At 61.0% G+C, this 115,343-nt stretch carries 92 protein-coding genes and 2 pseudogenes (1 of these 94 running past the window's edge); 60 read left to right on the plus strand and 34 right to left on the minus strand.

Translation table 11 applies throughout. From position 1 onward, the window contains the following. The first annotated feature begins 382 nt into the window (after positions 1–382). On the plus strand, positions 383–1,735 hold the full coding sequence (locus AC07OF_RS14695; protein WP_232478263.1) for a DUF1329 domain-containing protein: 1,353 nt from the start codon (positions 383–385) through the stop codon (positions 1,733–1,735). Positions 1,736–1,810: 75 nt separating this feature from the next. Here the strand turns inward: AC07OF_RS14695 and AC07OF_RS14700 are convergent, their stop codons facing one another. Beyond that, positions 1,811–3,388 carry an AMP-binding protein gene (locus AC07OF_RS14700; RefSeq protein ID WP_495073043.1) on the minus strand — a complete coding sequence of 526 codons (1,578 nt, stop codon included), beginning with the start codon at positions 3,386–3,388 and terminating at the stop codon, positions 1,811–1,813. Positions 3,389–3,564: 176 nt separating this feature from the next. Between AC07OF_RS14700 and AC07OF_RS14705 the strand changes: the two genes are divergently transcribed. The 8 genes and pseudogenes from AC07OF_RS14705 (at position 3,565) to AC07OF_RS14740 (ending at position 15,001) form a co-directional block, all read left to right on the plus strand. Then, positions 3,565–4,707: an acyl-CoA dehydrogenase family protein gene (locus tag AC07OF_RS14705; RefSeq protein ID WP_495073044.1), complete on the plus strand. Its 1,143-nt coding sequence runs from the start codon at positions 3,565–3,567 to the stop codon at positions 4,705–4,707. Positions 4,708–4,955: 248 nt separating this feature from the next. Then, positions 4,956–7,637: a winged helix-turn-helix domain-containing protein gene (locus AC07OF_RS14710; RefSeq protein ID WP_157192303.1), complete on the plus strand. Its 2,682-nt coding sequence runs from the start codon at positions 4,956–4,958 to the stop codon at positions 7,635–7,637. A 259-nt stretch (positions 7,638–7,896) separates the two neighbouring features. After that, a complete protein-coding gene (locus AC07OF_RS14715; RefSeq protein WP_495073045.1) occupies positions 7,897–9,042 on the plus strand; it encodes an acyl-CoA dehydrogenase family protein in 1,146 nt (381 codons plus the stop codon). A gap of 32 nt (positions 9,043–9,074) precedes the next feature. Continuing rightward, the gene (locus AC07OF_RS14720) at positions 9,075–10,214 is read left to right on the plus strand and encodes an acyl-CoA dehydrogenase family protein (RefSeq protein ID WP_232478264.1); all 1,140 of its coding nucleotides are present in this window, start codon (positions 9,075–9,077) and stop codon (positions 10,212–10,214) included. Positions 10,215–10,239: 25 nt separating this feature from the next. Then, positions 10,240–11,151 (plus strand): annotated as a pseudogene (locus AC07OF_RS14725) (SDR family oxidoreductase); the annotation flags it as partial. Between the two features lie 24 nt (positions 11,152–11,175). Continuing rightward, complete coding sequence (locus AC07OF_RS14730; protein ID WP_425356131.1) at positions 11,176–12,057, plus strand: MaoC/PaaZ C-terminal domain-containing protein; 882 nt, start codon at positions 11,176–11,178, stop codon at positions 12,055–12,057. 62 nt (positions 12,058–12,119) lie between these two features. Beyond that, complete coding sequence (locus AC07OF_RS14735) at positions 12,120–13,217, plus strand: thiolase C-terminal domain-containing protein (RefSeq protein ID WP_495073046.1); 1,098 nt, start codon at positions 12,120–12,122, stop codon at positions 13,215–13,217. 86 nt (positions 13,218–13,303) lie between these two features. Continuing rightward, entirely contained in the window at positions 13,304–15,001 is a 1,698-nt protein-coding gene (locus AC07OF_RS14740; protein WP_495073047.1) for an AMP-binding protein, read from the plus strand. Between the two features lie 14 nt (positions 15,002–15,015). Here the strand turns inward: AC07OF_RS14740 and AC07OF_RS14745 are convergent, their stop codons facing one another. Further along, positions 15,016–15,750: a winged helix-turn-helix transcriptional regulator gene (locus tag AC07OF_RS14745; RefSeq protein WP_495073048.1), complete on the minus strand. Its 735-nt coding sequence runs from the start codon at positions 15,748–15,750 to the stop codon at positions 15,016–15,018. Between the two features lie 103 nt (positions 15,751–15,853). Between AC07OF_RS14745 and AC07OF_RS14750 the strand changes: the two genes are divergently transcribed. Together AC07OF_RS14750 and AC07OF_RS14755 are read left to right on the plus strand one after the other, a co-directional pair. Next, a complete protein-coding gene (locus AC07OF_RS14750; RefSeq protein ID WP_157192309.1) occupies positions 15,854–16,795 on the plus strand; it encodes a carbon-nitrogen hydrolase family protein in 942 nt (313 codons plus the stop codon). A 71-nt stretch (positions 16,796–16,866) separates the two neighbouring features. Then, complete coding sequence (locus AC07OF_RS14755) at positions 16,867–17,301, plus strand: GFA family protein (RefSeq protein ID WP_157192310.1); 435 nt, start codon at positions 16,867–16,869, stop codon at positions 17,299–17,301. Positions 17,302–17,376: 75 nt separating this feature from the next. On the opposite strand, the gene AC07OF_RS14760 is transcribed toward AC07OF_RS14755, so the two are convergent. Beyond that, positions 17,377–17,997, minus strand: a complete 621-nt coding sequence (locus AC07OF_RS14760; RefSeq protein WP_495073049.1) for a DcrB/PsbP domain-containing protein — start codon at positions 17,995–17,997, stop codon at positions 17,377–17,379. 164 nt (positions 17,998–18,161) lie between these two features. On the opposite strand from AC07OF_RS14760, the gene AC07OF_RS14765 reads away from it, so the two are divergent. Then, entirely contained in the window at positions 18,162–18,887 is a 726-nt protein-coding gene (locus AC07OF_RS14765) for a tellurite resistance TerB family protein (protein WP_495073050.1), read from the plus strand. Positions 18,888–18,960: 73 nt separating this feature from the next. Here the strand turns inward: AC07OF_RS14765 and AC07OF_RS14770 are convergent, their stop codons facing one another. Together AC07OF_RS14770 and AC07OF_RS14775 are read right to left on the minus strand one after the other, a co-directional pair. After that, on the minus strand, positions 18,961–19,098 hold the full coding sequence (locus AC07OF_RS14770) for a hypothetical protein (protein ID WP_495073051.1): 138 nt from the start codon (positions 19,096–19,098) through the stop codon (positions 18,961–18,963). Between the two features lie 225 nt (positions 19,099–19,323). Next, positions 19,324–19,728, minus strand: coding sequence for a DUF6632 domain-containing protein (locus AC07OF_RS14775; RefSeq protein ID WP_157192314.1), 405 nt, complete (start codon positions 19,726–19,728; stop codon positions 19,324–19,326). A gap of 633 nt (positions 19,729–20,361) precedes the next feature. Here AC07OF_RS14775 and AC07OF_RS14780 point away from each other — a divergent pair. Beyond that, complete coding sequence (locus AC07OF_RS14780; protein ID WP_495073052.1) at positions 20,362–21,018, plus strand: Bax inhibitor-1 family protein; 657 nt, start codon at positions 20,362–20,364, stop codon at positions 21,016–21,018. 67 nt (positions 21,019–21,085) lie between these two features. Here the strand turns inward: AC07OF_RS14780 and AC07OF_RS14785 are convergent, their stop codons facing one another. Both AC07OF_RS14785 and AC07OF_RS14790 read right to left on the minus strand, forming a co-directional pair. Continuing rightward, positions 21,086–21,979, minus strand: coding sequence for a polysaccharide deacetylase family protein (locus AC07OF_RS14785; RefSeq protein WP_495073053.1), 894 nt, complete (start codon positions 21,977–21,979; stop codon positions 21,086–21,088). Then, positions 21,979–22,851: a GNAT family N-acetyltransferase gene (locus AC07OF_RS14790; protein ID WP_495073054.1), complete on the minus strand. Its 873-nt coding sequence runs from the start codon at positions 22,849–22,851 to the stop codon at positions 21,979–21,981. The genes AC07OF_RS14785 and AC07OF_RS14790 overlap by 1 nt, the downstream gene beginning before the upstream one ends. A gap of 364 nt (positions 22,852–23,215) precedes the next feature. Between AC07OF_RS14790 and AC07OF_RS14795 the strand changes: the two genes are divergently transcribed. The 5 genes from AC07OF_RS14795 (at position 23,216) to AC07OF_RS14815 (ending at position 28,535) form a co-directional block, all read left to right on the plus strand. Beyond that, positions 23,216–24,076, plus strand: a complete 861-nt coding sequence (locus AC07OF_RS14795) for a CAP domain-containing protein (protein WP_495073055.1) — start codon at positions 23,216–23,218, stop codon at positions 24,074–24,076. 174 nt (positions 24,077–24,250) lie between these two features. Beyond that, complete coding sequence (locus AC07OF_RS14800; RefSeq protein WP_495073056.1) at positions 24,251–24,979, plus strand: lytic transglycosylase domain-containing protein; 729 nt, start codon at positions 24,251–24,253, stop codon at positions 24,977–24,979. Between the two features lie 389 nt (positions 24,980–25,368). Then, positions 25,369–26,685 carry an NHL repeat-containing protein gene (locus AC07OF_RS14805; RefSeq protein WP_495073057.1) on the plus strand — a complete coding sequence of 439 codons (1,317 nt, stop codon included), beginning with the start codon at positions 25,369–25,371 and terminating at the stop codon, positions 26,683–26,685. 164 nt (positions 26,686–26,849) lie between these two features. Continuing rightward, positions 26,850–27,497, plus strand: coding sequence for a DUF2459 domain-containing protein (locus AC07OF_RS14810; RefSeq protein WP_495073058.1), 648 nt, complete (start codon positions 26,850–26,852; stop codon positions 27,495–27,497). Between the two features lie 108 nt (positions 27,498–27,605). Further along, entirely contained in the window at positions 27,606–28,535 is a 930-nt protein-coding gene (locus AC07OF_RS14815) for a malate dehydrogenase (protein ID WP_495073059.1), read from the plus strand. 150 nt (positions 28,536–28,685) lie between these two features. Here AC07OF_RS14815 and AC07OF_RS14820 read toward each other — a convergent pair whose 3' ends face one another. The 3 genes from AC07OF_RS14820 to AC07OF_RS14830 all read right to left on the minus strand — a co-directional run bounded on the left by AC07OF_RS14820 (position 28,686) and on the right by AC07OF_RS14830 (position 30,885). After that, the gene (locus tag AC07OF_RS14820; RefSeq protein WP_495073060.1) at positions 28,686–29,819 is read right to left on the minus strand and encodes a pyridoxal-phosphate-dependent aminotransferase family protein; all 1,134 of its coding nucleotides are present in this window, start codon (positions 29,817–29,819) and stop codon (positions 28,686–28,688) included. A 74-nt stretch (positions 29,820–29,893) separates the two neighbouring features. Next, a complete protein-coding gene (locus AC07OF_RS14825) occupies positions 29,894–30,316 on the minus strand; it encodes a GNAT family N-acetyltransferase (RefSeq protein WP_495073061.1) in 423 nt (140 codons plus the stop codon). A gap of 227 nt (positions 30,317–30,543) precedes the next feature. Further along, positions 30,544–30,885 carry a DUF6124 family protein gene (locus tag AC07OF_RS14830; protein WP_495073062.1) on the minus strand — a complete coding sequence of 114 codons (342 nt, stop codon included), beginning with the start codon at positions 30,883–30,885 and terminating at the stop codon, positions 30,544–30,546. An 835-nt stretch (positions 30,886–31,720) separates the two neighbouring features. On the opposite strand from AC07OF_RS14830, the gene AC07OF_RS14835 reads away from it, so the two are divergent. After that, positions 31,721–32,320, plus strand: coding sequence for a sce7726 family protein (locus AC07OF_RS14835; protein WP_495073063.1), 600 nt, complete (start codon positions 31,721–31,723; stop codon positions 32,318–32,320). Here the strand turns inward: AC07OF_RS14835 and AC07OF_RS14840 are convergent. From AC07OF_RS14840 to AC07OF_RS14860, 5 genes are all read right to left on the minus strand, one after another. Beyond that, positions 32,262–33,332 carry a beta family protein gene (locus AC07OF_RS14840; protein ID WP_495073064.1) on the minus strand — a complete coding sequence of 357 codons (1,071 nt, stop codon included), beginning with the start codon at positions 33,330–33,332 and terminating at the stop codon, positions 32,262–32,264. The two genes, AC07OF_RS14835 and AC07OF_RS14840, sit on opposite strands and share 59 nt — an antisense overlap. Before the next feature lie 4 nt (positions 33,333–33,336). Beyond that, on the minus strand, positions 33,337–34,203 hold the full coding sequence (locus AC07OF_RS14845; RefSeq protein WP_495073065.1) for an ImmA/IrrE family metallo-endopeptidase: 867 nt from the start codon (positions 34,201–34,203) through the stop codon (positions 33,337–33,339). Next, positions 34,200–34,835: a hypothetical protein gene (locus AC07OF_RS14850; RefSeq protein ID WP_495073066.1), complete on the minus strand. Its 636-nt coding sequence runs from the start codon at positions 34,833–34,835 to the stop codon at positions 34,200–34,202. Before AC07OF_RS14850 ends, AC07OF_RS14845 begins: the two co-directional genes overlap by 4 nt. A 336-nt stretch (positions 34,836–35,171) precedes the next feature. After that, positions 35,172–36,542, minus strand: a complete 1,371-nt coding sequence (locus AC07OF_RS14855) for a DUF1329 domain-containing protein (protein WP_157192327.1) — start codon at positions 36,540–36,542, stop codon at positions 35,172–35,174. Positions 36,543–36,567: 25 nt separating this feature from the next. Further along, complete coding sequence (locus AC07OF_RS14860; RefSeq protein ID WP_495073128.1) at positions 36,568–38,442, minus strand: DUF1302 domain-containing protein; 1,875 nt, start codon at positions 38,440–38,442, stop codon at positions 36,568–36,570. A gap of 310 nt (positions 38,443–38,752) precedes the next feature. Here AC07OF_RS14860 and AC07OF_RS14865 point away from each other — a divergent pair, with 310 nt between their 5' ends. From AC07OF_RS14865 to AC07OF_RS14885, 5 genes are read left to right on the plus strand one after another with little or no spacing between them, the layout of a single operon-like run. Further along, positions 38,753–39,940 carry a lipid-transfer protein gene (locus AC07OF_RS14865; RefSeq protein ID WP_038610348.1) on the plus strand — a complete coding sequence of 396 codons (1,188 nt, stop codon included), beginning with the start codon at positions 38,753–38,755 and terminating at the stop codon, positions 39,938–39,940. Between the two features lie 57 nt (positions 39,941–39,997). After that, entirely contained in the window at positions 39,998–40,438 is a 441-nt protein-coding gene (locus tag AC07OF_RS14870; RefSeq protein ID WP_461531449.1) for a MaoC family dehydratase N-terminal domain-containing protein, read from the plus strand. Positions 40,439–40,448: 10 nt separating this feature from the next. Then, a complete protein-coding gene (locus AC07OF_RS14875; protein ID WP_495073067.1) occupies positions 40,449–40,868 on the plus strand; it encodes a MaoC family dehydratase in 420 nt (139 codons plus the stop codon). Between the two features lie 26 nt (positions 40,869–40,894). Continuing rightward, positions 40,895–41,722 (plus strand): SDR family NAD(P)-dependent oxidoreductase, encoded by an 828-nt coding sequence (locus tag AC07OF_RS14880; protein ID WP_038610353.1) that lies wholly within the window; start codon positions 40,895–40,897, stop codon positions 41,720–41,722. 49 nt (positions 41,723–41,771) lie between these two features. Then, positions 41,772–42,344 carry a DUF2889 domain-containing protein gene (locus AC07OF_RS14885; protein WP_157192331.1) on the plus strand — a complete coding sequence of 191 codons (573 nt, stop codon included), beginning with the start codon at positions 41,772–41,774 and terminating at the stop codon, positions 42,342–42,344. A gap of 122 nt (positions 42,345–42,466) precedes the next feature. Here AC07OF_RS14885 and AC07OF_RS14890 read toward each other — a convergent pair whose 3' ends face one another. The 5 genes from AC07OF_RS14890 to AC07OF_RS14910 form a co-directional block, all read right to left on the minus strand. Beyond that, on the minus strand, positions 42,467–44,815 hold the full coding sequence (locus AC07OF_RS14890; RefSeq protein WP_495073068.1) for an efflux RND transporter permease subunit: 2,349 nt from the start codon (positions 44,813–44,815) through the stop codon (positions 42,467–42,469). Then, on the minus strand, positions 44,812–45,918 hold the full coding sequence (locus AC07OF_RS14895; RefSeq protein ID WP_495073069.1) for a sialidase family protein: 1,107 nt from the start codon (positions 45,916–45,918) through the stop codon (positions 44,812–44,814). The genes AC07OF_RS14890 and AC07OF_RS14895 overlap by 4 nt, the downstream gene beginning before the upstream one ends. A gap of 63 nt (positions 45,919–45,981) precedes the next feature. Further along, on the minus strand, positions 45,982–47,331 hold the full coding sequence (locus tag AC07OF_RS14900; protein ID WP_157192334.1) for a DUF1329 domain-containing protein: 1,350 nt from the start codon (positions 47,329–47,331) through the stop codon (positions 45,982–45,984). A 14-nt stretch (positions 47,332–47,345) separates the two neighbouring features. Continuing rightward, positions 47,346–49,211 carry a DUF1302 domain-containing protein gene (locus tag AC07OF_RS14905; RefSeq protein WP_495073070.1) on the minus strand — a complete coding sequence of 622 codons (1,866 nt, stop codon included), beginning with the start codon at positions 49,209–49,211 and terminating at the stop codon, positions 47,346–47,348. Between the two features lie 120 nt (positions 49,212–49,331). Next, positions 49,332–50,672 (minus strand): serine hydrolase domain-containing protein, encoded by a 1,341-nt coding sequence (locus tag AC07OF_RS14910; protein ID WP_157192336.1) that lies wholly within the window; start codon positions 50,670–50,672, stop codon positions 49,332–49,334. Between the two features lie 151 nt (positions 50,673–50,823). Between AC07OF_RS14910 and AC07OF_RS14915 the strand changes: the two genes are divergently transcribed. The 4 genes from AC07OF_RS14915 to AC07OF_RS14930 all read left to right on the plus strand — a co-directional run bounded on the left by AC07OF_RS14915 (position 50,824) and on the right by AC07OF_RS14930 (position 55,955). After that, positions 50,824–51,735, plus strand: a complete 912-nt coding sequence (locus AC07OF_RS14915; protein ID WP_495073071.1) for a LysR family transcriptional regulator — start codon at positions 50,824–50,826, stop codon at positions 51,733–51,735. A gap of 118 nt (positions 51,736–51,853) precedes the next feature. After that, entirely contained in the window at positions 51,854–53,401 is a 1,548-nt protein-coding gene (locus AC07OF_RS14920; protein WP_495073072.1) for an AMP-binding protein, read from the plus strand. A 20-nt stretch (positions 53,402–53,421) separates the two neighbouring features. Further along, positions 53,422–54,585: an acyl-CoA dehydrogenase family protein gene (locus AC07OF_RS14925; RefSeq protein WP_495073073.1), complete on the plus strand. Its 1,164-nt coding sequence runs from the start codon at positions 53,422–53,424 to the stop codon at positions 54,583–54,585. A gap of 65 nt (positions 54,586–54,650) precedes the next feature. Further along, positions 54,651–55,955: an MFS transporter gene (locus AC07OF_RS14930; RefSeq protein ID WP_495073074.1), complete on the plus strand. Its 1,305-nt coding sequence runs from the start codon at positions 54,651–54,653 to the stop codon at positions 55,953–55,955. Here the strand turns inward: AC07OF_RS14930 and AC07OF_RS14935 are convergent. Then, on the minus strand, positions 55,943–56,884 hold the full coding sequence (locus AC07OF_RS14935) for a LysR family transcriptional regulator (RefSeq protein WP_157192341.1): 942 nt from the start codon (positions 56,882–56,884) through the stop codon (positions 55,943–55,945). The two genes, AC07OF_RS14930 and AC07OF_RS14935, sit on opposite strands and share 13 nt — an antisense overlap. Positions 56,885–57,063: 179 nt before the next feature. On the opposite strand from AC07OF_RS14935, the gene AC07OF_RS14940 reads away from it, so the two are divergent. Genes AC07OF_RS14940 through AC07OF_RS14950 form a run of 3 tightly spaced genes read left to right on the plus strand, consistent with a single transcriptional unit; the run spans position 57,064 to position 58,899 of the window. Next, positions 57,064–57,444 (plus strand): YidH family protein, encoded by a 381-nt coding sequence (locus AC07OF_RS14940; RefSeq protein ID WP_342625345.1) that lies wholly within the window; start codon positions 57,064–57,066, stop codon positions 57,442–57,444. Beyond that, positions 57,444–57,752 carry a DUF202 domain-containing protein gene (locus AC07OF_RS14945; RefSeq protein ID WP_495073075.1) on the plus strand — a complete coding sequence of 103 codons (309 nt, stop codon included), beginning with the start codon at positions 57,444–57,446 and terminating at the stop codon, positions 57,750–57,752. The genes AC07OF_RS14940 and AC07OF_RS14945 overlap by 1 nt, the downstream gene beginning before the upstream one ends. 25 nt (positions 57,753–57,777) lie before the next feature. Then, a complete protein-coding gene (locus AC07OF_RS14950; protein WP_495073076.1) occupies positions 57,778–58,899 on the plus strand; it encodes a CaiB/BaiF CoA transferase family protein in 1,122 nt (373 codons plus the stop codon). A gap of 254 nt (positions 58,900–59,153) precedes the next feature. Here AC07OF_RS14950 and AC07OF_RS14955 read toward each other — a convergent pair whose 3' ends face one another. Genes AC07OF_RS14955 through AC07OF_RS14965 form a run of 3 tightly spaced genes read right to left on the minus strand, consistent with a single transcriptional unit; the run spans position 59,154 to position 62,684 of the window. Beyond that, entirely contained in the window at positions 59,154–60,698 is a 1,545-nt protein-coding gene (locus AC07OF_RS14955; RefSeq protein ID WP_495073077.1) for a class I adenylate-forming enzyme family protein, read from the minus strand. Beyond that, a complete protein-coding gene (locus AC07OF_RS14960; RefSeq protein ID WP_157192346.1) occupies positions 60,698–61,855 on the minus strand; it encodes an acyl-CoA dehydrogenase family protein in 1,158 nt (385 codons plus the stop codon). The genes AC07OF_RS14955 and AC07OF_RS14960 overlap by 1 nt, the downstream gene beginning before the upstream one ends. 16 nt (positions 61,856–61,871) lie before the next feature. Then, positions 61,872–62,684: an IclR family transcriptional regulator gene (locus AC07OF_RS14965; protein ID WP_495073078.1), complete on the minus strand. Its 813-nt coding sequence runs from the start codon at positions 62,682–62,684 to the stop codon at positions 61,872–61,874. A gap of 286 nt (positions 62,685–62,970) precedes the next feature. On the opposite strand from AC07OF_RS14965, the gene AC07OF_RS14970 reads away from it, so the two are divergent. The 13 genes from AC07OF_RS14970 to AC07OF_RS15030 all read left to right on the plus strand — a co-directional run bounded on the left by AC07OF_RS14970 (position 62,971) and on the right by AC07OF_RS15030 (position 79,327). Beyond that, a complete protein-coding gene (locus AC07OF_RS14970) occupies positions 62,971–63,741 on the plus strand; it encodes an enoyl-CoA hydratase (protein ID WP_157192348.1) in 771 nt (256 codons plus the stop codon). A gap of 3 nt (positions 63,742–63,744) precedes the next feature. Continuing rightward, positions 63,745–65,262, plus strand: coding sequence for a 3-hydroxyacyl-CoA dehydrogenase (locus AC07OF_RS14975; protein WP_495073079.1), 1,518 nt, complete (start codon positions 63,745–63,747; stop codon positions 65,260–65,262). 23 nt (positions 65,263–65,285) lie between these two features. Further along, on the plus strand, positions 65,286–66,485 hold the full coding sequence (locus tag AC07OF_RS14980) for a 3-oxoadipyl-CoA thiolase (RefSeq protein WP_342625354.1): 1,200 nt from the start codon (positions 65,286–65,288) through the stop codon (positions 66,483–66,485). A gap of 13 nt (positions 66,486–66,498) precedes the next feature. Next, on the plus strand, positions 66,499–68,277 hold the full coding sequence (locus AC07OF_RS14985; protein WP_495073080.1) for an acyl-CoA dehydrogenase C-terminal domain-containing protein: 1,779 nt from the start codon (positions 66,499–66,501) through the stop codon (positions 68,275–68,277). A 23-nt stretch (positions 68,278–68,300) separates the two neighbouring features. Beyond that, on the plus strand, positions 68,301–69,347 hold the full coding sequence (locus tag AC07OF_RS14990; protein WP_495073081.1) for an AraC family transcriptional regulator: 1,047 nt from the start codon (positions 68,301–68,303) through the stop codon (positions 69,345–69,347). A gap of 174 nt (positions 69,348–69,521) precedes the next feature. Then, complete coding sequence (locus tag AC07OF_RS14995) at positions 69,522–70,469, plus strand: lactate/malate family dehydrogenase (protein WP_157192352.1); 948 nt, start codon at positions 69,522–69,524, stop codon at positions 70,467–70,469. Between the two features lie 83 nt (positions 70,470–70,552). Continuing rightward, complete coding sequence (locus AC07OF_RS15000) at positions 70,553–71,761, plus strand: hypothetical protein (RefSeq protein WP_495073082.1); 1,209 nt, start codon at positions 70,553–70,555, stop codon at positions 71,759–71,761. Positions 71,762–71,948: 187 nt separating this feature from the next. After that, positions 71,949–73,004, plus strand: coding sequence for a beta-keto acid cleavage family enzyme (locus tag AC07OF_RS15005; protein WP_157192354.1), 1,056 nt, complete (start codon positions 71,949–71,951; stop codon positions 73,002–73,004). A 63-nt stretch (positions 73,005–73,067) separates the two neighbouring features. Then, positions 73,068–73,895: an SDR family NAD(P)-dependent oxidoreductase gene (locus AC07OF_RS15010; protein WP_495073083.1), complete on the plus strand. Its 828-nt coding sequence runs from the start codon at positions 73,068–73,070 to the stop codon at positions 73,893–73,895. 29 nt (positions 73,896–73,924) lie between these two features. Next, positions 73,925–74,659, plus strand: a complete 735-nt coding sequence (locus tag AC07OF_RS15015) for a carboxymuconolactone decarboxylase family protein (RefSeq protein ID WP_157192355.1) — start codon at positions 73,925–73,927, stop codon at positions 74,657–74,659. A gap of 63 nt (positions 74,660–74,722) precedes the next feature. Continuing rightward, complete coding sequence (locus tag AC07OF_RS15020; RefSeq protein ID WP_157192356.1) at positions 74,723–76,057, plus strand: MFS transporter; 1,335 nt, start codon at positions 74,723–74,725, stop codon at positions 76,055–76,057. Positions 76,058–76,154: 97 nt separating this feature from the next. Continuing rightward, positions 76,155–77,975: a DUF1302 domain-containing protein gene (locus AC07OF_RS15025; protein WP_495073084.1), complete on the plus strand. Its 1,821-nt coding sequence runs from the start codon at positions 76,155–76,157 to the stop codon at positions 77,973–77,975. Beyond that, entirely contained in the window at positions 77,975–79,327 is a 1,353-nt protein-coding gene (locus tag AC07OF_RS15030) for a DUF1329 domain-containing protein (RefSeq protein WP_495073085.1), read from the plus strand. The genes AC07OF_RS15025 and AC07OF_RS15030 overlap by 1 nt, the downstream gene beginning before the upstream one ends. A 210-nt stretch (positions 79,328–79,537) precedes the next feature. On the opposite strand, the gene AC07OF_RS15035 is transcribed toward AC07OF_RS15030, so the two are convergent. Continuing rightward, on the minus strand, positions 79,538–80,422 hold the full coding sequence (locus AC07OF_RS15035) for a LysR family transcriptional regulator (RefSeq protein ID WP_157192359.1): 885 nt from the start codon (positions 80,420–80,422) through the stop codon (positions 79,538–79,540). Between the two features lie 92 nt (positions 80,423–80,514). Here AC07OF_RS15035 and AC07OF_RS15040 point away from each other — a divergent pair, with 92 nt between their 5' ends. The 4 genes from AC07OF_RS15040 (at position 80,515) to AC07OF_RS15055 (ending at position 87,244) form a co-directional block, all read left to right on the plus strand. Further along, positions 80,515–81,537: a YeiH family protein gene (locus tag AC07OF_RS15040; protein WP_157192360.1), complete on the plus strand. Its 1,023-nt coding sequence runs from the start codon at positions 80,515–80,517 to the stop codon at positions 81,535–81,537. A 199-nt stretch (positions 81,538–81,736) separates the two neighbouring features. Beyond that, positions 81,737–84,604 carry an HD domain-containing phosphohydrolase gene (locus tag AC07OF_RS15045; RefSeq protein ID WP_495073086.1) on the plus strand — a complete coding sequence of 956 codons (2,868 nt, stop codon included), beginning with the start codon at positions 81,737–81,739 and terminating at the stop codon, positions 84,602–84,604. 101 nt (positions 84,605–84,705) lie between these two features. Next, positions 84,706–85,713, plus strand: coding sequence for an acyltransferase family protein (locus AC07OF_RS15050; protein ID WP_157192362.1), 1,008 nt, complete (start codon positions 84,706–84,708; stop codon positions 85,711–85,713). 259 nt (positions 85,714–85,972) lie between these two features. Continuing rightward, complete coding sequence (locus tag AC07OF_RS15055) at positions 85,973–87,244, plus strand: RidA family protein (RefSeq protein WP_495073087.1); 1,272 nt, start codon at positions 85,973–85,975, stop codon at positions 87,242–87,244. A 66-nt stretch (positions 87,245–87,310) separates the two neighbouring features. Here the strand turns inward: AC07OF_RS15055 and AC07OF_RS15060 are convergent, their stop codons facing one another. The 3 genes from AC07OF_RS15060 to AC07OF_RS15070 all read right to left on the minus strand — a co-directional run bounded on the left by AC07OF_RS15060 (position 87,311) and on the right by AC07OF_RS15070 (position 90,866). Then, entirely contained in the window at positions 87,311–88,657 is a 1,347-nt protein-coding gene (locus tag AC07OF_RS15060) for a tetratricopeptide repeat protein (protein WP_495073088.1), read from the minus strand. A 110-nt stretch (positions 88,658–88,767) separates the two neighbouring features. Beyond that, the gene (locus AC07OF_RS15065) at positions 88,768–90,396 is read right to left on the minus strand and encodes an ATP-binding protein (protein WP_232478250.1); all 1,629 of its coding nucleotides are present in this window, start codon (positions 90,394–90,396) and stop codon (positions 88,768–88,770) included. A 179-nt stretch (positions 90,397–90,575) separates the two neighbouring features. After that, complete coding sequence (locus tag AC07OF_RS15070; RefSeq protein ID WP_157192364.1) at positions 90,576–90,866, minus strand: hypothetical protein; 291 nt, start codon at positions 90,864–90,866, stop codon at positions 90,576–90,578. A gap of 228 nt (positions 90,867–91,094) precedes the next feature. On the opposite strand from AC07OF_RS15070, the gene AC07OF_RS15075 reads away from it, so the two are divergent. Beyond that, complete coding sequence (locus tag AC07OF_RS15075) at positions 91,095–91,475, plus strand: hypothetical protein (protein ID WP_157192365.1); 381 nt, start codon at positions 91,095–91,097, stop codon at positions 91,473–91,475. Positions 91,476–91,486: 11 nt separating this feature from the next. Continuing rightward, positions 91,487–91,711 carry a YMGG-like glycine zipper-containing protein gene (locus AC07OF_RS15080; RefSeq protein ID WP_038610370.1) on the plus strand — a complete coding sequence of 75 codons (225 nt, stop codon included), beginning with the start codon at positions 91,487–91,489 and terminating at the stop codon, positions 91,709–91,711. A 15-nt stretch (positions 91,712–91,726) separates the two neighbouring features. Here AC07OF_RS15080 and AC07OF_RS15085 read toward each other — a convergent pair whose 3' ends face one another. After that, complete coding sequence (locus AC07OF_RS15085; RefSeq protein WP_495073089.1) at positions 91,727–93,520, minus strand: alpha/beta fold hydrolase; 1,794 nt, start codon at positions 93,518–93,520, stop codon at positions 91,727–91,729. Positions 93,521–93,715: 195 nt separating this feature from the next. Then, positions 93,716–94,095 (minus strand): annotated as a pseudogene (locus AC07OF_RS15090) (hypothetical protein). A gap of 520 nt (positions 94,096–94,615) precedes the next feature. Between AC07OF_RS15090 and AC07OF_RS15095 the strand changes: the two are divergent. After that, positions 94,616–97,921 carry a hypothetical protein gene (locus AC07OF_RS15095; protein WP_157192367.1) on the plus strand — a complete coding sequence of 1,102 codons (3,306 nt, stop codon included), beginning with the start codon at positions 94,616–94,618 and terminating at the stop codon, positions 97,919–97,921. Between the two features lie 194 nt (positions 97,922–98,115). On the opposite strand, the gene AC07OF_RS15100 is transcribed toward AC07OF_RS15095, so the two are convergent. Next, a complete protein-coding gene (locus tag AC07OF_RS15100) occupies positions 98,116–99,030 on the minus strand; it encodes a LysR family transcriptional regulator (RefSeq protein WP_038610382.1) in 915 nt (304 codons plus the stop codon). A 199-nt stretch (positions 99,031–99,229) separates the two neighbouring features. On the opposite strand from AC07OF_RS15100, the gene AC07OF_RS15105 reads away from it, so the two are divergent. The 3 genes from AC07OF_RS15105 to AC07OF_RS15115 all read left to right on the plus strand — a co-directional run bounded on the left by AC07OF_RS15105 (position 99,230) and on the right by AC07OF_RS15115 (position 103,611). Then, positions 99,230–100,252, plus strand: coding sequence for a zinc-dependent alcohol dehydrogenase family protein (locus AC07OF_RS15105; RefSeq protein WP_495073090.1), 1,023 nt, complete (start codon positions 99,230–99,232; stop codon positions 100,250–100,252). Between the two features lie 498 nt (positions 100,253–100,750). After that, entirely contained in the window at positions 100,751–102,223 is a 1,473-nt protein-coding gene (locus AC07OF_RS15110; protein ID WP_495073091.1) for a hypothetical protein, read from the plus strand. Then, positions 102,223–103,611 carry an aminotransferase-like domain-containing protein gene (locus AC07OF_RS15115; RefSeq protein WP_157192370.1) on the plus strand — a complete coding sequence of 463 codons (1,389 nt, stop codon included), beginning with the start codon at positions 102,223–102,225 and terminating at the stop codon, positions 103,609–103,611. Before AC07OF_RS15110 ends, AC07OF_RS15115 begins: the two co-directional genes overlap by 1 nt. Here AC07OF_RS15115 and AC07OF_RS15120 read toward each other — a convergent pair. Continuing rightward, positions 103,608–104,528, minus strand: coding sequence for a SphA family protein (locus AC07OF_RS15120; protein ID WP_157192371.1), 921 nt, complete (start codon positions 104,526–104,528; stop codon positions 103,608–103,610). The genes AC07OF_RS15115 and AC07OF_RS15120 overlap by 4 nt on opposite strands. 24 nt (positions 104,529–104,552) lie before the next feature. Then, positions 104,553–105,971, minus strand: a complete 1,419-nt coding sequence (locus tag AC07OF_RS15125; RefSeq protein ID WP_495073092.1) for an OprD family porin — start codon at positions 105,969–105,971, stop codon at positions 104,553–104,555. Positions 105,972–106,149: 178 nt separating this feature from the next. On the opposite strand from AC07OF_RS15125, the gene AC07OF_RS15130 reads away from it, so the two are divergent. The 6 genes from AC07OF_RS15130 (at position 106,150) to pgm (ending at position 114,935) form a co-directional block, all read left to right on the plus strand. Continuing rightward, complete coding sequence (locus AC07OF_RS15130) at positions 106,150–107,055, plus strand: LysR substrate-binding domain-containing protein (protein WP_038610393.1); 906 nt, start codon at positions 106,150–106,152, stop codon at positions 107,053–107,055. Between the two features lie 136 nt (positions 107,056–107,191). Next, positions 107,192–108,400, plus strand: a complete 1,209-nt coding sequence (locus tag AC07OF_RS15135; protein WP_157192373.1) for an MFS transporter — start codon at positions 107,192–107,194, stop codon at positions 108,398–108,400. A 151-nt stretch (positions 108,401–108,551) separates the two neighbouring features. Continuing rightward, a complete protein-coding gene (locus tag AC07OF_RS15140) occupies positions 108,552–109,154 on the plus strand; it encodes a TetR/AcrR family transcriptional regulator (protein WP_157192374.1) in 603 nt (200 codons plus the stop codon). Positions 109,155–109,291: 137 nt separating this feature from the next. Further along, entirely contained in the window at positions 109,292–110,944 is a 1,653-nt protein-coding gene (locus tag AC07OF_RS15145; RefSeq protein WP_495073129.1) for a VRR-NUC domain-containing protein, read from the plus strand. Next, positions 110,941–113,202 (plus strand): ATP-dependent DNA helicase, encoded by a 2,262-nt coding sequence (locus AC07OF_RS15150; protein ID WP_495073093.1) that lies wholly within the window; start codon positions 110,941–110,943, stop codon positions 113,200–113,202. Before AC07OF_RS15145 ends, AC07OF_RS15150 begins: the two co-directional genes overlap by 4 nt. Before the next feature lie 95 nt (positions 113,203–113,297). Beyond that, a complete protein-coding gene (gene pgm / locus AC07OF_RS15155) occupies positions 113,298–114,935 on the plus strand; it encodes a phosphoglucomutase (alpha-D-glucose-1,6-bisphosphate-dependent) (protein ID WP_495073094.1) in 1,638 nt (545 codons plus the stop codon). A 111-nt stretch (positions 114,936–115,046) separates the two neighbouring features. On the opposite strand, the gene AC07OF_RS15160 is transcribed toward pgm, so the two are convergent. Then, positions 115,047–115,343, minus strand: partial view of a patatin-like phospholipase domain-containing protein gene (locus AC07OF_RS15160; RefSeq protein ID WP_495073095.1) — the end only. The gene runs 1,995 nt beyond the window's last position; the window shows 297 of its 2,292 coding nt (coding positions 1,996–2,292); its start codon lies beyond the right edge, outside the window; the stop codon is at positions 115,047–115,049.

Here is a 115,343-nt window from a genome sequence, read left to right on the forward strand (position 1 = left end):
AGCCGAAGTTCGCGAGCCGTAGACTTGGCGAAGCAAGTCGTAGGCCGCGATGCCCCTGGAGGGCACCGTAGCGAAGGGACCCGGAGCGCAGCGTAGGGCCGGATGCAGGAGCAGGCGGCTTTGCCTACTTTCCCCAAGAGGAAAGTAGGCCGCCGTAAAGGCGGAAGGGGCCGGCAGCATCGCCACACAAAATGGATCAACCCACAGCCCCAACATCCAAACCCAAAGAACCCCCCCATGCCGCGCCAATAAGGGGGGGGCGAAAGGAGAGGGTGGTTGGTTAAAAACATAGGGCCAGGACGGGAAGAGAAACCGCATTTCCTGAGGGGCCGGGCGCGCTTTAGCAGACGCTCAAACCACCATCCTAGAGGTTGGAGACATGATTAAACTGACAAAAACCCTGATGGCAGCCGCGTTACTGGCTGCACATGCAGGCGTGCTCCATGCAGCAGTAACCGAGCAGGAAGCCAAGCAACTGGGCAGCACCTTGACACCCCTGGGTGCCGAGATGGCCGGTAACGCCGATGGCACCATCCCTGCCTATACCGGCGGGCTGCTGACCGCGCCTGCAGGCTTCGACAAGACCACGGGCATTCGCCCTGATCCGTTTGCCAACGAAAAACCGCAGTTCAGCATCGATGCCTCGAACGTTGACACCTATGCAGACAAACTGACCGAAGGCACCAAGGCGCTGATCAAGGCCCGGCCGGGTTTCCGCGTTGATGTATATCCGACGCACCGCACCGTCGGCTACCCGCAGTTCGTGCTGGACAACACCCGCAAGAACGCCACCCAGGCACAGCTGACCAACGACGATCAGAACCTGCAGGGTGCGCGCGCCGGCGTGCCGTTCCCGATTCCAAAACGCGGCATCGAGGTGATGTTCAACCACCTGACCCGCTACCAGGGGGTGGGCTACCTCGCGCCCAAGTACGGCGCGTACAACGTCGATGCCGCCGGCAAGCTGGTGGTCTCGACCGAAGGCCGCTGGATGTACGAGATGCCGTACTACGACACCAGCAAGGCCGAGGCGCCAACGATCATTACCCGCGCCCGTGCCAACTACACCGGCCCCGCCCGCCGCGCTGGCGAAGCGGTGATGACCTTTGACAACATCGATACCGAAAAGGGTCGCCGTGCCTATCAGTACCTGCCGGGCCAACGCCGTGTGCGCCTGGCGCCCGATCTGGCCTACGACACGCCGAACGCCAGTACCTCGGGGATGTCCACCGTCGATGACATCTATCTGTTCAATGGCAGGCTTGACCGCTTCGACTGGAAGCTGATCGGCAAGAAGGAGATGTACGTTCCTTACAACACCTATCGCTTCACCTACGCCGAGGATCCGAAGAACGTGTTCGGGCCCAAGTTCATCAACCCGGACCTGGTGCGCTGGGAACGTCACCGCGTGTGGGTGGTGGAAGCGACCCTCAAGGAAGGCAAGCGCCACATCTACTCCAAGCGCACCTTCTACATCGACGAGGACAGCTGGACCGCACTGGCTGTGGATCAGTATGACGGCCGTGGCCAGCTGTGGCGTCCAGGCTTCAGCTACATGACCCAGATGTATGACGTCGGCGCGATCAACAACTCGCCGGGCGGCCACTACGACCTGATCGCCGGCACGTATTACATCAACGTCTGGCCAGGCAAGGGCGGGGTGAAGGTCATGGACAAGCTCAGCCCTGACAACGGCTGGACTTCCGACAGCCTGGCGGGTGCCGGGGTTCGCTGATCTGGCTCTACGCCCATCGCGGCGCAAGGCCGCTCCCACAGACTGAGTGGGAGCGGCCTTGCGCCGCGATGTCGTTCAGGACACCCGGCGCGCCTGATCGGACCAATAGCGTTCCCTTACCTGACGCCGCAGCACCTTGCCGACGGCGCTCAACGGCAGGGCATCGACCAGCTTGACGGATTTCGGCGCCTTGAAACGGCCCAGACGCTCCTTGACCAGGGCAATCAGTTCCTCTTCGCTGACGGACATCCCTGGCTTGAGCACCACTTCGGCATGCACCGCTTCACCCCATTTGTCATCCGGAATACCCACCACCGCCGACAGGGAAACGGCCGGGTGGGCATTGAGCGTGGCTTCCACCTCAACCGCGTAGACATTGAAGCCGCCGGTGATGATCACGTCTTTCTTGCGGTCGACGATGAACACATAACCGGCCTCATCGACATAACCCAGGTCGCCGGACTTCCAGAAGCCGTCGCTGAACTCGGCGGCAGTGCCTTGCGGGTTGTTGTGATAGCCGCTGATCGTGCCGCGCCCACGCAGCCAGATTTCCCCGGTACTGCCGGTCGCAACGCGATTACCCGCTTCATCGACAATCTTCAGTTCGATGCCGGTCACCGGCCGCCCGGCAGAGGCCAGCCGGCCGGTCTCCACGGCGTTCAGATGATCGGCCTTGGTCAGGGTGCAGACCGCCTGGGCACATTCGGTGGCGCCGTAGAGCTGGAAGAAGATGTTGCCGAAACGCTCCTGAGACTGCTTGAGCTTGGCCGGACTCATCGGCGCAGCGCCGTAGAACAGTGTTTGCAGGCTGGACAGATCGGACTCTGAGGCTTGCGGCAGTTCAAGCAACCAGCCCACCAGGGTCGGCACCATCAGCGCGGTGGTGATACGTTCCGCTTCGACGTTACGGCACCAGGCCTTGAGGTCGGCGGCGTTCTGGGTCACGGTGCAACCGCCACGGAACAGCGTCGGCAGCAGCGACAGCCCCGACCCGTGGCTAATCGGCGCGATGTGCAGATAGCGGGTGTTTTCGTTGAAGGCCTGAGCCTGTTCGCTGTCGGCGTACATCGAGTCGCGCGCCGCCAACCAGTTGTCGATGGTGTAGCGGGCACATTTGCTCTTGCCGGTGGTGCCCCCGGTAAAGCGGTAGATCAGGGTGTCCCGGTACACATCGGACTCGACCTCAGGCTCTTCCTCCGAAACGCCGTCGAGCAGCGCCCAGAAGTGCAGGGCAAAGGTGCACTCGGCGGGCGGTGCATCCATGCACACCACGGCGGCACCACTGGCGCGCAGCATGTCGCTGTACTGCGGCAACAGCGCGGTTTCGATGAAAATCACTTTCGGCGCGATGAACGCCACCTGCCAGCGGTGTTCCTCCAGGGAGTCGCGGATGTTGGTATGGGCAATCGCCACTTCGCCCTTGAACGCGGTCCAGGCGTGAAGCAGCGACAGGTTGTCGTTTTCCAGAATGCACAGCGCGGTATCGCCGCGCTGCAGCTTGAAGCGGGTGCGCAGCAGATTGGCGATCTGGTTGGTCAAGCGGTGCAGTTCATCGAAACGATACCGCCGGTTGCGCTCGACGTTGACCAGCGCTTCCTGAGCGGCATAGCGCTGGGCAACCTGGGCCATGACGCGGGAAAAATTCATCTTCATCGCGATCTCCGTTTGTTGTTGTAGTCAGTGGAGAACGCATTCTAGGAAGCACCGCCGGGCACAACCCCTCCCTCCAGGAGAGGGGCGCGCCCGCGCCTACCCGCTTCGAGGGGGCGCAACCGCGGCGCGCAGCCCTAAGGTGACGCAAAGCAGCCACCGTCTCCCGAGGTCAAACGATGATTCCGCGTACCCTTTTCGATCATGAGCATGAAGCGTTCCGCAGCACTGTCCGGCGTTTCCTCGCCGAGCACTGCTCACCCTTCCATGAGCAGTGGGAGGAGGATCACCTGGTGCCGCGCCAGGTGTGGGCGCGTGCCGGTGAGCTGGGCATGCTCAACGCCACCACCCCGGAGGCCTATGGCGGCCTGGGCCTGGACCGGCGCTTTTCCATGATCGCGGTCGAGGAGGTGGCCCGTGCCGGGCTTTCGGGCCTGAGCGGTTTCAATGTCCATGACATTTGTGCCGGTTACCTGATCAACTTCGGCACCGAGGCGCAAAAACAGCAGTGGCTGCCGCAAATGGCCAGCGGTGAAGCCATCGCCGCCGTGGCCATGACCGAACCGGATACCGGATCCGACCTGCAGGCGGTGAAAACCCGCGCGGTGCTGGACGGCGACGACTATGTGATCAACGGTGCCAAGACGTTCATCTCCAACGGCACCAACAGCGACATCATTGTGGTGATTGCCAAGACCGGCAACAGTGGCAAGGGCTCGCGGGACATCTCGCTGATCCTGGTGGAAGCCGACCGGGCGGGCGTCAGCAAGTCGAAACCGTTGCGCAAGGTCGGTTTGCACGCCCAGGACACCACCATGGTGTTTTTCCAGGATGTGCGCGTGCCCAAGGCCAATATCCTTGGTGGCGAGCCGGGCCAGGGTTTTTACCAACTGATGAAGGAGCTGGCTTGGGAGCGCCTGAGCATCGGTATCCTGGCGATTGCCGCGAGCCAAGCGGTACTGGAGCAGACCATTGCCTACACCCGCGAACGCAAGGCATTTGGCAAGCCGATCATCGAGTTCCAGAACTCCCGCTTCAAACTGGCCGAACTCAAGACCGAGATCGTCCTCGGGCAGACCTATGTCGATCGCTGCATGGAGCTGATCCTGCAGCATCAGCTGAACCCGGAGGCGGCCGCGGCGGCCAAACTCTGGTGCACCGAGCTGTATTCGAAGGTGGTCGATCAGTGTGTGCAGCTGCACGGTGGCAACGGTTACATGCTCGAGTATCCGGTGGCGCGCCATTACCTGGACAGCCGGGTCAACCGTATCTACGGTGGCGCCAACGACATCATGCGCGAACTGGTGGCCCGCACGCTCTGAATCCCGCCATCGATTTCGCCAGCCCCCTCACTTGTAGGGGGTGGTTTGTCTCGGTTCCCCGCCACCATCTGTGTCAGGCGGATCCCCGAAGTTGCCGCAAGCCAGGGCGTGGTATCGATACGTGCTGACTTTTGACGGTATTCGGGTGAATATTCCGAAAACGCCAGAACGTGGCCACACCTTGCCGATCGTGCAGTGCCAAAGGCGCTGTCCCGGTGCATTCGGCAGGATCGGAGACCAGTCAGCACATGCATACCGACAAACTGCTCGTTTCGACGAAATTCGCTCCACCGCGCATCGGTACCCAGACGATCGTTCGTGAACGCCTGCTGGAGGACCTGCGCGGCATGTCACAGTGTCGCGTGGGCCTGATTACCGGCAGTCCCGGGTTCGGCAAGACCACGCTGCTGGCCCAGTGGCGGCAAGTGATGATGCGCTCTGGCGCCGAGGTGGCCTGGCTGTCGCTGAGCGCCGATGACAAGCACCTGTCGATCTTCTTCGCTTATTTGCGCGGCGCCTTGCAACGCCTGGGCATCGTGCTGGACAGCGGCATCCCGCTGGAAGGGGCACGCCAGGAGCTGATCGATGAAGTCGTCGCGTCGATTGTCGAAGGCGCCGCCGCGATCAACAAAGAGTTGTTCCTGGTCGTCGACGACTACCAGCATGTGGTGGACCCGCGCGCCCACCAACTCATGCAGAAGTTGCTGGATCACAGCCCCGATAACCTGCACTTCGTCATTTCATCGCGGGTCGGCCCGCCACTGAGCTTCAGTCGCCTGCGCCTGAGCGGGCAGTTGGTGGAGATCGACTGTGCCGCGCTGCCTTTCGACCTGACCGAGTCGCGCCTGTTTCTTGAACAGAGCCTGGCTACGTTAAAGCTCAGCCCGGAGGAACTGCACCAGATCCACGAGCTCACCAGCGGCTGGCCGGCCACCCTGCAACTGGTGATCATCCTCCTGCGCAGCGATCCGGATTCGCGTGGCACGTTGCGCGAAATGGGCTGGCGCTCCGACGACTTGCAGAGCTACCTGGCTGAAAACGTCATGGCCCATTTGCCCGCCGAGCTTGCGACCTTCATGGAAAGCATCAGCATCTGCCGGCGTTTCAATGCCTCGCTGGCGCAAGCGGTGACCGGCAGTGACTCGGCGCAGGCCATGTTGAAGCGCCTGGACGAAGACAATCTGCTGATCTTTCGCGTCGAGGCCGATGACCGCCAGCCCTGGTATCGCTTTCATGCGCTGTTCGGCGACTTCCTCGCCACGCGCCTGGAACGCCGCGACAGCACCTCGCAAACCGAACTGCATTGCCGCGCGGCGCACTGGTTCGCCGAGCGCAAACTGCTCGCCGAAGCGGTACGCCATGCCACCCAGGCCGGCGACCTGGGGTTTGCCGCCGAGGTGATCGAGCGGGCTGCACCGGCGACCTGGAGCCTGGGGCAACTGAGCCCGTTGCTGCGGCTGCTGGACCGCCTGCCGCAAGACATCCTGTTCTCGCGGCCGCGGCTGTTCTTCCTCGGCTGTCTGGCTTATGCCCTGACCGCACGCCCGGCCAAAGCCGAGGCCTGGCTCGAGCAGTTCCGTCACAGCGGTGCGGCCCATCAGGACGACGTTGCCTATCGGCTGCCGCTGGTGCAGGCCACCATCGAGCTACAGCGTGATCGCACCGAGCCGATCATTGATTTGCTGAATGACTTCCAGCCCTTGCCCGATGACTACTCGGTGACCCGCTACGGTGCGCCAGCGTTGCTGGCCATTGCCTACCTGGCGGCGGGAAGGATGGAGGAGGCGATGCGCTGCCTGGATGACAACCCGATTCCTGAATCCGAGCAGGATGCGGAAATGGCTCTGGTTGCCCAGGGCGCGCGGACCCTGTGTTACTTGCAGGAAGGGCGCATCCTTGAGGCCGAGCGCGTTGGCTCGGCACAGCTGGCGCGCGCCGTGTCGGTTCACGGTCATCGGTCCGCCAGTGCCTACCTGGGCGCAGCGACCCTGGCTGAGGTGTATCGCGAGCTGGACAGAACCGATGAAGCGCGGGAAATCCTCGCCAACCGCAGCGGTTTGCTGCAATGGGCCATGCCCGACACCATGCTGCGCGCCACGATCTGCCGTGCGCGCCTGGACCTGCTGCAAGATTGCGCCCCGGTGGCCATGGCGTTTTTGGAACGCCAGGAGCGTCACTTCCGTACCATTGGCCAGGATCGTGCGCTGGTTCACTGCCTGGCCGAGCAAGTGCGGATCGCCTTGCTCGAAAATGACAAGGCACACGCCACCGAGCAAGTCACCAAACTGCAGGCACTGATCGTTCCCTACCAGGGCGCGCAGGGTTTTCAGGCCGACATCGTGGCGATGGCGGCCTTGGCCCGTGCTCGTCTGTTGCTGGCCACCAACTACCCGGACAAAGCCCTGCTCGAACTGGAAACGCTCGATCGCTATGCCAGCCAATACCGCCGTGGGCAGTTGCAGGTCACCGGCCAGCTGTTGACGGCATGCGCCCGAGCCGACCTGCTGCAACCGCAGCAGGCGCAGGAACACTTGCTGGCCGCCTTGTCCCAGGGGCGCCAACTGGGCTTGGTGCGCACCTTCCTGGATGAGGGCGAGGTGCTGCGCAAGCTGCTCTCGACGCTGACCAACCTGTCGCTGACGGCGCCAGACGAAAGCTACCTGACGCTGCTACTGGAGCGTTTCGGTCAAGGCGGTGCAGGGCGCAGCAACGATGCTTCGGCCACTGGCGCGCCGTCGATGCTGACGCCGCGTGAGCTGGCGATCCTGCAATTGATCAGCCAGGCAATGGCCAACAAACGGGTCGCTCTGACCCTGAACATTTCCCTGGAAACAGTGAAGTGGAACCTCAAGAACATCTACGCCAAGCTTGGCGTCTCCAGCCGCTATGACGCCGTGTCCTGGGCGCGCAAGAACGGCTTGATCGAGTAGGCACGAATCACCCGTGCAGGACGGCTGGGGACGTTGCGTGGACGTACCCATCGCCGCCTGCACGGGTGTTTCGCCGGCCTAGCCTAGGCGCCTTGACCGCTGCTCGCCCAACCCCGGTCGGGGGGGCATCCAGGTGATACTCAACGCTCTCGCAAATCCCCCCCGCTGTGAGGGGGCGGGTCACCGAACGCTCCTCCTATGATCGATTCAGCGCCACCTGCAAGGGCGGCAGAACGATGAGCCGAGGAGAGAACCTTCAATGATTCCGCGTAGCCTGTTTGATCATGAGCACGAGGAGTTTCGCAACAGCGTGCGGCGCTTCCTCGCGCAGGAATGTGCCCCCTGCCAGGAGCAGTGGGAAGCCGATCATCGCGTACCCCCTGAGATCTGGGCCCGCGCCGGCGAGCTGGGCATGCTCAACGCGACCACACCGGCGGCCTATGGCGGGTTGGAGCTGGATCGGCGTTTCTCGATGGTCGCCACTGAAGAGATCTACCGCGCCGGCCTTGCGTCCGGACTGATCGGCTTCGGTGTGCATGACATCGTTGCCGGCTACCTGGTGAATTTCGGCAGCGAAGCGCAAAAGCACCAGTGGCTGCCGAGGATGGCAGCAGGCCAGGCCATCGGTGCGGTGGCGATGACCGAACCGGATACCGGTTCCGACCTGCAGGCGGTCAAGACCCGGGCGGTACTGGATGGCGATGAGTATGTCATCAACGGTGCCAAGACCTTCATCTCCAACGGCAGCAACTGCGACATCGTCGTGGTGGTGGCCAAGACCGGCAACACCGGCAAGGGCGCCCAGGACACTTCGCTGATTCTGGTCGAGGCCGATCGTGCCGGTTTCAGCCGCTCGCAACCGTTGCGCAAAGTGGGCCTGCATGCGCAGGACACCACCATGCTGTTCTTCGAAGACGTGCGCGTGCCCAAGGAGAACCTGCTCGGTGGCGTGCCCGGTCAGGGCTTCTTCCAGTTGATGAAGGAACTGGCCTGGGAGCGCTTGTCCATCGCCATCAGCAGTGTTGCCGGTGCCCTGGCGGTACTGGAAAGCACCCTGGAGTACACCAAGGGCCGCAACGTGTTTGGCAAACCCATTTTTGCCTTCCAGAACACCCGCTTCAAATTGGCCGACCTGAAAATGCAACTGGCGGTATCGCAGAACTACGTCGACCGCTGCATGGAGCAGTGCCTGGCCGGCACCCTCAGCCCTGAAGCGGCCGCAGCGGCCAAATTGTGGTGCTCGGACCTCTACACCAAGGTGGTGGACGAGTGCGTGCAGTTGCACGGCGGCAACGGCTACATGCTCGAGTACCCGGTAGCCCGTCATTACCTCGATCACCGCGTGCTGCGCATCGCCGGTGGCGCCAACGACATCATGAAAGATCTGGTCGGACGCACACTCTGAGCCGGGCCGCTGAGGACTACCCAATGCAATACCTGATCCCCCGTACACTGTTCAGCACCGAACACGACGAGTTCCGCCGCGCCTGCCGCCGCTTCATGGAAGAGCAAGTCGCGCCTTTCCACGCTCAGTGGGAGAAGGACAAGTGCGTCCCCCGTGACGTGTGGCGCAAGGCCGGTGAGCTGGGCATGTTGCTGCCCTCAATGCCGGAAGAATATGGCGGCCCGGGTGCCGACCGCCTGTTCGATATGGTCTTCGCCGAAGAGTTCATGCGTGTCGGCGCCACCGGCCTGATCGGCTTCGGCGTGCATGGCCTGGTGGCGTTCTACATCCTCAACTACGGCACCGAGGCGCAAAAGCAGGCCTGGTTGCCGAAGATGATTGCCGGTGAGGCGGTGGGCGCCATCGCCATGACCGAGCCGAACACTGGCTCGGACCTGCAAGCGGTGCGCACCCGCGCCACGCTGGAGGGTGACCAGCTGATCCTCAACGGTTCCAAGACCTTCATCTCCAATGGCGCCTCCTGCGACCTCGCCGTGGTGGTGTGCAAGACCGGCAATAGCGGAACCGCCAAGGACATCTCGCTGGTCATCGTCGAGAAAGAACGCGCCGGTTTCAGCCGTTCGCAACCGCTGGAAAAGATCGGCCTGCACGCCCAGGACACCAGCATGCTGTTTTTCGACGATTGCCGCGTGCCTGCCGAGAACGTGCTCGGTGGCGAGCAAGGGCAGGGCTTCTACCAGCTGATGCACGACCTGGCGTGGGAACGAATCATCGGCGCCGTGGGCTTCCAGGCCCAGGCCGAAGCCGCGCTGGAACACACCCTCGACTACACCCGCACGCGCATCGTGTTCGGCAAGCCGGTGCTCGACTTTCAGAATTCGCGTTTCACCCTGGCGCAACTCAAGACCGAAATCCAGATCGGCCGTTCCTGGGTCGACAGCTGCATGGAGCTTTTACTGCGCGGTGAGCTGAGCGCAGAGACCGCAGCGGTGGCCAAGTACTGGACCGCCGAGCTCAGCAGCCGGGTGGTCGATGCCTGCCTGCAACTGCATGGCGGCAACGGCTACATGACCGAATACCCGATCGCCAGGCTGTACCTGGACACCCGCGGTAACCGCATCTGGGGCGGCACCAACGAAATCATGAAGGAAATCATCGCTCGCACCTTGTGAGCGCGATAACAATAGGAGTGCACACGTGTCTGAAGAAATCCGTTTTGACGGCAAAGTCGCAATCGTCACTGGCGCTGGCAACGGTCTGGGCCGCGCCCACGCCTTGCTGCTGGGTTCGCGCGGCGCCAAGGTAGTAGTCAATGACCTTGGGGTCAGCACCGATGGCCGCGGCAGCTCAAGCGCAGCGGCCGACGCCGTGGTCGCTGAAATTCGTGCCATGGGTGGCGAAGCGGTTGCCGACCATCATTCGGTGACCGAGGGCGAGAAAATCGTCGCCACCGCGCTGGAGGCATTCGGCACTGTCGATATCCTCATCAACAACGCCGGCATCCTGCGCGACACCTCGTTCCACAAAATGACCGAAGAGCAGTGGGACCTGATCCAGGACGTCCACGTCAAAGGCGCGTTCCGCCTGACTCACGCGGTATGGCCGATCATGCGCGACAAGGGCTACGGCCGCATCGTCATGACCGCCTCCGGTGCCGGTATCTTCGGCAACTTTGGCCAGTGCAACTATTCCACCGCCAAGTCCGGGCTGATCGGTTTTGCCAACTCGCTGGCCATCGAAGGCGCGAGCAAGAACATCCGCGTCAACACCATTGCGCCGATTGCTGCCTCGCGCATGGTGATCGCCAGCGGACTGTTCCCGGAGGAGCTGCACGACAAGCTGAAAGTGGAAGACGTTGCGCCATTGGTGGGCTGGCTGTGCAGCGAGCAGTGCCAGGACAGCGGCGGGCTGTTCGAAGTTGGCGGTGGCTTCCATGCCAAGTATCGCTGGGAACGTTCCCAGGGCCGGTTCCTGCACAGCAACACCCTGAGCCCGGAGCTGGTGCGCGACAACTGGGAACGCATCACCCGTTTCGACGAGCACAGCGTGTATCACGCCAACGGCGGCGAAAGCTTCAAAGAGTTTTTTGCCCGCATGGAGTCCCCGGCCAAAGGCGGCAACGCCTTCGTCGATATGGAAGTGGCAGCCAATGCGGTGTCCTACCTGGAAACCGAGTACGACCAGAACGATGCCGCGCTGTATGCGCTCGCCGTTGGTGCGGCCAAGGACCCACTGGACCGTACCGAGCTGCTCTACGTCAACGAGTTCGCCGGCGACGATTTCCGCGTGCTACCGACCATGGCCGTGCTGCCTGCCACCGAAGTGTTCCTGCGTGCGGCCAAGTCCGGCGAGCCACAGCTCGAAGGCCTGAACCTGCCGTTCGCCAAGGGCCTGCATGGCGAGCAGTACACCGTGATGTACCGTCCGCTGCCGCCCAAGGCCAAGCTCAAGCACACCATGCGCCTGAAAGCCGCCATCGACAAAGGCAAGAGCTCGGTCAGCATCCTCGCCATCGAGACCACCGACGAGCACGGCACGCCGCTGTTCTACAACGAGGTCACCGGCTTCTACCCGGGGGTTCCGGGGGCCGGGCTGGAGCGTGTCGCCAGTGAAGAGATCAACGTCGCGCCGGACCGCGCACCCGACGCCGTCCTGGCCGATGCCACCGAGGTCAACCAGGCGCTGCTGTATCGCCTGTGCGGCGACTGGAACCCGATGCACGTCGACCCGGACTATGCCGCCAAGGCCGGTTACGAGAAGCCGTTCCTGCATGGCCTGTGCACCTTCGGCTATCTGGGCCGTCATGTGATCAAGGCGTTCTGCGACAACGATTCGCGTCTGTTCAAGAGCGTGCGCGCGCGTTTCGCCTCGATCGTGATGCCCGGTGACACCCTGGAAACGCGCATGTGGCGTGAGTCTGCTACGCGCATCATCGTTGAGATGCGTGCGGTGGAGCGAGACGTCCTGGTGCTGAAAAATGGTGCGGTCGAACTGTTCGAGTCCGTGCCGGCCTGACTCATGGCCACCTGCCGCTAGCCTGGACCGGTAGCGGCAGCTTTGTATTTCAGGAGAGCACGATGCAACGTTGCGTCAATGTGATTGGCGTAGGTATGTCCCCCTTCAGCTCGGCGGCATTGAGCCCGGACATAGTGGCCTTGATTGGCCATACGGCGCGTCAGGCGCTGGTCGATGCCGGGGTGCCTGCCAGCAGCCTTACCTCGGTTTATGCCGCTGCGGATGTTCACCACGCTGCCGCATTGCAGCGTGGCCTCGAGCAGGTCGGGGTGGGGCGGGTGCCATTGCGCCACGTTGGGCAGGGAAGCGACTTGTTCTCTGAGGCTTGCCAGGCCATCGCGCAGGGGCAGGCTGAAAGTATTCTGGTGTTGGGCGTCCAAAGTGCCCCCACCGTTTTTGCCGACATGAGCGGCATGCTCGAACGCCTGGGCAGTACGGCGCGAGAGTATATGGCACGCTATCAGGCACGGCGGGAAACCTTTGCGATGATCGCCGTCAAAGCCCGTCAACATGCGGCGCTCAATCCCCTGGCGGCTTTCAGGCAGACCCTGAGCCTGGATCAGGTACTGGGGGCGAGCATGCTTGCCGAACCACTCACTCAGCCCCAATTTGCCTGGCCCGTTGCGGGCGCGGCGGCGCTGCTGCTGTGCTCCAGCGAGTTCGCCAGCCGCTACTGCAACGGCCCGGTGATCCGCACCCTGGCCCAGGCCAGCGTTGCACCCGTGCAGGTGGCCGGTGCCACGCTGGGATCGACGTTTGCCGAAGTTGGCTACGACATCAACGTGGCTGCTGCCCGCGAGCTGTATGAACAAGCGGGTAGGGGGCCACAGGAAGTGGAAGTGTGCGAACTGCATGACGGCAGCACCCTTAACGAGTTACTGCTGTACGAAGCGCTGGGCTTCTGCCTGGAGGGCAGCGCCGAGAAACTGGTCGAGGAAGGTGACAATACCTACGGTGGCAACCTGGTCGTCAATCCCAGTGGTGGCCTGTTGTCGCTCGGTCAGGCGCAATCGCTCAGTGCTCTGGCACAATGCATCGAATTGACCCAGCAGTTGCGTGGCAGCGCCGGCCGGCGTCAGGTCGCCAACGCCCGCATTGCCCTGCAGCACCACGTCGGCGCTACGGGGACGGTGATCACCACACTTTATCAGCGCAGTTGAAGCATTGCGCCAACGCGCATCAGGACCGGCTCGAAACAGAACAATTTCAATAGGTGGAACACCACCCTTCAGACGCAGGATCTGCCATGAACAACAACAATAATCAGACTACGCTGTTGCATCGTTTCCTCCACTGGGAGAGCAGTACCCCCGATACGATCTACCTGACCCAACCCCTGGCGGATGGCAGTGTGCAGGAATACAGCTGGCGCGAAGTCGGCGACCAGGCGCGGCGCATGGCCGCGCACCTGCGTTCGCTCGATTTGCCGGGCAAGTCCTCGATCGGCCTGTTCGCGAAAAACACCGCCCACTGGATCATCGCCGACCTGGCGATCTGGATGGCCGGGCACGTCAGTGTGCCGCTGTACACCACCGCCAATGCCGACACCGTGCGCTATGTGCTGGAGCACGCCGAGGTGCGCCTGCTGTTCGTCGGCCGCCTGGAAGGTGAGGCGGCCGGATGGGATGCGGTGTGCGCCTCGATCCCGGACAGCTTGCCGTTGATTGACCTGCCGATGTCCAGTTGTGGCAAAGGCACGTCTTGGCAACACATCATCGCCACGACCGGGCCATTGCAATCGGTGCACCTGCCGGCACCCGAAGAACTGGCCACGATCATCTACACCTCCGGCAGCACCGGCGATCCCAAGGGCGTAATGCACAGCTTCGCCGCCATGTATGCCGCGCCGGCAGTGACCGGCTGCATGTACGCCAACGGTCAGGGCACCAGCAGCAGTGACCGGCTGCTGTCGTACCTGCCGCTGGCGCATACCGCCGAGCGCGCGGTGGTGGAGGCGGTATCGTTGTTCAGCGGTTGCCGGGTGTTCTTCAGCCTGGGCCTGGAAACCTTCAGTGAAGACCTGCGCCGGGCACGGCCGACGATCTTTTTGTCGATGCCGCGCTTGTGGACCAAGTTCTACCAGGGCATCAACGAACGCATCGACCCGGCCACCCAGGCGGCCGTGTTCGCCAACCCGGTGGAAGGCAAGCTGATGAAGGCGCAGATTCTCTCGGCGCTAGGGCTTGACCAGGTGCATACCGGGCTCTCCGGTTCGGCGCCATTGCCGGTCAAGGTGATGGAGTGGTACCGCCAGCTGGGGCTTGAATTGCTGGAAGGTTATGGCATGTCGGAGAACTTCGGCACCTCGCACTTCAGCCTGCCGGGGCAGGTGCGCGTTGGTTATGTGGGGGCGGTGATTCCGGGGGTCGAGTGCCGTATCGGGGCGGACAACGAAATCCTGGTGAAGAGCCCGGCGCAGATGCTCGGCTACTACAAACTGCCTGAACTGACGGCCCAGAGCTACACCGAAGATGGCCTGTTCCGCACCGGTGACCGGGGCGAGCTGGACGAACAAGGGCGCCTGCGCATCACCGGGCGGGTCAAGGAATTGTTCAAGACCGCCAAGGGTAAATACGTTGCACCGGTGCCTATCGAGGCCAAGCTGGGTAACCATCCGCGGGTCGAGGCGTCGTGCGTTACCGGTGTCGGGCTGGCGCAGCCGCTGGCGTTGCTTAACGTGTCTGCCGAGACCCGTGCAGCCCTGGCCAGCGCCGAAGGGCGTGACAAGGTTGCCACCGAGCTTGAGGTGTTCCTGGCAGAGGTCAACGCCCAGTTCGAGGCACACGAACAACTGGCGTGTCTGGTTGTGGTCAGAGAGCCGTGGACCATTGGCAATGCACTGCTGACGCCGACCTTGAAGATCCGCCGTAGCCAGATTGAAGAGCGTTATCACAACCAGATCGAAGGGTGGGGGGGGGGGCGTTGCACGGTTGTGTTTGAGTAAGCACGGTAATCGCGTTAATCCTGGCCGGTCCTTGTGACCGGCTTTTTCAATTGCCTATCGTGACTCTGGATTGCAGCGCTCCGGGTACCGGCGAACGCACTGGTGCCAAGCCAGCACCACAAGTTTTCCGCATCCTGCACAGCGCCGTCTACACGCAGCTCTTGCGACTGAAGCACCTCCCTGGGTGTGCGGTCGCCCGTCCACACCTCGGTCAATGCCCGCACGCTGGAGTCCACCACGAGCGTGAGTTCGCGTCCGGGGTCGTCGCGGCACAGATCTGCCACACCATGTTCGACCACAAGCCACCACTCTTGCTCGCCGGAACGCGCGTCGCGAAACCTGAAGTGAATGACCACCGAGCGGGGCGGGAACATCTCGATGCGCGCGAACCGGCGCACGTCCCACATGAGCAGGCCCGCGTCGAGTTCGCTATCGCGAAGGCGACTGCCTATCCAGCGCGCGCCCCAATGGCCTAGCGCCATTATGATGGGGCGCAACTCTTCGCCGGCCTCGGTCAGGCTGTACTCCCAGACTTTGCCTGTGGCTGTGCGATGTACGACACCGATTTCTTCCAGGTGGCGCAGCCGCTGTGCCAGCAAGCTGGTGGACATCCGTGGCACGCCGCGGTGCAGTTCATTGAAGCGCTTACTGCCGCAGAGCAGCTCGCGCACGACCAACGGCGTCCAGCGCTCGCACAGGGCTTCAGCGCCGCGCGCGACCGTGCAGAACTGACCATAGCCTTCATCCATCGCCTGTACTCCGCAACTACAACGCTTCAGATTCTGAACTAGCCTTGCGACTTCGCCGCGCGCACGCTGAAACCTCCGAAAGCCACCGCCTCAGGAGAACGCCATGACCACGATAGCCATCATTCAGCGGCCACCCGTGCTGCTCGATCGCAGCGCGACGATCGCCAGGGCTGTGCAATCGGTCGCCGAGGCCGCGGCGGCCGGCGCCGCGCTGATCGTTTTGCCCGAATCGTTCATTCCAGGTTATCCGTCGTGGATCTGGCGGCTGGCGGCGGGAAAAGACGGGGCGGTAATCGGCCAGTTGCACACGCGTCTGCTGGCCAACGCCGTTGATATCGCAAACGGTGACCTCAACGAACTGTGCGAGGCCGCCAGCGCTCACGCCGTGACAATCGTATGCGGTATCAATGAATGCGAGCGGCGTAATGGCGGCGGCACGCTCTACAACAGCGTAGTCGTTATCGGTGCGAACGGCGAAGTGCTCAACCGGCATCGCAAGCTGATGCCAACCAACCCCGAACGCATGGTCCATGGTTTCGGTGATGCGTCCGGGTTGCGTACGGTCGATACCCCCGTCGGGCGCATTGGTACGCTCATCTGCTGGGAAAACTACATGCCGCTGGCACGCTATTCTCTGTATGCCCAAGGGGTGGAAATTTACGTTGCCCCCACCTACGACACGGGCGATGGCTGGATCAGCACGATGCGCCACATTGCCCTTGAAGGCCGCTGTTGGGTACTCGGCAGTGGCACCTCGCTGCGCGGCAGCGACATTCCCGATGACTTTCCGGCTCGCCTGCAACTGTTTCCCGATCCGCAAGAGTGGATCAACGACGGCGACTCGGTGGTGGTCAACCCTCAAGGGCGGATCGTGGCCGGTCCATTACACCGAGAGGCAGGCATTCTGTATGCAGACATCGACGTGTCACTCGTGGCGCCGGCGCGGCGGGCGCTTGACGTCACCGGGCACTATGCGCGCCCTGACATCTTCGAGTTGCAGGTGCGGCGCACGCCGGCGACGCCGGTGAGTTTCATCGACGGATGAAGCTAACCTGATTTCAGGCGATCCATTCCAGCTTCGGCGATGTGTGTCACACCTGATAAAGGAGTCGTTCCATGAGCACTCAAAGGTCTTACAAAGGCAGTTGTTTTTGCGGCGCAGTCGAGTTCACCGTCAGCGGTGAGCCAGCGGCAATGGGCTATTGCCATTGCGAGTCGTGTCGACATTGGTCAGCAGCACCGGTCAATGCCTTCACGCTGTGGAAACCCGAGGCGCTGCAAGTCACTCGGGGGGCTGAGAACATTGGCAGCTACAACAAGACACCGCAGAGTTTTCGCAAATGGTGCAAGCTTTGCGGCGGGCATATTTTCACCGAACACCCGGGGATGGGGCTCATCGACGTGTATGCCGCAGTCATCCCGGATCTGGCGTATTCGCCAGAGGTTCATGTCCACTATCAGGAGACCAGGCTGCGCATTAAAGACGGGTTGCCCAAGCTGAAGGATGTCCCTGGTGAGTTAGGGGGATCGGGCGTCAGCGTGGACGAATAGCGCCAGTACGGTAGCGTTCGGCGCTCCAACGTATGGGCACCGACAAAGCGTTGTAAGCCCTAGGGGGCTTGCCTGCTATTTACCGTGATTTTTGGGCGATTCTGAAATCGGCATCGAAGATTCATCCGCGATTCGCTTGACCAGCGCAGCATGACCGCTGGCATCGTCGCCGCGGGAAATGACCTGGATGACTGCCATGCGATCGCCGGAGCCTGCGATAAAGGTGCTGTTCAACGTTTTGCCGCCGCCCAGGGTCGCCGTACTGTCGACTTGTCGCACACCCAGGCCGTTGCGGTTAAGGCGTGACTCGCCGGTTTGTCGAAAGTCCGGCAGCCCGGCGCTCTGGCGGTCGACGAAACCACTGACGGCGCCGTCGAGGAAGGCATCGTCGTTGTCGCCGGGGCGAGACGCTTCGGGGAGCGGTTTCTCGACCACCATGACCACGCGCTTTTCCTGCGCATTGGCATACAGGGTACCCACGGCGTCGGCGCCTTCGCTGCTCTGTTCATCGGCGCTCAGAGGGCTGGCGTTGAAGCCTGCCGGCAGGTTGAAGCTGAACTTGCCGCCGAGCACCGCGACGTTTACTTCAGGTGTCGGCTTGGTGCTGGGTTTGCCGGCGGCATGCAGATTCGACAGACCCAACAGGCCGACGACGGCCAGGGTCAGCGTCAGGGTTCTTGTGTTGAAAATCGACATACGGCCTCTCATGGGGCAGGGGGCATGGCAGGGTGGTTATGCTCACATAAACCTGCCTGCTCGTTAAGCCCCGGGTTTCCCGTCGGCCAGACGGTCATGGCGGATCGCCTTGAGGGGGCTATCGTTGCTTGTCTGGGCAACGACTACCGACCGAGGGCGGAGCCATGAACACCAGTGATCTACTCGAACAGTTACTGCGGGCCGGGCAGGGCTCGCAAGCGCAACAAGGGAGCGGCGGCATGTCATCGCAAGACGGCCTGGGCGGTTTGGGCGGCTTGCTGGGCGGTTTGCTTGGCGGCGGCAGTGCGACAGGTGGCGGTGCTGGCCTGGGTGGTTTACTCGGCGGCCTGTTGGGTGGCGGTGGTGGCGGCAACACTGGCGGCTATACCCAGGGGCGCTCCGCGGGTGGCACCAATTACGCGGCCCTGGCGTCGTTGGGCATGATGGCGTTCCAGGCCTATCAAAGCTGGCAGCGCAGCCAGGCGACCGCCCCGCAACAGGCGGTGCGTACTGTCGATCAATTGTCCGGCCCCGAGGCCGAGGATCACAGCCATGCCATCTTGCGCGCGCTGATTGCGGCAGCCAAGGCTGACGGTCGCATCGACAAGCAAGAAGAACAGTTGATCTACGCTGAAATCAAACGTCAAACCAGCGACCCGCAACTGCAGCAATGGCTGGATGAGGAAGTCAGCAAGCCACTCGATGCTGCCGAGGTGGCTCAGTCGGCCCAGGACCCGGGCATGGCGGCGGAAGTGTACCTGGCCAGCGTGATGCTGGTGGATGACCAGCAGGACGCAGAGCGGGCCTACCTTGACGAATTGGCCGGCGCACTGCAACTCGATCCGGCATTGCAGGCGCACCTGGAACAGCAGGCCAAGGGAGTCGCCTGACCGGGCGGAGATGCCTGCGCTCTTCATCTATCTGAAACCAGCGCAGGCAAGGCCCGGGAGATTGCCTGCACTCTCATCCCGCCGCCGATTGGCCTGCGTGCATCGAGCGACGCAACAACGCTGCCGTTGCCGAGCGCGCTTCGACTTCGTCCAGCAACGCCTCGACCAGTGCGAGGCTCATCTCCAGCGATTGCTCGGTAGCCCAAAGCAAACCGCGCACCTCGGCATTGACCATTTCACAGGCGTGGGCGTTGGTCTGGTAGGCGCTTTTGAGCAGGACGGAGGCGTGGATCAGGGCGCTTTCGGACGAGACACCGGCACGGACGTCTGAAGACTGCGTTGCTAAATAAAATCTGTCGGCGCTTGGTTGATCAGCAGAGCAAAAATTTGCGTAGAAACGCGATTTTCGTCCCGATCCTTACAGTCAAACTTGCGCTTAGGTCCCATTTTGTGTCCGGGGCCGAGCGGACAATTGCGAGCGAGGCGTCAAGATAGCCAAGGCAATCGCCACGATGAAGAGTGCCGGTACGTCACCTGCCAAGTGCCCCATTTGCCCCGGCTGGGTGACCGCCTGGACGGCCATGATTCCTCCGTGCACGGCGCTAGACCACATGGCGAACCAGATTAGGCTCAGATTGGCTAATGGATCACGTGCGGCCAGGATCAAGAACACGCCAAGTGTTGCGTAGATGCCAACGATCATCATCGGGTAGTCCGAGTGACCGACGTGCCAGGCCCAGCCAGACGGCCAGAACAGCATAAGTGGGTAGAGAGCAAGGCACGCGAGGCCAGCCAAAACCAGAACGACGCGCAAATACCTGAGGCGGTCGACTACAGTCATGGCGGACTCCTACCCCAAGTGGGGTGATAAGGCCTTCAAGGGCTTGGTGGGTAACATTCCTTGTTCTGTCGTCTATCCCTGACTAGGCCGGGCATTCTGACAGTCGGGTAATCGCTGAAGGGGTTTATACACCGTGGACGGAAAGCCCAATCTGCTCAATCAGTTCCAGCAGTAGACCAAGCATAGCTACTCATTTGCTATCGCTGCGTCCATCGGCTGCTACTGACCGATAGCTGCCTATTGCGACGGGCATCTATGGGGCGGATATATGCCTGTCGCCAGCGGCGAGTTGAGGTCGCTTCTGGCCAATATAGAGTGGCGAAAAAAAAGCCTGGAGCCAGAAGTTCAGGTGTTCCTTGCCAGGCTCTGTACGAGATCCCCAGAAACCCAATCGTCACCTCACCCCTCAAACGCTGAAATTATGCGGCCTAAGTCGAAGTGCCATTTCTTGGTCCATTTTGCAGGTGATTATGGTTACCATCACGCTCGCTGTCGGAGCGTATCCGGCATCGTAATATCACCACGCTTCGAGCCATCGATCTCGAGTAACAGTAGCGGCTCAGCCAGGTGGCATTGAACGCCCGTCATTCCGGGCAGCATTCACAGAGACAGTATCCAGGGAACATAAAGGACATGCTGCAAAACGAAACTTTCAACCGGGTCGGAACCAACCATCAGATTTCGGCCAACGTCTACAATCTCATCCTCGGTGCAGTGCTGCTGTGGGGCTTTGCCGTCAACTGGTATCTGGTAACCACTGTGCCGGCCGACATTATTAAGGCCATCCCCATGCTGCTCTTCTTGGCCGGTTACATGATCACTACGCTGACGGGTGTCGCCATCATATTCAAGTCTGAGAAACCGCTGTACAGCTTTCTCGGCTACAACCTGATCGTGGTTCCGATAGGCTTGCTGCTGGTCATTGTGCTCCCGGACTATTCGCATCAAAACATCATTAAAGCCGTGCAAACGACCGCCTTGCTGACCGTGGGCATGATGCTGCTGGGTACTGCGTTTCCCGGCTTCTTCAAACGCATTGAAGCGTCGCTGTTTATCGCCCTGGTGGTTGCGATAGTCGTCGAGTTGGGGCAAGCCTGGTTGTTCGGCACCCGTCTGGCGGCGATGGATTGGATCGTTGCAGCGATCTTCTGTGGCTATATCGGGGTGGACTGGGGACGTGCGAACCAGATCGAGCGTAGCGTGGACAATGCGATCGACAGCGCCGCATCGCTGTATCTGGACATCATCAATCTGTTCCTGCGGATCTTGCGGATCATGTCCAGGAAGTGAGTTGCGCAGCTGCTACGGCACAAAATCCCGGCCAGCGTGACTCAGGCCGTTTCGAATCACTGGCCGCTCACGCGGGGAATTGGGTTATCCAGTGCCTGGCAATGTCTTCACGCCGGCAGATCCACACCGCGTCGTGGCCTTGCACGTAATCGAGAAAGCGTGCCAGCGCCATCGCACGACCAGGATGGCCACTGATCCGCCCATGCAGACCGACGCTCATCATCTTCGGCTGTTGCGCGCCCTCCTGCCACAGCAGGTCGAAAGCATCCTTGAGCAGCCGGTAGAAGTCTTCACCGCAGGCAAAACCGTTCGGCAGCAGATAGCGGGCGTCGTTGTTGACCAGCGTGTAAGGGATCACCAGGTGGGCGGGCGAGCCTGGGAGCCAATAGGGCAGGTCATCGTTGTAGGCGTCCGAGCTATAGAGAAACCCGCCTTCCTCACGCAACAGGCGGCGGGTGTTCTGGCTGACCCTTCCGGTGTACCAACCTACCGGGCGTTTACCGCAGTTCTGCTCGATCACGTCGAGGGTGAGGCGGATATGGCGCCGCTCCTGGTCTTCAGGTATGTCGCGATAGTCCAGCCAACGGTAGCCATGCCCGGCAATCTCATGCCCGGCAGCGCAGAGCGCATGGCCAATCGCCGGGGTGAGTTCCAGTGCTCGACCGACAGCGAAGGCGGTCAGCGGCAATCCTCGGACGCTAAACAGCTCCAGAATGCGCCACACACCAGCGCGCGATCCATATTCGTACATGCCCTCGACGCTCAAGTCCGCTTCCCCCACCCGCGGCGGGCGGCCCGGTAGCTCATGAAGCCAGGCCTCCGACTGTGCATCGCCATTGGCAATGCATGATTCCGCGCCTTCTTCGATGTTGAGTACGAACTGGACCGCGACGCGCGCTTCACCAGGCCATCGCGGGTGGGGAGGGCAGCCGCCATAACCGATGAGGTCGCGAGCGGACATCAGCCCAGCTCGAAGGTCGTGACGCCGAACACCCGTTCGTGCGCGATCGCCGGAGGAGGGCCGAGGTACATGCGTGCGCAGCCGAAAACCTCGCTCATGCCCTGTTGGCGCACGAGCGCCATCGCGGCGGGATTATTCTCCGGGGCATCGAGAAACAGCGGGCCACCCTCGGCAAATTCCGCCAGGCGCGCGTAAAGGGCATTGGCTGCCAGGGCGTCATCGGCGAACAAGGGGCCGATCTTGTAGCCTTCCCGGCAGCGCCTTACTACACCGTAGCCGCTTAGCCTGCTCGCGCGCTGGCAACCCACGGCGAGTGCGTCGGCCTGGGCTATCCACCCGCTCAGGAAGGTTTCACGCGCGGCGGGGAAGCAGGTGCGGTCGTAATCGACAACCTCATCGAACGGGAAGCTGGCCAATGGGACGATGTCCTGATCGTCTACCTGTGCGGGCGCCGGGCGCTCGGTGATCCCGGCACGAAAACGCATGTTGCGATGGGAGAAGACGAAACCACCCTTGACGTAGTAGTCCTGCATTGTGAAGACACCGTCCATGCCGATGCTCGAGCCGGGGCGGAGGCGGGCGAGGAGCCGCTCGCGGCGTGCGTGCCAGAGGGTATTGCCCAGACCTTGACCGCGATATTCAGGCCGGACGATGAAAAAACCCATGAAACCGAATTCGCCGTTGTAGGAGGTGATGGCGCCGCCGCCGATCAACTCGTCACCGCGGGACGCCGCGATGAAGGCGGCAGGGTCCGTAGCCCAGAACAACTCGGCATCGTGAAGGCCGGGATTCCACCCCTCACGGGCAGCCCAATCGACGAGCTCGTCCAGCTCGGGACGGGTCATGTTGCGTATGACCAGCTGATTCGACACCGCGAGGCTCTCCTCAGTTGCTAGGGTCTGTACGAAATATCGCCGAGCGGCGCTCAGGCAAGGCGAAAACAGGCGAGGAAGCGGAGTTTACGTGTTGTAAATGAGCATTCCGAGCCTGTTTTCAACGCAGCATGAGCGTCGCGCAGGCATATTTCGTACAGAGCCTAATCAAGCATGTGGTCCATCACCACTCTTAACCCTTTCGGTATAGCTTCAATCCGAGTAGTGATCCAGGCCGTCACGTCACCTTGCTCCAACAATAAATTTGTCCCCTTTGCTCGTGAACCTTGTGATGAGGAACGCAGTCTTAGCCGAGCCCTTTTTTCGGCATTACCGCCGTCATCCCATCAGAGCTGTTCACCCCATGCGCCAAGCCGTCCGCTGCTCCCGCTTTGTCTCGCTCTGCCTGATTCCTTTGTTCCCCCTGTTCGCCAGCCCCGCCCATGCCAGCGCGGAAAGGCAACTGGTGGAGGCCATCAACGACTACCGCGCCGAGCCCCAGCGCTGCGAGAGACGTGTGGTTCGGGTCTCGACGCCGCTGGTGTTGAAGTCGAACCTGGCGTTGCCGGTCGGCTATGGCGGCGCCTTGCGGGAAAGGTTGAAGGCTGCCGGCTATCAGGCGGTGGCGGTGCGCAGCATCCGTCTGGTCGGCGCGCAAGACGCCGAGGAGGCCTTTGACATGCTCCAGAGCGACTACTGCACAGCCCTGCTCGATACTCAATTTGCCGATATCGGCGTCAGCCGCGCCCGGAACGAGTGGCGGGTGGTGCTGGCGCGGCCCTTGCTCGATGCTCAGCTCGGCGATGGGCGATCCGCGAGCAAAGCGTTGCTGGCACAGGTCAACGCAGCACGGGCGAAGCCGCGCCTGTGTGGTCGCCAGCGCTTCGCTGCGGCACGCCCGTTGAGCTGGAATACCGCCCTGGGGGCGGCGGCGCAGAAACACAGCCGGACGATGGCCAACAGCAATTACTTCGCGCACCGTGACCCCGACGGAGATATGCCGGCAGACCGGGCAAGGGACGCCGGCTACCGTGGCCGTCAGATCGGCGAGAACATCGCCGCCGGACAGGGCTCCGCGAGCAAGGCGATGGCCGGCTGGCTGGCCAGCCCCGGGCATTGCGCCAATCTGATGAATCCGATGTTTACCCAGGTGGGGGCGGCCTATGCCGCGAACTCGCGCAGCGATGAGGGCGTGTATTGGACGATGCTGTTCGGCGCGCCTTGAGAGGCGCTAGCCCGTACGTCAACGCAAGTTCCAAGGCCGGTTACAAGGGGTGGTACAAGGGGTATAACTACCAGAACAAAAGGCGGGTCACCCACAATAGGATAGGCCCTCCAAAGGCAGCGACCGGGCCAGGCGATCCAGGCCTGACCGGCGCCTGCGGCGTGGAGCGATGTGATGAGTTTCAGAGCATGGCGATGGGCTCGCAAGAGCCTGCTTGGCTGCATCCAGCTGGCCTTGCTGGTCACGCCACTGTGCGCCAGCGCCATGTTCACGTGCCAAGCCAACGCCGGCACAAAGGCAATGGCCCAGCCACGGGTTGTGCGGGGTGACGACCCAGGCGCGGTGCGGGTTCGGGTGTTCACCTTCGTCCACCGGGGTGTTCGTCAATATGTGAGCCGGCGCCCCGTCGGGATCTCCGCGCGGGTCGATGTTCTTGAACTCTATTACATCAAGGGCTGCTATCTGTGCATGGCGCCGAAGGATTTCAAGGTCGCCTCACTGCGCCTGGACACCCAATCCTATCGGCGCGAGATCGAAGCCGCTGCGGGTCAATATGGCGTCGACAGGGCGCTGGTCCGCGCCGTGATACATGCCGAGTCGGCGTTTCGCCCCAACGTTATTTCCGTAGCCGGCGCCCAGGGGCTGATGCAATTGATGCCCGCCACCGCCGCGCGTTTCGCCGTGAACGATCCGTTCGACGCACGACAGAACATTCGTGGCGGCGTGCGCTACCTGGCCTGGCTGCTCAAGCGCTTCAACGGCAACCAGATGCTGGCGTTGGCAGGGTACAACGCCGGCGAAGCGTCCGTGGTCGAGTACAACGGGGTGCCTCCCTACGCCGAGACGCAAACCTACGTCACCCGCGTGCAGTCCTTGACCGAACGATATCGCAACCATCGCTAGTAGCGTAGGGCGCATAACCCGGAACAGGGTGGCTTAGGATTCGCTATTGGCCGAAATAAGTCCTTCGTAAAGGGCAGCTATGGGGCGGTTGACGACCGTGTTCCGTGGCTGTCTATTTCCGAGTCGTTTTCACGGCTCGGATCATCTCTCCTCCCGACAGATTCGTAACCTGGAGCCGGATTTACCGTGCCGGTCGGCGTGGCGACCGCCGGTCTTCTGAGCGCTGATATTGTTTTGACATATTCATGGGCAGATCTTTACTTACGCGAAACGCCCAGTGGGCGCTCAAGCGCGGTCGCTGGGCGTCTGGTGCTGATGATGCCAACGGCGAGTCGCGTCTGTGGGTATGGGTGTCCGTTTCCCCTAACGTACCAGGAGCGAATGCGTCCATGCATACACCTCGCGTGAACATCTATTCAATGGTCAGCGCTCTATTGCTGGTGCTCTGTTCAGTGCTGGCACTGGCCGGCGCATTGAGTATCCGCAGCGCCTTCAGTGCCGACGTTTTGTATATCGGCGATGCCGCTGACAAGACCGTCAAGCGTTTCGACGCCGTATCAGGGGCGTTCCTCGATGGCGACCTAGATCCTTCGAATAACCCGGACGCCTTCGTGCGCTCAAAAAGCGGCGGGCTGGTCGGGCCCCGGGGCATGTTCGTGGATGGGGAGCAATTGGTGGTCGCGAACGAGAATGTCGAGAGCAAACAGCCAGGATCGGTGTTGCGCTACAACCGCGACACGGGCGCCTTCCTGGGTGCCTGGGTGCCTTCTACGGATAAAAATGCTCCGTTTGCACCGTTCGGTATCGTCCGTGAGGCGTTCCCGGAAAAGGTGCTTTACGCCGCGAGCAGCGTGTCCAGCCCCGGCAACTCGCCGGGCAGGCTCCTGACCTACAACGCAGCAGGCACACTTCTGGGCAGCTTCAGGAGTGTGTCGTCTCACGGTGACTTTCATCCCCGGGGCATTGTGTTTGGCCCTGACGGCCTTCTCTATGTGTCGGTGCACGGCCAGAAGAAGGACGAGCTGGGTGGGCAGATCTTGCGCTTTGCCGCTGACGGCAAGTTCCGCGGCAGCTTCATCGCCGACAAAGGCGGGGTGGGCCAGCTTAATCGGCCGCAGGGCTTGGCCTTCGGCCCCGACGGTCGGCTGTATGTCACCAGTTTCAGGGCCAACAACAGTGATACGGACTCGATCCGCATCTACGATCAAACCGGCAAATTCGTCGACAAGATCAATCTTTATGAGCCGGGCAAGGACCGCGCTTTCGCCCAGGCGCTGTTGTTTGGGCCGGAAAAGAAACTGTTCGTGCCCATCACCAACACCGGAGAGGTGCGTCGCTACGACGTGGCGAGCAAGCAATACCTGTTGTTTGTCCCTCCGGCCAGGGGCGGTGGCCAGCTGCGCGAGCCCTGGTATTTGACCTTTGGCGCTACCGACGCGAAAACGTTGAATTACCAGGAGGTGGTTGCCGGCGGGCCTAACCTGCTGCGGTGCTTCTGCCAGAATGGCACTACCGTTGATGTTTGCGCGGCGCTGGACTGCGCTTCCGGTGCCGAACAAGATGCAATCTGTGGCCCGGTCTGCGAAGCGCAGGGCGGTGAAGCGGCGACGGCATGCTTTGAAAATGACCCCCAATGCGCGACCCAGCAGCAGGCACCTGTAGGCGCCTTGGGCACCAGGCAACCAGCAAGTCCGCTTGGGCGTTAAGTTGGCGGATGGCCGCAGTACCTGACATCAGTCGCGCGCCGGGCACTGTGGATCCCGCAGTGCCCGCGCGACTGACCTTCAACCTCTGGGGTATAGCAACCATCTCTGCCGGGGTTTTCCACGTTCATTAGCGAGCCTCCATTCTCTTGTGCATGCGCATTGCGGTGCTGGCCCTGATCCTGACGCTGTTCGGCTGCGCTACCGCGTCGGACCCGCCAAGGGGCGAGGGCGGCGATTGGCGGTCCTTCTATGTAGTGAATCACGGCCTGCATACCGGATTGGCAATTGCGCGCCCCGATCTGCTTGAGGTGCTTCCCGCACTGGCCGAAGCGTTCGGCGACGGCGACTTCGTTGAGTTCGGCTGGGGTGATGAAGACTTTTACCGAGCCCCACAGGCCACCTTGAGCCTCGCCCTGCGCGCCTTGTTCGGGTCGACGGCAACCGTGCTGCATGCGGTCAGGATTGACGGGGACCCCAGGCGGCGTTTCGCCGCAAGCGAGGTCATCGAGGTGCGGGTGACCGAGGACGGCTACCGGCGACTGCTCGCGTTCGTGGCCGCGACCTTCACCCATACAGCCACGGGCACCTTGGCGGTGCTTGGGCCTGGCCTGTATGGAGAGAGCCGGTTCTACCAGGCCGAGGGTAGCTATTCGCTGTTTTATACCTGCAATACCTGGGTCGCAGAGGCGTTGGCCACGAGCGGCTGCCCGATGTCGCCTGCAGCGGCGATTACGGCGGGGAACGTCATGTCGCAGTTAAGCCGGGCGACAGCGGTGGGTGCATCCTGTCTGGTTATCGCTAGCCCACGCTGACGATGGCAAATACAGGCCACCCTCGGGTGGTCTTTTGGCATTTGCGGGTAATACTTCCCTGTACACGCGGGCATGTTGCTGATGGCGCGACCCGCAGGGAGGTATGAGGTGAACAAACTATCAATTGTGGGTGCCGGAATAGTGGGAGAGGCGGCGGCGCAGATCATCGCCCGGGAAGAGTACTGCCGTGAGTTGATGCTGATTGATGTGCAGGGTGATTTGGCCAAGGGCAAGGCGCTGGATGTCTGGCAGGCGGCGGTTGAGTCAGGTTCTGATACCAGGGTTTACGGCGGCTCCACTGGCGAATTGCTGCAGGATTCTGACCTGGTGGTGATTACCGCGGGTGTGCCGCGCAAGCCTGGTCAGTCGCGTCAGGATGTGTTGAGCATCAATCTGCCAATTCTCGATGGCATCATGCGCGATATCAATCGGCATGCCCCGGCGGCGACGGTGCTGGTGGTGTCGAACCCGGTCGACGTGCTGACCTACCGGGCTTGCAGCCTCAGTGGGCTGGGCCGCAACAGGGTGTTCGGCCAGGCGGGGGTGCTGGATACCGCGCGCATGAAGTGTTTCATTGCCGAGGAAACAGGGTTTTCTGCTCGGGATATCACCGCGCTGGTGCTCGGAGGGCATGGCGATAGCATGGTGCCGCTGATGCGCTACTGTGCGGTCGGTTCGGTGCCACTGTCGCACTTTCTGTCCAATGAGCAGATAGAGCGGATTGTGCAGCGTACACGTCAGGGTGGCGGCGAGATTCTGGGTTTGAAGAAGGTCGGGAGCGCCTGCGATGCGCCGGGCGTGGCCATTGCACAGATGGTCGATGCAATCGCCAATGGGCGAAACCGCATTTTGCCGACGGTCGCGATTCTCGAAGGCGAGTACGGGCGCACAGATATCGCCATGGGTGTCCCCTGTGTGCTGGGAGAGCTGGGGGTTGCGCGGGTGATCGAGTTGCCGCTGGATGCGCAGGAGCAGGCGATGTTCGACCACTCTGCCGATCAGGTGGTGCGTGATATTGCTGAAATGAAAGCGCTGTGAGCGGGGCTGTATGAGGGGGCGCAATAGCGTGGTATGACGATGATCGCCTCGGTGTGTGAGTCGCCCCTGAATCAGTGGACATTCGATGGCTGCTTGTGGCCGTCAGCTGCCCTCCGTGAAGGGCAGCTTTAGGTCGACCCAAGTGAGGGCCTAGTTCACCATCACCTCGTCCAGTGCCTGCTCGAGGGTGCTGACCGTGCGCTCGATATTGTGCAGCTTTTCGAGTCCGAACAGACCGATGCGGAAGGTCTGGAAGTCGGCCGGCTCGTCGCATTGCAACGGCACTCCGGCGGCGATCTGCAGGCCGTGGTCGGCAAATTTCTTGCCGCTCTTGATGTCGGCATCATCGGTGTAGCTCACCACTACGCCAGGGGCCTGAAAGCCGGCAGCGGCCACGCTTTTGATGCCTTTGCCGGTCAACATTGCGCGCACCCGATCGCCCAGCGCCTGTTGTTCGCCGCGGACCTTGTCGAAACCGTAGGCTTGCATCTCGTTCATCACTTCGTTGAATCGCGCGAGGGAATCGCTGGGCATGGTCGCATGGTAGGCATGTCCGCCCTGTTCGTAAGCCTGCATGATCTGAAGCCACTTTTTCAGGTCGCAGGCAAAGCTGCTGCTCTGCGTCTGCTCGATGCGCTCGAGGGCCAACGCACTGAGCATCACCAGGGCACAGCAAGGGGAGGCGCTCCAGCCTTTCTGCGGTGCGCTGATCAGCAGATCGACTGCGCACGCCTGCATATCAACCCAAATCGTGCCTGAGGCGATGCAGTCCAGCACAAACAGGCCACCCACCGCATGCACGGCGTCGCCGACCGCCCGCAGGTAGTCGTCGGGCAGGATAATCCCTGATGAGGTTTCAACGTGGGGGGCGAAGACAATCTGCGGCTTGTGCGCCTGAATGGCTGCCAGCACTTCGTCCAGCGGGGGTGGAGCGTAGGCGGCCTGGCGACCAGTATCGACCGGCCGGGCTTTCAGCACCGTGGTGGCCGCCGGGATGTTGCCCATCTCAAGGATCTGGCTCCAGCGATAACTGAACCAGCCGTTGCGTATCACCAGGCATTGCTGGTCGGTGGCAAACTGTCGCGCTACCGCTTCCATGCCGAATGTGCCGCTGCCCGGGACTACCGCAACAGCCTGGGCGTTGTAGACCTGTTTCAGGGTCCTGGAGATGTTCTTCATCACGCCTTGAAAGGACTGCGACATGTGGTTGAGCGAGCGGTCGGTGTAGACCACCGAGTACTCAACCAGCCCCTCAGGATCAATACTGGGATAGAGCTTTGACATGGGGTGACTCCTTTGGCAGAGATGTCAGTGGTTCGACCCAGCTAGCGCATGCAGGCCACCATTCATGTGTCGCATTATAGGTTTTTCCGCATCAATGCATTCTGAAGCGTTACACCCCGACGGATCGGGAAACCTCGCCGTACAACATGAAAACCGTGTAATTCAAAAAACGGTTCAGCCGTCTTGCTGACATCTGAAGTAAGTTCGCAAATGCCAAGTAACCTGGCTTCTTTATGGATACGGTTCATGAGTAAAGTGCCTATTCCTTGCCGAGGATGAGTACCCGACACAAAAAAATGGTCGATGTAACCGTTCGGTTGAATGTCGGCATAGCCCACTATTTTCCCGTCGACCTCAGCCACGAACGGGCGGAGATTTCGCAGGTGCTCCGTCCATAGCATCTGATCAAGATCAGCAGGAGCCCAGGCCTCGATTTGCTCGCGAGTGTAATCGCGTGACGCGATTTCATGAATGGCAGAATAAAAGACGTCGAACAACGCAGTCTCATCCCCGACTCTGAACCGTCGAATATCCATGGTTTCTCGCAAGGCGCCCGCAAAAACGAAGAGTCTGCCATACCTGCTAAAAATCGGAAATGAATGACCTCAAGTGCCATGGACACAGTCGGGTGACTGCTTTTGGCTGTGCAGTCTGTCATGAAGGGCAGGCAATGCTAACGACACTAGATTGGGCCGCATCGGCGGCCCAGGACAATCAATGGCGATCACTCCACCGCCGATTGCCCTGCTTGCATCGAGCGACGCAACAACGCTGCCGTTGCCGAGCGCGCTTCGACCTCGTCCAGCAACGCCTCGACCAGTGCGAGGCTCATCTCCAACGATTGCTCAGTAGACCAAAGCAAAGCGCGCACCTTGGCATTGACCATTTCACAAGCCTGGGCGTTGGTCTGGTAGGCGCTTTTGAGCAGGACGGCGGTGTGGACCAGAGCGTCTTCGGATGAGATTCCGGGGCGGACGGCGAACAGTGGGTCGTGGCTGCCGTTGCAGGAGCCGAAGGTGGTGCTGGTTTGGGTGGTTAAGGGGGGATCGGGAACGGGTTTTGTCATGGTGGAGCTCCTGGAGTAGTGGAGCCATTCACCGTTCGCTACCAAACGATTGGTGACGGCTGTACACAGGTTGGTAGACCGGGACTCCAAGAAACCCAGCGCGCACGAATGCGCCCTGCGCACAGCCGCCATGACACGAAACGACAGACACAAAAAAAGCGCCTGCCGAGACGGATGGGACGCTTGCACGTCTTGGAGAAGTCGGGCTACCAAACCCGGTCGCTGGATTTACAGCGACGTGCAGGAGGGTAACGGGGTTGGGGTAGGGATTCAAGGGGGATTCTTTATGGCCGCTTTCGAACGCTGTCTGATCGGACTGACCATTTCCCACCCATGCTCGCCTGTCTCGGTTGTCGGCAATCAGCCAGAAGCCAGAAGCTGGAGTTGATTAAATGCGAAAAAAACTACTCGATTCAAACTGTCGCCTGCCTAGGCAATACGGTGCAGCACCAGGGGCATTTCAGCTACGCTGATTCACCAAGTCTTAATCTCATGGAGAACTTGATGGATATGTATTACGTAGACACTGGCTTGGCCATGATTTTCCGAACCCTTCTTAAATTTCTATCGCTTGATATAGTGCAGCTGTGTGGGAACTTGGACTCACTCTGAGTAAGGAGAAAAAGGAAGCGAGCCAAAATTGCTGCGGGGGGAAACATAAACTCATCGAGCCTATGCATAGTTAATTATATGGTTGATTCGCCGTTACGAATCAGTAAATTAATGATTTGCGCGGGAAGAAAGTTTGAAGTTATCAAGCCCTAAAAACTCACCATTGAAAAGTACCGTGCTACTGTTATATAATCGGCTCACACATACAAATCAGTAAAAATACATGTTGAAAGATGCTGAAATCAGAAAAGCCCTAATTGATCTTCTTGGTAGCAGGAGGCCGAAACCCGAATATATTATTGAAGAGCTTCACGTTCATAACGGAAACGCTATTGCTGATGTTGTTGCCTTTTACAAAAAAATGCATTGTTTCGAAATAAAAGGAGAGACCGACAGCATTCAAAGAATCACCCGCCAAGCCGAAGTGTACTCTCACTCCTTTCCAAAACTAACGCTTGTCATCACGCAAAAGCACATTAAGTGGGCTGAGAAAAACCTTCCTTATTGCTGGGGCATAATGGTTGCCTCAACAAGCTCAGAAAGAGTCGTGTTCAACTATCATCGGCCGGTCCGAAATAATCCTGATTTTTTAATTGAAAAAGCCCTAATGATGCTGTGGCGACAGGAGCTTCTAGATATTTCATCAAATATCGATTTGCTACAAAAGAAGGCTAGCAATCGAAGCGAAATGGCCAGCAAATTAAGTAGGCACTTAACGAAGGAGCAGGCCCTGCAGTACATACAGGGCGCAATTACGCGGCGTTCTAGCGCGCTCGCACCACATAAGTCATATGCGCTGAAAGAGTTGCTTTTATCCAACTAGCTGGTGCGCCCCCCTTGGCGGGGAGTTTAGGTGATAGCTTACTTCGCTCAAAGATATATTTGTCTCCGTCTGAATATTTTTCACCTCGATAATAATGCTTGCCTACAATATTATCGGCAATATCGAAATATTGACCATATCCCCTTGGGTGTCCGGAGAACTGACCACCCCTTTCGGCGTAAAATTCACCCTTCGTTGTATAAAAAACTTTAGGAGCAGAAAATTTCGGCATTAGTTCGACGGGGATATCGGCTTCCGAAAACTCCGGACTTACGACTCCATAATCCCCATAAACAATGGAGTTAGTTTTAGGGTTGGCTGCGAGGTCTTGCCAAATCGTATCCTCAAGCCTAGTAACCATGCGATTTGATTTGGTTCCCATTAGCAGGGTTATGTTTGCCGGAATAACTGATCCCGTGACGACGTAATAGCTAAAGTCAAAATCAACCACGCACTTAGTATAAAATTTATCAATCGTCTCTTTCAGCTCTCTAGCATGATGCTTATCACTAATTAAGCGGCAATCAAATATTAAATATGTGGTTTTCACGCCAGCCGCAATGAGATCGGCTAGCGCTCCCCCTAGCTTGCCCTTAACAAGTGCATAACTTTGAAAGTCTTCAAACTGAAGCCTGATGCCTGCACGATCGGTATTGTTACGGCAAAAATCAAGCGCGGCCAGGTTATGATCAGGAACCCGATCAAAAGCCATCACAGGCACCACATTGTGATTTAAAAACTGATTTAATATATATTTGTACTGAGGAATCCCTTGAATAGTAACGCTATCATCAAGGTCATAATTATCGATAAAAAATCTTAATTCTGGGATGTTCTGAGCATGTCGATCTAACTGCTTCAAACCCTTGCCCACTCTACTAATGATATCCTCTTCGCTTACCTGCTTCTTGTCCTTGGGGATGTCAAATAGCGGCAAGGTAAATGGATGAATATCCGCCTTGAGACCGAACACGGCCTGGATTTCATTTTGTTTGAACTTGAGGAACGGCATGTATTTATGCATTTTTAAAACCCAACATCCTTCTCAGGTCGACAGCTCTATGTCGCTTCGGGTATAGTTTAAAATCTGCGGCGGCGTGTCTAATCATTCCTGCAACTATGTCTGGGTGAACCCCCAGAGTCTCGCATACTCGACCTAATAAGTCGTCGTCATGTCGGTTTTCGTAAAGAACACGCCACTCCCTTCGCGGCACGACACTTTCTCTGGCCAGTAAATTAGCTTCAGTCTCAATTTCGTTGTCAGTGCTATCCTCGAGATCATCGATTATTGGCATATCAATTCGATCTTGATGTAAGCAGATATGAGAAAGCTCATGCATGAGCGTAAACCAAAAATTGTCGTACCGATTATATCGCAGAGATATTCCTATCATCGGATTACCTGATTCAAGCCTGAGTACACATCCGTCCATTTTCATGGCCGGATATCCAGGTTGAATTTGGAGAATTATTCCGAAATTATCTGCTAGATACCTATCTAGGAAGGTTATATTTTCGGGATTCGCGCTCAACTTCGCGATCTCTCTGATGTTGGCAGCACTTAAGTCGTCGAAAGGCTGGTCAAGCTCTAATGCCTTTCTATTTGCGCGGCTGATTGTTGAGGCCAGCCAAGCGTGTATTTTAGTTTCATGCGCCGCATCGTTCTTCCTGTATAAAACATTAACTGACTGCACTGACTGAAGGGCGAGGCAGGCCAAGAATTCTTGCGCCGTTTGGCCTTCGGAAAGTTGAGAGTCAATGTCCTTGGCCGAAAGCTCATCCTTATATAGCTTGTAATTTTTAAATAAGCTGTCAGTCGCACTCGGGGAAGAAGGTGCGATCAATAAATTATCCCAAAGACTCTGATTGTTATCCTTGCTCATTGGGCTGCTCCTTTAGCAAGAGATAAAGCAATTGGTTCTGGAGCCTCGAAATATATTAAGTCATGATAATCTGGGTCCTTATCGTATTCAGCCATTTTAAGCTGGCGATAATAACCCTCTGCAGATGGTAGAGAGTGCAGTGAAAACCCTGGCCGGTAGCCCAACACCTCTATAGAGTACTTCACCGCATGCATAATAAGAGCTGTACCAACCCCCTTGAAGCGCCGGATATATTTTTCTCTATCTCTGTTCCAATATGCCACAGCAAGATAGTCAATATAAAAAATTCCCGCATTATCTATCCGGCTGTGCTTGGGATGTTTAATAATACAAGCCGCTTGTGCCTTATCTTCAGCGATTAAGAAAAACCAAAAGTACTCTTGGGTACCTAGATGACGGGCTTTAGTGATCCAAGACCAATGATGATCACTCAGCTGGTACTCATCCATAACTTTCTGGAATAGTACTTGGTCTTCAAGAACCTCAGGATGATCCTCAATCAACTGAGCGAATATTTTCGCTTTCTCGGCTCCCCAATCGAGCTCAAGCTTCAGGATTGTGGCTAAATCCAAGCCGTTGCAGACGGTATAGGGAATCGATTCTTCGCCCTGAACACACTTCAAGAAATTCATTTCTCTCGCACACATCCCTGATTGGAGCCGACAACTGTTTATAGCACAAAGCCATCAAAAAAACGCGAAGCCGTTCCAGTAACAAAGGTAGTAGATGAGGCTTACGCAATGAATCAGACTGCGGGCTAGTGAATGGGCCGTTCCGTTCAGCTTATAGCGGGTTGTGACAGACCGCTTTTGGCCGGTAGCTGCCAGTGCATGGAGGGTCAGTGGGAGCAACTGTTTTAACTCGCTACTTTGGTGCTCCTGCTGCCAGGTTCCCACCGGCCCTTTCCAAGCCACCATAAAAAACGCCCCGCAATCGCAGGGCGTCTTCCACAAAACAACCTTCAAACCTCAGCGAATCCCCGCATTACGCAACGCCGCCGGCGTAAAGTCCGCAAGCTTGGTCCGTCCCCCATACTGCGGCGCCAGCTTCGACTCGTTGCTCATCGTTGCCACCACATAACGACCCGCCAGAATGTCATAGAACCCCTGAGCCGCAGGCGCATTCAACCCCTTGTCATAGTTGTTGTAGGTGTAGTTCTCACCCACCCGCCAGAGCTGCCCACGGCCGTCATAGTGATCGACCTCGGCCAGCACCCAGGTGTCCTCATCAAAGTACATGTCGCGCTTGGCATAGATATGCCGTTGCCCGGATTTCAGTGTCGCCTGCACATGCCACACGCGGTGCAGCTCGTAGCGGGTCAGGTCCTGGTTGATGTGTCCGGGTTTGATGATGTCGGCGTACTTCAGGCTCGGCGACTGCAGCTTGTAGTTGTTGTAGGGAATGTACATTTCCTTCTTGCCGACCAGCTTCCAGTCGTAGCGATCCGGCGAGCCGTTCATCATGTCGGCGTTATCGGAGGTACGCAGGCCGTCAGAGACCAGGCCCGGTGCATCGTAGGCCAGCTGTGGTGCACGGCGGACACGACGCTGACCGGCGTTGTAGGTCCAGGCTTTGCGTGGCTCGGTGACCTGGTCGATGGTTTCATGCGCCATCGACACGGTACCGGCCAGGCGCGCCGGGGCGTTGACCGCGAAAATGTAGTAGTAAAGGATGTTCTTCGCTTCTTCCGGGTTCACGCCATCCATGTACTGCGGGAAGCTGTTCTGGTCATGGGTTTCGACGATCGAGTAGGCGCCGTCGACCTGTGGCGAGGCCTGCACCGACCAGCGCTCGACGTTGTCGCCGCGATAGCGGGTGACAAAGTTCCAGTACACCTCGACACCGCTCTTGGGGATCGGGAAGGCGTAGTAGCGCGAGCCGGCGAAGTTGCTCAGGCCGGTGCCGTCATTGACCAGTTGCACATTGACCGCGCTCTTTTTCGCTGCCGCATAAATTTCCGGGGCGACCTGAGCGGTACGGTGGCTCGGGTAGACGGGGATCTTGTAGGTATCCGGGTAGCGCTTGAACATCGCCAGCTGGCCGGGTGTGAGTTTGTCTTTGTACTGCTCGGCGTTGGCGGCGGTGATGGTGAACAGCGGCTTTTCATTGGCGAACGGATCCGCGAGAAAACCCCGGCTGTCCACGGCTGCCGCACCGGCTTTAAGGCCACCGTTCCAGGCCGGAATGCTGCCGTCGGCGTTGCCTTCTTTCTGCGCGCCCAGGGGCGTCAGGGTGGTGCCCAGCTGCGCCGCTTCCTGTTCGCTGACGGCGGCCAGTACGTTGCTGGCCAGCAGGGTGAGCGCCAGCGCGCCGACGGTGTTGATCATGCTTGCTTTCATGGATGTACCCTCTGTCGATTGCGACTCAGAAGTTGACGCCGAAGCTGAGCGAGACGTAGTCGCGGTCGGTGTTGGTGTTGTAGCGACCGCCGAAGAAGTCGGTGTAACTCAGGCTCGCGGTGTAGTTGTTCATGTAGTCGGCATCCAGTCCGACACTGATGGCTTTGGCGCCTTCTTCGAAGTTCGGGCCCCAGCCATCCACGTCATGGGACCAGGCAAGGTTCGGCGACAGGTTGATGCCGGCAATGACGTTGGGGTAATCCAGCTTGGTGCGTACCCGGTAACCCCACGAATCGGTGGTGTAGAAGCCGTGGCTGTTGCACTCCTTTTGCGGGTTGGTGGCGGTAGCGCAGACGGTGGTGTTCTGGTTGCCGGGGAAGGCACCGGGGCCAAACACCGGGCTGCGGCCGAAGCGGATATCGGTGCCATCGGCATCGCCCAGGCCGTTGATGCGGTTGTAACCGACCTCGCCGATCAGGGTCAGGCGGCTGGCCCCCCAGATCTGGTCGACGAAGTGGGTGGCGGTGACCTGCGCCTGCATCACCGGCATGCGTTTGTAGCCGGGCAGGTCGCCGCCCAGTGCCTGGGCGGTTTCACCGCTGGTGAACACTGGCGAGGTCTGGGTTTTGAAGTCGGTATCGGTGGACTGCAGCGCCGCCAGGTTGAGGTCGGCGGTGTTGATCTGCAGCGGCATGTTCGGCCGGAAGCTGACTTCGCCACCGACCGAGGTCGCGCCCAGAGTGGTCTGGAAGCTCACCCCGTACAGGCGGATATCCTCCGGATAGTCGACGAAGTAGCGGGATGAACGCACCCGGTCGAACTGGTTCTGAACCGCGGCAAGCTGCCGGGCCGCGGCGGGCAGGGCGCCCAGCTGGGCGGCGGTGATCGGCGCCGTGGTGGTCTGCTTGAAGCTCAGGAACGGCGTGCGGCTGTGGTAGTTCATGGCGTAGAAGCCGAATTCGGTGTCGTGCAGCTCCGGAACGAACCAGCGCAAGGCCACGCCGTACTGGCCGCTGTCGCGCGGGTCGTTGTCTTCCAGGCGCGGCATGTAGACGTTGTCCACGACCGTGCCGCGCAGGATCTGCGCGGCGGTCGCGGTGTTTTTCGCTACACCCGGGGCCAGGTCCGGGCCGGCGAATACCAGGCGGTCGTTGCAGCCCTGGGGCAGTGGGTCGGAGCCGAAGAAGGTACCGCAGTTGTCGACGACCGAGTTGTCCCACTCCAGCTGGTAGAAGGCTTCGGCGTTGAGGTTCTCGCTCAGACCCTGCGAGATATAGAACATGTTGACCGGCACCAGGCCTTCTTTGACCTCGGCACCCGGGCGGCGCAGGGCGGCGACGTCGATCGGGTTGATGCTGTTGATCGAGTTGCCGATGAAGGTGCTTTCGCCCCAGCTTACGACCTGTTTACCAAGGCGCACGTTGCCGGGCAGCTCACCCAGGTTGTAGTTGTGGTAGATGAAGGCGTCGAGGAACTCGGCGCCGGAGGCCTTGGCCAGATCGTCGCGCCCGCGGTCGTCGATGTCGTAGAACGGGCGGTGCTCGTCCTTGAGTTCGAAGTCGTACCAGTACTTGCCACGCACGAAGACACCGCTGTCGCCGTACTTGAGTTCAAGGTCATGCACGCCTTTGAAAATCTTCGAAAAGGTCTCGCCTTTCTTGAAGTTCTGACGGTTGTCATCGGCGGTGCGGGTGGCCGACTCGCCGCGCAAGCCCATGGTGTTGGCGGCGTTGATGAATTTCGGATCCGGTCCGCGCACGGCCCAGCTGGAGCCGATCGACAGCGACGAGTCGAACTGGCCTTCGATTTCACCGATCTGGAAGTCGATGGCACTGGCACTGGTGCACGTGCCAAGGCCAACGGCAAGCGCCAGCAGGTGAGGGCGGAACTCTTTGTGCAGCGTGGTGGCGGGCCACTGGCGATGCGCGCTTGGGTGTAGGGCGAAAGTCACGTCTAGGATACCCCTGTGATCTTGTTGTTGTTCAGGTGACTGCCCGCAAACGCTAACCCCGGTGCGTTTTACCCTTCCCCCTCAAGTGGGGGGGGAGCATCGCCTTTGACCAACCCTCAGCACCCTGGCCGCCGCGCCCCCTCCACCCGGGGGGGCGGCGCTGCTCATCATTACGTGACCATCGTTAGACGGTTTGCCGCGATCGCCGCCAGGCAGGGGCGCATGGCACAGGCCTTGATAACTGACCTTGGAGAACATGATGTCGCAGAAAGTATTTGTCGCCGGTGTCGGCATGATTCCATTTGCCAAGCCTGGCCAGAGCGGGACCTACATCGAAATGGGCGCGCAAGCCATCCGCCAGGCCTTGCAGGACGCCGGCGTGGATTACCGCAAGGTCCAACAGGCGTATGCCGGGTATGTGTACGGCGACTCCACCAGCGGCCAGTCGGCGCTGTATGAGGTGGGCCTGACCGGTATCCCGGTGATCAACGTCAACAACAACTGCGGCAGCGGCTCTACCGCCCTCTACCTGGCGCGCCAGGCGGTGGAAAGCGGTGCGGTGGATTGCGCGCTGGCCTTCGGCTTCGAACAGATGCAGCCCGGTGCCCTGAAGTCGCACTGGCTCGACCGTCCGATCACCTACGGCAAGGGCCATGAAGTGGCCGACGCGATCTTCCCTGAAGGCCGCGACATGCCGGATGCGCTGAAATTCTTCGGCGGCGCCGGTCGCGAGCACATGGAAAAGTACGGCACCCGAATGGAAACCTTCGCGGCGATCCGCGCCAAGGCCAGCCGCCATGCCGCCAACAACCCGTTGTCGGTGTTCAAGAAGGTCGTCACCACCGAAGAAGTGATGGCCGACCAGGTGATTTTCCCCGGCGTCATGACCCGTTTGATGGCCTGCCCGCCGACCTGCGGCGGTGCCGCCGCGATCGTGGTTTCCGAGCGCTTCGCCAAGCAGCACGGTCTGCGTACCGACGTGTGCATCCTTGCCCAGGCGCTGGTGACCGATCAGCCTGAGGCCTTCGAGCCGCCGTCGCTGATCAGCATCGTCGGCGTCGGCATGACCCGTCAGGCCGCTACCGAGGTGTACGAGAAAGCCGGTGTCGGCCCGGAAGACATCCGCGTCTGCGAGCTGCACGACTGCTTCGCCCACAACGAACTGCTGACTTACGAGGGCCTGGGTTTCTGTCCGGAAGGCGGCGCCGAGCGCTTCGTGATGGATGGCGACAACACGTATGGCGGCCAGGTGGTGATCAATCCGTCCGGTGGCCTGCTGTCCAAAGGTCATCCGCTGGGCGCCACGGGCCTGGCCCAGTGCTACGAGCTGACCCATCAGCTGCGCGGCACTGCCGACAAGCGCCAGGTGGCCAACCTGCAGCACGCCCTGCAGCACAACCTGGGCCTGGGCGGCGCCGGCATCGTGACCCTGTTCGGTCGCGCCTGACGATACTGCGCGCCCGTCATGGGCGCGCGTTTGCACTGACTGACAGGAATACCTGAGATGGCAGACACGAGTCTGATCGGCCGTTCACTGGGTGTGACCACCTGTGAAGTTGAAAAGGGCCGCCTGCGTTTTTTTGCCAAGGCGATTGGCGAGACCGACCCGGTTTACACCGACGAAGCGCTTGCCCGGCAAGCCGGACACCGGTCGCTGCCGGTGCCGCCCAGCTTCCTGATGTGCCTGGAAGCCGAAGGGCGCGACACCGATCACATCGTCCAGGAGGTTTTCGGCTTTGACCTTGGGCGCATTCTTCATGCTGAGCAGGGTTTCGACTATCACGGCATGGCTTACGCCGGCGACGTGCTGACCTTCGATACCCGGGTGCTGGACGTGTACCAGAAAAAAGGCGGGGCGCTGACCTTCGTGGTGCAACAGACCCGCGTGACCAACCAGGATGGCCAGCACATCGCCGACATCCGTTCATCCCTGGTCCAGCGCTGAGGAGCCGGCAATGAACCTTATTCAATGGCGCGATGTGCAGATCGGCTTCGAGCTGCCGTCGCTGACTTTGCCAGCGGTCAATCGCACCACACTGGCGCTGTACGCCGGTGCCTCCGGCGACCATAACCAGGTGCACATCGACCTGGACTTCGCCCGCAAGGCGCGCCAGCCCGATGTGTTCGCCCACGGCATGCTTTCGGTGGCCTACCTTGGCCGCCTGCTCACGGCGTGGGTGGCGCAAGCGCAGATCCGCAGCTTGTCGGTGCGCTTCACCGGCATCACCCAGTTGGGGCATGTGCCTACCTGCAGCGCCAGGGTCATCGAGCGCTTCGAGGCCGCGGGTGAACAGCGTGTACGCCTGGCGATCCGCTGCGCCAATCAATACGGCGACGACAAACTGGTTGGCGAAGCTGTCGTGGCGCTGACCTGAACCCTCTAAAAACAAGGAATATCCCGATGAGCAAACTCACAGGCAAAGTCGCCCTGGTAACCGGCTCCGGCCGTGGCATTGGCCGTAGCGTGGCGCTGAAACTGGCCGCCGATGGCGCGCGCGTGGTGGTCAATGACCTGGATGCCGGCCCGGCTGAAGAAGTGGTTGCCGAGATCCGCGCCGCTGGCGGCGAAGCCGTGGCCTGCGTCGGCAGTGTCACCGCCGTCGATTTCGCCGATCGTTTCGTCAAGACTGCCGTCGACAACTACGGCGGCATCGACATCATCGTCAACAATGCCGGTTACACCTGGGACAACGTGATCCAGAAAATGAGCGATGAGCAGTGGTACGCCATCCTCGACTGCCATATCACCGCGCCGTTTCGCATTCTGCGCGCCGCGCAGCCGATCATCAGCGCCATGGCCAAGCAAGAGGCCGCCGAAGGCCGTGTGGTCAATCGCAAAGTGGTGAACGTGTCGTCGGTATCGGCTAGCGGCAACCCAGGGCAGGTCAACTATTCGACCGCCAAAGCCGGGGTGCTGGGCATGACCAAGTGCCTGGCCAAGGAATGGGGGCGGATGAAGGTCAACGTCAACGCCGTTGCTTTCGGCCATATCGAAACCCGCCAGACCCAGCCGGTGGAAGGCGACCCGAACTTCATCAACATCGAAGGCCGTGAGATCAAGGTGGGCATCAGCCCGGCCATCGTCGAGCAGTCGAAAAGCCTGATTCCGCTGGGCCGTCCTGGCAACACCGAGGAAGCGGCGGGCGCGGTGTACCTGTTCTGCATTCCAGAGTCCGATTACGTCAGCGGCCAGGTGCTGGTGTGCGGTGGCGGCCTGGGCAACGTCTGAGAACGGTTGCGGGGCGCCTCGGCGCTCCGCAACACGGGAGTGCATAGCGATGACACAGTCTATTGGCGGTCAGCCGAAACGCCGACTGCTGCATAGCCGCCAGGTTGTCTGCACCGGCTTTGAGCGCGATGACGGCCTGTTCGATATCGAGGGCCGCCTGCTCGACACCAAAGGCGTTGATACCGACTTCCCCTACGGCACCATCCCGGCCAATGGCGTACTGCATTACATGCGCATCGTCATGACCATCGACCGTGCGCTGGTGATCCAGCAGATAAAAGCCGTTTCCGAACAGGCGCCGACACCGGTGTGCAGCCAGATCAACCGTGCCTATGCGGCGTTGGTGGGGGTGAGTATCGGTCCGGGCTTTCGCAAGCGGGTTGCCGAGCGGGTAGGGGGCGTGAAGGGTTGCACCCACCTGACCGAATTGCTCGGGCCCATGGCAACCACCGCGATCCAGACCCTGGCGCCGCTGCTGCGCCTGCGCCAGCGTCAGCGCGCCGCGCGGGATAGCGATTACCAGCTGCCACAGCATTGGGTGATCGGCACCTGCCATGCCTATCACCCTGATGGCGATGCCGCCCGACGTGCCAATGAGTGGCAACCGATCGCTGATCCTTAGTGGGAGCAACTGTCTTGACCTGGTGTTTTGAAAGCAGCCTCTGGGGTGGGAGCGGGCTTGCCCCGCGAAGCGATGTGACTGATAGCCCGCAATCGCGGGGCAAGCCCGCTCCCACTGCCTTTTCATTTTACCGAGGGCATCGTCTTCTGCAGCAGGGCAATCAGCGCCGGCATCAGCACCAGTGCGCCAACCATGTTCCAGACAAACAGCAGCACCAGCAACACCCCCATATCGGCCTGGAATTTAAGTGATGAGAACGCCCAGGTGCTCACTCCCAATGCCAGGGTGATGCCGGTAAAGGCCACCGAAGTGCCGGTGGTTTTCAGCGCCTCGAAGTAAGCGCGGCGCAGGTCCATACCCTGGCGCAGGAAGTTCTCCATGCGGCTGTACAGATAGATGCCGTAGTCGACACCGATACCGACACCGAGGGCGATCACCGGCAAGGTGGCAATCTTCACCCCCAGGCCCATCTTCGCCATCACCGCCTCACACAGCACAGTAGACAGGTACAGCGGCGCCATCAGGGCAAAAGTCACCTTCAGCGACTTGAACTCCCACCACACCACCAGCGAGATGATCACGAACACCAGTATCAGCATCAGTTTTTCGGAATGCTTGATAACGCTGTTGGTGGCCGCTTCGATGCCGGCGTTACCCGCCGCCTGGAGAATCTCGTAGGCGCCGCTGGCCTGCTGTTGGTTGAACTGCTCGACGGCAGAACTGACCCGGCTCAGGGTCTGGGCCTTGTGGTCGCGCAAGTACAGGCTGATGGGCACCAGGCTGCAATTGCTGTCGAGCTGTTCGGCGGCCACGCCTGAGCGGGCGTTGTTCATCACATACGGGTCGCGTGACAGCTCCGCCCATTTCGGGTTGCCTTCGTTACGCGCGACGATGTTGAAACGCATGGTGTCGTACAGCGATTGCACCGCTTCCACGCCCTCGACTTCGCGCAACTGTCGGGCCAGCTGGTTGGCAAGGTCGGCCGCGGCCAGGCGCGAGCATTGTTCGTTCGGGGTCTTTAACATCACCACATAGACGTCGGTGCTGGTGGTGTAGTGGCTGAGCAGATAGGCGTTGTCCTGGTTGTAGCGGGCTTCGGGACGGAACTCCGGGGCGCCGCCATCGAGATCGCCGATCTTCAGGTCCTGGCGTGCCTGGTAGCCGAACCCGAGCAGTACCAGACTGGCGAGTACCAACGGCACCGCCAGACGCAAGTCGACCACTGCCGCCAGGCGCCGGAACACCGGCCACGAGGCCTTGGCCCGGGCGTGCTGGCGGGCGATGGCACGGGGGCTGACGCCGACATAGGACATCAGCACCGGCAGCAGGAACATCTTGGTGAAAATCGCGACGAACACACCGATGCTGGCGGTGATCGCCAGTTGCTTGATCACGCCGATGTCGATCACCAGCAAGGTGATGAAACCCACCGCATCGGCCAGCAGCGCCGTGGTCCCGGGGATGAACAGGGCGCGGAAGGTGCGCCGCGAGGCGTCGATCGGGGCATGGCCCTGGGCCGCTTCACTGACCATCAGGTTGATGTTCTGCACCGCGTGGCTGATGCCGATGGCGAAGATCAGAAACGGCACCAGAATCGAATACGGATCCAGGCCGTAGCCGAGCAGGCTGAGGATGCCCAGCTGGCAGACCACGGTGAGCAGGCAGGTGAACACGGTGACGGCAGTACTGCGCCAGCAGCGGCAGTAGAGGTACAGCAGGGCACTGATCAACACCACGGTGAGGGCGAAGAACAGCGCGATATTGCTGGCTGCTGCCAGCAAGTCGCCAATGATCTGGGCAAAACCGCTGACCCGGATGGTCACGCCCTTGGCCGCGAAGTGCTCGCGCACCTGTTGCTCCAGCGCCTGGCTGAATGCGCCATAGTCCAGCGGCTGGCCGCTTTGCGGGTCGTTGTCGAGCAACGGCACGCGGATGATGGTCGAACGCAGATCGTTGGCCACCAGACTGCCAAGCATGTTCGCCCGCAGGATGTTCTGCCGTACCTGGGCCATGGCCTGGGCACTGCCGTCGTAGCCATCGGGAATCACCCGGCCGCTGCGCACGCCTTCGGTGGTGACTTCGGACCAGACCGCGTTGGGTGTCCACAGCGACTTGAGTTTGCCGCGATCAACCCCGGGGATGTAGAAGACCTTGTCGGTGACTTCACGCAATGTCTCAAGAAAAGCCGGGGTGAGGATTTCGCCTTCGGGGTTTTCGACAATGATGCGCAGCACGTTGCTTTGCGGGCGCAGCACCTCTTCAAAGCGCAGGTAGTTCTGGATATACGGGTGGCTGGTGGGAATCATCCGCGTGAAGCTGGCGTCCGCCCTGAGCGACAGCGCCTGGTAGCCCAGCAGCAGCGAGGCCAGCAGGAACAGCAGCAATACCGCAACACGGTTGTGGAACAGGGCGCGCTCAAGGCCGCCCATCAACCGCAGTTGCGGGTTGTCGAGTTTCGCCTGGGCATTCATTGCAGGTACTCCTTGATCTCGTCGCGTCCGAGCAGGCGCAAACCGCGGTTGCCCACCAGCGCCAGGCCGCCGTCGGGCAGCCCTGCAGCGTTGAGCCAGATGGCTTTGTTGCGTGGCTGCAGCATGCGCAAACGTTGCAGGTCGGTGCTGTACAGCAGACCCACCTGGCCGGTGAACAGCACACTGTCGTCCGCCAGCTGGAGGGCCCCGTACAGGCTGGAGGTGATGGATGGTGGTATGCCTTGCCAGTGCTGCCCGGCGTCCTGGCTGCGCAGCAGCGCACCGCCGAAGCCCATGGCCAGCACCTGGCCGTCGCGCAGTTGCACCAGGTTGTACAGCGAGGCCGCGGTCAACGTCTGTGGCGGTTGCCACTGGCCGGCGGATTGCCGATACAGCTTTCCGCCTTCGCCGGCGATCAGCAGGTCACCGTTACTCAGGCCGAGTACCGTGTTCAGGTGCAGGCGGTCGGGATTGTCCAGGGCCGGGACATAGTCCCAGGTGCTGCCACCATCGCTGGTGTGCAGGACTGTGCCGTAGGCACCGACCACCCAGCCTTCGCTGGCGCTGCGAAACCACACATCGAGCAATGGGCGTGAAGGCCCGGCTGCGGCACCGGCGCTGATGTCATCGAGGGCAAAGCGGGCATTGTCCAGTGCTTGCTCATCAGCGGCCGGATCAGCCTCCAGCTGGGCAACTGTGTCTTGTGCCCATTTGAGCAGCAGGGCATTGAGGGTTCTGCCGTCCAGCTGCTTGCGCCAGGAGGCGCCGCCATCCTCGCTGTGCAGCACCACGCCGTCGTGGCCAACCGCCCAGCCATGCTGGTCGTCGACGAAGTGCACGGCGGTCAGCAGTAAATCAACGGGAACCTTGGCTTGCTCGATCCGGCCGTCCACCTGGCGCACCAGGATGTGACCGTCGGCGCCGACCATGACCAGCCGACCGGCTACCGCCTGGATGTCCACCAGCGGCCCGGATTGGGCTTTGTCGGTCAGGCGTGACGGGCGTTCGAGCCGGTCGCTCAATGGCGTCGCCGAGGCGAAAGCCGGCAACAGGCTGGCGAGGCTCAGGGCAAGGCCCCAGCAGGCAAGGGTAGGCATCTTCATCGTATCAATCTCAAAAGCGGATCAGGATGGCCGGGCGACCATCCTGAGGAAGCGGTGACGGGCTCAGCGCCCCGAGCGGCGCAGCGCCGACGGGCTGAAGTCAGCCAGCTTGGCGCTCAGGCCAAAGCTTGCGCTGCGCTCTTCGTTCTCCAGGCCGTAGACCGCATAACGACGCGCCTGCAGGTCATAGACCACTTCGCTGATATGCATGGCCGAGAGCACGTCGTAACGCTGCAGGCTGTGCGCCTCCTGGACCCGCCACAGTTCGCCACGCCCGTCATACAGGTCGGCGCCAAGGATGCTCCAGCTGTCCTCATCGACATAGAACACACGCTTGGCATAAATGTGCCGCTCGCCCGGCTTCAGGGTCGCTTCCACCACCCAGACCCGGTGCATCTCATAGCGCAGCAGATCCTGGTTGAGGTGGTTGGCTTGGATGATGTCGTTGTACTTGAGGCTGCGATTGGCCAGCTTGTAAGTGTTGTACGGCACCAGCATTTCCTGCTTGCCCAGCAGTTTCCAGTCGTACTTGTCGGTCGCGCCGTTGTACAGGTCGATGGTGTCGTAGGTGCGCAAGCCGTCCGAGGTGCCCAGCGGTGAGTCGTAGGCCGCTTCCGGTGCGCGCAGCACGCGCCGTTGCCCCGGATTGTAGGTCCAGGCCAGGCGCGCTTCGCGGGTCTGGTCGATGGGTTCATGGATCAGGGTCTGGCCGCCGGCCACGCTTTCCGGCGAGGTTACCTTGCCCAGGTAGTAGTAGAGCCGGTTGGGTTCCGGGTTGCCCATGGCCGAGGCCATGACGGCTTTCACCTCGCGGCGGATCGGGGTGAAGCTGCCATTGCTCTGCACCACCATTTCGGTGGGGTAGTACTGGTAGCCACCGGTGCGGTAACGCACGAAGTGATTGAACAGCACTTGCACGCCGGTCGTGGGCAGGGGGAAGGGCACGCTGCTCTTCTCATAGCCGACCAGGCCGTTGCCGCCGTTGGCGAGGCTGACGCCGGCCGCTTCCTTGCGGATTTGCGCGTACTCGCTCTGCGGCAGCGCTGCGGTGCGGTGGCTGGGGTACACCGGCATGCTGAAGTCCGGGTATTTCTGCAGCATTGCCTGGTAGCCCGGGGTAAGGTACGCGGCGTACTGCTTGAGGTTGGCGGCGTTGACGGTATACAGCGGTTGCTCGCTGGCAAACGGATCGACATAGCCCTGACCGGGGGTGAAACCGGCAGGCGCCTGGGTCAGGCCACCGTTCCAGGCGGGAATGCTGCCGTCGGCGCTGGCGGCTTTCTCGGCGCCGGTGGGCGTCAGGTCCTGGCCCAGGCGGGCAAGGTCGGCACTGCTGAGCTGGGCGAGGGCGGCGTTGCTGGCCAGGCTGAGGAAGCTGCCCAGGGCGGCAGCGCGTAGCAGAGTGATGTTCATGGTAGACCTCATGTTCAGAAACCCATGCGCAGGCTGAGTGAGAGAAAATCCCTGTCGGTGGCGGCGAACGGGGTGTTGCCGCTACCGGACCAGGACAGCTCTGCAGAATATTTCTGCAGGTAATCGAACTTGGCGCCGACCGAGCCCAACAGGCGGTCCTCGGAGAACACGCCGTCGTACGACCAGCCTTTGATGTCCTGGCCGAAAGCGATGAAGGGGGCAACGTTGACCCCGGCGAACAGCCCCGGATAGTTCAGCTGCGCGCGCAGGCGATAGCCCCAGGAAAACTTGCTGGTGTAGCCGTCGCTGGAGCAGCCGAGCTTGCGGTACTTGTCTTCAGTGACCCCCAGGGCGCAGCCGCGGGCATTGCCGCTGGCCAGGTCCGAGCCGTAGGTGTCGCCCTTGGCGTAACGGCGTTCGTCGAGCCCGGGCAGGTCGTGCATGTATTTCATGCCCACTTCGCCGATCAGGTTGAGGCTGTCGGCCCCCAGCACCTGGGGAATGGATTTGATTGTCCCCAACGACAGCTGCGAAATCTTGCGCCGGTCATAGCCGTTGTAGGCCGAACCCGGTGCGGCATTGATCGCGTCCTGGCCGAGGGTGATGTCTTCACCGATCAACTTGCCGAGCTGGGTGGGGTTGCCGGCAAAGGCCGGGATCAGGTCGCCGGTGGCCAGTTGCACGGGTTGATTGGGGCGAAAGCTGTATTCGCCGAACACCGAGGTGCCCCACAGGTTGGTCGAGAAGCTCAGGCCGAAGATGCGGATGTCTTCCGGAAAGTCGGCAAAGTACCGGCCATTGGTGGCTTGCTGGCCGGGCAGCCAACCGGCGCCAGGGCCCGGACGCAGGTCAGTGATGATGCTGGCGTAGGGGGTGCGTGAGTGAATGTTCAGCGCATAGGCGCCGAACTCGGTGTCGATACTGTCGGCAAAGTAGCGCAGGGCCACGCCGAACTGGCCGGCATCGGACGGCTCGTTGTCGTCGGCGCGGCGGATGATCAGGTCGTTGGCGAAACTGACCGGGTCATTGGCGCCACCCCGTGGCACGCCGAAGCAGCCTTCGGGAATGTAGTCGTTGGTCGAGAAGTAAGTGCCGCAGCCTTCGAGCACGGTACGTCGCCATTGCAACTGGTAGAACGCCTCGAGGTTGAGGTTGTCGGTGAGACCGAAGTTTCCGTACAGCATGGGTACCGGCAGCAGCGCTTCCTTGACCTGCGAACCCGGCCGGCGCAGGGCGGCGACGTCGATCGGGTTGATGGCGTTGATGCCGTTCTGAAAGTACAGGCCTTCGCCCCAGTTGATCACCTGGTTGCCGACCCGGGCGTTGAGCGGGTGGTCGGCGATGTCGAAGTCACCGAACACATAGGCGTCGAGCAGGGCCAGGCCCTGGAACTTGGCCAGCTCGTCGAAGTGGCTGTCGTCCAGTTTGCTGTTGGCCTTGTAGCCGTTGGAGGAATGGCCGAAGTCCACTTCACGGTTGCTCAAGGTGTAGTCGTACCAGGCCTTGCCGCGAATGAAGGCGCCGTAGTTGCGCCAGTTCAGCTCCATCTCGCCGAGCAGGGTGACCGGCGAAGACACCAGATTGCGCTTGCGAAAGTTCAGCCGGCCATCGTCGCCGGTACGGCCGCCGCTGGCATTGAACTCGCCAGGCCGGCCATAGCCGATGGCATCGGCGTTACCCTGGAAGATGTTGTCGGCACTGGGCTTTTCTGCACTCCACAGGCCGCCGATGCTCAGGCTGCCGTTGTAGCGGCCGCTGACTTCGCCCCAGTTGAACTCACCGGCGCTGGCATAGCTGCACAGGGCGCAGGCCAATGGAGTGAGCAGGAAAGTGGTCAATGAACGTCGATGTGTTGTGTAACGGGCTCGTGGGGAGCTCATGATGGCTGCCTCTTGATTATTGTTATTGGAATACCGGCAGCACGAAGCCCAGCAATGGCCAAGTGCTGTTGAATCAATTCGGGAATGGCGACCGGTCGCTGGACCGGCCGCGTTGGCGCGCTACAGCACCGCGGGGAGCAGGGCGCTGACCATGCTGTTAAAGGCGGCCGTGGTGTCGGCCGCCTGGCGCGCTGCTACCGGGGCTGCGCCAGCGCTGGTGGCGCGTGGCGCCATGTCAGGTGCCGAGGACATCTTGACGATCACCAGCTCACGCTTGGGGTTGATGTAGATGCGCTGGCCAAAGCGGCCCGCGGCTTCGATCGAGCCGTCGCCGTCATGCTTCTGGTACCAGTAATCGCGGTAGGCATACCCGGCACGGTCTTTGGCCTTGGGGCTCTGGGCGATCAACGCCTGGTTATCGTTGGGTTGCAGGGCCAGTTTCACCGCTTGTTCAAATGACGAGCTGGCAGTGGGTTTGCTCCAGGCCAGGCGAATGGCTTCGGCAAAGCGCGCGGCATCGCGCAGGGTGCTGCTCATGCCGCCACTGGCCATCTCGGTACCCAGGGCATCGACCTGGCTGTAGGCATCGTCCTCGGCAAACTGCGACCAGATGCGCTCCGACACCAGCGCCGACCAGCTCTGGCCGGTAACCCGGCGGATGGCCCAGGCCACCGCTTCAGGCGAGCCGTTCTGGTAGTACCAGATCGGTGTGGCACTGGCCTGTTCGGGCAGTGTTGCCGCCTGCAGAAAGCTGTAGATGTTGTCGGGCATGTCCGGCTGGCGCGGGACGATCCCGGCGGCGGCGAACAGGCCGATGTCCGGCGGTACCTTGGCCGGGTACACCGCTTCGACCTGCATATCCAGGTTCTGCTGCAGCGTTGCTTCGCCGAACGGTGTGCCGGCCAGTTCTGGCACATAGCTGGACAATTTGCTGGCGGGCGAGAGCTTGCCTTCGGCGATCAGGCTGGCGGCGAGCAGGCCGGTCACCGATTTGGTCATCGAGGCCCAGATATGCGCTTGCTCAGGTGCGAACGAATCGAGGTAGCGCTCGTACACCAACTTGCCGCGGTGCAGAACGATAAAGCCGTCGGTGAAGGTCGCACGCAGGTACTCGGGCAGCGACAGCGATTGTTCGCCGATGGTGAAGCGCAGCTGATCGAGGGCGGCGGGTTCACCCACTGGCAGCGCTAGCGGGCTGGGCGCGCGACGGATGCCTGTAGTAGGGGTCATGGCCCGGGCATTGCGCAGGGCCCAGCGCAGGTTGGGCAGTTCGAAGGCGTTCTGTTTGGTCACGCGCTTGTCGGCGGCTGGTGGAAAGCCCTGCATTACACCCAGGCGGACCGGGTCACTGGTGTCGCTGGCGGCCAGGCTCTGGCTGCTGACAAGCCCCAGCAGCAGCGCCGGCAGCAGTCGTTTGCAAAGAGTAAAAGCAGGTGCGGTTTCAGCGGTGATGCCACTCATTGTTGTTATCTCCAGGCGTTACAGCGTGAGGGGAGCGCCTATCCCCTGCATTGCAGCCCAAGGGTGAGCCGACATTGAACTCAGTCTGAGAGCGCGATATACCTGTGCGCAATGCATCAACAGCTATAGAGCCATAGCCAAGAGGAATGTCATGGACGTGCGCGATCTGGAATACATCATTGCGGTTCAGCAGTGCGGAACGGTGGGCAAGGCGGCGGAACAACTGGGCATTACCCAGCCTTCGCTGACCAAGGCGGTGCGCCGGGTCGAGACCCAGCTGGGGGTGATGCTGTTCGAACGCACCTCCACCGGCATGCGCCTGACCCAGGCCGGTGAGCTGTTCCTGGTCCGCGCGCGGCGCCTGAGCCGCGACTTCGACGATGCCCTGGCCGAGATGCGCAGTATCCGCAGCGGCGAACAGGGCGGGGTGCGCCTGGGGTATTCACCGTCGCTGCCCGATGCCCTGGTGGTTGCCAGTTGCCGCCGGCTGTTGCGTGAACGTCCGGCGGCGCGTTTGCGCATGCGCCGGCGCCTGGCCAGTGAACTGCTGGAGCTGCTGCGCAATGGTGAGATCGACGTGGCGGTGATGCCGATTTCGGCGGGCACCGAAGAGTTCGACACCCAGGTGCTGTACGAGGATTGTCTGGCGGTAGTCGCCGATGCCCGGCACCCGCTGGCGGCCAGGGAGCGCCTGCAGCTCAGCGACATTCAGGATCAACAGTGGCTGTTGCCCGAAGGCCACATCCGCATTCGCCAGGCCCTGGACAACGCCTTCATCAAGCAGGGCCTGCCACCGCCGACCCTGCGTATCGAAGCCGATTTCAGCAGCGAGGCGCTGTTCGCACTGATCGTCGGGACGCCCACGCTGACCTTGTCGCGCTGCGGGCGCATGACCCAGGCCGCCGGCCTGGCCCCGTTGAATCTGGACCTTGGCGGTCTCGATCTGCGCCGGCGTATCGGCCTGATCACCCGTTCCGGCGGTTACCTGTCGCCGGTGTGCAAGCGCCTGATCGAACTGTTCCAGGACGAAGCCTGCGAGCGCAACATCCAGGAGTGGCTGTAGCGACGGCAGCGGCGGGCTATCCCATTTTGTTATGGGGGACCGCCCAAGAGTTGTATTGGCGGGCTTTTTTTCTCCACTTGTAAGATCGGCGCACCCCGTTCTACTTCGGAGAATAAAAGTGAACCTCGGAAAGATACTGAGCCGAAGTGCGCGTTACTGGCCGCATAACGAGGCGGTTGTCGACAGCCGCCAGCGCCTGACCTACGCACAGCTCGAAGCCCGCAGCAACCGCCTGGCCTCGGGCTTGTTGAAGCTGGGCCTGGCGCCCGGCGCCCATGTGGCGATCCTGGCCATGAACCGCGTCGAGCTGGTGGAGGCGGAAGTGGCCTTCTACAAGGCAGCCATGGTCAAGGTGCCGATCAATGCGCGCTTGTCGCCGGATGAAATTGTCCGCGTGCTCAACGACTCCCGTAGCGTTGCAGTGATCACTGGCAGTGCGCCGGCCAAAGCGCTGGCGGCAAACCGCGCAGCACTGCCGTACCTTAAATGGATCATCGTACTGGCCGACGAAGGCGGCGACATCCCGTACCGCGAAGTGCTCGACATGGGCGATGAGCGCACCTTCAACAGCGATCCCGACGACGATGACCTGGCGGTGCTGCACTACACCTCGGGCAGTTCCGGAGTGCTCAAGGCGGCAATGCTGACCTACGGCAACCGCAAAGCCCTGGTACGCAAGAGCCTGGCCAGCCCGGTGCGCGGTGCCGGCCCCGACGATGTCATGGCCCACGTCGGCCCGATCACCCATGCCAGCGGCATGCAGATCATGCCGCTGCTGGCGGTAGGGGCCTGCAACCTGTTGATCGAACGCTACGACGATGAATTGCTGCTGCGCACCATCGAGCAGGAGCGGGTGACGCGCTTGTTCCTGGTACCGGCGATGGTCAATCGTCTGGTCAATGTCGAAGGTGTCGAGCGCTTCGACCTGAGCAGCCTGCGCCTGGTCATGTACGGTGCAGCGCCCATGGCGCCCGTCCTGGTAGAACGCGCCATTGAAGTCTTCGGGCCGATTCTGGCGCAGGGCTATGGTGCCGGCGAGACCTGCTCGCTGGTAACCGTGCTGACCGAGCAGGATCACCTGGTCAGCGGTGGCGATACACGTTTGTTGTCTTCCTGCGGACGCTGCTATTTCGAGACTGACCTGCGGGTGGTCAACGAGGCGTTCGAGGACATTCAGCCCGGCGAGATCGGCGAGATCGTGGTCAAGGGCGACGACATCATGAAGGGCTACTGGCAGGCGCCGGAGCTGACCGCCGAAGTGATGAAGGATGGCTATTACCTCACCGGCGACCTGGCCACGGTCGATGAGCTGGGGTACGTGTTCATCGTCGACCGCAAGAAGGAAATGATCATTTCCGGCGGCTTCAACATCTATCCCAGCGAAGTCGAACAAGTGCTCTATCAGATGCAGGAGGTGTTCGAAGCCGCAGTGGTCGGCGTGCCGGACGAGCAGTGGGGCGAGGCGGTGAAAGCGGTGGTGGTGCTCAAGCCTGGCGCCCGTCTTGATGAGTCCCAGGTCATGGCCTATTGCGCCGAGCATCTGGCCGGCTTCAAGAAGCCGCGCAGTGTCGACTTCATCGATGAATTGCCGAAAAACCCCAATGGTAAGGTCGTGCGCCGGGTGGTTCGCGATGGTTACTGGAAAAACAGTCAGCGCAAGATCTGACGCGCAGGAGCAGAACCGAAATGATCGAACCAAGCGAAAAAGCCAAACGCGTCATCGCTGACATGCAAGCCTTTATCCGCGATGAAATCATCCCGCTGGAAAAGAAACAACAGCTGCAATGGGGGGAGGCGCACCCCAAGGCGATTCTTGCCGATGTCTGGAAGCGTTCCTGCGAACTGGGTTTCTACAACGTCATGCTGCCGGAGAACCTCGGTGGCGCCGGCCTGAGCGTGGTTGACCTGTGTGCGGTCAAGGAGGCGGCGATTCTTACCGGCTCGATGCTCGCGCCGCATGTGCTGGGCGAGCTGAGCGGCCCGCCACGCATCGGTCACCTGTTCAAGGTGGCAAGCCCGGTGCAGGTGGAAAAGTTCCTGCAGCCGGTGTGCCGGGCCGAGAAGGCGGTGTGCTTTGCCCTGACCGAAGCCGAAGCGGGTTCCGATGCCAGCGCGATCAAAACCAGTGCGCGGCTTGATGGTGACTACTATGTGCTCAACGGCGCCAAGCGTTATATCTCCGGTGCGCCGTATGCCGACTTTGCCGTGCTGCTGGCAGTGACCGCGCCAGGGCAGGGCGCCGCAGGCATCTCGGCGTTCTTCGTCGACCTCAAGGGCCCGGGTGTGCAGGTCGACTCGGACTATCAGGTGATGTCCGGCGGTGGCAGCCACGGCAATATCGAACTCAAGGATGTGCGTGTGCCGGTGGAAAACCGCATCGGCGACGAAGGCGCCGGTTTCAAGCTGGCCATGGGGCGAATCACCCTCAATCGCCTGCTGCATTGCCCGACGATGCTCGGCATGGCCGGTCTGGCGCTGAACCTGTCGATCGACTACGCCCGCACCCGCAGCCAGTTCGGCAAGCCGATCGCGATGTTCCAGGCGGTCAACCACATGATCGCTGACATGGCCACCGAGCTGCTGGCGGCGCGCAGCATGATGTACGCCACCGCCGCACTCAATGATGCCGGTGGCGACATCCGCACCCAGGCGCCGATGTGCAAGCTCTACGCCTCGGAGGCGGCCTTCAGGATTGTTGACCGCGCCGTGCAGGTGCACGGTGGCGCCGGTCTGATACGCGGCAACCCGGTGGAATGGATGTTCCGCGCCACGCGCATGATGCGTATCCTTACCGGCACCAGCGAGATCCAGCGCAACACCATCGCCAAGGGCATCCTCATGCCTGGCTGAGCCCCGCACCACGCCCGCCGTCATGGCGGGCGACTTCTATCTATAACAATAATCAGAGGTATCCCATGCTCGGCATCGAAACTGGCTACCGCCCGAAAGCCGCCTGGACCATTGCGGTGTTGTTGGCGGTGATGATGTTGGTGAACTTCCTCGACAAGGTGGTCATCGGCCTGGTCGCTGTGCCGATGATGGCGGAACTGCAGCTCAGCGCTGCGGAGTTCGGCCTGATCGGCGGCGCCCTGCACTGGTTGTTCTCGCTCTCGGCAGTGCTTGGCGGCTTTCTCGCCAACCACAAACCGACCCGCACCCTGTTGCTCGGCATGGGCCTGTTCTGGGCCCTGGTGCAATTGCCGATGCTGTTTGCCACTTCACTGTGGACCATCGTCGCCTGCCGGGTGCTGCTGGGTATCGGCGAAGGCCCGGCCTCACCGGTGGCCACCCACGCCCTGTACAAGTGGTTCCCCGACAACAAGCGCAGCCTGCCGGTGGCCATGCTGCATTCCGGTAGCGCCATGGGCCTGCTGGTGGCCGGCCTGCTGATCCCGTGGATGAGCGTGCATTACGGCTGGCGCAGCAACTTCGCCGTGCTCGCGGCCATCGGCTTGATCTGGTGCGTGGCCTGGTACCGGCTGGGCAAGGAAGGGCAACTGGACAATGTCGCCGCGGCCACTCCTGAAACCGCGGTGGCGCAGGCGCGCATCCCGTACCGGCGTCTGCTCAGCGACCCGACCGTGATCGGCAACTACCTCGGTCACTTCGCTGCCAACTGGTCGCTGGCGTTGACCCTGACCTGGGTTCCGGCCTATCTGGAGAAGGGTCTGGGCATGGCCTCGCTGAATGCCGGGCGGATGTTCGTGGTGTTCGTGCTGGTGACCACACCGCTGAGCCTGATCATGGCCTGGTGGTCGCAACGCCTGTTGCGCCGTGGCCTGCCGTCGCGGCTGGCGCGTGGGGTATTCGTCTCGGTGTGCCTGATATTCAGCGGCATCCTCGCCGCGGCCTTGGTACTGCCGGGCTTGGCGCTGGCTGAACGTATCGCCTGCCTGACCTTGAGCGGCGGCCTGGCGCTGGTGATGTACTCGATTGGCCCGGCGATGCTCGCCGAAGTGGTGCCCAGCGGCCAACGTGGCAGCATGCTCGCCATCGGCAACGCCTGCGGTTCATTGGCGGGGCTGGCGGCACCGGTGATCACCGGCTTTCTGGTGCAGAACGCCGAAGGCATCAACGCTGACGGCTATGCCCACGGCTTCATGGTCTGTGGCGCGGTGCTGGTCAGCGCCGGGCTGATCGGCCTGCTGACCATGAACCCGCAGCGCTCGCGCAATCAGCTGCATACCACGACTTCAGCGCAGCGCCTTCAAACCTCCTGAGGTTCCTGCGCACGTTCGATCAGTTCACCTTTCCAGCGCCCTGACTGCACCACCTCGACCAGCAGGGCGCGCACCAGATCGCGAATGCACGAGGCGGCGAAGGTCAGCGGCTTGTGGGTCGAGTAGGCGATCGACAGGGTGCGCCGCACGCTCGGCTCGACAATGCGCCGGGCCAGCTGTTGCGGGTTGTCTTCCACCGCCGGCCAGTTGCCGATGGTTGCCGCCAGGCCGCTGCGTACCAGGCTGCTGACGCCCTGGGCAGTCTGCTGCTCGTACTGCACTTTAAGCTCCAGCCCGGCTTCAAGCGCCGCCTGTTCCACCCGCCGGCGCAGGTGCGAGCTGGCCCGTGGCGCCATCACCAGGGTCTGGCTCAAGGCTTTGGCCAGGGTAATGCTCTCATCAGTGCAGCTCGGGGCCTGCACGCTCAACCAGTACAGTTCCTCGGTGAAGATCGGCTCGGCATGCACATGTTCGAGCTCTTCGGCATTCGGCACCAGGCCGAAATCCACTTTGCCCAGTTCGATCGCCTCACCGCCTTCCTGGCTCAGGCCGTCGCGCACGGTCAGTTCGATACCCGGGAATTTCTCGTTGGCGCGGGTAATGATCAGCGGCAACAGCAGGGCTGAGGCGGTGACCGGAATGGCAATCGCCACCCGCCCTTTGGGGTTGCCCTTGGTCGACTCCAGCTCATCCTTGACCGTGTCGATGGTTTGCACCACCGAGCGGGCAATCTCGTACAGGCGCCGGCCGGCATCGGTGAGGTTGACGCCGTCATGCACGCGCTCTAACAGCTGCATTTCCAGCTCGCTTTCCAGCAGGTTGATCTGGCGGCTGAGTGCTGGCTGGGCAATGTAGGCACGGCGGGCGGCCGAAGAGAAACTTCCGGCCTCGGCGATGGCAATCAGATAACGCAGTTGTTTGAGAGTCATGCTGGAGTTCCACGGCCATGCCGGAGCGTTATGGGCTGTATTGAAAGACGATATTGGTGCATCACACAGCGGCTCACTAGGATGAGGCCAGGCGTTTATATGACCTGTTTATTGTCTTGGTTGCAACGCTAGTGTGTTGATTTTCAACGCCTTGCGCTGAAGTCTCGGGAGCTCGCTGTATGTTGCCAACTGCGTCGTCGTCTGCCCTTAGCCGGTTGCTGCTGGGGCAAGGGCAGGAGCCCGATCCACGCTTCACCCTGGCCAACGAACGCACCTTCCTGGCCTGGATTCGCACGGCGCTGGCCTTGCTCGCCAGTGGCATCGCCGTTGAGGCCTTCACCCTGGGGCTGTTCAGCCCGAACGCCAAACGGGCGCTGGTGGTCGGCCTGCTCAGCCTTAGTCTGATCGTCAGCCTTAGTGCCTTCTGGCGCTGGTTGAGCGTTGAGCGTGCGCTCAGGCAGCAGGCGCCGCTCCCTGTTTCGCTGCTCACGCCGTTGCTCTCTGGCGGCTGCGCCTTGCTCGTCGGTGGGGTGATCGCCGCGCTGTGGGGACCATGGTGATGGACGCCGGGCTGCAGCCAGAACGCACCACGCTGGCGTGGAAGCGCACACACATATTGCTGGTGCTGGTGGCTTGCCTGGCGCTGCGCTGCCTGCAGCACCACCCCATGCTGACCATCGCTGTCATCAGCCTGGCCGGGTTGATGGCGTTGTTGATCGTGGTTGAACAGGAGCGCTGCTACCGGCGTGCACGCCTGGGCATTGCCCGGCAGGGCCCGACCTGTAACCCACGGCCACTGTTGGCTCTGTGTTTGTGCACCGCGCTGCTGGCGGCGCTGACCCTGTTTGCAGTTCTGGCGCAAGCCTGAACGTTCTTTCCTAAGGAGCGATAACATGAAGCCGCAATGGTCCTGTCTCAACGATGTAAAGATCATCGATGTCAGCCAACTGCTGCCTGGCCCTCACGCCACCTCACTGCTGTTGCAGTTGGGGGCGGATGTGATCAAGGTCGAACAACCGGGCAGCGGCGACAGCTCGCGCCTGCTCGGCAATGCGGTGTTCGCGCAGTTCAATCGCGGCAAGCGTTCAATTGCCCTGAACCTCAAGGACCCGGCCGATAAAGCCGCTTTCCTGGACCTGGTACGCGATTGCGACGCCGTGGTCGAAGGCTTTCGCCCCGGCGTGATGCAGCGCCTGGGGCTGGGCTACGAGGAACTGGCCAGGGTCAACCCGGCGATTGTCCTCTGTTCGATTTCCGGTTTTGGCCAGAGCGGCCCCTATGCGGCGCATGCCGGTCATGACCTCAATTACCTGGCCATGGCCGGCTACTGGTCGATCCCGGTGCAGGTCGAAGACAAGGTCGCCCGGCCGAAAGTGCGCCTGTCCGACTATGCCGCCTCGGCCTACGCCGCGTTATCGCTGTCGGTAGCGATCATGAGTGCCCGCCAGCAAGGTGTCGGCCAGCATCTGGATGTTTCGGTGCATGACTCGATTCTGTCCTGGACCGCGCATATGGCCTGGCTGGCGCGTGGCTTCGAAGACAACCCGGTCGCCTCGCCGACAGTAATGCCTGAAAACGATATCTTCCAGACCGGCGACGGTCGTCACCTGGCCATGGGCATTCTCGAGAACAAGTTCTGGGTGACCCTGTGTGAGGTATTGGGGGACGAATTTCCGTCGCTCAGGGACGAACGTTTCGCCAACCGCATGAGTCGCTTTGGCCGCAAGCAGGAGGTCAACGCGCTGCTCAAGGACATATTCCTCAGCCGCACACTGGAGCAGTGGACCCAGGCCTTCGCCGGGCACGACCTGCCGTTCTCGCCGCTGCTCAGCGCCAGCGAGTTGTTCGACGATCCCCATGTGCAGGCGCGGGGCACGGTGCGCCCGTTGCCGCAGGAGCGGACGATCAGTGTCGGCTTTCCAGTGAAGTTCTCGCGGGGGTTGCCGGACAGCGACACGACTGTGCCAGCCTTGGGCGAATATAGCGTTGAGGCGTTCAAGCGGGAGCAGGGGTAGATCGGGTCGAATGAGGTGGGATGTTGAGGCTGTGGGCTTATCCATTTTTTGTGGTGATGCTGCTGGCCCCTACAGGCACCTCCGCTCAGCCTCTTGAAGTCGCAGTCCGCGGCGCCTGAACGTGCGTGCATGAAGATCAAGGTCAAGATCAAGATCAAAAGCGAGGCAGCGTCGCCACATCGAATGGATCAGCCCGCCGCCTCAGCATCCCAACCCGCCCCAAAGACCATTCTCCCCAGGATTCCGTGAGGAACCTAAAGCGCCAGACTCATGGCCTGCAGCTGGTGCTTCAGTACTTTTCCGCTCGCCGCGCAAGGCAGGGCTTCGAGCACGCGAACATGGCTGGGGCGCTTGTAGGGCGACAAGTGTTCCGCCAGGTGAGCTTCAAGTGCAGGCAGGTCGAAGCGTTCGGCATCGGCGACCTGGACGAACGCTACCACCTCTTCGTTGCCCGGCACCGGGCGCCCGACTACCGCCGAGAGCACGACGCCGGGGTAGGCATTGAGCACGGCTTCGACCTCCGGCGGGTAGACGTTGAAGCCCGAGCGGATGATCAGCTCCTTGCTGCGCCCGACGATAAACAGCGCGCCTTCATCATCCTGACGCGCCAGGTCACCGGTGTTCAACCAGCCGTCGGCCGTCAGTACCTGTGCGGTCTGCTCGGCAGCACGGTAGTAGCCTTTCATGACATTCGGACCACGCACCCAGAGTTCACCGACTTCACCCCGCGGCACGGCGTTTTGCCGGGTGCTGTCGAGCAAGCGAATCTCCAGCCCCGGAATCGGCCGACCCACCGAAGTGTCGTGGCGCGGTGCTTCGATGCGGGTCTGGCTGATGGTGGGTGAGCTTTCGGTCAGGCCATAACCATTGTGCAACGGCACCCCGAAACGTTGTTCGACGGCATCCTTGAGGCTCATGTCCAGGGGCGAGCCGCCGGCATACAGAAAGCGCAACTGCGGTGCGTGCAAGGCAATGTCCTGGTTGCTCGCGTGTTCCAGCAAACGGGCGAACATCGCCGGTACACCCTGCATCAGGGTGATACCGTCTTCGGCCAGCGCCCGCGCCAGTTCCGCGGGGTCAAAGCGCGCTTGCAAATGCAACGCCGCGCCACTGTAAAGGCTCGCCAGGCAGACCGCGGTGAGGCCAAACACATGGGAAATCGGCAGCACCGCATAGACCCGGTCATCACGACGCAAGTGCCGCAGCCGGCTGGCGGTGCAGGCGATGTACAGCAGGTTGCGGTGGGTGAGCATCACGCCTTTGGGGGCGCCGGTGGTCCCGGTGGTGTAGATCATCGCCGCCACTTGCCTGGCTGGGTCCGGTTCTACCGGTTCAACCAGGCAGGTGTGGTTGAGGGCAGCGATGTGAAAGCTGCCCAGGTGGGCAACTTCACGTGCTTGTGCCCCGACCCGTTCGGCGTGGCGTGCGGCACTGCCCGAGGCGGCACTGGCGAACAGCACCCGGCGCGGTGTGCAATGGCTTTCGATGCTGTCCAGCTCGCTGGCCGACAGGCGTGCATTGACCACCACCGCCCAGGCATCCAGGCGGCTCAAGGCGAGCAGGGCGGCGACCAGCAGGCGGCAGTTCTCGGCCACCAGCATGACCCGGTCGCCAGCCCGCACGCCATCCTGGATCAGTTGCGCCTGCAGCAGCTCGACGGCCAGGCGCAGCTCACCGTAACTGAGGGTGATGGCGCCTTCATGCACGGCAGGGCTGGCGGCGTGTTCACGGCCATGGCGGTCCAGCAACAGGTGCAGGCGCTCAGGCAGTTCGGCAATGATTGCATCACGCTCAAGCATCAGCGGTTCTCCGCACGACGGATCAGGTTACGCGCGATCACCAGTTGCTGGATCTGCGTGGTGCCTTCGTAAATGCGGAACAGGCGCACATCCCGGTAGAAACGTTCGATGCCGTATTCGGCAACGTAACCGGCGCCGCCGAAGATCTGCACGGCACGGTCAGCAACGCGCCCGCACATTTCCGAGGCGAACATCTTGCAGCACGACGCCTCCATCGACACGTCCTGCTTGAGGTCACGTTTGCGCGCAGCATCGAGGACCATGCAGCGGGCGGCGTAGATCTCGGCCTGGCTGTCGGCGAGCATGGCCTGGATCAGCTGGAACTCGGCCAGCGCCTGGCCGAATTGTTGGCGTTCCAAGGCGTAGGCCAGGGCGTCATCGAGCATGCGCTCGGCGGCACCGACGCAGATTGCTGCGATGTGCAGTCGGCCCTTGTCGAGGACCTTCATTGCGGTCTTGAAGCCGACACCTTCGACGCCGCCAATCAGGTTGGCGGCCGGAATGCGGCAGTTCTCGAAAATCACGTCGCAGGTGTGGGCGCCTTTCTGGCCCATTTTCTGGTCGACCTTGCCCAGCGACAGGCCAGGAGTGCCGGCTTCAACGATGAACGCCGAGATGCCGCCTGCACCCTTGATCTGCGGGTTGCTGCGGGCCATGACGGTGAAAATGCCCGCGTGCGGGGCATTGGTGATAAAGCGCTTGGTGCCGTTGAGCACATAGCTGTCGCCGTCACGCACGGCACTGGTGCGCAGCGCCGCCGCATCGGAGCCGGCGCCAGGTTCGGTCAGCGCGAACGAGCCGATCAGTTCACCCGAGGCCATGCGCGGCAGGTAGTGGCGCTTCTGCGCCTCGGTGCCGTCGATGATCAGGCCCTGGGAGCCGATGCCGTTGTTGGTGCCGATCAGGGAGCGGAAGGCCGGGGAGGTCTTGCCCAGTTCGAAGGCCACCAGGACCTCTTCTTCCATGCTCAAGCCAAGGCCATCGTAGTCCTGGGGAATGCACAGGCCGAACAGGCCCAGTTCACGCATTTCCTCGATGATGGCTGGCGGTATGCAGTCGTTTTCCGCCACCGCATGTTCGGCGGGCACCAGCCGTTCGCGGACGAAACGCGACAGGCTGTCGAGCAGCAGGTTGAGTGTTTCCTGATCGTTGATCATGCAAGACCTCTTGGAGTTATTGTCGGCCCAGAGTGGCTTCGACAGTGCGCACCAGGTGCGCGAGACGCGGTCCCAGGTCGTCTTCGATCATGTGCTGGCGCAGCACGAAGGCCGGACCTCCACAGCTGAAGGCAACGACGCCGGAACCGTCCGGGTGGATCAGGGGCACGCCGACGGCGTTGATATCTTTCTGCCATTCGCCGACCGCCAGGCAGTAGCCATGGTCCTGGTATTGGCGAAAGGCTTTGTCCAGTTGGGTGCGCAACGCGGGCCAGTCATCGCCGTGACGGGCGCGCAGCTGGTCGAGCAGCAGATCGCGCTCGTGGTCCGCCAGGCCGGCCAGATAGGCGCGGCCCATGGCGGTGCTGGCCATCGGAATGCGTGAGCCGATGTCCAGGCGCAGGGTCAGCGGGCCGGGGCCCTGGCAGTTCTCGACGTAGACCATGCTCAGGCGGTCGCGGGCACCCAGCGATACCGAGCTTTGCGTGAGGTCGGCCAGCTCCTGCATCAGCGGTCGGGCCTGGCGGCGCACGTCGAGGCCGCTGAGGTGGGCGTAACCCAGGGCCAGCACGCCGGTGTCGATGGCGTACTTGCCCAGATTGTCCAGGTACTGCAGGTAGCCGAGGCGGGTCAGGGTGTAGGTCAGGCGCGACACCGTGGCTTTCGGCAGGCCGCTGCGCGCCGCCAGTTCCTGGTTACCCAGGTGCCGTTCGCCGGGCCGGAAGCAACGCAGCAGCTCCAGGCCACGCGCCAGGGCGGTGACGAACTGACGGTCCGGCTCCAGGGCCTGCAGGTCGATTTCGGTGTCGATGCGTTTGCGCTTGTCCATGGACATTCCTCGTGGATCAGGTAGGGGTTCACCGATCGCCGGCCGGATGCTGGCACAGGAAAAATCGGCGAGTCAAGAAATCAAAATCAAGTTTCGCACAGCGAAATTCGTTAATCCAGCAGGCTTTGTCGCTGAACAGGCTTGTAACCCGCAATTCAGACACTTTCCCTAAAATTCATTCAGCGCACGGCGACGCCAGCGATTTACAACGCTCGATGAATTTGCGTAGTCTGAATTGTATTGCGAAACAGTGTTCCGCATAGCGAAATTCAACAAGGACAAAAGCATGAGTGAAACCCTCGTAGAGCACCCCTTGCCAGGGGTGGCGCTGGTACGCCTGAACCGTCCCGAAGCGCGCAATGCCCTGAACCAGGCGGTGCGCGAACAGCTGGCTGGGCATTTCAACCAGCTGGGCAATGATCCTGCGGTGCGCTGCATCGTCTTGACCGGTGGTGACACGGTGTTTGCCGCCGGTGCCGATATCCGCGACATGGTCGAACGCGGTGCCATCGACATGTTGCTGCGCCAGACCCAGCGCCTGTGGGCGGCGATTGCCCAGTGCCCGAAACCGGTGATTGCCGCGGTCAATGGCTTTGCCCTTGGCGGCGGCTGCGAGCTGGCCATGCACGCCGACCTGATCATCGCCGGCCGTGGTGCCAGCTTTGCCCAGCCGGAAGTGCGCGTGGGCATCATGCCCGGCGCGGGCGGCACCCAGCGCCTGACCCGCGCGGTCGGCAAGTTCCAGGCCATGCGCATGCTGCTGACCGGAATCTCGGTCAGTGCCGACGAAGCGCTGGCCATGGGGCTGGCCAGTGAGGTGGTGGACGATGCGCAGGTACAGGCCCGCGCCCTGGAAATGGCGACATTGATCGCCGCCATGCCGCCCTTGGCGGTCATGCAGATCAAGGAAGTGCTCCTCGCCGGTCAGGACGCTTCGCTGGAGGCCGCGTTGATGCTTGAGCGCAAGGCGTTCCAGTTGCTGTTCGATTCGGCCGACCAGAAAGAAGGCATGCGCGCCTTTCTCGATAAACGCAAACCAGTCTATGCGGGGAGCTGAAGCATGCAGCCACGGGATATCAATTGCATGGCGGTGGTCGGCGCCGGGGTCATGGGCGCCGGTATCGCCCAGATCGCCGCGCTGGCCGGGGTCACGGTGTACCTGTTCGACCGCCGCGAGGGCGCTGCACAGGCTGCGCGCCAGAACATCCAGCGCACGCTTGAGACGCTGGCCGGCAAAGGCAAGCTGAATGCCGATCAGGTGCTGGCCGCAGCGCAGCGCTTGCTGCCGGTCGACGACCTCAGTGAACTGGCCGATTGTCAGCTGGTGGTCGAAGCGATCATCGAGGACCTGGCGGCCAAGCGCGCCTTGTTCGCCGAGCTGGAAACCATCGTCAGCGATGGCTGCCTGCTGGCCAGCAACACCTCGTCGCTATCGGTCACGGCGATTGCCGCGCAATGCCGGCTGCCAGCGCGGGTCGGCGGCTTTCACTTTTTCAACCCGGTGCCGTTGATGAAAATCGTCGAAGTCATCGAAGGGCTGCAGAGCGCCCCGTGGGTCGGGCAAACCCTGCTGGCTTTGGGTACGCGCTTCGGTCATCTGGCGGTGCGCGCGCAGGATACTCCGGGCTTCATCGTCAACCATGGTGGCCGCGGTTATGGCACCGAAGCCATGCGCGTACTCAGCGAGTCGGTGACGCAGCCGGTTGAACTCGACCGCATCCTGCGCGAACAGGCCGGCTTTCGCATGGGCCCGTGCGAGTTGTTCGACCTGACCGGGCTGGATGTTTCCCATCCGGTCACCGAGTCGATCTACCAGCAGTACTTTCAGGAACCACGCTACCGGCCGACGCTGATCACCCGTCAACGGCTGGAAGCCGGACTGCTTGGGCGCAAGACCGGCGAGGGTTTCTACCGCTACATCGATGGCCAGCAGCAGGTGCCGGCTGAACAGCCGCCAGCCCCAGTGCCCGACATCCCGGTGTGGGTGAGCAATGTGCGCCCTGCGGCGCGCGCCCGCGTGGTCAGCCTGCTGGCAACGCTTGGCGTGAAAGTTGAGCCGGGCATGCGGCCCAGTCCCGAAGCACTGTGCATCGTCCTGCCGCTGGGTGTCGATGCCAGTCTCAGTGCGCAGGCCGAGCAACTGGACCCGCGCCGCACGCTGGCACTCGATACTTTGCTGCCACTGGAACGCCGCCGGGTATTGATGACCACGGTGGCCACCACGGCGCAATGGCGCGAGGCGGCCCGGGCGTTGCTGGCCGCCGACGGTGTGGCGGTCAGCGTGATCCGCGACAGCGCCGGTTTCGTCTCGCAGCGGGTGCTGGCGCAGATCATCAATATTGCCTGCGACATGGCCCAGCAACGGGTGGCCAGCCCGGCGGATATCGACAACGCCATCCGCCTCGGCCTTGGCTACCCCCAGGGACCGTTGAGCTGGGGCGACGAGCTGGGCGCCGAGACTGTGCTCGAGGTGCTCGACCAGCTGTACAGCTACTACCGCGATCCACGTTACCGCCCAAGCCCGTGGCTGATGCGCCGCGCCGGCCTGCGCCTGTCGTTGCTCACTGCTGATACCTGATGCTGCCCAATTGAGGATTGACCATGCTTGACGCTTATATCTATGACGGTTTGCGCAGTGCCTTTGGCCGCCATGCCGGCGGCCTTGCCCCCTTGCGCCCGGACGATCTCGCCGCACAAGTGATCAAGGCGCTGGTGGCGCGCTCGCCGTTTGCCGCTGAACAGATCGAGGACGTGATCCTTGGCTGCACCAACCAGGCCGGTGAAGACAGCCGCAACGTCGCGCGCAATGCCTTGCTCGCCGCGGGCTTGCCCGTCACGGTTGCCGGTCAGACGGTCAACCGCCTGTGTGCCAGTGGCCTGGCGGCAGTGCTGGATGCCGCCCGCGCGGTGAGCTGCGGTGAAGGCGAGCTGTACCTGGCCGGTGGTGTGGAAAGCATGAGCCGCGCACCGTTCGTGCTGGGCAAGTCCGAGTCCGCTTATAGCCGCGAGGCCAGGCTGTTCGACACCACCATCGGCGCACGCTTCCCCAATCCGCAGGTCAGCGCGGCCTATGGCAGCGAAACCATGCCGGAAACCGCCGACAACGTAGCGCGTGACTACGACATCAGCCGGGAAGCTTCCGACGCCTTTGCCCTGGCCTCGCAACAGCGTTACGCCCGGGCCCTGGCAGACGGATTTTTCGACGCGGAGATCGTGCCGGTTGCAGTGCCGGCAGGACGCAAGGGCAGCGTGAGCATTGGCCACGACGAACACCCTCGGCCTGAAGCCGATGCCCCGGGGCTGGCGCGGCTCAATCCGTTGTTCCAGGGCGGTGTGGTCACGGCTGGCAATGCTTCGGGTATCAACGACGGTGCCGCCGCGCTGCTGATCGGCAGTCGTGCGCTGGGTGAGCGCGCCGGGGTCAAACCACGGGGGCGCATTCTCAGTGGCGCCGCCGCCGGTGTCGCGCCGCGGGTGATGGGCATCGGCCCGGCCTATGCCATTCCCAAGGCGTTGCAGCGTGCCGGTCTGACGCTTGCCGATATGGACCTGATTGAAATCAACGAAGCCTTTGCCGCTCAGGTACTGGGCTGCCTGAAGCTGCTGGAATTGCGCGAAGACGACCCGCGCATCAACCCCAACGGCGGGGCGATTGCCTTGGGCCATCCGCTCGGCGCGTCCGGCGCGCGGCTGGTGCTGACCGCGCTGCGCGAACTGGAGCGCAGGGGCGGGCGCTATGCGGTGGTCAGCCTGTGCATTGGCGTCGGCCAGGGGCTGGCCGTGGTCATCGAGCGAATCTGAGAGGACAACAAGCATGGCAACCTACACTGCACCGCTGCGCGATATGCAGTTCGTCCTCGATGAACTGCTGAAACTGGAACACTATGCCGACCTTGACGGCTTTGCCGATGCGCCCAGGGACGTCAGTACGGCGATCCTCGAAGAGGCCGGGCGACTGGCCAGCGGCGTCCTGGCGCCGCTCAATGCGGTAGGCGATCACCTGGGGTGCCGCCTGGAAAACGCCGAAGTCAGTACTGCCCCCGGCTTTCGTGAGGCCTATCGGCTGTACGCCGAAGGTGGCTGGACCGGCCTGACCGCCTCACCCGCCTATGGCGGCCAGGGCTTGCCTCATGTGCTGGGCATCGCCGTACGCGAAATCATGACCAGCGCCAACCTGGCGTTCTCGATGTTCGCCGGCCTCAGCCACGGCGCCGCCAATGCTATCGCCAATGGCGGCACTGCCGCGCAGAAGGCCCTGTTCCTGCCGCCGATGATCGCCGGGCGCTGGACTGGCACGATGAACCTCACCGAGCCCCATTGCGGCACCGACCTTGGCCTGTTGCGCAGCCGCGCCCATCCGCAAGCGGACGGTAGCTACCGGATCAGCGGCACCAAGATCTTCATCTCTGCCGGTGAGCATGACCTGGCGGAAAACATCATCCACCTGGTGCTGGCGCGTCTGCCGGACGCGCCAGCCGGGGTCAAGGGCATCAGTCTGTTCATCGTCCCCAAGTTCCTGGTCAACCCCGACGGCTCGCTGGGTGCGCGCAACGGCGTGCAGTGCGGTTCGCTGGAAGAGAAGATGGGTATCCACGGCAACCCGACCTGCGTGATGAACTACGACGATGCCACCGGCTATCTGCTCGGCGAAGCGCACCAAGGCCTGAAGGTGATGTTCGTGATGATGAACAGCGCCCGCCTGGCCGTGGGCGTGCAGGGCTTGAGCCTGGCCTCGGTGGCTTATCAGAATGCCGCCAGCTATGCCCGTGACCGCCTGCAGGGGCGTGCACCAGGTGGCGCGATTGCGCCTGAACGCGTGGCCGATCCGATCGTCGCGCACCCGGATGTGCAACGTATGCTGCTGAGCCAGCGCGCGTTTGTCGAAGGTGGCCGGGCACTGGCGTACTGGGCGGGCTTGCAGGTTGATCTTGCGCACAAGCACCCGGATCCGGAGGTGCGCGAATCGGCCAACGACCTGTTGGGCTTGCTGACACCAATGATCAAGGCCTACTGCACCGATCAGGGCGTGGAAAGCATCAGTCTGGCGATGCAGTGCTTCGGCGGCCATGGCTACATTCGCGAATGGGGTATCGAGCAGTTGCTGCGCGATGCGCGCATCACGCCGCTGTACGAAGGCACCAATGGCGTGCAGGCCATGGACCTGGTGGCGCGCAAACTCAGGCTCAACGAGGGCAGGGCGCTGAAGCGGTTCATGGCCCTGGTCGAGGATTTCTGCCAGGAACAGGGCGCACAACTGGGCGACTGTACCGTGGCGTTGCAACAAGCACTCGGCGACCTGAAACTGGCCACCGCTTATTTGCTTGAACGCAGCGACCCGGCCACCAGCGGCGCTGCGGCGGTAGACTACTTGCACCTGACCGCGCTGGTTGCCTTCGGCCTGCAATGGGCACGCATGGCGTTGATCGCTGATCGGCATCTGGCGGACAGTGACGACAGCACCGGGTTCTACCGTGCCAAACGGCTGACTGCGCGGTTCTTCTTCGAGCGAATTCTCCCGCAGACAGCGATACACTTGCAGCGAGTACGGGCCGGGGCCGAGGTCTTGAGCGCCTTCGACCCCGAGCAGTTCTGAGGTCGCAATCACCTGAGGTAGCCATGAAACGAGCGAACGATGTGGCGGAGAAATCCATCCCACTGGGTGCGCTCGTCTCATTGCCGGTGGTACTGCAGTCGCTGGGGGTCGATCCGTGGCCGATGCTGGCGCGTTACGGTATCGAGCAGCAGTCCTTTGCACAGCCGATGCTGCCGCTGCCGGTCCTGACCCACGGCCGGATACTCGAAGAGGCCGAGCAGTTAAGCGGCTGTGATCACCTGGGCCTGCTGCTGGGGCAGCGGGCCAATCTGCAGAACGCCGGCCCCTTGCGCTTTCTGGTGCTCAACGCGCCGACTGTACGCGATGCCACCGAGTCGCTGATCCGCTATTGCGGCTTGTGGTACCGCGGCCTGCACCTGAGCCTGGCCCAGGAGCAGGGCTATGCCGGCCTGCGTTTGTCCATCGACGGCAACGTACCGGGCGCCGAGCAGCTGCTTACCGCGTACCTGGCCGCCATCGTCACCATCATGGAGCTGATTGTCGGCCGCAGCTGGCGTCCGGCGCTGGTGCGCATTGCCTACCGCAAGCCGGCATCCTCGGCGTTGTACGAGCGTTTCTTCCGTTGCCCGGTGTGGTTTGGCCAGTCCCAGCACGAGGTGCTGTTCGCCCAGTCGTTGCTGGACATGCGCCGTGAGGGCCATGACCGCCAGCTCGACGACTTTTTGCGCAGTCACCTGAGCGAACTCAAAGCCCGCGAAAGTTCGGATCTGGTTGCTCAGGTTACCCAGGTCATCGAGGGCCTGTTGCTGCATGGCGAGTGCAGCGCGGAGAAGGTCGCTGAATTTTTTGCCGTGCACCGTTTTACCCTCTATCGCCACTTGAGCGAGCAGCAGACCAGCTTCGAGCTGTTGCTGGAACAGACGCGCAAGACCCTGGCCGCCAAGTTGCTCGGTGATCCCAGCCTACCGGTTGCCGAGGTCGCCATCCGCCTGGGCTACGAGACGCAAGGCAACTTCACTCGCGCGTTCAAACGCTGGTACGCCTGTACCCCGCGTGACTGGCGCAAGGGTGCCGGGCTGCCCGTGTTGCGCAGTGCAAAACGCCTGTGAGTGTAGGTTCTCAACATAAAAGTCTGTTGAGAACTTGCCTTTTCCTGATCTCGCTCAGGCCTTGATGTTCCCTCTCCTTATACCGTTGGGTCAGCTGCGCTGCTTAACAACTACGCACACAGACTGACGCCTGGTTGAGGTGTCCAACTCTCAAGGTATGACGGAAAGCATGCTATGCGGCAACCCAAGATCGTAATTGTCGGCGCTGGATTGGTGGGTGGGTCTGCGGCCCTGTTTGCGGCCGTGGCCATTCCGAGCGCCGAGATCGTTATCATCGATGTCGCGCGGGTACGGGCTGAAGGGCAGACGCTGGACCTCGCCCACGCAGCAGCACTCTGGGGACACAATCGCTACTATGCGGGAGATTACGAGAACGCACGCGATGCGGACATCATCGTGCTCACGGCCGGTGTCGGTCTGCAGCCAGGGCAGACTCGTCTGGATCTGGCCAGAACCAATGCGGCCATCACCGCGGACATTGTGGATCGCACTGCGCCATTGGCCCCGGATGCAATCTACGTAATCGCAACCAACCCCTGCGATGTATTGACCAGTGTCGTTTTTGACCGCCTGCGCTGCGCGCGCGAGCGTGTGATCAGCACCGGCACCTCCCTTGACACCGGGCGACTGCGATCGCTGCTCTCCGAGCGGCTGGGCGTCGTGGCGCCTGCAATTCATGCCTACGTTCTCGGCGAACACGGCGAATCCGCATTAATCGACTGGTCCGGCGCGACCGTCTCGGGTATGCCCCTGGAGATGTTCCTGGCCAGGAGCGGTAAAGAGTTGGGGCCTGCCAGCCGCGATATGATCCTGCGCTCCGTTCACGAGTCCGCCAAACTCATCAAGGAAGGCAAGGGCGCCACCCACTATGGAGTCGCCAGTGCGATTGGGCGGATTTGTCAGGCCATCGTGCACAACACCGACCTTATTCTCCCGGTCGCTATCGTGCATGCCGAAGTCGAAGGCGTACCGGAGGTATGTTTGTCGCTACCGATGGTGCTCAATAGCCGCGGAGCACAGTTAATGGCTTATCCAGAACTCAACCCCATCGAGCGCGAGGCCCTGCAGCGCAGTGCGCGCATTGTCAAAGAGGCAACCAACAGCGTGCTTCTCGACCGGTAGTGCCCCGGCGCGCGGCTACCGTCAGCAGTTGATCATGGTGCATGATCGGTCGCCTTGCCCGCTCATTCACTTTGGAGAACTGCATGTCCACGCCAATTGATGTGTCCGACCACCCGGTGGGATCGGTGAGCGATCCGGGTCGCTACCTGCTTAACCTGACGGGCTTGCACAGCCATACGCTGAACCAAGAGGCGGGGCGCGGCAATCTCATCATCGGTCCTGCCAGCATGGGTAAAAAAGCCGATCTGCACGTCGCTCCCGAGCAAGCGATCAGCTGGTCGGCATTCGATCCTTTTTCCACACCTGCCGGATCGCCGTGGCCGCGCTATATAAGGTATTTTGGCAATGACAGCGGCTTTTTCGGCTGGTCGCAGCGGCGCAGGATTGAATCATTCCTATGGGCTCCGGCATTTGCCCAGAGGCGCAGCGTCGATGCCAGTGCTGCAAAGATTGCTGCGTTGCAAATCCGGCTTGAACAGGTGTCCGGCCATCTCGATCTGATGCTACCCAAGGATGGCCAACTTGACTTGGTCGGTGACCTCTCACGCTTTACCGCTGCGGGTAATTTGCCGCACTCGCTCTCGCTGGCACCGACGCTTTCGCGCCGTCATAGCGGCACACCCTATACGCTGCCCGAACTGGGTCTGCTCCACGATGTGCCTTCACTGTCGCTTAATAGCAGTCCGCTGGGGCAAGCGATTTCGCTCAAAGCGCTTGAGCGTTTTTCACAACTGGATAGCCTCGCGCTCCATGGCAGCTTTACCGACTGGGCAGCGCTCGCGAAGCTTCCCCGGCTCAAGCGTCTGGAAATCAGGTTTGCGCCCGATCTGACAGGCTTGCCGTCACTCGATATTTGGCCGGAATTCGACATGTTCATTGCCTATAACGTCGACGAGGCCGGTGGAAAACTATTGAAAGCGCAGATGAAAGCACGAGGAAAAGTTCGAGCCTGGAATGACTATGCATCGGTCAGCAAGCTGCGCAAAGTCGAATGGTGGCAAAGTCAGTTCGCAAGGCCGTTCGCAGGCTGGGGCAGTCGCTTGGCGAAGGCCGCGAATGCTGCCTATGACGCTGCTGTGGACGCACTCGCAAAAGCTGACAGTGCGCAAGCGGTCAAAGCCACAATCACGGCCTTTGCCACTCATTTCAATACCATGAAGGGCATTGAAACGACTGAGCGCGAAGACCTTGGTGAGGCGGTGTGGCAGCTCAGCCAGCTTGCCCGTGTCGCCAGTTTGAACGTGACCGAAGAACAGGTGCAACGTTGGTTCGATGAGGCACGCAATTATTGACTGCGTTTCAAATCTGAACCTGCACTGAGTCACCCAGGCTCGCCAGGTGAGCAAAGTGTCGAAATGATAAAAAGCAGTGCCAGGATGATAAAAGCCGGGCAGCCGTGACAGGTAACTTCCTCCGTACTCCAGAGCCGCACCGCGCGCTCGTTTCCTTCAATAACGATAAATCAGGACGGAGAAGTACATGCATTTTCTTGACGACAGTCTGTTCCCGGAAAACCAGGAAAAACTGGTGATTCAGGTGGCTCCCTACGGTCCGCAATGGACCCCCGCCGATTCCGACGATATTCCGGTGAGCATGGATGAGCAGATCCAGAAAGCCATCGACTGCTACAACGCTGGCGCCACGGTGCTGCATGTGCATGTCCGCGAAGAAACCGGCAAAGGCTCCAAGCGCCTGAGCAAGTTCAACGAAATGCTTGGCCTGCTGCGCGAGGCCGTGCCAGAGATGGTGCTGCAGGTCGGCGGCTCGATCTCGTTCGCCCCGGAAAGCGAAGGTGAAGCGGCGCAGTGGCTGGACTACGACACCCGCCACATGCTCGCCGAACTCGATCCCAAGCCCGACCAGGTCACCATCGCCATCAACACCAGCCAGATGAACATCTGCGAGCTGCTGACCGAAGACGACGTCAAGGGCACCATCCTCGAGCAACCCGGCTACTTCAACGCCTATCAGGAGATGGTCTCCGATGCGCGTCCATCGTTCTTTATCGAGCACCTCAAGCGCCTGCAGGCGGCCGGTATCCAGCCGCACTTCATGCTCGGCCACGTGCACCAGCTGGAAACCGTCGAGCGCCTGATCCGCAAGGGCCTGTATACCGGTCCGCTGATCCTCAACTACGTCGCCATCGGTGGTGGCGCGGCGGGCCTGGATCCGTCGGACATGATTGAGTTCGTCAAACGCACGCCAGCGGGTTCGATCCTGACCATGGAAAGCGCCATGCGCGCGGTGCTGCCGATGAACGCCATGGCGATCGCCATGGGCCTGCATGTGCGGGTCGGTATCGAAGACACCCTGTGGGGCCGCAAAGGCGAGCGCATGACCTCGGTGCAGCAGATCGAACAGACCGTGCGTCTGTCCCGCGAGCTGGGCCGCGAAATTGCCAGCGGCCAGGAAGCGCGGGCGATCTACAAGATTGGCGAACACTACGCCAGTGCCGACGAAACCATTGCCCGGCTGGGCATGGCGCCGAATCGCAAGCCAGGTCAGCGCGGTTTCACCGTGCCCGGCCAGGCCTGATCAGGCGTATGACTGGCGGCGCTGCCGCCAGTCTTGTTCCTTTACCCAGCCAAGAGGTGTGTGATGGACCTGCAATTCAAAGACAAAGTGGTGCTGGTTACCGGGGTTGGCCCGGGGCTTGGCAGAGCCTGTGCTGAGGCCTTCGCCAAAGCCGGTGCGAAACTGGTGATTTGCGACGTGAATCAGGAGGCGCTGGCCCAGGCCTGCGAAGCGGTCACCGGGTATGGCGCCGAGTGTCTGGCGCTGCGTTGCGATGTGTCGTCCAGTGCTGAAGTCGCTGCGATGTTCGAGCAGATCACCGCGCGTTTCGGCACCTTGCATGTGCTGGTCAACAATGCGGCGTTGACGCCCAATCGCCCGGTCGATACCGAGCGGCGCAATGCCTTCTATCGCTACATCTCGACCCCCGAACCACGCCGCTCGCTGGGTTTCACCAGCGCCATCAGCGACGAAGAATGGCATCGCTATTGGGGCGTTAATGTCCACGGGGTGTTCTATTGCACCCGCGAGGCACTGAAGTTGATGGAGCCGCAGCGCGAAGGGCGCATCGTCAACATCGCCTCGATTGCCGGGCTGTCGACCAAGAGCGTACACAGCCCGCACTACTGCGCGACCAAAGGGGCGGTGATCGCCTTTACCAAATCGGTGGCCTATGAGGTGGCTGGCGCCAACATCTTCGTCAATGCCATGGCGCCGGGCGGCGTTGCCACCCCGGCGTTCAACGCCTATCTGGACGAAGTCGGCGAGCAGGCACGTAACCGGCTCTGGCAAGGCTGTCCGCTGGGCCGCTTCGGTACCGTCGAAGAGTACGCCAGCACCGTGCTGCACCTGGCGGGCGAACACTATCTGGTCGGCCAGGTGGTCAGCCCCAATGGCGGCTCAGTGATCTGAGCCGGGCACTTTCTACGAGAACAATAACAATGACCGATACCCCGAAATACAATGCCCTGCGCGCCGCCGGTGTGTTCGACGCGTCGCTGGACAGCCTGGCGCAGTGGGCGCCGCAGTGGACCGAGCAGTACATGGACCTGGTCGAGGACGGCCATACCAACGAGGTGCTCGAGCCCAAGCTGGTGGCGCTGATTCGCCTGAACATCGACGTCACTGCCACGCATCTGTATGCGCCGGGTGTGCGCCGGCACGTGCGCAATGCCTTGCGCCTGGGCGCCAGCCGGGCGGAAATTCTGGAAGTGTTCAAACTCGCCAGCGTCGTCGGCATCCATGCCTGTGCCCTGGGTGTGCCAATCCTCGAAGAGGAACTGGCTGCGGCGGGCAGGGAGGATGACACTGTTACCCCCGGGGCTACGCCTGTGTGCGATCAGGTGCGTGCCAACGGCATGTTCAACCCCTTGTGGGAAACCCTGTATCGCTGGGACCCGCAGTACCTGGAGAAATTTCTCGGCATGGGCCTGGGGCTCTGGCAGGACGGTATCTTGCCGCCACTGTGGATCGAGTTCCTGTGCATCGCCGGCGATGCCACGGTGACCCATATGTATGGCCACGGCACCCGTCGGCACATCGAGGCGGCACTGCAGCTGGGCGCCACGCGCGAGCAGATTCTGCAGGTGCTGAAAATTGTCAGCCTGCAAGGCATCGAAGCCTGCGAGCTGGGTGTGCCGATGCTTGATGAAGCGTTGCATAGCCTGGCCAAGTGACCTTTGACGTGCAGCCTGGACAATAACAATGAGCACCCCGTGCCAAAGCAGGAGTACCGAGACATGACCAGTGTGGCCGAACACAGCCCGGCACTTGCCGACGACCCGGCGGGCCGGGCGTTGAAAGCGACCTATCGCAAGATCATCTGGCGCTTGCTGCCGTTCCTGTTTCTTGCCTATGTGATCAACTCGATCGACCGCATCAATATCTCCTTCGCCAAGCTGCGCATGAGCGAAGACCTGCTGCTCAGTGATGCGGCCTACGGCCTGGGCGCGGCGGCGTTCTTTGTCGGTTACCTGCTGTTCGAGGTGCCGAGCAACCTGTACATGCAGCGCGTCGGTGCGCGCCGGACCATCACCCGGATCATGATCCTGTGGGGCCTGGTGACCATGGCCACCAGCCTGGTCAGCACCCCACAACAGCTGTACGCCGCACGGTTTTTCCTTGGCGTGGCGGAGGCGGGGTTCTTTCCCGGGGTGATTCTGTACCTCACCTACTGGTTCCCGGCGGCGCGGCGCGGGCGGATTACCTCGATCTTCATCATGGCCGGGATCTTCGCCGGGATTGTCAGCGGGCCACTGGCGGGCTGGATCATGACCCATTTCCACGGCTGGTACGGGCTGCGTGACTGGCAGGCGCTGTTTGTCTTCGAGGGTATTCCGGCGGTGGTGCTGGGCCTGTTTGCCTGGTTCTGGCTGGACGACAAACCGCAGCAGGTGAAGTGGCTGACAGAACAGGAAAAGACCATTGTTGCTGCGCAACTGGCGCCTGAGCAGGGCAAGGCCGGGGCACGACATGCATCGTTCCGGCAGTTGTTGCGCGATCCTCGCGTGTTGATGGCCGGCATGGTGTTCTTCTGCATCTATTCGGGCACCAACACGGTGGCTTACTGGATGCCGACGCTGATCCAGGGCTTCGGCCTTGAAGACATCCGCCACATCGGCCTGATCAGCAGCCTGCCGTACCTGGTGGCGCTGGTGGCCATGTACCTGCTGGGGCGCAGCTCCGATCGCCACCTGGAACGCCGCTGGCACCTGGCCTCGACCATGCTGGTGGGCGCCGCGTGCTTCGTTCTGCTCGGCGTGTTCCAGGGCAACCTGGTGCTCTCGGTGTTGTTCATGAGCCTGGGGGCCGGCGCCTGCCTGTCGGCGGTGCCGCTGTTCTGGACCATTCCGCCGTCCTACCTGTCCAGTGCTGGCGCCGCTGCCGGGATTGCCCTGATCAGCAGCCTCGGTGGTATCGCGGCGATGGTCAGCCCGGTGCTGGTGGGCAGCATCAAGGCCAGCACCGGCAGCTTGTACATCGCCTTCGATGTGATCGCCGGGCTGCTGGTACTGGGTTCGCTGATTCTGCTGCTGGGTATTCCAGCCAGGTTGCTGCGCGAACACCGCAGCTGATTTCCCGCTCGTTCGAAAACCCCGTCACGGCTGGTGCGTTCGCGCACCGGCACGGGGAACGCTTGGCCATAAAACAACAATAAAAGGTGAATCCTGCATGAAAAGCACTTTGTTGCGCCTTGCCCCGCATCCGTACTGCCTGCTGGCCGGGAGTGTGGCGCTGGCGTTGTTCGGTGGTTCCGAGGCCGGGGCCACGACCTTCGAGGTCAATGACAACTGGTCGCTGAGCACCAACACCACGCTGACCCTGGGCTCGAGCTGGGCGCTGCGCAATGCCGATCCGGGGCTGCTGTACGCTCCGGACGCGGCCAGTATCGGCAAGCACGGCGAAGGTATCGATACCAATGGCGACGACGGCCGCCTGAACTTCAAGAAGCACGATCCGATTTCGCAGATCTTCAAGGGCCTGACCGATTTCGATCTGAACGACGGCAGCCAGGGCGCCTTCATCCGCTTCAAGTACTGGTACGACCATGCTCTGGAAACCCGCGACGGTGACTTCAAACAGTTTGACGACTCCAGCTACCCGGACCTGGCCAGGTTCCAGGGCTTCGAAACCCTGGACGCCTATGTCTGGAAAGACTTCGATGTCGCCGGCAAGGCGCTGAACGTCAAGTTCGGCAAGCAGGTGCTGAGCTGGGGTGAGGCACTGTTCTTCCAGAACGGTATCAATGCCATCAACCCCCTGGACGTGTCGGCGTTCAACCGTCCCGGGGTCGAGCTCAAGGAAGGTCAGCTGCCGGTGGAGATGCTCTCGTTCAACCTCGGCCTGAGCGACACCCTGAGCCTGGAGGGCTTTTACCAGTACAACTTCCGTCCCTCGGTGCTCGATGGTTGCGGCACCTTCTTCCAGGCCGCCGATTTTGCCCCGGAAGGCTGCGGGCCGATCATTGCCGCTGTCAGCGGCGACCGCACCACGGCCAACGCCCTGGCCACCGGCACCTTCATACCGCGTGGGCCGAGTGACTACCCGCATGACGGCGGGCAATACGGCCTGGCCGTGCGCAAGGTGCTGGAGAGCCTCAACGACGCCGAGCTGGGCCTGTACTACGCCAACTATCACAGCCGCTTTGCCTCGTTCAACGGCACCGCCGTCACCGCGCGCGGCCTGAGCAACTTCAAGACGGCCAGCTACAACTCGGTGTACCCCGAGGATATTCGCCTGTTCGGCATCAGCCTGAGCGGTGTGGTCGGTGGCACGGCGGTGTTCGGTGAGTTGAGTTTCCGGCCTAACCAGCCGTTGGGCTTCAACGGCAACGATACCGTGCAGTTCCTGCTGCGCAGCCCCAACACGCCGTTCACCGCACCGGGCGTGACGCCAGCGCTGGGCGCGCCGATCGAAGGGTATGCGCGCAAGCCGGTCAGCCAGTTCTCCCTCGGCGCCACCGATACCGTCGCCAACGTGCTGGGTGCCAACCGCCTGGCCCTGGCGGCGGAGGCGGCGGTCAACCATATCTCTGACCTCGGCGATGAGCGCTTTGGCCGCGGTGGCGCCTATGGGCGCAGCGAGCTGAGCACCGGTGCTTACAACCCGGCAAACCCGGCCAGCTTCTGCGTCAGCCCGGGCACCGCCAACCTCGACCCAGGGCAGATCGCCAATCTCAACGCCAACAACTGCAACGACAACCGCGGGTTCTTCACCGACTGGTCCTGGGGTTATCGCCTGCGCGGTGCGCTGAGTTACGAAGGCCTGCTGCCGTCCACCGTGGTCACCCCGAGCATCAACTTTCGCCATGACGTGGACGGCTATGGCCCCAACTTCCAGGAAGGACAAAAGGCTGTCGGCCTTTCGCTGCTGTTCGAGTACCGCAACGACTACTCGTTGGAGTTTGCCTACAACGATTTCTTCGGCTCGAACGACTTCACCACCCTCGACGACCGCGACTTTGCCTCGGTTAACCTAAAGGTGAGCTTCTGATGACTACTCCAATGAAAAAACTGCCTGCTGTTCTTGCCTTGCTTGTGGCCTGCCTGCAGGCGCCTGTGTATGCCAAAGGGACTGATGCCAGCCAGCTCGACGGCCGTCTCAACCCCATGGGCGGCGAGCGTGCGGCCAATACCGACGGCAGCATCCCGGCCTGGTCCGGCGGCCTCAAGCCGGGCAGCGTCACCGCCGCCAGCAACGGCGACTATGCCGACCCGTTCGCGGCGCAAAAGCCGCTGATGGTGATCAGCGCCGGCAATGCCGGGCAATACCAGAACCTGTTGACCCCAGGTCAGCAGGCGATGCTCAAGCGCTTCCCCAGCTATCAGCTCAACGTCTACCCCAGCGAGCGCACCGCGCATATGCCGGCAGCGGTGACTGCCGCCACCCGCGCCAACGTCGCCGCTGTCAGCCTGGCCGAATCCGGTTATGGCCTGGTGGGCTACCAGGACGGTATCCCGTTCCCGCTACCGACCGAACCGCTGGAAGTGATGTGGAACCACCTGGCCCGCTATGTCGGCCACTCGGTGCAGCGCGAAATGGCCTCGGCCACCGTGGAAAGCAACGGCAGTTCGACGCTGGTCACCTATCAGCAGTCGGTGCACTGGCGCTCGGCGATCAGCGACCTTCCCGAACAGGAAAACGCCCTGTACTACAGCGTCATCCGGGCCCTCAGCCCGTCACGGGTGGCCGGTGAAATCACCATGGTCCATGAACCGCTGAACCAGGTGCAGGAACCGCGCAGTGCCTGGCAGTACATTCCCGGCCAGCGCCGCGTGCGCCGTGCGCCGACCGTGGCCTATGACACCAGTGCACGCTACAGCTATGGCCAGTTGACCAGCGACGGCGTCGGCGGTTACAACGGCGCGCCGGATCGCTACGACTGGAAACTGCTCGGCAAGGAAGAGCGGCTGATTCCCTACAATAGCTACAAACTGGCCAGCAAATCGCTGAAGTACGCCGACATTCTCAAGGCCAACAGCATCGATCCACAGCTGGTGCGCTATGAAAAGCATCGGGTCTGGGTGGTGGAAGCGACCCTCAAGCCCGGTAACCGTCACGTCTATGGCAAGCGCCGCTTCTATATCGACGAAGACACCTGGCAGATCGCCAGTGCCGAGATGTATGACAGCCGGGGTGAGCTGTGGCGCATGTATGAGAACTACCCGATGCAGCTGGCCGACATCGAAGTGCCGTTCCCGGCCATGGACGCAACTTATGACCTGATTTCGGCGCGTTACACCACCAACTTCATGACCAACGAATACCCGCAGAAGATGGTGTTCAACGCCTTGGCCAAGAAAGAGGATTACAGCCCGGCGGCGTTGCGCCGCTACGGCAAGTAAACCTGCGTATCGACGCACGTTGAGGGTCCGTTTTGCCCAGCCGCTGCTGATGCAGCGGTTTTTTTATACCCGCAACTCACTGCTCTTGTGGGAGCTGGCCTTGCCAGCGATGCAGGCAGCGCGGACGAGCTGACACTGCGTTGATACCATCGCCGGCAAGGCCGGCTCCCACCTTAACCCGGTGTAAGGGAGTTGTTCCCACAGAAGATTTCAAACCGGGCTCTGGCAGAACTCCAGAAAACGCGCCAGGCCGCGGGTCGGCTGCTTGTCCTTGTGGATCACCCGGTACAGGGTGCGCTTGAGCGGGCCGCTGGGGCAGGGCAGGGTGCACAGCTGGCCCAGGGCAAGTTCGCCGCGCACCATCACCCGCGACACACAGGCGATGCCCGCGCCGGCGATCACGCAGTGCTTGATCGCTTCGCCATTGGACACTTCCAGCAAATGCTGCGGGCTGCCCAGCCACGGGCCGATCAGGTGCTCGAGCATATTGCGTGTGCCCGAGCCCTGCTCGCGGGTAATCCAGCGGGCGCTGGCCAGCGCCTGGGCGTCGGGCTGGGGCAGGCGGGTCAAGGGGTGGCCGGGCGCGGCGATCAGCACCAGCTCGTCTTCGCGCCAGGGCCGCACATCGATATCAGGGTGCTGGACCGGGCCTTCGACAAAACCGACATCGACCGTGAAGTTGCACAGCGACTCGACGATGCGCTCGGTGTTCTCGACCTTGAGCTCCAGGCGGCTATGCGGCTCGGCGGCGAGAAAGGCAGCCAGCAGTTCCGGCAGCAGATAGGCGCCAATGGTGGTGCTGGCACCGATGCGCAGGTGGCAGGTCAGTTGCTGCTGGAACAGCGTTTCGGCTTCCTGGGCACCTTCCAGGGTGGCCTTGGCGTGCGGGTAGAAACGCCGTCCGTGCTCGTTGAGCACCAGGCGCTTGCCATGGCGATCGAACAAGCGGGTGCCGAGCTGGTGCTCCAGGTCTTGCAGCGACATGCTCGCCGCTGCCTGGCTCAGGCTCAGGTCCTTGCTGGCGCGGGTGACGCTGCCAAGGTCGGCGACGGCAACGAAGGTGGCCAGTTGTTTGAGAGTGATGCGGCACTGCATATCAGCTTTCCTGATATGACCAATAAGAATATCTAGCTTCATATAGGTTATAAGAGATTGCAAGCTAGCGTCACCACAAACGAGGTGTCGTTATGCTTGTTCTGAGTCGTACCCAGCTCCCCTACAGCCTGCTTACCGGCGTCACCGGCAGCCTGGCGTTGGCAGCGCTGGCCATGTGGCTGTCGTCTTCGCCGCTGCTGCACGCTAGCGGGATCGGCACGCTGACCCTGGCCATGCTGCTGGGGTTGGCGGTCGGCAACCTGGTGCCGGGCACGGTGCACCGTGCGGCCGCGGCCGGTGTTCAGCTGTGCAAGCAGCCTGTGCTGCGCCTGGGCGTGGCGCTGTATGGCTTCCGGCTGACCGTGCAACAGGTGCAGGCCCTGGGGGTACAGGCGTTCGTCACCGATGCGCTGCTGATTCTCTCGACCATCAGCCTGGCCATCTGGCTGGGCACCCGGGTGCTGGGCATGGAGCGTGGCACCGCCGTACTGATCGGCGCCGGCCATGCGATCTGTGGCGCTGCGGCGATCCTGGCCAGTGCCGGGGTGGTCAGGGCGCGCAATGACCAGGTGGCGATTGCGATTGCCTGCGTGGTGCTGTTCGGCACCCTCGGCATGCTGCTCTATCCCTGGTTGTTCACCCTGATGCCGACCCTGTTCGGTGATAGCCATGGCTTCGGTATCTTCACCGGCGCGACCCTGCATGAAGTGGCCCAGGTGGTTGCCGCAGGCCAAGCCATGGACCCGCAGGCGGCCGAGGCAGCGGTAGTCGCGAAACTGATCCGGGTGTTGCTGCTGGCGCCTTTCCTGCTTGGCCTGGGCGTGTGGTTGAGCCGCAAGTCCGAGGGCGGGCAGCGCACTGCTGCGGTAAAAGTGCCGCTTTTTGTCCTCGGCTTTATCGCCTGCATGCTGATCAACTCGTGGCTGGCGCTGGATCAGAGCGTGCATCAGGCCCTGGTCAGCTTCGATGACCTGTTGCTGGCTGCAGCTATGGCGGCCCTGGGATTCAGTACGCGCTTGATCGATTTGCGCAAGGCGGGGCTTAAACCATTGATTCTGGCTGCGGCGTTGACGCTGCAACTGATGATTGTGGGAGGTGCCTTGACCCTGCTGTAAATCGTGTAGCAGTCAGCAGTTGAAATCAGCCCGGCACGATCGATTTGGCCGATTACACTGTTGAAACCGCCACACATCGAGTACCTGGAATGGGCTGCGTGCTGATTGGTCATGCTGCTTGGCTGGAGGGCCGCCTGTTGGCGAGCCTGGCGTTGTCGGTTCGCGCCGTCGAGGTTTCGCAGGGCTGGGGCCGTCAGCCATGAGCAGCCAGGGACGGGGCATCTCGCTGCAATGGCTGGTGGCGCTGGCGATCATGCTGGGCATGTTGCTGCTCGGCGTCGGCCTGGCCTGGCAGGGCTATCGCGGGATACAGCAGACGTTGGTGGCGGCCACTGGCGATGCCGCCCAGCAGCTTGGCAAGACGATTGACGAACGCGCCCGGCGCTTGGTCGATCCGGCGCAGAGCAGTATCCGGCTGCTGGCCTTCAACCCGACTGCCGGCAACCTGACGCAACGCCTGGAGCGGCTCGCGCAACTGGTCGAGAGCCTGAACGCCAACAAGATGCTCAGCGCCGTTTACGTCGGTTATCCCAACGGCGAGTTTCTCCTGGTCCGCAGGCTCCGGGATCCGCAACTGCAGCAGCGCTTCGCCGCGCCGCCAGGTGCTGCGTTCCTGGTGCAGAGCATCAGCGCAGGTGCCGACGCTGCGATGCTGGGCGAATGGCGTTTCTACGACCAGGCGCTGACCCTGCTCAAAACCGAGGTCAAGCCGGAGTATCACTTCGACCCACGCCAGCGCCCCTGGTTCGTCGAAGCCTCCGCACGCTCGACCACCGTACTGACCCGCCCCTATGTGTTTTTCACCACCCGCGAGATCGGCCTGACCATGGCGCAGCGCAGCGTCGACGGCGCGGCGGTGATCGGCATGGATGTCTCGGTCGACGACCTGGCCAGTGAGAGCCGGGACCTGCGCATGACCGCTGGCACCGAGATCGCCGTGGTTGACGATCAAGGCAGTGTGGTGGCCTATCCGGACCTGCAGCGGGTCATCGTGCATGAGGGGCAGGCCGTGCGCCTGTCGCGCATCAGCGAGCTGGGCATTCCCAGCCTGGAGCGTATCTACGCCGACCTGCCCCAGGGCACTGCGCTGCAGCCTTATCAGGTGCAGGGGCAAACCTGGTATGGCATGCGCGCGCAGCTTACGACCCTGGCCGGACAGGATCTGCAGGTGCTGATTGCCGTACCGGCCCACGAGCTGCTGGCCGGTGCGCGCAAGGTGCTGTTCGAGCAGCTGCTGTGGACGGCGGTACTGATGGGCGTGTTACTGCTGCTCGGCGGCCTGCTCGGTCGACGTATCGGCCGCCCGCTGCGTTTGCTGGCCGATCAGGTGCGAGCCCTGGCCGGTTTCGATTTCAGCCGCGAGGTGGGCGTCACGTCGCGGGTGTCCGAGGTGCGTGAACTGAGCCGGGTGCTGAGCCGCATGTCGGGAACCATCCGCAACTTCCAGGCGATCACCCTCACGCTCAGCCGTGAGAGCCAGCTGGAGCGGATGCTCGACGGGGTACTCAGCCATCTGGTGGACGCCGCCGGCGTCAGTGCTGGCGCGGTGTACCTGTTCGATGCCGAGCATGCGCTGCTGCGCCTGGCGGCCTCCTGCCGGGGCGAGGGTTACCCTGAGGAGCTGAGGATCGGCGAACGCGATCACGAGGATCTGCCAGCCGCGGTGACACAAGCGATGGCGTTACAGGGGCACAGCCTCGCGGTGGTGCTCAATGACCGTAGCCAGGCGCTGCTCGGCATTCTGGTGTTGCAGCTGGAGAATGAGCAGGTGCGCGATGAAGTGCACGAACCGTTCCGGCGCTTTGTCGAGGAGCTGTCCGGCGCTGCCGCCGTGGCCATCGAGACACGCCAGTTGATCGAAGCCCAGCAACGCCTGCTGGATGCCATGATCAAGCTGCTGGCCGATGCCATCGATGCCAAGAGTCCCTACACCGGCGGCCACTGCGAACGCGTACCGCAACTGGCGCAGATGCTGCTGGACAAGGCCGTGCAGGCCGACAGCGGCCCCTATGCCGACTTCAGCATGAGCGAGGCCGAGCGCTACGAGTTCCGCGTGGCGGCCTGGCTTCACGATTGCGGCAAGGTCACCAGCCCCGAATATGTGGTGGACAAGGCGACCAAGCTTGAGACCCTGTACAACCGCATCCATGAGGTACGCATGCGTTTTGAGGTGCTCTGGCGCGATGCCGAGCTGGCTTACTGGCAAGGCCTGGCCAGCGGTGCCGATCAGCAGGCGCTGCAACGGACGCTGGAGCGCTGCCAGGCTCAACTGCAGGAGGAGTTCGCCTTCGTCGCCAAAACCAATATCGGTGGTGAGTTCATGCAGGATGACGACGTCGAGCGTTTACAGCGGATCGGCCAGCGCCGCTGGCGGCGGCACTTCGACAACCGGCTGGGTATTTCGCGCGACGAAGAAGAGCGCTTTGCCGGTGTACCGCAGGTGCAGTTGCCGGTGGATGAACCGCTACTGGCCGACCGCAGCGAGCACCGGGTGCCCTGGGGGGCGCGCAAGCCACCGGTGGCCAGGGACGATCCGCGCAACGTCTGGGGCTTCGACATGCGCCTGCCGGCCAATGCCAGCAACTACGGCGAGCTGTACAACCTGTCGATCCGCCGCGGCACGCTGAACGACGAGGAACGATTCAAGATCAACGAACATATCGTGCAGACCATCATCATGCTCTCGTCCCTGCCGTTTCCGCGCCAGCTCAGGCGCGTCCCGGCGATCGCCGGCAACCATCACGAGAAGATGGACGGCAGCGGTTATCCGCGTCGGCTGGGCAAGGATGAGCTGAGCATCGCCGAGCGGGTGATGGCGATCGCCGACATCTTCGAAGCGCTGACGGCCGCCGACCGGCCGTACAAGGCGCCGAAAACCTTGTCCGAGTCGGTGAAGATCCTGGTCTTCATGGCCCGCGACAATCACATCGATGGGCAGCTGCTGCAGCTGTTCCTGAGCAGCGGCGTGTATCGCCAGTATGGTGAGCGGTTCCTGCGTGCCGAGCAGATCGATGAGGTGGATGTGGACTATTGGTTGGCGCAGATACAGGGCACGATTTTTTCGTGACCTGAAGGGTAAAGCGCAAAAGGTGTCCTAGACTTCAGGCTTAAAGGGTTTGACCTCATAAAAAAATCACCGCTGCGATTGCTCAAAGAGTGAGTGCACATATGAATGGTAGTTCCGCAGCGGGCTCTCGATTAAGCGTACTTGACGGATGGCGCGGCATTAGCATTTTGCTGGTGCTGGCGTGTCACTTGCTGCCACTCGGGCCAAAGCCATGGCAAATGAATTCCGCCGCAGGCGTGATGGGCATGGCGATATTCTTTACCCTGTCGGGATTCCTGATCACAAGTTTTCTGCTCAACAACAGCAGCGTCGTTGACTTTTTAATTCGCAGGATCTTCCGCATTGTGCCGCTCGCCTGGTTGTACATGGCCATTGCTTTGTTTGTCATGAACAGCCCGCCGGAATTCTATATCACAAACTTCCTGTTCGTTGCCAACTGGCCGCCGATGTGGCTTGGCAGTGCAAACGGCCACCTCTGGAGTTTGTGCATGGAGGTCCAGTTTTATCTGGCCATCGCGTTGCTGGTGGTGCTGATGAGAAACAAGTGGATGATGCTGATCCCTTTTTTCTGCATCGCCGTGACGATGTACCGCGTCATCAATGAAGTCCATGTCGCCATCAATACCTATTACCGCATTGATGAAATATTGGCAGGGTGCATACTGGCACTGGTATACAACGGCAAGCTGGGCGACAGTCTGATGCACTATGCGAAACAAATGTGGGTTGCGCAAATAGTTCTAGCGCTGCTGTTTGTCGTGTCCAGTCACCCCGAAGCGGGCTTCATGAACTACTTGCGTCCCTATTTTGCCGCTGCAATGGTGGGCAGCACGTTATTCAATGGACGCACGCTGGTTGCCCAGCTTCTGAATACGCGCATTCTGTTTTATATCGCCACCATCTCGTATGCACTCTACGTTGTTCACCCGCTGCTGGAGCAGACCTGGTTGGGGAGCGGGGATACCCTGGTCAAATATTTGAAGCGGCCTCTGTTGTTTGCCGCAGTTTTTATCACTGCGCATATCTCGACTTTCTACTATGAAAAATGGTGGATTGCGTTTGGCAAGACATTTTCCCGGAAAGTGGTTAGCCAGTCTGTGACAAGCTGAACGTCCGCAACAGGCGGTTCAGAGGACTGGCACTGGTCTGCTTGAGTGGAGACCTCATCCTCCTTGATCGCTGCAATGGCGCAGCACGCAAAGAGCACTACACTTGATCCTGCTCCATGGAACACCCCTGGGTACGGATTCACTTGTCCCTCGTGGACGTGAGCCAGTCGCCCGGACGAACGGTGGCAGCCATCGATAGCGCAGTGGAATGGGTGCTCGCCACACAACCCGCGAAATCCAAATGGATGGGAGTACTGTCATGAGTGGCTATAACGCTGTATTGGCGAGAAATACAGGTAATGCTCCAAAAGGAATAGGTCCGTACTCACAAACCGTAGCGTTCTCTCACTACAATAATCTTTCCGCTCAGTTACCTGTCGACCCGGCAACTGGTGCGTTGGTAGCGGGTGGTGTAAAAGCGCAGGCTGAACAGTGCTTCAAAAACATCAAGGCGATTGTAGAGAGCATCGACCATGTGATGGAAGATGTGGTCAGGATTACTATCTTCCTTAAAGATATCGCCGATATTGAGGTTGTTAACAGCGTGTATGCAGGATTCTTTCCTGGCTATGTCCCCGTGCTGACGACAGTCGCAGTTGCAGCGTTGCCTATGGGGGCGTTAGTGCAAGTTGAAGCGCTGGTTTCAAACGGCGAAGGCACTATTCCACAAGCGCCACAGGCAGGCGACCTGGTAAAAACTGTGAGGAACACGGAGAACGCACCCGTAAGCGCACTGTCTGCGCAGACCGTGGCTTTTTCGCATTACAATAACCTGTCGGCTCAGCTACCGATCGATCCCAAAACAGGCAGGTTGGTCGCGGGCGGTGTAAAAGAGCAAGCTGTGCAGTGTTTGAAAAACATCAAGGCGATTTTAGAAAGTATTGATGTTCCTTTTGATGATATCGTCAAGATCACTATCTTCGTTAAAAATCTCTCGGATATTGAGCGGGTAAACGAAGTCTACACAACCTTTTTCCCGGATTCGGCCATTGCCAGGGCGGTAGCCTATTTCCCCGCGCGGACTAGCGTTGCGGTCCAAGCGTTGCCCATGGACGCTTTGGTGCAAATAGAAGCGGTTGTATCACACGGAGACGGCACGCCACCGCAAGTTGTTGAAGACCGGCACGGGATTGTCATAAAGGCAAAAAATACTGCGGCTGCCCCCAGGCATGCGCTATCTACACAAACGGTAGCCTTCTCTCATTACAACCATGTATCTGCGCAATTACCACTCGATCCCGCCAGCGGGAAGGTGGTCGGCAAGGGGGTGAGAGAGCAGACTGAACAATGTCTAAAAAACATCAAGGCAATTGTCGAAAGTATCGATCACGCCATGAGTGATGTCGTCAAGGTCAATGTCTTCCTTAAAAACATCGAAGATATTGCGGCATTGGATGAAGTGTACACGGCCTTTTTCCCCGGTGGTGTTCCTGCACGCAGGGTAGTGGGGGTGTCGGCGCTACCTGAAAATGCGCTAGTGCAAATCGACGTGGTTGTGGCAAACGCTGAAGGCACGCCTCCTGAAAAATAGCGGGATACATTTCCCAGTGACGAGAAAGGGAAGTGGGGGCTAGTCCCCCAGCTTCCCTTTTTCCACTTACCACGATTCCTCATGCAGCGACTGCAATTGACCCGCGCGCATTTTCCAGGCGCGGTTGATCGGGCTCTCAGGCTTCAATGCAAGACGCTCGGCAACCAGTGCCTCGGCAAGTGCGCGGTTGCCAAGGCGAATGGCTGCCTCAATCAGCGTCCATGAGAAAACATCACGCTGCGCGTGACTACCGCCGAAGCGGTTGGCTTTGGCGCGTAGTGGCATCAGCGACGCTATCGCCTGGGCGTACTCCCCACGGCCAAACGCCACCAATCCTTCGCAGGCCGGCACACCAATCTCTCTGCTCATCATGGCATTGCTACCGATGCCAGCAGCGGCCCGCCTCAGGGTATCCAACTGTTGAATTTGTGCCCGGCTGTTCGCAGCACCCACGAATGACATCATCGCGTTCACGTCGTTAAAGGCGTAGATACCGTCTTCACAACGTGACTCCCATTTTTCCGCCAGTCCGTTCCACCGATCGCCAACGTCATGACCGAGCAGGGAGAGTCTCCAGAGCAGCGCCGATCCATCAAGCAGCTCAAGCGCTTGAGCAAATCCCCCCGCTGAAATGTCTTCATCAAAGAGGCGCAGCGCACCAGCCACGTCATTAGCCTCAAGGAGGAACAGCGCCTGGTGCCACCACAAATGGAAGGCAAACATGCTGTTGGGAGCCCAGGCACTGGCGCTGGAGGAAAGGTATTTGGCTCCCTCTACGTTGCGGCCCTGCATTTCCATGACATGCGTGACGGCGTGCACCGCCCAGCCATCCTGCGGGTTCAAGGCAACGGCTTCGCGACCCTGTTCTTCGGCCTGGCGGTAATCCCCTGACTCTTCCAGGCCAAAGGCATACATCCCTTTGACAAAGCCAACGCCGGGAACGTCCTTATCCCAGTGCGGCATCACCCGCGCTATGCGATCACGCAGCATATGCGCATAGCCTAGATAGAAGTCGCCCAAATGGGCGAACTGCAATGCCAGCAGATCGCGGGGGTACTCGATCGAAACACGCCCCCAGATTTCGATTGCCCGCTCCCAGTCGCCGTCGAACCAGGCGCGTACTGCATGGATATGCTGGCGCTCGCGATCATTCGCTTGCGCTGCCAGGCGCTCTGCTGCGTCCAGGCTTTTGTGCAGCTCTGAGTCAAACGCCTTGTCGGTCGCCGTGGCAATCGTGCCAGCACGAAAGGCGTAGGCCAGGGCAAAATCCGGGTGTTGTGCAATAATTTTGTCAGCTGCAGCCAAAGGGTCGGCCTGGTAGGCATGCAGCAGGTCGCAAGCGCTGTCCAGCGCATCGATTGCCTCCTGCGAGCCATAGGAAACAGGATTGCCACGTTTGTCGCGTTTGCTCATGCTTTCCTCCTGACCATGCCCTGAGGGCATACATGATCGAGATGTGAGGATCGCTCTTGATTGTCCCTCCTGATTTGCCTCAGAGACACTTTTCCGACGAAGCGTGAACACTAGCCGTTGCTTGCCATCCGAAAGCACAAGTTGACGGTTGTCCCTTTGTTTTTACCAATAGTCAGGCTAGCGTGACCGCCAAAGCGCTTCATTATCAGTTTCACCAACATTAAGCCAATTCCAAAGCCGCCATGTTTGATGGAACAACGAGGCCGGAACAACGCCTTCTGTTGGGCGGCGGTCATTCCCTTGCCGGTGTCACGCAGTATTATGCTCAAACGCTTGGATGAGCGCTGATCGATTGTTATGTACAAAATCCCCCCGTCTGGCATCGCATCAATCGCATTGGATACCAGGCTGTCCAATATTTGAACAAGCAACTGGTGATGACCTGTTACCGGCAGAGTACTGGTTGCGGAAAATTCCACATGTACGTTGGCGTTGGATAATGGCAGTTCAAAATTCCGAAGGGTCTCAAGTACCGCCTCTACCGGATCGGCCTTTCCGATTTCACCCTTCAGGGAGGTGGACGCAACATGCAGTTCATTGATCCATTCCGACATGCGATCGACCTGATGGATGATGTCGCCGATGTTTTTGCAGGCAGCTTGGGTACTGACCTCCAAGGCCAGCTCGGCACTAGAGCGGACCACGGCGAGGGGGTTGCGTAAGTTGTGAGCCACTACGCTGGTCACTTCGTTGAGTAAGGTGGCCATTTCATTATCAATGTTGTGTTGAATCCTCGACGAAAATACACCGCCACGTTTACCTGTGAAGGACAGGAGGCCTAGATAAATCAAGGCTGCGCCCATGGAGCAAGCGAGCCACAGCACGAGGTAACCCGACTGAGTACTGGCCAGCCAGCCGGGCGGCTCTGTATAGAACTCAACAATCGAGGGTACTTTCCCCGCTGTATTTACGAGCGGGATGTAATTCTCAATAAATATGCTGCTTGGTTGACGAGTGAATTGCTGCTCATTGTGATTTTCTTTTGCTTTATGGTAGCTGGCAACGACGCCGTCCTTGCTGGACTCGGCGCTCTCAAGTTCCTTGTCGCCGGCGAAGCGCTGGCCGATCAATTTTGGATTGCTGGACCAGATAATGACATTGTCTGGTGCATAGACATTAATCAATAAGGTACTCGGGTGATTGGCAATGTTGCTCAGGCTCTCAAAGAACATGTTTCGTGATTTTTGCCGATTAACCTGGGCTTCTTGAGGCAGGCCGCTATCTTCGCGCGGGTCCAGTAGGTCGCTTGTTTGATATCCACTCAACCCCATGTTGCTTGCATCCACGGCTCCCAAGGCCTGGATGAACTTGGCAGTGAGTGCTGTATTTTGCTGGGTGTTTGTACTGATAATGAGGCTGGTGGCAATAAATCCAAAGAGGGTTGCGATCAAAATTATACTGGGGCCGATGAATGGCGAGGGTATTCGGGTCTCTTTGAGTTTCGCCAAAAGCGAGGCAATGCCTTTGATAGGCAGTACGTTAAGATTCCATGGCACACGGCGCATAAAGAAATCTCTTGTTTTTTGCGCTGTACAGTCCAACCCATCTTTTGAATCTGCTGTCTCACTGACTGCAGGCGGCTGCCCGAGATCGCGTTTGGTATCGCACCGGGCGCGTTCATCCAGACTGGATTTCTGCAGTGCTGAGGTTAGCGGGTTTCTCTCGTGAGTTTGCTGCATGCGCTTCACACCTCGAGATATTGAGAGAATAATCTGCAATTTCGAATGTGGAATAAGCACGCATCATGCCAAGCGCGATAGCCCATGACTTCTGAGCTGAGGCTAAGTCGCGCTTGATTGGTTACCCAGAAAATCCCCTCATTTGGGGGTGTTTGGGTTTTTCGTCACCCGATTGGGGGCTATTTGATCTGCACAATCACCGGACCTTCCGTCACGATCGGCGGCTCCGCGTGGATATGCGCTGCATTTTTCTGAATCCAGTCACGTGCGACTTTCAAGCTCGCATCGCTACCGGCCTTGTCCGTGCAGACCGTCACCGCCGTACCGCCATCACCGGTATTGAGCAGTGTGTAGCTTACCAGGCCGGGCACTGTCCGCAGGGTAGCGTCGACGTCGGCACTGCGCTCTTCCAGAAGCTCGAAAAGCTGCTTTGCTCCAGTACCCAGGTAGGTTCTTATCACCGCGTACATGTTCGTCTCCTTTGGGAGCACCGCCTCCAATCCGGATCTACTGAGGCCGCTATCTCCCAGGTTGCAATGCTCCCCGATTCATTAAGCTTAGCTACACGCCGACGACCAGCGAAATGCAACGACCATCGGCGGCTTCTGGTCGTCCACAGAACTGCGCCAAAAGCACTCAGGTATCTAAACTTGTCTGTAAGCCCGGGGTTACCGGCTGACTGGCGAGGAGCGAAGACGATGAGTGCATTGCGAATGGGCACGTTGGTATTTACGGCATGGGTGACCCTGCTGACGGCTTCGGGTATTGCCCACGCCGAAGGGGTTGCCTTGATCACCGGCGAGCAATGGATGCAGTCGTCGGAGGAGCTCAAGAAGGTCTATCTCATCGGCATCGCCAATGCCTACGAGGTGGAGGCGGCCTACTACAAGGCGAAGCCGCCTTCCGATGAGCACAGCCTGATTCCACGTTTCGGCAGGGGCTTGAAAGGCCAGACGCTCGATACCGTGCGCGAAGGGCTCAATCAGTGGTACGCAGCCAATCCCGACCAGGTGAAACGGCCCGTCATCGAGACCATCTGGTTCGAGATGGTCGTGCCCGGCCTGAAGCAGAACAAATAGCGGAGGTGAGCATGAACAGGTCCTTATTGTTTGCCGCAGCCCTCACGGCGGTGAGTGTGATCGGCTGCACCTCGATGTCCGCTCAGCAGCAGGGGACGGTGAGCGGTGCCGCCATCGGTGCTGCGGCTGGCGCCGGCATTGCCGCGATCTCCGGCGGCAGTGGGTGGACTGGCGCCGCGCTTGGCGCCGTTGCCGGCGGGGTTGCCGGCAACATCAGAGGCAGACAGCAGAAGTAGCTGCGCCAATCCGCCTCAACGCTCCATGACATAAGTACCAGGTGCCGGGCAGAGGGGCGGGTACTTGCGCGAGCCGGGTTTTTTCGGCGCCGGCAGGCTGTCACCCGAGCGTTGCCCGATCCATTCGCGCCAATGCGGCCACCAACTGCCTTGCTGGCACTCCCCGGCGTTCTGCAGCCAGGTGTCCGGGGTTTCGGCGGCGGCAGGCGCCGCGTAGTAGAACGACTTGGGATTGCCCGGCGGATTCACCAGGCTCTGCAGGTGCCCGGCGTTGGACAGCACATAGGTTGTGTCTTCGCCAAACAGCCGGGCGGTGCCGTAGCAGCCCTGCCAGGGCGTGATGTGGTCGGTGGTGCCGCCCACCACATAGGCGCCGACTTTCACCTGGGTCATGTCGATCGACTCGCCGGCAATCTCCAGGGTGCCCGGGTTGCTGTAGGGGTTTTGCTGGATCAGGTCGAGATAGTCCGCGTGCAGTTGGGCGGGTAACCGCGTGGTGTCGTTGTTCCAGGCCAGGATGTCGAAGGCCGGCGGCTTGTTGCCCAGCAGGTAGTTGTTGACCCAGTAGTTCCAGATCAGATCGTTGGGCCGCATCCAGGCGAACATGCTGGCCATGCCCTGGCCGCTCAGCACCCCCTTACGCCGGGAGCTGGCCTTGGCCGCGCGCAGGGCGGACGGGGTGGTGAACAGCCCCAGGGTGGTGTCGCCCAGCGCCGAGGGCATGTCGAGCACGCACACCGCCCAGCTGGTGTTGGCCACCTTGTGGCCTTCGCCACGGGCCGCCAGCCAGCCCAGGTAGGCGGCCAGAGTGATGCCGCCGGAGCAGGAGCCCCACATGTTCACATCCGGGCTGCCGGTGATCCTGCGTGCTACGTCTACAGCCTGGTCGAGGCACAGCGCGTAATCGGACAAGCCCCAGTCGCGGTGCTCGCGGGTGGGATTGCGCCAGCTGATGACGAAGAGATTCACGCCGCTGTCCTGAATCCACTTGATCAGGCTTTTCTCCGGCGACAGGTCGATGGCGTAGTACTTGTTGATTTGCGGCGGCGACATCACCAAAGGCCGGGCATAGACGTTTTTGGTGGTGGGCGCGAACTGCAGCAGCTCGAACATCTCGTTGCGAAACACCACCTCGCCCTTGGCCGTGGCGATGTTCTCGCCAACTTTGAACGGCGTGCTGTCGACCTGTTTCGGCAGCCCACGGTTGTTCAGCATATCGTCGCCGAACTGGCGCAGGCCCCTGGCCAGGCTCATGCCACCGGTGTCCACCAGCTTGCGCAGCGCCGCCGGGTTGGTCAGCGGCGAGTTGCTTGGTGCCACTGCATCGGCCAGCAGCGCTGCGACGAAGCGCGCCCGGCTCTTTTCCTGCGGGGCCAGGTCGGTGGACTCGATGAAGCGGGTCAGCTCACTTTGGCCGGCCAGGTAGCTTTGCAGCAGTGCGCGCAGGAAGGCGTTGGACTGCCAGGCCGGATCGGCGAAGCGCTTGTCCTTCGGATCCGGCGCGATGCTGGACTTGCCGCCGACGATGCTGCGCATTGCTTTCAGGTAGCCACCCAGATGAGCGCCGGCTTTGAGCGGCGAGGTGCCCACGGCCTTGAGCAGGTAACCGGCCGAGCTGGCCAGGTCCGCCGCGCGCACGCTGACCAGCGGATTGCCTGCCAGGGTCTGGTTGGCAGCCGTGCCGATCAGCTCTTGTTGCTGGGTGCTGTCCGGGAGATCGGCATTCTTGCGAGGGCGACGCTTGCGGCCGGTCGCCGGGGGGCGCCGGGTAGGGGTTGCGGTCTCGGTCGTGCGGGTGGATCTGCTCATGGCGGCTCTCGTGTTTCGGGGCGCTGTATTGTTGTGCTCCGACTCTAGAGCAGGAGCGGCAGCGGCCACCTCGCATCGCACGACAGCGAATTTTCATCTCATGACAAGGGGGTAGGGGGCCGACGAGCTGAGTGGGTGGCCAGGGGAACAGTCAGCGGCTGCTTAGAGGTTGCGGGACAAGTCCATAGATGCGGATCAAGTGAGTTTGTGGCAGCGATAGTGTCGTGAGATCAATCGCAAAAGGGCGCGCTGGTTGATCTGCACAATGACTGGACCTTCCGTCACGATCGACGGATTCGTGTGGAGGTGTGATGCGATTGTCTGAGCCCAGTCACGTGCGGCTTTCAAGTATACATTGCTGTCGGCCTTGTTCGCGCACACAGTCACCGGCGTACCACCATCACCGATATTGAGCAGTGTGTAGCTTGCGTGGCCTGGCACTGTCCGCAAGGTAGCGTCGACGTCGGTTTTGCGCTCTTCTAAAAGCTCGAAAAGCTACTTTGTTCAGCGCCCAGGTAGGCTCTGATAACCGCGTACGGTTTCGTCTCCTTCGGGAGAAGCGTCTTGATACCCATCCAAGACCTCTGATGGCCGCTATCACCCAAGTTTAAATTCGCCCCGATTTATTAATCTTGGCCACACGTCGGTAACAAGCGAAATGCAACGACCACCGGATGCTTCTGGTCGATATCTGCCGATGGCACGCAATCGTGGCGGCCTTCCATTTTGATATCCCTACCAGCCCGATCCACCGTTGGCAGAGAAGCGTGTCCATGCGTTGGGCATGTTGCCTGCGCATCCAGGGCGATGATCTTTAGAACGGCGCGCACACGTTCTGAGTACCATCGACCTGGATGGGTGTGTTTTGGAGGGTGTAGTTGAGCCTGGATTGCTCGGGTTTGAGGCGGTTAGCTATCCCTTGGAAAAAGCCTTAAGAGTAAATCTTGCGAACTGGTTAAATAGACAGTACTTTTTGAGGTGTCGCGGGCTGGATTTTACCTGCTCAGTAGGTATGCGATTTCCAAGAAAATGGTGCACGGCCATAGATAAGCCTTCGCCATTTTGGAACAATATTGAGAAACTCCAGGAGGACGATTGGAGAGGGTTACTGTTTCAACCAACAGCTATCGGGCGTTCCGCGACAGTGTTCTGAAGCAAGCAAAAAAGGATCGCGATTCCGCACGCGCCTGGCCATACCAGGAGGATGAGGATCAGCCTGCATATCATCGACGTCGAGAGGAAATCCAGCTGGCTCGGCGTTGGGTCTGCAAAACTCTGCAGTCATTGCTGGTTCAGACTCCGGAGAGTGAGCCGCATATCCGCCGCCTATTGGGTATCACATCGACCGTTCCTCTGATTCCCGAACATTGGACTTCATTCCGGGAAATTGGCCAATGGTTCGTGCCATTGTTTCTCACTTGGCCTTACGTCCGCGGTGTGATGCAAGGGGTCAAGACCTATGAGGGACGATCCTACTTGTTCGAGAATTTGTACAAACGGGTTCTTGCCTGCCGCCTGGAGTACTACACGCCTGCCGTCGATTTGGCCCTGCGCCACCTTGAAACCCCTTCGTTGCAGGAAGCCCGCGATTTGTCGATGCAGGATCCGGGGTGGGTCGAGGCGACCTATACACTTGGATTGCGCAAATTGGCGCAGATCACGCCATATGCTCGGTATGGTCAGCGCAAGCTGGATGGAGCATTTGCCGATATTCTAGTGAAGACCAAGGTCATCACCACCGTCGACGAACTCCAATGGCTCGACTACCGGGAGCCTTACGACTACAACCGCTCAGAGCGCCATGCATCGACCTGGCGAAAAGTTCGAAAAATGGTGACCCTGATGTCCAGCCATGGCATCGCTCGGCGATCCATTGCGGAAATGTTCAAATACTCGCTGTCGTCTTTCAATGCAGAGCAATTGGAGTCCAACCTGAGCTGTATACAGGGCAGCGGAGTGCAGGATACCACGGTGCTCTTCGACGCTGTCGGAGAGCTGTTGTGGCGAGCCAAACCCGCGAATTGGGACTTTGTGCTAAATGTAGTGGGCGCAAAGAGCGCGCAAGAGATCCAGCGTTTCACCAAGCTTCTGGAGGCCTATAAGCCACCTTCGCTGGACATGGCTCGGGCGTTGATTGCTTTGGGTGCGGGTGTCGATGGTCTGGCGCAGTGCCAGACATTGCTGATGAATGCTGAGCGGAACGGCAGGGCTGCGCCGGTCGCTGCATTGCAATGCTTGGCGGACCCGCCCCATGAGTTGGATATCGAACACCTTGCAAGATGTAACGACTACCTGGAGTATTCAGAGAAACTTCCCGACTACCTGGCTGTATTGAATCGTTACGGCTACGGCGCTGCTGCTGCGGTTGTTGCCTTCCAAATCTGTTTCCGCAACACCTATGCCCAGACCCTTGAAAGCTGGTTGGCTATCTTGGGAGAACGAGGCGCTGGGGTACAGCTGGAAACCATCGCTGACTGGGTACGCCAGAGCAACGAAGGAGGCTACTCAGATAGCTACCAGTATCTGATCCAAGCCATTCCGATGCCGGATCTCAAGCACCTGCAACAAGCGGAGCCGATCGTACGCTTTGGGCGTCCTTTCCTCGAGTTTGTTGTGCTGCGCAAGGGGTTGGCCAGTATCCAGCAGTTGCGTGACTGGTATTTTAAAGCGCGAGGCGTGCAGAATCTTAAGTGCTGGTCCGCCTTGGATGCCGTGCGTTTAGTCGTGTTGGATGATGCCTACGCGCGCAATAATTTCGCATTTGTCGACAGCAACGAGGCAGCCATCTCTGGCGCCTTGTGCGAAAGGGTTGACGGCATCCTTGGAACGCGCCTGAACCTTGCTGATGAAGTAGCCAGGGATCAATACGATCAAGCTTACAAAACTACTCGCTCAGCAGAACGGGCTGCGCTGCTGCCCATCCTGCCGACCATTCTCGCGCAGACCGGCGGGCTTCTTCTGCAAAGTGTGTTGCGATATGCCTGGCAACCGCCACAAGTGTTGCAGGCCCAACTCAGTGCGTTGACACCACTGGTGAATGGATTGCTCGCAGGCAAGGGGCCTACCGGTGGCTCTTTGACCGAGCTGGAGGCGGACGCCATTGGCATGCTCTACCGGACCGCGCCCGATACTGTGGGAAGAACCTGGTCGCAGGTTTCAGGGCATGAACATCATCTGGCTTCGTTGACACTGAGCAGCCACTATCCTATGGAGTGGACGCGCTCCATGCGTCGGCTGCGCGAGCCTCTGGAGCGTAGCAGCTTGCTCGCGTTGGCTCAGGCCAAGACGTTCTCGAGAAAGTTCTCTCCGTACGAATCGGAGTCGACTTTCGACGCATGCAAGCATCTGCGTGGCAAGCGTTTGGATGACAAAGCTAGCGATCCATGGTCCTTGGCAGCGCACCTTGGCGTTTTGTTCGCCGTAGCGAGTGGCGACTCCGTACTGGATCACTGGTTCCAGCATGAACTGGATGGCTTGGCACAGGTCGTCGAGGAGGGAGCTGACGTAGTGTTGCGACTTGAGCAGCTTGATCAGATTTTCAGCACGACGCTTCCGGACGCCCTCAACAAGCATGGAGAGACGTTTGCCCGTCGGTTCAGCGATGCCGATGCTAGTTTCTTGGCGACTCGCCTGGTTGGTAGCAAGGCACCATTGCAAGGGGCCACTGGCCGTGAACAATTGCTCAATGCCTTGAGCAAGGCTCAGGAAGTGGTGCTGTCAACTTGTGTTCGTTGGATGCAGCGGGAGCAACGCAAGTTCGTGAAGATCAAGCAGGGTCAGAACGTTACGAATTTGAATGCCATTCTGACGAAACATCCGGCGGCCTACTTTGCCAAGCACGCAGCCAATTTGTGTAGCCGTGAGAATGTGTCCATGTGGCACGAAAAGCGCTGCGCTCATCTGGTCGTGTTTGACCCTGTGCAGCGCCGTCTCGCGGGAATCGCCTTAGTCTATATCCAGCCCATCTGCGCCTTGGATCGCAGTCGCAATAGCCTGATCATTCGCGCCATCAACCCGATGGATGACATGTTGGCCACCCATTCGGTTTCCTCGATCGTGGATGCATTTCTTGATGTTGCCATTGCAATTGCCGAAGCCAACAATCTTGCGGCCGTGGCAATTCCCTGGCACAACGGTGCGCATCTACTTTCGAACCAGCGCGCCATCGAGAAAGACTTGGAGAAACGCTTCACGAATCGGGCCGTATCGTATTCAGCACCTCACCACAGTGGTGCTGCCAATGTGGACAGCGTCGAATGGCGCACTCGTCCCCGCTCTGTCGAGGCCAAGTTTTATGCCTACGCTCACGGGGATGAGGAGGTGACCAAATTGTTCGCTATCTGGGCTAGTGGACTGATGGAAAGCGCAGTGAAGAGCGAATACGCAAGCTTCGAGGGGTAACGATCTGGCCGGGACATCCCTTGGGGGAGCTCCACAGCCGTATGGGCACTTATCCCCCTTGGGGGTAGGTGCTTCATCTTCTGTGTAGTTGGTCGCGAGGCTGGGCGATGTATTCGTTAGGTATTTCCGGTGGTATAGCCTGCCGATTGAATAGCCCCCGCATTCTATGCGCTTGCCGTCAGAAGCTCTCACAGTCAAAGACTATCCGGATCCCCAAAAAACATCTGAATCCGCGACCGCAACCAGCGCTCCCCCGGATCGTTATCCTGTGACCCACGCCAGGCCATGTGCAGCTCAAAACTCTGCACCTCAACCGGTGGATCGTCGGCCCGCAAACCTCCAGCTGCTGTCAGCACTTCGGCGGTGTAATCGGGCACAGTGGCAAGAATGTCGGTGCCAGTCAGCAAACTACCCAGCCCATTGAACTGCGGCACCGCCAGAACCACATGACGCTTGCGCCCGAGCTTTTCCAGAACTTCATCCATAAACCCGCCCAGGTCGCCCGCAAAGGACACCAGCGCATGCGGCCGGGCGCAGAAGTCGTCGAGGCTCAGGCTGCCCGGCATGCTGTCGGCGCGCAGCACTTTGGGTTTGCTGCGACGCAGCACTTTGCGCTTGGCGTTGGCGGGCAGGTCGCTGGTCCAACTGACACCGACCGAGATCTCGCCGCTGGCCAGCAAGGCCGGCATCAACAGGTAGTTGACCCGGCGCACCACCAGAACCACACCCGGTGCTTCGGCGCGTATGCGCTTGAGCAACTGCGGCAGCAGGGCGAATTCGGCGTCGTCCGACAGGCCGATGCGAAACACGGTGGTGCTGGTGGCCGGGTCGAAGTCGGCGGCGCGGCTGACTGCGGTGGAGATCGAGTCCAGGGCCGGGGACAGCAGGGCGAAGATTTCCACGGCGCGCGCCGAGGGCTCCATGCTGCGCCCGGTACGCACAAACAACGGGTCGTCAAACAGGCTGCGCAGGCGCGACAACGCGGCGCTGATCGCCGGCTGGCCGAGAAACAGTTTTTCGGCGGCGCGGGTCACGCTGCGTTCGTGCATCAACGTCTCGAAGACGATCAGCAGGTTCAGGTCGACGCGACGCAAGTCGTTACGGTTCATCGGCTCGGCTTCACTGGACGTTTGGGGCAGGGGTGAATCTTAAGGGTAAAGGCTGCTACCCTGCACCGCATAATTTGCTGGCAGCGGTATTACCAGCAATCAATGACAGGCATGTTGACTATTAATGGCCACAGATGGTCTAACGGTAAAAGCCCGGATAGAGTTCAGGGTATTAGAGTTTCACTAGGCGAGGTTTGCGATGTCCCGCATGATCCGTTTCCACAAGTTTGGCCCGGCCGAGGTGCTCAAGATCGAAGAGCAGGCCGCGCCGCAGCCGGCTGCCGGCGAGGTGCAGATCCGCGTTGAAGCGATCGGCATCAGCTGGTACGACGTGCTCTGGCGCCAGAACCTGGCGCCGTCCCAGGCACGCTTGCCAGCCGGCATGGGTCATGAAATGGCGGGCGTGGTCAGCGCGGTAGGCGAGGGTGTCGACGACCTGCAAGTCGGTGACAAGGTCGCCAGCTTTCCGGCTGCCAGCGCCAACGACTACCCGGTGTACGGCGAGGTCATCGTGTTGCCGCGCAACGCCGTGACCCGCTACCCGCAACACCTCACCCCGGTCGAAGCCAGCGTGCATTACACGCCGCTGCTGATGGCCTATTTCGCCTATGTCGACCTGGCCCGGGCCAAGGCCGGGCAGACCGCCCTGGTCACCGATGCCAGCCACTGTGCGGGGCCGGCCTTCGTGCAGATGGGCAAGGCGCTGGGCCTGAAGGTTTTCGCCGCGACCAAGGATGCCGAAGAGCGCGAGTACCTGCTTTCGCTGGGCGCCGAGAAGGTTATCGTCACCGAGGAACAGGACCTGCTCATGCAGGTCAACAAGTACACCGGCAACCGTGGCGTCGACATGGTTCTCGATGGTCTGGGCGGTCCGCAGATGTCGTTGCTCGGCGATGTGCTGGCACCGCGTGGCAGCCTGGTGCTGTATGGCCTGCAGGGCGGCAACCAGACACCGTTCCCGGCGTGCGCGGCGTTTCAGAAGAACATCCAGTTCTTCGTGCATTGCATTGGCAACTTCACCGGCAAACCGGAACTGGGTATCAGCCAGGACCAGGTGGCGTTGCAACGGGCACTGCGTGACATCAACCAGTTCACCGCCGACAAGCTGCTGACCCCGCAAATCATCAAGACTTACCCCTTCGAACGTGTGGTAGAAGCGCATCGCTACATGGACGAATGCCCATGCGGTGGACGCCTGGTGCTGGAAATCGCCAGCGCCTGAAGTTGCAGGTAGAAACAAGCCCGGGCTGTGCTCGGGCTTTTTTGTGCCTCTTTCCTATGTGAGTTTCGGATATTTCAATCAAGTACATTGCCTGCGCAATGCAGGTAAGTTCGCTATGTTCAAGTTTGTCGGAAAATCTACCGTCGCTGGCTGAAAGCAAGCAGAAAGCTGTTTGAATCTGAACGGATTTTTTACCGGGTTCTGTATCTTTTATTCATCAGCCAACACCCGATAATAACCTGTCGTTTGTGCACTCAAGGAGTGAGTTGTGATGAAGCAAGGTCCGGTTGTTCAGGCTGTCGGTGGCTTTGGTGTGGGTGAGTTCGCCTGGTTGAATTGGCAGGTCAGCAAGTTTCTGTAGGAACTTGTGGGAAGTTTCCTAGGATATTAGACGGGTCTTTATTTCTGCTGATTGAATGATTTCGCAGGAGCGATTTTTTTCAGGCGGTCGTAACTGAAATTCAGGTGGGCGTTATGGGCAGTATTCACGATCAGGCCATGCAGTATATATATCAGCAAGTATTGCAACGATTGCTTGAGCATTTGTCGCAGGCGCAAAAGGCCTCGCTGCAGCTATTGATTCAGCGGCTGATTGTGGCCGCCGGCGGGGTCGAGCGTATCAAGGGATTGCGCTTGATGTTCGTGCTCGATGCCAGCTTGTCCAGCGCCCAGGCGCTTGCCTGTTTGCGTGCCGCGCAGCTGAGCATTGCCGCACGATCCCCGGCGACTTTCCATCTGCGTATTGCCACTGCCTGGCAAGCCGGGATGAGCACAACGGCCTTGGCAAACATAGATAGCACGTTCTCCCGATTGTTTATGCATGATGATCCGCGCATCGATCTGCTGGTACTCGATGCCGGCGAACTGCTGCCTTACGACAGCCGTCGAGCACCGTCCGGTGAGCAGCAGCAGGCAGAGCGTCAGGAATGGTTGCTGTGCGGGCATCTGTCGAGTGACGGGCCGTTGCTGGCGAACTTTGCCAGCCATGGTTACCTGCACCTGGCTGAACTTGCCCTGCAGGCACTGCGTTACAAAGGCGGTGTGGATGCCATCATCAGTACCGAGTCGCTCGCTGATCGCAAGCGCTACCTGGCCTGGAGCCGGCGCTCATTGCGCGATGCCGAGTTGCTCGGGGCACGTCCGATCCACAGCTGTGCCATCTCGTTGCTGGAAGGGATGAGTGAACTGCGCGCCCGCTATTGGAACCTGTTGCAGGGGCGCGAGCCTGCGCCTGCGGTGCTGCCTGGACCTGATGCGGACTGTCGGCCGGCGTTGCGCTTTATCGCCATCGATGACCTGGTGTCTGATCGTGATTCCCACCAGGGTGAACGGCTGAGTCGCTTTCTGGGCCATCGTTTCGACGAGCAGGCCTTTCCCTGTGAGCGCTCGGGAGTTGCCAATCCCTTGCTGTTGGCCCACCTGCAAGGGCTGCAGGCGGAATTCGTTGACGACACGCGCTATCGCGACGGTATCGAGCGCTACCTGCAGCAAACCCGTCAGCTGATGCAGCGCAAAGCGCTAGCGCAATCCCTGCAGACCCGGGTGCTCAATCACTGGCAACCGGGGGTGCTGGAACTGCGACGTAGCGAGGCGAATGATTTCGCCCTGCAAGCGTATGGCCTGCGCGAAGCGCAACTGGTTTGCCAATTGTTCAGCCCTTTTGTCGGGCAGGGCCTGAAGCTGGAAGCTTTTCTGCGCCGCTGCCACCCCGGCATGCTGGTTGCCGTCCCATATTTGCACAAGGCGTTGCGCAGGCAGCCGGCGCCGGAACCGGTGGTGCAGTGGTTGGTGGATACCAGTGGCTTGCCGCTGGTCATGCTGCAGCAGCTCTATGCCCGCGAGCCATTGGCCGAGCGTCGCGCCGACTGCCTGTTGAACCGTTTGCGAGTGCGGGGTGCCGATCTGCGTCATCTGCAGGCTGAGGCTGCGAACGGCGTACGGCACAGGGGTGATCAGGTTGGCAGCCCTTGATGAAGCGAGCCACCAAAACCAGCGTGTTTGCCTATCAGGCGGTGTATCGCTACCTGGTTGAACTGATTGCCCAGATGGCGCCGGGCAGCTACAACAAGCTGCCTTCGCTACGTGATCTGTCGCAGCGTTTGAATGTTTCGATCTCGACCATCCAGTACGCCTACTCGTTGCTTGAGCACGAAGGGCGCGTACAGTCGGTGCCCAAGTCCGGCTATTTTGCCAGGGGTGGTGCGCTGGCAGTGCAGGCACTGGCTGATGAGCACTTGTTGCAGGATCTGCAGCAGCATGCCAGCAGCCCGCAGATACTCGAGTTCAGTGGCGTGCAATCCCTGCCTTCACTGGAGTCGAATCTACTGGCGGTCGAGCGCCAGCTGTTACGCCAGAGTCCACGGCCTGCCGGGCTTGTTCATCCGTGTGGCGAGCTCGAGCTGCGCACGGCGCTGGCGGCGCGCTATACCCATTCCGTGCAGCTGTACTGGAATGCCGAAGATGTTTATCTGGCACTGGACCTGCGTTCGCTGTTCGAGACGATGCTGGCAGCCCTGGAGCTGCAAGGCTGCACGATTGTGGTGACTGCGCCGTGTTCCTGGCGTTTGCTGAGGATCTTGCGGGTCAGCGGGTTACGGGTCATCGAATTGCCGTTGGGCAGTGACGGTGCGCTGGATCTTGAGCGTTTTGCCAGGGTGCTGCAGCGCGAGCCGGTGCGCATGGTCATGCTCGCCTCGCGCTTGAACAGCCCGCATGGCAGCCTGGTGCCGCTGGCACAGCATCAGGCGATTGCCCAGTTGCTGGCTGAGCACGGGGTGTGGCTGCTGGAAAACGACCTGGAGTCCGAGTACTGCTTTGCCGCACCGCCGCAGCGCAGCCTGCGCGAAATGGTCGACCCGCAGCGATTGCTGGTGTTCTCGTCACTGGAGCGCACGGTGGGGGCCGAAGCGCCGTATGCCTACCTGTTGTCGCGTCATTGCCCGCGGCAACTGCAGCATCAATTTCTGGCCCGGGGCTTTCGCTTGCCGCCTTTGCGTCAACAGGCAGTGGCCCGGCTGTATGCCAAGGGGCGGATTGATCTTCATCTGGAACAGGCACGCTTGCGCCTGCATGAGCGCGTCACCCACCTGTATCGGCAGATGCAGGTGCAACTGGGCGCTCATTTGCACTTTCAGATGCCGGCGGGAGGGGCAACGATCTGGGCGCAAGCGCGGACACCGCTGGACATCCGCGCCCTGTTTCATCGCATGCTGGATCAGGGACTGGTGATCGCCCCGGGTGAGCTGTTCAGCCTGCAGGGGGATTATTGTCAGCATATGCGTCTGGGCTGGCCGCCAACGCCGTACGATGATCTGCAGGGTGGATTGAGTGTGTTGCGTGAGGCGTTGCAGCGGCTCTAGAAGGCCAGCAGGTAACGCAAGGTCAACTGGTCACCTTCGGCGCGGTTGCGTGCCCCGGATTCGCTGTAGTAGTTGACGAACACGCTGTGCCCGCCGGTGCTGTAACGCACCCCCGGCCCGAAGCCGAACACCTGCTCTTTGGAATCCTGCTGACGATGGCCATCGATGCGGTCGGCACTGATCTGTTTGAGGTGGTAACCGGCCAGGCCCACACGCCAATGATCGTCCAGTGCGTAGGAGGCGGCAAAGTTACTGTGCACGGCTTCACCGGGCTGGATGTCGCTGGCTTGCAGGCGTTCGGCCGGGCTGTCGTTGCGGCTGTTCCAGGCGTAGTGCAGGCGACCGCTGAACTCCAGGCGCTCGCTGGCCAGCCAGGTGAAGGCGTAGTGCGGGCTGAAGGTCCAGACATTGCTGCCGGTATTGATCTGCGCGTTCTTGTCGTAGTCGCCGGTGGGCAGGGTGAAGACGAAGTTCAGGCGCTGCCAGAAGGGGCGGCCGAACAAGGTGACCGGGTCCCACTGCAGCAGCAACGGGCTGACCACCAGGTCGCCCTGTCGGGTGCGGGTGCCTTGCGGGCCACTGTCGATATCCAGGTCCAGGTGCACCAGTGGCAGCAGTACTTCGGCACCGTAATAGGCGCCCGCGATGCGCTGCTCGCTGATGTAGGCGAAGTGCGGCAACACAGTGGCGCTGCGCACCCGCTGGCGCCCCGGTACCGAATGGCCGCCGGCATCGACGCTCTGGTTGCTGCGGTTGTACTGGACTGGCAGCTCGAAGAGCATGCCGGGCTGGGTAATACCATCCAGAAAACTGGTGTTGCCCAGGGGCAGGGGAGGCAGGCTGACGCTGTCGGCCTGGGCTTCCAGGCACATTAACGGCCAGAGCAGGCCAAGGGTGGGCAGGTGGGCTGCACGCATGCAAGAGTCTCTTGTCAGGTTTGATCAAAGCAGGTTGAAGGGGTAATCGAGGATCACCCGGTATTCGTCGGCGCTGGCATTGCCGCGGGTATTGCCCGGGGCGGTGTAGCCGTCACCGGGACGATGACTGGCCCAGCGCAGGGTCAGGTTCAGGCCCTTGGCCGGGCCATCGGGCACGGCGTAGCGCAAGGCGATATCACGTTCCCAGTGTTTGGCATGCTTGCCGTCGGGGTTGTAGATGTAGCCATAGCCGGGGCTTGCCGGATCGACACGGGTGAGGTCGGCTTCGCCACGGGTGTAGCCGACACTGAACTGCAGGTTCGGCGCGCGCAGGGCTTGCAGGCTGGTCTGGTACTGCAGTTTCCAGGACTTTTCGCCGGGGCCGTTGAAGTCGGCGTACTGCATGGCGTTGTTCAGGTAGAGGAACGTCCGGTCGTTCTGGGCGAGGAAATCGAACGGGGTGTTGCCATCGATCTTCTGCAACCCGAAGGTAAGCGACTGCGCTCCCTGCGCCAGGGTCAGGCCGGCACTGTAGGCATCGTTGTCGATCGGCCCCAGCTGGCTGCGGCCCTGGTCACGCGTCTTGTAGTAGTGCAGGTAGGGCGTCAGGCGCAGGGTGGAACTCAGCGCGAAGGTCTGGCTCAGGCCCAGGTAGTGCTGGTCCCACAGGTCTTCGAGACGGCCGCTGTACCAGGTCAGGTTCAAAGTCTGGACGACGTTGTAGGTCGCGCCAAGCCAGGTCATGTGCGAGCTTTCGCGGTCAGGTGCAACGCCCGCCCGGTTGCCATTGCCGTAGGCGCTTTGCAGGTTGCTGTGGCCGCTCTGGTTGCGCAGGCGGGTCGACTCGACCCAGCCGGCATCGAACATGAGCTGATCGATGCTGAAGTTCTTTACCGTCACCCCTCGATAGCTCTGCGGGAACAGGCGACTGCTGCCACTGGCGATCAGCGGGTTTTCCAGCAACTGGTCACCGACCTTGAGCAGGCTGTCGAAGGCACGAAATTTCAACGCCGCACCGGCAGCGGAAAACTCGTCTTGCGGTCGGCCCTGGCTGTCCAGCGGCATCAGGCCGGCACCGCCACTGCCGCCACCGCCGTCCAGCTTCAAGGCGCTGAAACCGTGCACATCCAGGCCGATACCGATCGGGGTGTCGGTGTAGCCGGAGCGAAATGACAACAGCACGCCCTGCGCCCACTCGCGTTGATCGCGCCGTGCCGGGGTGTGGTGGTTGTCGCGGGCGAAGTAGTAATTGCGCAGCAGGCCGTTGAGGCTAGAACCGCTGATCAGTCCAGGGGCGATGGCCAGTTCCGCGTGCTGGCGCTGGGTCAGGTCGATGTTGATGTTGTCCCGTTGCCCGAGGGAGTTGTCGGCCTGGCTGGCCGTGGAGGCGCACACCAGACTCAGGGCCAGCAACGGTGATCGGCTTGGGTTTACCCGGTTCATCAGTGCGGTGCCCCCAGATTTTATCGTTGTTCTAACGGTGGTACGTTGTTCAGTCAAAATGTGTCGCCAGCGACCACCTGAATCGAATAACTTGTGACTTTAGTGGGTTTCTGGTGGTCGCGTAATCCACATGTTCGGACTTCTAAGTCCCATTTATGGAACGATCGAGAGTCCATGCATGATTGATCTGAATGAGTTGTTCGTGTACTTGAAGGTAGTCGAGCAGGGTGGCTTTGCCGCTGCCGCTCGCCAGTTGGGCATGCCCAAGTCGACCGTCAGCCGCAAGGTTGGCAGCCTGGAAGAGCGCTTGGGCTTTCGTTTGATCCAGCGTTCGACCCGTTATTTCCAGGTCACTGAAATCGGCCAGGACTACTATCGCCATTGCCAGGCGATGATGGCCGAGGTGGAGGCGGCGGAGAGTGTGGTGCAGCGCAACCGCGCCGAACCCTGCGGGACGATCCGCATCAGTTGCACCACGCTGCTGCTGAATTTCGCCCTGGCGCCGATGTTGGCCAGCTTCATGAGCCAGCACCCGCGGGTCGAACTCTATGTCAAATCCTTCAACCGCAAAGTCGATGTGATCAGTGAGGGCTTCGACCTCTCCCTGAGCCTGGCCTTTCTGCCGCTGGAGAACAGCGACCTGGTGATGAAGCCATTGGCCCGCTGCCCCCAGGTGCTGGTGGGCAGCCCGCAACTGCTGGCGCGCCATGTGTTGCCGCAGTTTCCACTGCAGCTGGGCGAGTTGCCCAGTGTCGAATGGGAGCGCACCCGTGCCAGCAATACCTGGCAATTGAGCGATGGCGAGCAAGTGGTTGAAGTTCGCCATCGACCCCGGCTGATCAGCGACGACATCGCTACCTTCAAGCAGGCACTGCTCGACGGCGTAGGGGTTGGCTGTGTGCCGCACTTTCTGGTGGCCAGTGAGTTGCAGCAAGGGCAGCTGGTGCAGGTATTACCCGCATGGGCCCCGGCCGAGGGCGTAGTGGTGGCGATGTTTGCGTCGCGGCGCGGGCTGCTGCCTTCGGTGCGGGCATTGATCGACTACCTTGACGAGGCTTTCCGGCAGGCCTGGGGGCAGCGCTGAACCGGCAGGTTGGCAAATCCCTTGAAGTGGTAATTTACATTCAGTGCGTATGATAATAAGGTTTAATCATACGGTGTGTATGTATATTGTCCCGTGAGCGCTGGCGAACGGAGTTTTTCGATAGGGAGAGTCGAGCATGTTCAATCTATACCGCGCGTTATTCCAGGCTCAGGGCACCAAGGGTTTTGCCCTGGCCGGCCTGCTGGCCCGCATCCCGTTGCCGATGACCGCGATCGGCATCATCACCATGCTGTCGCAACTGCGTGGTAGCTATGGCCTGGCCGGCGCTGTATCGGCCACTTTCGTGCTTACGTATGCCCTGATGTCACCCCTGGTCTCACGCCTGGTGGATCGTTACGGTCAACGCCGGGTGCTGCCGGCGGCTGCCGGTCTTAGCGTCGTGGGTATCTTGCTGCTGCTTGCCTGTACCTATTGGCAGGCTGCGGACTGGACGTTGTTTGTCGGCGCCGGGCTGGCCGGCTTCATGCCCAGCATGTCGGCGATGGTGCGTGCCCGCTGGACCGCCATCTACCGTGGCAAGGCACAACTGCAGACGGCCTATTCGTTGGAAACAGTGCTCGACGAAGTTACCTTCATCGCCGGCCCGCCGATATCGGTGGGGTTGAGCGTGGCGGTGTTGCCGCAGGCGGGACCGCTGGCCGCCGCAGTGCTGTTGGCCATAGGCGTGTTTGCCCTGGTCGCTCAGGTGAGCACCGAGCCGCCAGTGGAAGGCGCTGCCGGGGCTGGACAACACGAAGTGTCAGTCATCCGTCTTGCGGGCGTGCGTTTGCTGACGTTGCTGATGATCGTCATGGGCGTGATCGTCGGCACAGTGGACATCGTCAGCGTAGCCTTCGCCGAACAGCTGGGCTCTGCGGCTGCAGCGAGCGTGGTTTTATCGTGCTACGCCATTGGCTCATGCGTTGCCGGGTTGGTTTTCGGTGCGCTGAAGCTGCAGACACCGCTGCGCAAGTTGCTCCTGCTGGGTGGTGTTGCGACGGCAGCGACCACTTTGCCACTGTTGCTCGCAGAGAACATTTTTGGCCTGTCGGTTGCGGTGCTGGTGGCAGGGCTGTTCTTCGCACCCACCATGATTGTGGCGATGTCTCTGGTAGAGCGCATCGTACCGCACAGCAAGCTGACCGAAGGAATGACCTGGTTGCTGGCCGGGCTGAATATTGGTGTCGCCACCGGAGCTGCGGCATCGGGCCAGGTTGTCGATCTGCTGGGCGCCAAGGCTGGATTCAACGTAGCGCTTTGTGCCGGCGTCGCGGTGTTGCTGGTAGCGTTTTGGGGGTATCAGCGCATGCGTGATCGGGTCGAACAGGTTTCTTGTTCCGCTTAACTGGGCGGCCTTCATGGTGTGCTGGCCGTTAGCGGTGAGCTTCTGGATCGCGGAGCTTGTCAACCCATCATTCGGTCATGACAATAGATACGGACTGTATGAATAAATGCACCTATTCCTACCTCGGGCTGCATAGAACAGGAGAAGCTGGATGGCTCGCCGTACCCGCGCCGAAATGGAAGAAACCCGTGCCACGTTGTTGGCGATCGCGCGCAAGCTCTTTACCGAGCGAGGCTATGCCGACACCTCGATGGATGATCTCACCGCGCAGGTGGGGTTGACCCGCGGTGCGCTCTATCATCACTTTGGTGACAAGCAGGGTTTGTTGTCAGCAGTAGTGGAGCAGCTCGACGCTGAAATGGATGAGCGGCTGCAAGCCATCACTGACACTGCCGAGGACGCCTGGCTGGGCTTTTGTCATCGCTGTCGTGCCTATCTGGAGATGGCGCTGGAGCCTCAAATTCAGCGTATTGTGTTGCGCGATGCCAGGGCAGTGTTAGGTGGCGGATCGCCGGATGCGCAACGCCACTGTGTGGAGTCGATGCAACTGCTGATCGACAACCTGATACAGCAAGGCATCGTCGTGAATGTCAATTCACAGGCATTGGCATCATTGATTTATGGCAGCCTGGCTGAAGTTGCGTTCTGGATTGCAAATGCAGAGGACGGCAATGCGCGTCTCGCACAAGGTGTTGCTGCGCTGGATTTGCTACTGCGTGGAATCCTGGTTAAGCGGCAGGGTGAGGAGGAATGAGCGAAGGCGTCTTTGCTGGCCCGGGTTTTTGATAAAGCGCATTTATCGGCTGCAGACCGGCGGTCCGCATGCAGGTTGCCAACGCTACAGGTCTGTATGTATAAACAGTGCTATCAATGCCTGCCAGTAGCCCTGCCGTGATTGCCCACTCTGTCGACGACCCGTTCTATTACCTGCACAACTTCGAGCAAGTGCTGCAGTGGATTGCGCTGCGCTATGCCGATCTGCTGGACGACAGCGAGCGCGCCTTCATTGCCCAGTTCCCTGAGCAACCGCGCGCTGCCCGGGCGTTGCTGGTGCGCATGGTGATGCGCAAAGGCGAGCTGTTTCGCCCCAGTAAGCTGGTCTATGAAGAAATCGGGCCGCCGCTGTCAGCCTTGCAGCCTTTGCTGGCGCGGGGCTGGGTCACCGACGCTAGCCACTTGAGTCTCGAACAGCTGTTTCAGGTGCTGCGCAAGGAAGAAATCGCCAGTGGTTTTGCGCCGCAACTGACGCGTCCGAGGGCGGCCAAGGCCGAGCTCTTCGCCCAGTTGCAAGCGCTCGAACTGCCGCCTCGGCCCTTGCAAGACTGGTTGCCAGGCTTCGCCGAACCGATCATTACCCTGCAGCTGCAAGCGCTGTGTGATCGCTTTCGCCTGCTGTTCTTCGGCAACCTGTATCAGGACTGGTCGGAATTCGTCCTGGCAGACCTCGGCCTGCTGCGCTACGAGCAGGTGGCGTTCAGTGATGAGTCGCGGGCGCTGCGGCAACGTAGCGATGTTGACCTGGCCCTGGCGCTGCACCAGTGCAACGAGCTGCTTGAGCAGGGCGCGCCGCTGTCGCAGGTGCTGGAGCAGGTCGAGTCACTGGACAGCGATAATCCCTGGCTGCGACGTCGCCGCTCGCGCCTGTTGTATCAGCTTGGCCAGCACAGTGAACGCCTGGGCGACTGGGACCTGGCGCTGCGGATCTACCCGCGCAGCCAGCACCCGCAAGCACGGATTCGGCGGATTCGGGTGCTCGAACGCAGTGAGCAGTGGGACCAGGCCCATGCCCTGGCTACGGAAGTTGCCGCACAACCCGCCAGTCCCATCGAAGTCCAGGCGCTGACGCGGATCCTGCCACGCCTGCAGCGCAAGCTGGGCGGGCCGCCGCAACGACGACGGGTGAAAACGAAGACTGACCTGATCGAACTGCAATTGCCGCTGGAGCAGGCGGCGCTGGGGGTAGAGCAGGCGGCGCAGCTGCATTTGGCAGAGCAGGGCGGTCAGGTGCATTACGTGGAGAACACCCTGTTCAACAGTCTGTTCGGCCTGTTGTGCTGGGAAGCCATTTTCGCGCCGTTGCCGGGCGCGTTCTTTCACCCGTTCCAGAGCGCCCCGCAAGACCTGCACGATCCGGAATTTCAGGCGCGGCGCAGTGCCTTGTTCGCTGACTGCCTGGAGCAACTGGAGGATGGTCGCTACCGACAGACCATCCGCCGGCACTTTGTCAGCAAACAGGGCCTGCAGTCGCCCTTTGTCTATTGGCAGGTGCTCGACGAAACGCTGCTCGAACAGGCTCTGGCCTGCCTGCCAGCGCTGCACCTCAAACACTGCTTCGAGCGTTTGCTCGAAGATATCCAGAGCAATCGCGCCGGCATGCCCGACCTGATCCAGTTCTGGCCCGAACAGCAGCGTTACCGGATGATCGAGGTCAAGGGGCCGGGTGACCGCCTGCAGGATAACCAGCTGCGCTGGATCGATTTCTGTAGCGAGCATGGCCTGCCGGTCGAGGTGTGCCATGTGCGCTGGATAACGCCGACACCATGAGTTATCGCGTGGCAGTGCGAGCATTGTGCGAGTTCAGCGCCAAGGTGGGCGATCTGGACTTGCGCTTCACTCCGTCGCCCACGGCCCAGGAGGGCATCAGCGGCCATCAGCGGGTGGTGGCCCGGCGTGGGCCGGGATTCGAGGCTGAGATCAGCCTTGAAGGGCAGTTTGGCGCCTTGCAGGTGCGCGGCAGGGCCGACGGCTATGACCCGCAGCTCAATCGCCTGGAGGAAATCAAGACCTACCGCGGCGACCTGGCGCGCCAGCCGGATAATCATCGGCAGTTGCACTGGGCCCAGGCCAGAGTCTATGGCTGGCTGCTCTGCCAGCAACGTCAGCTCAGCGAAATCAACCTGGCCCTGGTGTACCTGGATGTCGACAGCGACAGCCAGACCCTGATCGAACAGCGCTGCAGTGCGCTGGAGCTTGAGCAGTACTTCAACAGCCAGTGCGCGATCTTCCTGCACTGGGCCGAACAGCAACTGCAGCGAGTAGCCCTGCGCGACGCCGGGCTGCAGGCGCTGAGCTTTCCTTATGGGCAGATGCGCCGCGGCCAGCGCGATCTTGCCGAAACTGTGTACAAGGCGGTGAGTACCGGGCGCTGCCTGATGACCCAGGCCACCACCGGTATCGGCAAGACCCTCGGCACCCTGTTCCCGTTGCTCAAGGCCATGGTCCCGCAGCAGTTGGACAAAATCTTCTTTCTCACCGCCAAGACACCCGGCCGTGCCCTGGCCCTGGAAGCCCTGCATCAGGTCCACGACAGCGCTCCCGAGCTTGCCCTGCGCAGCCTGGAACTGGTAGCCCGCGACAAAGCCTGCGAATACCCCGGCACGGCGTGCCATGGCGAGGCCTGCCCCTTGGCCAAAGGCTTCTACGACCGTCTGCCCGCTGCTCGCCAGGCGGCCCAGGCGCTGACCATCCTCGACAAGACCGCATTGCGCGAGGTTGCCCTGGCTCATCAGGTCTGCCCTTATTACCTGGGGCAGGAGATGGCGCGTTGGGTCGATGTGCTGGTGGCCGACTACAACTACTATTTCGACCAGAGTGCTTTGCTCTATGGTCTTGCCCAGGTCAACCAGTGGCGGGTGGCGGTGCTCGTGGATGAGGCGCACAACCTGGTGGAGCGGGCACGCCAGATGTACAGCGCCAGCCTCGATCAATGGCAGTTGCAGGCCTTGCGCCGGAGCAAGCCGGCAGGCATGGGCAGTGCGCTGGATCGCCTTAACCGTCATTGGAATGCCCTGCACAAGGCGCAGGTGGCGCCTTATCAGGTGATCGAGGCGTTACCGGAGGCGTTCCTCAAGGCGTTGCAGCAGTGTATCGGTCTGATTCAGGAGCAGCTCAACCAGCAACCCACCGGGCTCGATCCGGCGCTGTTGCAGTTTTTCTTCGATGCGTTGCAGTTCATCCGCGTCAGCGAGCTGTTCGACGCCCATTATCTCTTCGATATCAGCAAGCGCGAGGGACCGGGCAAACGCAGCCTGTCGACCCTGTGCCTGCGCAATGTGGTACCGGCGGCACAGATCGGCCCGCGCATGGCGAGCGCCCGCAGCGTCACGTTGTTTTCCGCGACCCTGAGCCCAAGGCACTACTACGCCGATTTGCTCGGAATGCCGGCCAACACCGCCTGGCTCGAAGTGGCTTCGCCCTTTGCCGCCGAGCAGTTGCGCGTGCAGGTAGTAAGCCATGTCTCGACCCGTTATCAGCATCGAGCCGCCTCGGTCCTGCCGATCAGCGAGCTGATTGCAGCGCAGTTTGCCGAAGCGCCCGGTAACTATCTGGCGTTTTTCAGCAGCTTCGAGTACCTGCAGCAGGTGGCCGCAATGCTCGCCGCAAGCCATCCGCACATCGTCCAGTGGTGCCAGGCGCCGGGGATGGACGAGGCGCGGCGCCAGGCTTTTCTGCAGCGCTTTGAGCCCCAGGGTCGTGGTGTTGGCTTTGCCGTGCTGGGAGGGGCCTTTGCCGAGGGCGTCGATCTGCCAGGCACACGCTTGATCGGCGCTATTGTCGCCACCCTGGGGCTGCCGCAGGTCAACCCGGTGAACGAGCAGATCAAGCAACGCATGGCCCAGCTGTTCGGCGCCGGGTTCGACTACACCTACCTGTATCCCGGGGTGCAGAAGGTCATCCAGGCGGCCGGGCGGGTGATTCGCGGCACTGAAGACAGGGGCATGGTCATGCTGATTGACGACCGCTTTGCCGAGCCGCGGGTGCAGGGCATGTTTCCGGCCTGGTGGGCGTCGCAGCAGAAATAATCACGCTGCAAGGGAGCATTGGCATCGCGTGCTTGTCAAAGTGCCAGTAAACTCCGTGTTTTCATTACCCTGAACATCCTTTCTTGAGGTTTTGCATGAAGCTCAGTCCTTTGGCAGGCAAACCGGCTCCGGCCTCCGTGCTGGTGGATATTCCGCGCCTGTTGACCGCCTACTACACCGGCCAGCCCGATGCCAGCATTGCCAGCCAGCGCGTCGCGTTCGGCACCTCCGGGCACCGCGGCAGCTCGCTGGACCTGAGCTTCAACGAGAATCACGTCCTGGCCATCAGCCAGGCGATCTGCCTGTACCGTCAGGCCAAGGGCATCGATGGTCCGCTGTTCGTTGGCGCCGATACCCATGCGCTGTCGACACCGGCTGCGGCCAGTGCCTTGCAGGTTCTGGCGGCCAATGGCGTTGAAGTCATGCTGTCCAAGGATGACGAGTACACGCCGACGCCGGCGGTGTCCCACGCCATCATTTGCTACAACCGTGGGCGCAGCAGTGGCCTGGCCGATGGCATCGTCATCACGCCTTCGCATAACCCACCGCAAAGCGGTGGCTTCAAGTACAACCCGCCCAATGGCGGTCCGGCCGACAGCGATGTGACCAAGTGGATCGAAGCCAAAGCCAACGAGCTGCTGGCCGGTGGTCTCAAAGACATCCAATGCATGGATCACGAGCAGGCGCTGCAGGCCAGCACCACTCACCGCCATGACTATGTGGCCAGCTATGTCGCCGACCTGGAAAACGTCATTGATTTCGACGTCATCCGCAGTGCTAACCTGCGTCTGGGCGTTGATCCGCTGGGCGGGGCGGGTGTGCGTTACTGGTCGGCGATTGCCGAGCATTACAAGCTGAATCTGGAAGTGGTAAACACCGAGGTCGACCCGACGTTCCGTTTCATGTCGGTAGACTGGGATGGTCAGATCCGTATGGACCCGTCCTCACCCTATGCCATGCAGGGCCTGATCGGTCTGCGCGAGCGTTTCGACGTGGCCTTTGCCTGCGACCCGGACCATGACCGCCATGGCATCGTCACCAAGAGCGGCCTGCTGGCCCCGAACAATTACCTGGCGGTGGCCATCGACTACCTGTTCCAGCACCGTCCGCAGTGGCGTCAGGATGCTGCAGTTGGCAAGACCGTGGTCAGCAGTGGCCTGATCGACCGCGTTACTGCGCGCCTGGGCCGCCGCTTGTATGAAGTGCCGGTGGGGTTCAAATTCTTCGCCGATGGTCTGTTCGATGGCAGCCTGGGCTTTGGTGGCGAGGAAAGCGCCGGTGCTTCGTTCCTGCGCAAGGATGGCAGCGTCTGGACGACTGACAAGGACGGCCTGATTCCGGCGCTGCTGGCGGCGGAGATCACTGCCCGCACTGGTCGTGATCCGAGCCAGGCTTATGCCGAACTGACCGCAGAGCTGGGCGAACCCTTTGCCACTCGCGTTGAGGCCAAGGCCAATGCGCAGCAAAAGGCGCTGCTGAGCAAACTGGCCCCGGAGCAGGTCAAGTCGACCGAACTTGCCGGTGAGCCGATCGAACAGATCCTCAGCCATGCCCCAGGTAACAGCCAGGCCATTGGCGGCCTGAAGGTGATGACTGCCAACGGCTGGTTCGCCGCACGACCGTCGGGCACCGAGGATATCTACAAGATCTACGCAGAAAGCTTTGTTAGCGAAGAGCATCTGCAACGCCTGGTGGCTGAAGCCCAGGCGTTGGTGGATGCTGCTATCGCCTGATGGCGTGAAATACATTGCGGGGTAATCCTCCTCCTTTCCGCCTCCCGGCGGCGACTCTCAAGTAGGGATGGAGGAGGATGTCAAATCACACAGGCACTGGATGGGACGTCATCATAGGGCCATGGCTTGCGTGTTGTTAATGAACAAGCAGCTGCTGGCTTTTTTGTATCGGCCCATCGCGGCTTGCGATTGCCAGGGGATTGGCAAATGGCGCTGATAGCGCAACTCGGCGAGGAATCGTTCTTCGTTCAGGCTGCCGTCCGGGTTGAAAAACCAGTTGATGCGCCCGGCGTAATAAGCGCCCAGTTCCCGCATCCCGCCGAAGATCCATGGCGACGAATCCATTGTTAAAGCGACCGTTGCATACTGCGGGAAGTTGGGGCATCCGTCATTGTGCATCCCATCGCT

The sequence above is a fragment of the Pseudomonas sp. GW821-FHT10B02 genome (genome assembly GCF_059415665.1).

Bases quoted from the DNA above. Each gene is read 5' to 3' on its own strand.
- AC07OF_RS14700 (WP_495073043.1), bottom strand. From the start codon at position 3,388: ATGAAGATGAATTTTTCCCGCGTCATGGCCCAGGTTGCCCAGCGCTAT.
- AC07OF_RS14705 (WP_495073044.1), top strand. From the start codon at position 3,565: ATGATTCCGCGTACCCTTTTCGATCATGAGCATGAAGCGTTCCGCAGC.
- AC07OF_RS14710 (WP_157192303.1), top strand. From the start codon at position 4,956: ATGCATACCGACAAACTGCTCGTTTCGACGAAATTCGCTCCACCGCGC.
- AC07OF_RS14715 (WP_495073045.1), top strand. From the start codon at position 7,897: ATGATTCCGCGTAGCCTGTTTGATCATGAGCACGAGGAGTTTCGCAAC.
- AC07OF_RS14730 (WP_425356131.1), top strand. From the start codon at position 11,176: ATGGAAGTGGCAGCCAATGCGGTGTCCTACCTGGAAACCGAGTACGAC.
- AC07OF_RS14735 (WP_495073046.1), top strand. From the start codon at position 12,120: ATGCAACGTTGCGTCAATGTGATTGGCGTAGGTATGTCCCCCTTCAGC.
- AC07OF_RS14740 (WP_495073047.1), top strand. From the start codon at position 13,304: ATGAACAACAACAATAATCAGACTACGCTGTTGCATCGTTTCCTCCAC.
- AC07OF_RS14745 (WP_495073048.1), bottom strand. From the start codon at position 15,750: ATGGATGAAGGCTATGGTCAGTTCTGCACGGTCGCGCGCGGCGCTGAA.
- AC07OF_RS14750 (WP_157192309.1), top strand. From the start codon at position 15,854: ATGACCACGATAGCCATCATTCAGCGGCCACCCGTGCTGCTCGATCGC.
- AC07OF_RS14755 (WP_157192310.1), top strand. From the start codon at position 16,867: ATGAGCACTCAAAGGTCTTACAAAGGCAGTTGTTTTTGCGGCGCAGTC.
- AC07OF_RS14760 (WP_495073049.1), bottom strand. From the start codon at position 17,997: ATGTCGATTTTCAACACAAGAACCCTGACGCTGACCCTGGCCGTCGTC.
- AC07OF_RS14765 (WP_495073050.1), top strand. From the start codon at position 18,162: ATGAACACCAGTGATCTACTCGAACAGTTACTGCGGGCCGGGCAGGGC.
- AC07OF_RS14775 (WP_157192314.1), bottom strand. From the start codon at position 19,728: ATGACTGTAGTCGACCGCCTCAGGTATTTGCGCGTCGTTCTGGTTTTG.
- AC07OF_RS14780 (WP_495073052.1), top strand. From the start codon at position 20,362: ATGCTGCAAAACGAAACTTTCAACCGGGTCGGAACCAACCATCAGATT.
- AC07OF_RS14785 (WP_495073053.1), bottom strand. From the start codon at position 21,979: ATGTCCGCTCGCGACCTCATCGGTTATGGCGGCTGCCCTCCCCACCCG.
- AC07OF_RS14795 (WP_495073055.1), top strand. From the start codon at position 23,216: ATGCGCCAAGCCGTCCGCTGCTCCCGCTTTGTCTCGCTCTGCCTGATT.
- AC07OF_RS14800 (WP_495073056.1), top strand. From the start codon at position 24,251: ATGAGTTTCAGAGCATGGCGATGGGCTCGCAAGAGCCTGCTTGGCTGC.
- AC07OF_RS14805 (WP_495073057.1), top strand. From the start codon at position 25,369: ATGCATACACCTCGCGTGAACATCTATTCAATGGTCAGCGCTCTATTG.
- AC07OF_RS14820 (WP_495073060.1), bottom strand. From the start codon at position 29,819: ATGTCAAAGCTCTATCCCAGTATTGATCCTGAGGGGCTGGTTGAGTAC.
- AC07OF_RS14830 (WP_495073062.1), bottom strand. From the start codon at position 30,885: ATGACAAAACCCGTTCCCGATCCCCCCTTAACCACCCAAACCAGCACC.
- AC07OF_RS14835 (WP_495073063.1), top strand. From the start codon at position 31,721: ATGTTGAAAGATGCTGAAATCAGAAAAGCCCTAATTGATCTTCTTGGT.
- AC07OF_RS14840 (WP_495073064.1), bottom strand. From the start codon at position 33,332: ATGCCGTTCCTCAAGTTCAAACAAAATGAAATCCAGGCCGTGTTCGGT.
- AC07OF_RS14845 (WP_495073065.1), bottom strand. From the start codon at position 34,203: ATGAGCAAGGATAACAATCAGAGTCTTTGGGATAATTTATTGATCGCA.
- AC07OF_RS14850 (WP_495073066.1), bottom strand. From the start codon at position 34,835: ATGAATTTCTTGAAGTGTGTTCAGGGCGAAGAATCGATTCCCTATACC.
- AC07OF_RS14855 (WP_157192327.1), bottom strand. From the start codon at position 36,542: ATGAAAGCAAGCATGATCAACACCGTCGGCGCGCTGGCGCTCACCCTG.
- AC07OF_RS14865 (WP_038610348.1), top strand. From the start codon at position 38,753: ATGTCGCAGAAAGTATTTGTCGCCGGTGTCGGCATGATTCCATTTGCC.
- AC07OF_RS14870 (WP_461531449.1), top strand. From the start codon at position 39,998: ATGGCAGACACGAGTCTGATCGGCCGTTCACTGGGTGTGACCACCTGT.
- AC07OF_RS14875 (WP_495073067.1), top strand. From the start codon at position 40,449: ATGAACCTTATTCAATGGCGCGATGTGCAGATCGGCTTCGAGCTGCCG.
- AC07OF_RS14880 (WP_038610353.1), top strand. From the start codon at position 40,895: ATGAGCAAACTCACAGGCAAAGTCGCCCTGGTAACCGGCTCCGGCCGT.
- AC07OF_RS14885 (WP_157192331.1), top strand. From the start codon at position 41,772: ATGACACAGTCTATTGGCGGTCAGCCGAAACGCCGACTGCTGCATAGC.
- AC07OF_RS14890 (WP_495073068.1), bottom strand. From the start codon at position 44,815: ATGAATGCCCAGGCGAAACTCGACAACCCGCAACTGCGGTTGATGGGC.
- AC07OF_RS14895 (WP_495073069.1), bottom strand. From the start codon at position 45,918: ATGAAGATGCCTACCCTTGCCTGCTGGGGCCTTGCCCTGAGCCTCGCC.
- AC07OF_RS14900 (WP_157192334.1), bottom strand. From the start codon at position 47,331: ATGAACATCACTCTGCTACGCGCTGCCGCCCTGGGCAGCTTCCTCAGC.
- AC07OF_RS14905 (WP_495073070.1), bottom strand. From the start codon at position 49,211: ATGAGCTCCCCACGAGCCCGTTACACAACACATCGACGTTCATTGACC.
- AC07OF_RS14910 (WP_157192336.1), bottom strand. From the start codon at position 50,672: ATGAGTGGCATCACCGCTGAAACCGCACCTGCTTTTACTCTTTGCAAA.
- AC07OF_RS14915 (WP_495073071.1), top strand. From the start codon at position 50,824: ATGGACGTGCGCGATCTGGAATACATCATTGCGGTTCAGCAGTGCGGA.
- AC07OF_RS14925 (WP_495073073.1), top strand. From the start codon at position 53,422: ATGATCGAACCAAGCGAAAAAGCCAAACGCGTCATCGCTGACATGCAA.
- AC07OF_RS14930 (WP_495073074.1), top strand. From the start codon at position 54,651: ATGCTCGGCATCGAAACTGGCTACCGCCCGAAAGCCGCCTGGACCATT.
- AC07OF_RS14935 (WP_157192341.1), bottom strand. From the start codon at position 56,884: ATGACTCTCAAACAACTGCGTTATCTGATTGCCATCGCCGAGGCCGGA.
- AC07OF_RS14940 (WP_342625345.1), top strand. From the start codon at position 57,064: ATGTTGCCAACTGCGTCGTCGTCTGCCCTTAGCCGGTTGCTGCTGGGG.
- AC07OF_RS14945 (WP_495073075.1), top strand. From the start codon at position 57,444: ATGGACGCCGGGCTGCAGCCAGAACGCACCACGCTGGCGTGGAAGCGC.
- AC07OF_RS14950 (WP_495073076.1), top strand. From the start codon at position 57,778: ATGAAGCCGCAATGGTCCTGTCTCAACGATGTAAAGATCATCGATGTC.
- AC07OF_RS14955 (WP_495073077.1), bottom strand. From the start codon at position 60,698: ATGCTTGAGCGTGATGCAATCATTGCCGAACTGCCTGAGCGCCTGCAC.
- AC07OF_RS14960 (WP_157192346.1), bottom strand. From the start codon at position 61,855: ATGATCAACGATCAGGAAACACTCAACCTGCTGCTCGACAGCCTGTCG.
- AC07OF_RS14965 (WP_495073078.1), bottom strand. From the start codon at position 62,684: ATGGACAAGCGCAAACGCATCGACACCGAAATCGACCTGCAGGCCCTG.
- AC07OF_RS14970 (WP_157192348.1), top strand. From the start codon at position 62,971: ATGAGTGAAACCCTCGTAGAGCACCCCTTGCCAGGGGTGGCGCTGGTA.
- AC07OF_RS14975 (WP_495073079.1), top strand. From the start codon at position 63,745: ATGCAGCCACGGGATATCAATTGCATGGCGGTGGTCGGCGCCGGGGTC.
- AC07OF_RS14980 (WP_342625354.1), top strand. From the start codon at position 65,286: ATGCTTGACGCTTATATCTATGACGGTTTGCGCAGTGCCTTTGGCCGC.
- AC07OF_RS14985 (WP_495073080.1), top strand. From the start codon at position 66,499: ATGGCAACCTACACTGCACCGCTGCGCGATATGCAGTTCGTCCTCGAT.
- AC07OF_RS14990 (WP_495073081.1), top strand. From the start codon at position 68,301: ATGAAACGAGCGAACGATGTGGCGGAGAAATCCATCCCACTGGGTGCG.
- AC07OF_RS14995 (WP_157192352.1), top strand. From the start codon at position 69,522: ATGCGGCAACCCAAGATCGTAATTGTCGGCGCTGGATTGGTGGGTGGG.
- AC07OF_RS15000 (WP_495073082.1), top strand. From the start codon at position 70,553: ATGTCCACGCCAATTGATGTGTCCGACCACCCGGTGGGATCGGTGAGC.
- AC07OF_RS15005 (WP_157192354.1), top strand. From the start codon at position 71,949: ATGCATTTTCTTGACGACAGTCTGTTCCCGGAAAACCAGGAAAAACTG.
- AC07OF_RS15010 (WP_495073083.1), top strand. From the start codon at position 73,068: ATGGACCTGCAATTCAAAGACAAAGTGGTGCTGGTTACCGGGGTTGGC.
- AC07OF_RS15015 (WP_157192355.1), top strand. From the start codon at position 73,925: ATGACCGATACCCCGAAATACAATGCCCTGCGCGCCGCCGGTGTGTTC.
- AC07OF_RS15020 (WP_157192356.1), top strand. From the start codon at position 74,723: ATGACCAGTGTGGCCGAACACAGCCCGGCACTTGCCGACGACCCGGCG.
- AC07OF_RS15025 (WP_495073084.1), top strand. From the start codon at position 76,155: ATGAAAAGCACTTTGTTGCGCCTTGCCCCGCATCCGTACTGCCTGCTG.
- AC07OF_RS15030 (WP_495073085.1), top strand. From the start codon at position 77,975: ATGACTACTCCAATGAAAAAACTGCCTGCTGTTCTTGCCTTGCTTGTG.
- AC07OF_RS15035 (WP_157192359.1), bottom strand. From the start codon at position 80,422: ATGCAGTGCCGCATCACTCTCAAACAACTGGCCACCTTCGTTGCCGTC.
- AC07OF_RS15040 (WP_157192360.1), top strand. From the start codon at position 80,515: ATGCTTGTTCTGAGTCGTACCCAGCTCCCCTACAGCCTGCTTACCGGC.
- AC07OF_RS15045 (WP_495073086.1), top strand. From the start codon at position 81,737: ATGAGCAGCCAGGGACGGGGCATCTCGCTGCAATGGCTGGTGGCGCTG.
- AC07OF_RS15050 (WP_157192362.1), top strand. From the start codon at position 84,706: ATGAATGGTAGTTCCGCAGCGGGCTCTCGATTAAGCGTACTTGACGGA.
- AC07OF_RS15055 (WP_495073087.1), top strand. From the start codon at position 85,973: ATGAGTGGCTATAACGCTGTATTGGCGAGAAATACAGGTAATGCTCCA.
- AC07OF_RS15060 (WP_495073088.1), bottom strand. From the start codon at position 88,657: ATGAGCAAACGCGACAAACGTGGCAATCCTGTTTCCTATGGCTCGCAG.
- AC07OF_RS15065 (WP_232478250.1), bottom strand. From the start codon at position 90,396: ATGCAGCAAACTCACGAGAGAAACCCGCTAACCTCAGCACTGCAGAAA.
- AC07OF_RS15070 (WP_157192364.1), bottom strand. From the start codon at position 90,866: ATGTACGCGGTGATAAGAACCTACCTGGGTACTGGAGCAAAGCAGCTT.
- AC07OF_RS15075 (WP_157192365.1), top strand. From the start codon at position 91,095: ATGAGTGCATTGCGAATGGGCACGTTGGTATTTACGGCATGGGTGACC.
- AC07OF_RS15080 (WP_038610370.1), top strand. From the start codon at position 91,487: ATGAACAGGTCCTTATTGTTTGCCGCAGCCCTCACGGCGGTGAGTGTG.
- AC07OF_RS15085 (WP_495073089.1), bottom strand. From the start codon at position 93,520: ATGAGCAGATCCACCCGCACGACCGAGACCGCAACCCCTACCCGGCGC.
- AC07OF_RS15100 (WP_038610382.1), bottom strand. From the start codon at position 99,030: ATGAACCGTAACGACTTGCGTCGCGTCGACCTGAACCTGCTGATCGTC.
- AC07OF_RS15105 (WP_495073090.1), top strand. From the start codon at position 99,230: ATGTCCCGCATGATCCGTTTCCACAAGTTTGGCCCGGCCGAGGTGCTC.
- AC07OF_RS15110 (WP_495073091.1), top strand. From the start codon at position 100,751: ATGCAGTATATATATCAGCAAGTATTGCAACGATTGCTTGAGCATTTG.
- AC07OF_RS15115 (WP_157192370.1), top strand. From the start codon at position 102,223: ATGAAGCGAGCCACCAAAACCAGCGTGTTTGCCTATCAGGCGGTGTAT.
- AC07OF_RS15120 (WP_157192371.1), bottom strand. From the start codon at position 104,528: ATGCGTGCAGCCCACCTGCCCACCCTTGGCCTGCTCTGGCCGTTAATG.
- AC07OF_RS15125 (WP_495073092.1), bottom strand. From the start codon at position 105,971: ATGAACCGGGTAAACCCAAGCCGATCACCGTTGCTGGCCCTGAGTCTG.
- AC07OF_RS15130 (WP_038610393.1), top strand. From the start codon at position 106,150: ATGATTGATCTGAATGAGTTGTTCGTGTACTTGAAGGTAGTCGAGCAG.
- AC07OF_RS15135 (WP_157192373.1), top strand. From the start codon at position 107,192: ATGTTCAATCTATACCGCGCGTTATTCCAGGCTCAGGGCACCAAGGGT.
- AC07OF_RS15140 (WP_157192374.1), top strand. From the start codon at position 108,552: ATGGCTCGCCGTACCCGCGCCGAAATGGAAGAAACCCGTGCCACGTTG.
- AC07OF_RS15150 (WP_495073093.1), top strand. From the start codon at position 110,941: ATGAGTTATCGCGTGGCAGTGCGAGCATTGTGCGAGTTCAGCGCCAAG.
- pgm (WP_495073094.1), top strand. From the start codon at position 113,298: ATGAAGCTCAGTCCTTTGGCAGGCAAACCGGCTCCGGCCTCCGTGCTG.